Here is an 81,724-nt window from a genome sequence, read left to right on the forward strand (position 1 = left end):
GTTGGAATGGTACCAGACGTTCCACTCATCAAAGGAAATATTGAGCGTCTTAGCTGACTTTTTCGTCGCCTTTGCCGCATCGCAGAGGGCCACGACGGAATTAATAAACTGATCCATCCGCAGTGACTTGGCGACATGGTGCATCGTCCCCTGTGATGGCAGCTCGTAATACTGATGCATCGAGATGTAATCCACGTTGTCATAACACTCGTTGAGCACCGTCGACTCCCAGATGCCAAACGTCGGCGTATGCTCGTTGGAACTCCCACAGACGATGAGCTTAATATCCGGGTCGAGACTGCGCATGGCTTTGGCCGTCTCATTGACCAATTGGCCGTATTCGTGAGCGGTCTTGTGGCCGATCTGCCACGGCGCATCCATTTCGTTCCCGAGACACCAGAACTTCACGTGGTAGGGTTCTGGATGCCCGTTTTCACGGCGTTTGTTGGCCCAATATGTATCGGTATCGAGGTTACAATACTCCAGCAAGTTGCAGGCATCTTCAATTCCTCGCGTTCCCAAGTTAACGGCAATCATCGCTTCAGCATCGACCTTCGTCGTCCAGTCCATGAAATCATCGAGACCAAACTGATTGGACTCCACACTCTGCCAAGCCAAATCGACCTTTTGTTGGCGCTGGTCACGTGGCCCAATCCCATCTTCCCAGTGATAACTGGACACAAAGTTACCGCCTGGATACCGGATTAGTGGCACGTTGAGCTCCTTCACAGCCGCGATGACGTCCTTGCGCAGACCCGCGTCATCTGCCAACGGACTATCCGGATCATAGATGCCGCCATAAATGCTGCGCCCCATATGTTCTGCTAAAGATGAATTGATCCGGTGGTCAATCTGACCAATGGGAAATAAGTCCGTTGCATAAAGCTTTCCTTGCATAAATTCTACCCCTCCTTCTTTTTCCGAATTCATGGTAGCAGGCACATGTAAGCGCTGTCAATAGATGATTAGGCAAAAAGTGAACTAAATGGGTAAATTTAGGCATTACGTTCACTAGTAACGACATTTATCACCGAATTACGGGCTTTGTGCGGCCCTTATGTTAATATATATATGAACTTAATATGCAAATGAGGTGAATATTTAATGGAAATCGATCTTAATCAGGACTCAGTTGGTCTGCTCAAAGCCCTTGCCAGTCCAATTCGGCTCCGCATCATCGACCTGCTCTCTACGCGGGCAATGAATATCCAAGAACTGAGCGCGCATCTGCACCTCAGCAAGTCAATCGTCAGCACCCACGTTAATCAGTTGGAACGCGCCCAGATTATTGAGACAACCCGAAAGCCGGGTAAGAATGGTGTTCAAAAGATCTCGCAGTTACGAGTCAGCTACCTGGGAATTAATTTCCCCAACCGCAAGGAATCGGCCTATTCTCATTACGAGACCCACCTTCCCATCGGCCACTATGTCGATTACGACGTTGATCCAGTCTGTGGCTTGGCGACGACTAAGGACTACATTGGTCATTTAGATGATCCGAAATACTTCATGGACCCCAATCGTGTCAACGCTGGTATTCTCTGGTTTGCTAAGGGCTACGTTGACTACAAGGTCCCTAATCTATTGGACCGGTCGCAAACGATTCAACAAGTCGAAATCAGCTTTGAGTTGGCGTCAGAGTTCCCCTTTACGAACGACAACTGGCCGTCAGATATCAGTTTTGAGCTCAACGGTATCGACCTGGGGTTCTGGGAAAGTCCCGGTGATTACGCGGATGTCCGCGGTGAATTGAACCCGGAATGGTGGCCGAACAACATGAACCAATACGGATTGTTGAAGACGTTGCAGGTCACTCATGAAGGGACCTTTGTCAGCGGCGAGAAGATTTCCGACGTGACCATCGACCACTTCTCCCGTCAAACACAGTACTGGAGTCTCCGACTGGCGGTGAAGAATACAGCAAAACACGTTGGCGGCCTAACCCTGTATGGCAAGGGTTTTGGCAACCACGACCAAGATATTGATTTTCGCTTCTATTATCTCTAAAAAACAAAAAGTGATGTGCTGCCTTGGGCGTGCACATTTTACGCCCGTTCATTCAGTGTGCAAGAAGCGGCTGAGACAAGACTGTCTCAGCCGCTTCGACTCTGCCAATTCCAGGTTCAAAGCCAAATTTTCGGATTCTCGGCTCGCTGTTACCTGATGACCCGAAATCATCGCAATGCTGCGTTTAGAGAAACGCCCCCCGATGGTCACCACTATGACGAGATGACTATCAAGTAGCCCGCCACTACTAGTTAGCGGCGGTTAATTACGACTCAAGCTTTTGGGAAATTTATAACCCGGGTTAAGTGCTGAAAAATTTCGTTAACTTTCTCAGCTTGACGTAGATGAAGACAACTAATGTCTGCTTATGTTGATTTGTTGATCAAAGGCCCATTTATTCCCCGGGAAATATTTTGCGCTATTTTTAAAATTTTCCGGACTAAACGTCTTAAAAATAGCACGCGACTGCCAGTTAAATCGCCTTTCAGATCGTACATTTGCTGTCAACGATTCCCAAATCAGGTATAATTGACAGTATCATTAAATTTTAGGAGGCTGGAAAAACGTGAGCAGACTTGGCAAATGGGCCCTTGGTTTGGCCACATTAAGTGCCACATTGCTAATTGGTAACGTCATCGGCAATGCGCAAACTGAAAAGCCTAGTGCCATCGTGAAGGTCGGTGATTTTGCCGCCAGTACGGACTTTTTAAACCTGAGTCAATACTTTCAGACCACCCGCGACGTTAACATCAAGGTTGCCTATCTCCCCATGAAGAAGATGGGCGCTCCCGTTAAGCGGACATTAACTCTGCCTGCTGGTACGGTGGTTGCCGGCTCACTGACCACGACTAAACGACATGGCTACTTAATTCCCAGCCTTCAACTCTATTTAGCCCGGCTCAGTTATCCCTTATTACAACGAAGTGCCCCCAAAGGCTACACCATTGACCCTGGTGCTGGTGCCTACGATCCACAGGCAACTTTAAAGGCCACCGCTGAGCTCACCGCCTTCAAGCGTGTTAAGGTGCCGGACTTCATGCCCGGTTACAGCCATGGTGACCTCTACATTGGCGGTGCCAAGGCGGCACTGAGCCCCGTGGAACCTTCTAGCAAAAGTCTTCGGATCACACCGGATGGCTATGCGGAGGTCCTGACTTATGATCCCACAGCGAGTGTTGGCCTCGGCTTCTACCAAAAGCCGACCGGGCTAGCAAAAATTATGAAGACTGATTACCACGATCCTTACCGGCGACTCTACTTTAGTCACAAACTTAAGGGGGTCAAAACCAAGCGCGTTAATCATACCGGTGCTTACCAATACCGGTTGACCTTGAAGAACTTGCATGATCCGCAACACACATCAGGCGACGAGGACAACGGCATCGCCGGAACCTTCAACAGCCTCTATTCGGTTGGCGGAACCCCCTACTTTACATTTATTGGCTACGACGGCATTAGCGGTTAACGGCCTGTGACGAGCAAATCATGGCTCGTCTTTTTTGTTACAAGCGTTTCACTAAATAATCCGTTATTACTCCCCGCGCTTTATTAGACTCAGTGGACGTGCTCATTCCGGCAGCACCTATACATTGCCCACTGATTAGTTGGCCAAGGACCTGAATTGCCGGGTAAAACGACTTTTTCCCGCTACCTTGCTTTCCGTGATACACTTCCGGTAAGTCCTAAATCTAGTCAGGAGGAAAGGCCCATGTTGATTAAGCTAATTGCATCCTTTGCCGCTTTGTTTATCACCGTGACCCTAGTCACTTTGGGAACGAGTCAGATTCCCGGCGATTTGACCACTCATGACAAACCCCTTTAACGTTAACTAAAATGGCGGCGAGAAACTTGTTTTCTGAAGTTTCTCGCCGCCATTGCTATCTCTTATTCCATTTTTAACCAGGGGGTAATCAGTGCCTCATACTCCGCAATCAACTGTTCTTGTTCAACGAACTTTTTAACTAAGGTCAGTGAACTTAATTCCTGCTGAAACACTGGGGCAGTCACCGTTACCGGCCGCGTACGTTGTGGATCAGCTTTACCTTTTAAGGTCACCCATTTTAGAACATTCGCTGGGCTCTGCAGGGCCGTAAATTCTGCCGGATCAACTGCTAGTTCCCCTAATAGGTGATCCGCTATCTGGATGCCGCGACTATCGAGATCGCCTAGATACGTAAACCGCACGCCGCGTTTCACCAAGGTGCGCATCAAGGTCACATAGGCCGCATTAAAGTCATTACCCGACTGATCAATTAATGGCCACTCGGGATGAAGTCGAAGCAACCAGGCAAAGACCCCATTGTTTTCAACAATGACGACCCGGTGATGGCGCAAAGGAAACTCCGCCATGGCCGCAATCTGCCACGGATTTAATGTTAACGGTTGGGGCAGGTCCGTCTCAAAAACATTCGCACAGATGAAGGCCATCCCAATCAGTTTCGCCGTCACCTCGTGGACCTGACCCGTAAAGCAATTGGCTAGCACCCACTGATAATAGTCGTAAACTGCGGGATTTTCCTGAGCATCATTCAAGCTATGAGCCGTCAATCCCGCTTCAACTGCCTGTTGACCACGAGGCGGTAACGTTTCGCCAGCAGCAATTCGGTCAAATAGGCCATCTAGTTGTGCTGCCTCCTTGGGCGCCGCCTTGCCAGTCCCCGTCACGTAACGCTTAAGATACTGACTTGGCATGTGCATCCCCCCAACGCAACGCTTCTCGGATAATATTACGGTGGAACCGACCGTCATTTTGATTCTGCGGGGCAATCACATCGTAAGCAATATTATCCACCCGGTCAGCCAGAATTTTATTCTGCGCACCACTCGGCATCGTCGCAATGAAATTAAACCCAAACCGGGCAATGGTTTTCGCGAAGGATTTCGCGGTCTCCGGGTCCAACTTGTCGGCAAATTCATCGAACATGACGAGATAAGGCGCATCTTCCTTTTGTGCGCGTTGCAAGACCATCTTGGGCACCAGCAATAACGGCAAAACCATCGCTTGGGCCTTCTCAGCCCCCGACCCGCCGGACTGAACGAACTTGTCATCGACTTCTTCGTAGTTATCCTCTGCGCTTTGTCGCCGCTTGATCAGTACCTTAAAGGCTGACCACTGGCGCGTATCGAGTAAGCGTTGGGCGGCAGCCATAAATAAGTCATCATCGTCAGCGACCGTTAAGTCATTGGCTAATTTTTCCAAACGATTACGAATTTCCGCAACCAGTGCTGGGCGCTTGTCGGCTAATGGATCACAAGCCTCTTTGATGACCTGGTCACTGACCTCGGTCGGCGTCAATTCCACCTTCAACTTGATGCTTTGCTCGCGGCTAACCCCTTCCGTTAACATCCGGTTATAGTCCGCAATCAGCTGATATTGTGCCGTAATGCGTTGAATTGCGGCCGTTAAATACGTGTCCTGGGCCACGTCATTTCCCGTCGTCAGTTCTTTCAAGGATTTTGTCACGTGATTTTGGTCCGTGGTCATTAGTAACAAAGCCCGGTTGATATCAAAGGCAACCACCGTCAACCCATTCTGATTCACGGAACGTTGTTGGCGCATGGCACTGGCAAAATCGGTATAACCCCGTTCCTCAAATAGGGTATCTAGCGCGTTACGGTCGATTCCATTGCTATCATTATGATGAATCAAGCGCCCAATCCAATCACTGATATCACCATAGCTGCTGTTACGAACCTCACTTCGATTCTCCTGCACAAATGCAATGGCACTGGTAATTGTGGTCAGTTGTTCACCCTGTGGCTGATAGGGCGCCAACGTTGCCAGTGCCGTTCGGCCTTGTTCTGCCAATTGGTCTAACCGCGTCGTCAATTGTGTCATGTCTTCTTTAGCCGTTGCAATTTTGCCCTCAGCCACAGCTCGTTGATTGTTTAGTCGCTGTTGCTCCCCATTCAGCTGGGTTTGTTCCGTTTCGGCCTGTTTGATTTTCGTATCGATTTCGGTATCGACGATCAACGCATCACGACGTTGTTGAATCGCCGTGATTGCTGCGGTCACCCGTTGGACATCAAAATCAGGTTCGACCGCAGCCAAGACATCCGTAATCTGTTGATCAAAGAATTGTTGTTGCTGCGTCAACTGGTCAAGCCGCTGCTGAACCGTGGCTATCTTCTGTAATAGATCCGCCAACAAGCGTCGTTGCTGGTTTAAATCCGTCAAAAAATTTGGTGTCTTGAGAATTCGTTTCAAGTCAGGATGATTCTGTAACAACTGCTGTTGCTTGGCGAGTAACCGCTGAAATTCTCCATTCATCTGCGTTGCCCCAGCATCATGGACTTCCTGGTTATCTTGATGAATGTCCTTTCTTACCCGACCGTATAGTGGCCCCTGTGCATGTTCATCGATTCGACCCCTCAGTTCATCGCGCATCTCCACAACAATTTGAACATCCTTACTGACGCGTTCTTTGGCTCGCTCACAGTCGTTGTACTGATTGCGAAGATCCTTAAAGTGCTGGAGGTACTCGCTTAGACGTTGGGCTAACTTGGCCGCGTCGACCTCCGTCACCACATCCATCAACTCTGGGAGTTCAGTTGCTTGCGTTGCCAACTTAGTCAACAATGGTCGCAACTGCTGGTCGTTTAGGACCCGTTGCTGGGTCGTCATCTCGTCTTGCTGGGTCGTGACCGCCGCCAACTTTTTCCGCAGCTCCGTCAGTTGTTCCTGTTGCTTGCGATACGTCAGCAACCGTTGCTGGAGACTGGTCATCTGTTGGTCGTACTCTTTTCGACGTTGCACAATGCCATTCTGGTTGGCCTTTTCCTGCCGCAATCCTTTCAAGCTATTTTCAACCTGGGTAATATTGGTTGCCATTAGCGCTACCTGTTGGGTCACTTGGCTAATGATCTGTTGATTCTGACTCACGGTCTCTTGCTTACTCTCAACATCCTGATGAACCTGACTATAGGGATCCAAGGTCGCCTCACGCAGATGGTTTAGATTACGCCAGAAAATTTCTTTTTTCATCCGTTGAAGACGATCTTCGGCCTTCTTCAGGCGTTGGAGCACACCTTTGGTCCGATTGACCTCTCGCTGACTATCCGCAACCTGACTGATCACCTGGGCATCAATACCTTCTTGTGCATTCTTCAAGGCTTCCCGAATCGGTGTAAACCGTGCATTCCCACCAGTCCAGATAGGCGATGCCAACAACCGATAGACCGCGGCCAATTTTCCCAGTGCTTCGCCATTCGAAAAGCCGTAAACCTGAGTGGCCACGTATTCCCGATAGGCCGGTGCCTGGTTAAACAGGTGTAATTGTTTCCCCAATCCTGCATTAGCCGACCGAAAAGCCTCTTCATCTAAGCTATTGCCATCAGCATCCGTTGTCACAATGTTTAACTCGGCGGTGACCTCGTCACTAATGACGACAAACCACCAGGTCGGCTTACGCTGCTCACCCACAGCCCGATGCGCTCCCAGGCCCAAGATAACTTGCCGCGTCGTTGATCGCAGCAACAGATAACTATAGCCGGTGCGGACCTTCATCGCACCCGGCCCCCAGCCCAGTAACATACTCTCAAAATTCCGCGTATCACGTTGACTATTCCGGGGTGCTCCCGTGCTCTCCAAACGGTCTGTCCCTTTGGCCGAATTAAATGACGGCGTGGCAATTGACCCGTCAATCAACATGGGGAAGAAACAGTTAGCCAATGTGGTCTTGCCGGCCGCATTTTCTCCAATCAGCGTGAGGTTCCCATTTTCTGCTGCGGTTAAGTCTAAACTCGAATACTTATTAAAGTTTCGCAAGTGAAAGCTCACCGGCGTTAACTGCGTTCTTAATTTCATTTACTTCTCCTCCGCTATGGGCCGCTGTGTTCGCATAGAAAACCGGTGCGCAATGGGCGTTGGGCTTACATAACCATCGCGTTCCCGTACCAATGCCATGTCTGCTAGCGCCTGCTTCACCATCGTGACGTTGATGGTACTCTCCGGAAATAACTGATGACTGATCTGATGAATCCGTGTCGTCACCATATCCGTCGGCAACCCGACGCCCAATGACCGCGCCACCGCAACGGCAACGACTGCTGGCTTGGCTTCACTCTTCTTTCGTGACTTATCCAACAACAGCGCGTAGTCATCCCCACATTCCAAATCAAATCGGTCTAATTGGGCCCACTGTTCAGCAATCTCCGTTTTATGCGTGACCAAATCTAGCCAAACTCGTGATGAACGGTCCACGTACCGCTGTGTCAGTAACGTCCGGTTCACCCGTTGCAAGGGGGTGGGTTCCGGATCAACCGTCGCAGCTTGTAAGTGTTCCACCAGGCAGGCCGCCACGTAATTAAAGTCTGGGCTAACGTCCCAATAATCATCGATCTCTTCCGTCCGTTCAACGGCACTGACTTCTGGCATGTCTGGCGTAAACAGACCGAACCGGTCGACAAATAACGCCGTGATTCGGCGCCGAATTTCCTTTTCGTCGAGGTTCACCACCTCACTGTGGACCTGACGAACGATTGTCTGCGTTAAAACGACCCGGTCGCTCTGCTGATTCTGCAACTCTGGTAAATTAATAACGGCCTTGAGGGTCGCCAGCAAGACATGGACCGAATCGGCAGCCAGTCGCTGGTCTCCCAGTAAAAATAAGAGATTTTCCTGATAGTTATCCGGAACAACTCCCAATAAGCCTTTGAAGAAACTGTTTAATCGTTGTTGGGTCAAGGGACGTTTCAACGCATTAATGGCGTCTGCCGTTTGCTTGCTAGTCTGCGGTGTGATGGTGCTGGTGAAGATGCCGTGATCTAGTAATTCATTGACGATTAATTGTTCTGGTCCGTGTAAGTCGCTCATAAGCACCACCTTGTAAATGAGGAACGCTTGCCACCATTCGAAATAAGGTAGCGCTCCTTTCAAATCTACATATTTCCTTTCCCTGTTGTGTCAGTATAGCATGTTAAAACGAACAGATGTTCTAATTTACAGAAACAATATATCCTTTACCAACTCGGTACAGGCCGTTCGCCTGTCACACCTCATGGCTACCCGGTCGCTCTCGCTTCGTCTGTCGTTGGGGCAAACCAAACTTCAAAACCACTCGGCAAAGTTACCGCGTAAGCTTCATCGCCACAATGAACCCGGAGCGGCTGACTGTCAGGCAAGGCTTCGACTTTTATGATTGGCCGGCCAAACGGCGCAAAACTATCGTAATGGTCAACACCAGTCGCGCTATACAACCGAATCACCTCATCGCGCGCATGAATCGACGTCATTTCCAGGTCATGGTCCACCACGCCATGGTCGGCACTTCGCATCACGATTCGCTGGAATTCCGCCAGGCCCGACCGATCGTCGACCACGTCCGAATCATCATCCGCCAGTTGCGGATTATCCGCTTCGGTAACCGCCACGCTGTGCTGAGGCACCGCCTCGTAAACGACCGCCCCCATCGTGGTGGCATCCAGCAGGTCAGCGGCATCATCCACTTCCCGATCCTGGGGTAAGTGCCGGGGTAATGGCTGTCGAATCACGACCGATTGATAGTGGGTTAGCAACGCATCGATTTTTCCCGTCAGTGCTTGGATATCGACCGTTTGTCCCTGAATGTGGTCGTACTCTTGACTGAGCAAGCGAATCGCATCCAGAATCGTTTGAAATAGCAGATAGACCGTGTCCATGCTACTATCAATTGCCGTTGGGCTGGGGTCAAAGCTAGCGGCTAACCGATCCAGTTGCCGTTGCGTGTAATCCCGTGCCTTCTGAAAGCGCAGTAACATTTTTCCTTGATCGCCCACGGCATGCGCAGCGTCCAAATCATCGTTTCCCTGTTGACTTCGAGCAACCCGCTGGCTAAAATCTGCGGCATTGGCCAATGCCTGTAGCCGCGGCCCCTGTGCCAGTAACTTTCGGAACGCTGGAATCGCACGATCACGCAGCATTTCTTGTAAGTGATTCGCCGCCTCGCCACCGTGATTAAAAGCCAAGTCGTTCGCCAGCTCGCTAAGGTCCTCATCCAACTTATGCATCCCCTTCATCACATCCGCATAAGCTGCCAGCATGTTTTGAAAGTCGTTGTACAACTGCGTGCTGTCCGCTGCCAGACTCGGATCTGTTAATTTGACGACCAGATCACAATATTCCTGAATTCGGGTAATGTTAGCCGTCACCGTATTATCCGCATCAATGACCCGTTGCATCATGGTCAGATACTCAATGCCACTGCTGGTAATTTTATACACGAAAGACTGCTGGATGTGATAGGCCCCATTTTTCATGGGCACTCGAACTTTTCGGGGTGCCACCTCAACCAGTTTTGCCTGATCACTTAGGACATCCAAAATACGTTTTAAGACGACATCGGTCAGCGGTCGCTCGTCCAGCTCAAGGTAATTGGCATTGTATGTTTGGAGCAACGTTCCTAGCGTGGTGACCACGCCGCTGGTGGCCCCATCATGGTACAAAATCGTCAGCACGTTCCACCCCGCTAGTCGATGATCGCGACTCAATCCCAAGTTGCTGGCTAAAAGCAGATCTCTTAATTTGTTGGACAACGTAACGGCGATGATGATGGCCCCCTCTTGTTTTTTCTTTTAGTATACGTAAAGCGCCCCGTTCAGTCTAGGCTGTCCTTGCCCTCAACCTAGCAGTTCCGCCGTGACTGGTCAATCAAACTGCGGTGCGAGGAACGGTGACTGGTCGCAACGACTTTCCCCCACTTCTGACGATTCATGGTACACTACCTGTGAGGAGGTCATCTCATGAGTAAAACGTTGAAAATGATTCTCGCCATTATTATTTTAGGCGCCACTGCCAGTATCGTGTTGGGCCACCGCGTCGTCCGGAGTCAGGCGGTCGCCACCCCTACAGTGCTGGTGACGCGGACAAGTTAAAAGGAGCTATGATCATCGTCATAGCTCCTTTCGTATCTCCAAACCTTATCTGGAATGTCCTGTTTCACATGAAACAATTTAGTTCAGTTGACTGCGCCGCTGAATTCCCCAAACGTTAGGCAAGACGACCGCTGAAATAATGATCACCACACCCAGCATTTGTAACCAACTCACGGTTTCACCCAATAAGATAAAGGCCACCGTGATGGATGATGGCAATTCTAGCGAGGACAAGATTGGTCCAATCCCCAAGTCCAAATACTGCATGAAGATCGAATAGGCCACCAGTGGAAAAACCATCGAAAACAGGGCAATCAGCATTCCCCAGCCAATCGTTGGGGCGGTGATGTGTGCCGTGACAATCTGTGGCCCCCAAACGATGGAAATCAGGAGAAAGGCCCCGACACACAACAACCAGGTTTTACTCAATGGATCCAAGTTATTCCCTAAGCTAGCCGTAAACTGCATGGTGCAGGCGTAGGCACAGGCCGCCAGAAAGCTCAGGAATAACCCCCACGGCGAGAGCGCCTCTTCAATAGGAAAGAGTCCTGCCGCCAACACCGTTCCAATCAGGACCAAAATGATGCTCAGCACCTGTAGACGAGTTGGCCATTGTCGATGGATCACAGCCCCCAAGAGGACTGATAGCCAAACGGCCTGCATCAACATCACCGCGGCCGCGGCAACCGGAATCAATTTTAACGACTGAATGTAAAACGTGTTAGTAAACCCAGAAGCCGTCCCCGCAGCAATCACCAGCAGGATCTGCTTCCAGTTAGTATGCTGATAGCGCAGCCACCGCCGCCGCGCAATGTGAATCACGCCAAGAATAATCACGGCACTTAAAAACGACCAGAACAGGAGTGGCCCATTGACCACCCCTTCGCGGGCAGCAATTTTAAATAACGACGCCGGCACACCAAAACTGAGCGCACCTAACCCCACAAACAGGGGTGCTAACTTCTTCAAAAACTCACCTCATCTAAATTAAGACTCCGAGGTCTATTATACACGTCTAAATTGGAAGATAGCGGGTCGAATCTAGCGAAAGTGGCCTTAGCGTTAGGCACCAAAAATTGATTGTTTCACGTGAAACAAAAAAATGCGGTCACCCGTGACTGCTGGCGCCGCATCTTAACCTATTCTGCTGTTAACTCTTCTCGTACGCCTTCAATGGCATCCTTAACTTCGCCCCGACCCTCGTGAAATTTGCCTTTGAGTTGGTCGACCGGATCATCGGTGACGGCTCCCTTCCACTGCTCTGCCTTACCGACTACCTTATCGGCAACACTGTCGGCATGGGCTCGGAGCGCGCGCAATTGTTCTTTATCCTGTAGCAACAAGTACCCCAATGCCACATTGGCGGCTAAACTAACCCCTAACACTAAATTTTTCATGTGGTTCGCCTCCTAGAACTAGTTATGTTGTCTAACCATTATTGTAACAATTAGTATATCGGCGTATGTATCCTCAACGCAACCAATCTGCTCACAGTTCCAATGGATTCAGTGCCGCCAACGCTAAAATATAGACGAGCAACGTTGTCATGATGCCGACCCAATTTTGCTGCCAACTGGTTAAGAAGGACCGCGCCCAGCGAACACTGTATCGCGCACTAGCCACGACCTGTGTGTCCAATTGTGTTCGCCGTGTTAACCGTGCAACAAAGTACAACAGGCCCCACTGCCCACTGACCAGAAGCGTGCGCATCAAGAAGATCCCTAGGCCATCATTAAATGACATGCCTAATTGTGCCAAGCTGCTTACGCTGATACTGATGCCCCACATTAAGGGCAAGGCCAATGGCCACTTCACCGGCAACCAGGACACCGCGACTAAAATCCCCACGAACCGCAGACCAACCCAACTCGCATTCAGCAGGGCGCCCCCGGTAAAATGAATCGGTGCTGGAATCGCTGGCGAATAGCCCGGTTGTGTAAATAAGCTCAAATTCAATAATAAGATCACAATACCCCAACAGATATAAAATGTAATCACGTTTGGTGACGTTTGAAACGTTTCACTAGGCCGAAAAGGCGCGACCCACCACCGTTTTCGCTCCACTTTCACGCGCAAGGCCCCTTTCCTTCATTTTTAAAATGAGAGTTCTAATCGTTTTATCATTTAATAGTTAGATTACACGTCCGTTGGTTAACCGTCAAGGGAATTTTTAGTCAACTAACCAGCTTATTTTGCGGGTGAAAAAAAGCCGGCAGCATTCCCGCGCCGGTTCCCATTTTACTATGTGCTTTGTCCGTCATAGCTGTGATCAGCCAGCAACAAACATTTCCTAAGCACAACGTATTTTAATAACATACTTTTGTTATTAATAACTATCTATTATTAATAATTCCGGATATAGTTTGCGTAATTTTGCGGCCAACTTCTGTCCTGCCAATCGTGACCCGGCCGCATCCACGTGAACACCATCAGTCGTGGTCGGTTGCCAATCAGCCGTGTTAATGAGTGTGGCGCCTACCTGTTGCGTGACCGCGGAGATGACCGCCGCGAACCGCTGATTGAACGGAATCATCACTGCCACAGCACTCACCGGATATAGGCGCTGAATCTGACGCAGAAATTTTGCAAATTGTGGGGCGAATTCCGCCGCTGTGCTTCGCCGGTCATTTGTCCCCACATTGACCACGACCAAATCCGTGGGTTCTGGTTGCCAAGGCGTCCGGTCATCGATGGCCGTCAACACTTGGGGTAACGGTGGCACGCCACCCGTTCCCGGCCAGGTCACACCGGCTGCACTGTAGGCCACCCGCACATCCCGTAACCCTAACAGGTCACTGGCGATGGCGGCGTAATTGCCTTCCGCACGATAGTCGACGGCGGCGTGGCGGCCGGGAATCACCCAGCAACCAGCTGTAATTGAATCCCCAATGAACGTCACGCTGTGGTGGCCCGGTCGCACCGCCTGTAACTCGCCGTCGCTAGTTACTGTTTGGACGGCAAACCCCGCATCAGTCGCCCACAGTTGATCCGCATCCGTATTGCCACTCATGACCACCCGAATCACATGCCGGTGGCCGTCGAGCGTCAGGCGCCATGGCAATGTTTCGACCGCTAGCCGCTGATAGGGCAGTCCATCAATTTGGACCGCTATCCAAGCACTCACATCGTTGGCCAAGTTTAGCAGCCGCAACGTGACAAAACTAGCGTGATCGACGCGAAACCAAAACTCTGCCCCTAAGTTCGTACTGTACATCACGCGTTGACCACGGATCGTCTTTTCGACCCAACGACCTTGAAAATACACTGGCATCAGGGAATTATTTGCCGGGACTGCCGTTACTTTCATTCTCATCTCACCGCCCTTATCGACTCATGTTGCTCCAATTATTCCACAACCAGCCCCACAGTACCAGCAATCCCACAGTAAATGTTCCACGTGAAACAACCAATTTTGCTTGACTTGCCCTAGTCTATCGTGCGATACTACTCGTGGTGCCAAACCAAGGTGGGGGTACGCGATCGGTGCGCAAGCATTCCGAAGGTCGCCGCACCTCACCACTTCAGTCTCGCGTTCCGCGCGGGGCTGTTTTTTTATGGGTTAACCTGCTATTCTAATTGCAACAATGAACAATTTGTCGTTTGGAAAAATATCTCCAAGTTTAACGCTGGTTCACGTGAAACAGCGTTTTCTCTGAAAGGAGGCCCACGTTTGAAAATCATCATCGCCCCAGCCAAAAAGATGGTCGTCGACACCGATACCTTCGGCTACGACGCCACCCCACAGTACTTACCCCAGACTCAGCAGATTCTGGCTGAACTTCGACGACTCACCTACCCCCAGGCCAAGGCGCTTTGGCATTGCAGCGACAAGCTTGCCCAGCCCAACTATGACTGGCTCCAGCAACTCGACCTCACTCGTCAGTTGACCCCCGCTTTGTTGGCCTTCTCGGGCATTCAGTATCAGTACATGGCGCCAGACCTGTTCACCGCACCGGCCTTAGACTACGTGCGGGCCAACCTACGGATTCTCTCCGGCTTCTATGGCATTTTACGCCCATTTGACGGCATCGTTCCCTACCGCTTAGAAATGCAGGCCAAGCTGCAGGTTGCCGGTGCTCCCAATCTGTACGCCTTCTGGCAAGATCGCTTGTACCAGGCACTCACGCCAGACGCCGAGCCCATCGTTAATCTGGCTTCGCAGGAATATACCAAAACGATTCAACCGTACCTGCGGCCACAGCAGCCCTTCGTCACGGTCGTTTTTGCCAGTCTGGTAGCGGGCAAACTCAAGGTTAAAGCCACGCTAGCCAAAATGGCACGCGGCGAAATGGTCCGCTTCTTAGCCGAACATCAAGCCACCACGATTGCCGCCATCAAAAATTTCGACCACCCAGACTGGGCATTTTCGCCGGAACAGTCGACAACGAATGAGCTGGTCTTTATTTACCAAAAATAAGATCGCCGACAACCCTGTCAGCGGTCTTTTTTAACGCCTAGCTCACATCTACTATCTTCAAAAATTCCTGTCACCCATTCAAGCTCCGGTGACGAAACGCCAATTTCGACGTCGATTTCACTGAACCGGGAGTCCATTTGGAAGCTGGCCGTTAATGCCGTAGCGATTCGTGATTCGTCAGTTTCCCCTGACTAACGGCTTCCTTCAAGCGGTTCACCGGCAGTATGACCGCGTTACGGACGTCAACCGGCAACCACTATGGCAGGAATCGCTCACAGCGACCATCAATTGACCACTAGCAAGTGACTCCCTTTGCCCGCGCTAGCCAATCAGCGCCACCCCGGTTCGCTTAACCGGCACGGTATTGGTCAAATTATCCATCACGGGGCAGGTATTCTCCGCAAATGCCATGAACGCCTCACATTTCTGTTTGCTTTCGTCCGTGTTGAAATGGACGGCAACGCCAATTCTATCTAGCCCTAGTCGCTGCGAATTGTCGTCTTTTCTGCCTTCTAAGGTGTAGTAAAAGTCACGATAAGTAAAGTTTTGCTGCTTGTTAAATGAGGCCATCACGATGGCTTCACACGCGCCCAATGCCGCCAAAATCGCTTCGTGGGAACCAACCGTTGTGGCCGAATCCGTGGCGAAGTTGACCTTGAAATCCCGGACCGCTGCCTGGTATTCGTTTGGCCGTGCCGTACCCGTTACCTTAACTTTAAACGTTTCCATTGCCATGTTTGGTTCCTCCTTTACACGATTTCAACTTGGTCGAGCGCGATGGTCACCCCGTTACTCAGCATGTCCTTCACCGGACAGTTGGCTTCAACCCGGTCGGCAAAATAGTCGCAAGCCGTCTGGGTTTCGTTGGTTTTGAACGCTAACTTGTAGCGAATCTCTTGAAAGCCATTACGAATATCTGGATCGCCCATAAATCCTGCAGCGTCCAAATCGCCCTCAAGGTTGACCATCATTTGTTCATAGGTGAACTTACCATCAGTTGCTAAATCCGCTGCTGTTTCCTGTAGCGAGGTCCCTAACGCGGAGAGGACCAGTTCGACTGGATTCATCCCCGTATTGCCACCGCCCAGATTGGCTGGCTCATCAATCATCGTATGGATACCTCTGGAATGAACATCGACCTGAAGACCAGAATCAGTTTTCCGTGCTGAAGCATGATAACGTTCCATTAGTGTTGCCCCCTATTTCGAAATTTGATAAGCGCTTATATCCCCAGTATAATGAAATACTGAGCAAAGTCAATAGTTAGCTAACTATCTATTTTTGCCAATAAAATGGTATAATGTAAAAAAAGTTATGAGGTAGGTGCACGGTCATGGCCACGTCCCAGTTTGATTTAGATAGTTGTATTATGTGCATTACGTCCCGCAGTAGTAAGCTCTTTTCCAATAAATTTAACGATGTCATGTCACCCATGGGCTTAAATCGTAGCGCTTGGATGGCCCTCTACTACATTGACCAACAGGGGCAGCTCAACCAACGAGACCTCGCCAACCTGATTGGTATCACTGGCCCCAGCATGGTTAAAATCGTTAATCAGTTGCATTTAGCTAAGCTCATCACGATTGCGGTCAGCGCGCATGACCGCCGCGAACGCCTCCTGACGCTGACAGCGGCCGGAAGCGACCTGCTGGCTCAGACCATTCCGCTCGCCGAATCTTTTCGTGAACAGGTCACTGCGGGGATTCCGCAAGCCGACCTCAACACGTTGGCACAAGTCATGGAACACATGATGCAAAATGCGAGTGACCTTTAAAGCAACGTTTTCGTCCAGTGGCTGCCGGCTACCGGGCATTTTTAATTTCAATTTTTTACTGCCGCCTACCTTGTCATTTCCCCTAAGCAAAGCCGCGTGATTTACCAGTCGACACAGCACTCTACGCATTATTGCCATTTTCGATAACAACTAGCGAAAATGTTCCACATGAAACAGCACCCACACCCCCAAATAGCCGCGACAGGTCATCCCCGTCGCGGCTATTTTTTCTTTACTCATTTTCCTGCAGCCACCGGGTCAACCGCGCGCGATAGGCCGATGCCTCATCAATAAACGCCATATGGCGGCTGTGGGCAAACAGTGTCCACTCGGCGTTAGGGAGCTGGTCGACCATCGTCTTTGCCACCAATGGCGTGCAGAGATCGTTGGTCCCACTCGTCACCAGCGTCGGCACGGTCACCCGTGCTAACTTCGCCGTATAATCGTAGTCCCGTAACGTCCCAGTCGGACAATATTCGTTAGGCCCCCAAGCCGTGTTATAAGCAACTGTACCGGCTCGTTTAGGGCGCCGCAAGAATTCCGGTGACGCCGCTGTAAGTGGGCCAGCAGCGTGCGCCGCCATAAATCGCTGATTGGCCGCGAGATAGGCCGGCGTGGTAAAGTCACCCATCGCCTCCGCAACCGCGATTGCCTGTTGGTCTGCCGGCGCCATGAATCGAATCATGCGGTGCTGTTCTTGCGCCCACAGCTTAGCCGACGATAACGTGCTCGCTAGAATCAAGCTTTGAATCCCGGCCGGCTGGTAATCACACAGATAGATGATGGCTAACATGCCCCCCCAGGATTGGCCGAGCAAGTGGACCCGGTCCAGTCCCAGGTAGGCTCGCAGCGCCTTTAACTCCGCTACCCAAGTCGGCGCCTGCCACAAACTGGGATCAGCCGGCTGTGACGATCGCCCACACCCCAACTGATCGTACATCACCACAGGGCGACCAGTCTGTTCTGCGAGTTGGTCGAACGCTTCAAAGTAGTTGTGCGTGGATCCCGGACCGCCGTGTAGCAGAAGTAAGGGCACCTTTCCCGCCGTTAAATCGCCCACCACCCGGTAATACGTTTGGTATTGGCCAAATGGCATGAATCCTTCTTGAATTTTCATCGCTGTTCCTCCATCTTTGTTTAATCGACCCCACCCCAGCTGGCCAGCTACCCGGAATTCTGCAAGGTAACCCGCATTATACCGGGATAAAAATGTTTTGTACCATAACCATATAGTTATTGACTAATTATTAGTCAGAAATTATTTGGGAGGGGTCACCATGCTACCTGCAAAACAGCTTATCACCAGTGTTATCGTCTGCGGACTGGCTTTAGTTGGTATCACCGCACAACCAGTTACCGCACATGCAAAATCAGCGGCAGATACGACCGTGTACAACCGTGCCTATCACGCCACCAAGACGCTCTATCACCCCAAGTACGGCTTCTATCGCCACCTGTATACGTCCGGGATGAAACGGACCAGCAGTGCGCGGCACGACTACGAGCAGAAATTTGCCATCACGCGCATCGCCAAGAATGGTCACGGCGTCTTTTACCAGACGAACCGCGGCTGGATTCGTCAGGACGCGTTTTATAAATGGATTCGCTACCAAGATAATCTAAATTATGACATGCAGGTCAACCATACCCATATTTTACTCTACAATAAGCCGGCTGGCCTCAAGGGATCCAAGGTGACTGGCAGCACCAGCACGAAAAAGCTGGCCAATCACTGGTACCACGTCGATAAGCACATGGAGCTCAATACGGCCAACTCCGGCTATTACCGATTGACTGCGGGCGACCACCACTACTGGATTCGCGGCAAATACATGAGCTTCAACACCAAGAAGCTGAAGGGAAACATTAAAACGGTCGAAAAGGCCATCAAGACCGGTTCTGCACTAGTCGGCAAGTCGAAATACGACTGGGGTGGCGGCCGAACCAGCGCTAGCATTGCGGCCCGGCGCTTCGACTGTTCTTCCTTTATTCATTGGATCTACGCCCGGTCCGGCGTGCGTTTAGGCGCAACTGGCACCTGCACCACCCAATCCCTGATTCACATGGGCCGGCGAGTCTCTGCGAAAAACATGAAACGCGGCGACATTTTCTTCTTCAATGACAAGGATGAGGGCGTCAACTGCCACGTGGCCATTTACTTAGGCAACCGGCTGTTTCTGCACGACTCCCCCAGCGCTGACACCGGTGGCGTGGGTATCTCCAGTCTGAATGACTCCCACTGGAAGACGCGCTTCAACGGAAGTGTTCGCCGAATCGTTGGCTAAATAACGTTAAAAGTAAGGGATCATGGCAGCTGTCGTTGTCACGGTCCCTTTTGCGTCCCGTCTTATTCCTTTTAGCTTATGCATTTTATTAGCTTAATCATTCAGTCATCTGGTATAATCCCCCTTTAAAAGTTAAAGGGGATGATTGAAATGTTCACCGCACTGACTACCGACATGCGTTTAAACCGCTGGGGCCTTGCAGCAACGCCCATTTTACTTAGTTTAGGGGTCTACGGCCGTATCCATGGCTGGCCCATCAACTGGTTGTGGATGGCCGTTACCGGTGCTATCGCCTTACTCTGGCAATTTGGCCGTCCTGCCTTTCGTCAATTCTTTGGCAAACTCGCACGTCGCAGTTGGCTAACGATTCCTGGCGTGATGGTCATGAGTTTAGTGCTGACCTTCAGTGCCGCGGCCATTGGGAAAGTTTTCCATCTGCTCCGCCTCAACGCCAATCCAACTGGCGCCGTTCTGCAGAGCCACGGCTTGTGGCAAAACAGCCTCTACCTCCTCCAATCAGCGGGTCAGATTGCCGGTGAGGAGCTTTTCACCGCGGCCATTGCCTTGCCTATCTTTTACCTCGTCGCCCGGCGGTTCTCCCCGCGTGTGGGCTGGTGGCTCAGTTGCCTAGTCAGTGCGCTCATCTTCGGCGGCATTCATTTGACGACGTACAACTGGGACCTCTACCAATGTTTCATCGTCATTGGTCTGACCCGGTTTCCCTTCAATTACGCCTGGCGCAAGACCAATAGCCTGTGGGGTGGGATAATCGCCCACGTTTTATACGATTTCCTCTTATTGGCCAAGAATTTGTTTTGACGATTCAAGTCGTGTTCGTACCAATCCAACCCCTATCTGCCGACCGGTAAGGCGGCCCAACCGGTGTTTGGGAATTTTCAATTTTTTGTTCATTCAAAGCGTCTGGGCCAAACTCCCAGACGCTTTTTTGCGCGCCGAACGTCTATGGCTGAAACATGGAACTAACTCAATGGTGGGGCACCGACGTCAAGAACCCGTGCAACCCTTCCAAGTTCAGCGTGACCAGCCGCTCGCGAAAGTCCGCCATGGGCAGATCAATCTGCTTGGTGATGTACAACCGGAACAACGTCAGCGTACTGTCGATCAGAAAGTTCACACCGATCATGGCGTCCGTGGCATTCAATTGATAGTCTTTCTGAAAATCAACTGCCAAGCCCGCCGCAACCCGATGCTTCACGCGTCGCGACAAAAAGCTATAGTCATCCGACGTCAAGATAAAGGTATAAAACGTTGGCGCCTCGGCGAAAAAGGCAGTCAACCGGTCAAACCAGACGCCTGAATTGTTCAGTGGATCGTGGTCAGCCGGCTCGCGTAACAAAAGTGCCAACAGCTGATCCGCAATTTCTGCCGTAAAGCTATCGGCCAAGTCATTAATCGAATCAAAGTGTAAATAGAAGGTCTTGCGGTTAATGTTGGCTTCATCGGTCAACTGCTGCACCGTAATTTCGTGAAACCGGTACTGTTGCGCCAACTTACGGAAGGCCGCCCGTAGTGCTTGGTTCGTTCGCAGAACCCGTCGATCTGTCATCAAATCACTCCCGTTAAACCCCAGATGTGGTAAAACTGCGGCTTAATCCACAGGTTGCCCTTATCTGTTGTGGACGTGCAGGACTAAACCCGTTATTCTTTGGCCACATGTGAGGTCTATCTTTACTCACAGAATACCACAGAACAGGGGGGCGTCGCCGATGATTCGCGCAGAATGGCGATATTTAATCAAACATAAATTACTTTTAATTGTCCTGGTGGTGATCATGTTGATCCCATCTATTTATGCCGTAACGTTTCTAAAATCTATGTGGGACCCTTACGGTAAGTTAGCTGACCTGCCCGTCGCCGTGGTTGATCAAGACCACCCCGTCACCTATCAGGGACAACGATTGGCTGCCGGCAAAAATTTAACGCAGAATTTAAAGGCCTCATCGGCTATGAAATTTCAGCCAGTCACCAGCAAAGCACAAGCCGACCGGGGGCTCACCAATGGCAAGTATTACATGGTGATCACGATTCCCAAAGACTTTTCCCACAATGCCACCACGTTGCTGGCTAAGACGCCCCAAAAGATGGTCTTGCACTACCAAACCAGTGCCGGTCATAACTTTACGGCGTCCAAGCTGACGGCCACGGCCGCTAAGTCCGCCGCCCAATCCGTCGGCGAACAGGTCACCAAGAGTTACGCCCACACGATGTTTACCAGCATTAAAAAGTTGGGGGCTGGGTTGACTTCCGCCGGTAACGGCAATAAAAAGCTCGCTACTGGTAGTCAGCAGCTGACCCGTGCCGACCAGCAGATTGCTCAGGGGCTGACCACGCTGACCGCCAGCACCGTGAAATTAACTAACGGGGAACGCACCATTACCAGTAAACTCAATCAATACGTTGGCGGCGTTCAACAAGCACAGACCGGCAGTCAACAGCTCAGCACGGGCCTTGATCGCCTCCTTAGCCAATCCAACCAGTTGATCAGTGGCATTCAGCAACTTACTACGGGAAGCCGTCAGTTGGCCAGTGGCGTTAGCGCCTACACGCAAGGTACCACCCAACTCAGTACGGCAGCTGGTCAGCTGGCGACTGGTAGCCAACACGTTAACACTGGGACTCAGCAATACGTCAGTGGTGTAACGGCAACCAACACGGGGGCCCAGCAACTCAGCACCAAGTTAGCCACCCTCAACGCCAACACCGGTCAGCTCAGCGGGAGTATCACTACCCTGGCCAACGGTGGCACTGCGCTCACCAGCAAATTTGATCAGCTCGCCACGGGCAGCGCCGCGCTGACTAGTGGTTTGCAACAGGTTCAAGCCGGACTCAAGGCCTCACAAGGTCAGCAGGCCGCCCTCAAATCCGCCGTTGCAGACCTTGCCAGCAGCGATCAAAGTACCACGAGCATTAAGCATGACGCCGACCAGCTACAGACCGCTCTCACCGCCCTGACCAGCAACGCCAGCAACAGTGACCTACAAAGTAAGGTTGCCGCTGCGGCCGATGCCCAGAATCTGACCGCGACTCAGAAGGCCGCCATGCTGAAAGCCGTTAGTGGCAGTTCCACTAACGACGACGCGGCTTTGCGTACCGCCCAGACCGCGGCTCAGCAGCTCAGTAGTGATCTCAACGGCGTCAGCCCATCCGCAACCGCCCTCACAACGCTTAAAGATAGTCTGAACAGCGCCGCCAGTTCACAAGACCAACTCGCCAGCGGTTTAGCCACCCTCACGACCAACGCCCAAGCTCTGACTAGCGGGTTACAACAGGCCAATCAAGCCCTGAGCAATCTGAGTAGTGGCCTCACGACCCTGCAAGGCCAAACGCCAACATTGACCGGTGGTATTGCGCAACTCGCAACCGGGGCAACACAACTGGCCAGCGGCACGCAACAACTTACGAATAAGAGTGGCGCCCTTACTCAGGGAACTGCTCAACTCGCCACTGGCAGCCAGCAACTGGCCAATGGTACCCAACAACTAACCGCAAAGAACGGGACGTTGACTAGCGGTGCGGCCGCTTTAGCTACTGGTCTCGGCACACTGAACGGCAAGACGCCGCAACTCAAACAGGGCATCGGTCAGCTTGCGACCGGGGCCACCGCGCTGACGACGGGACTGACTACCCTTGCTACCAGTGGACCCCAACTCTCTGCCGCAATGCAGACTGCGACCAATGGTACCGCCCAAGTGACGGCGGGTTCAGCCAAACTGGCAACTGGCGCTACCCAGGCAACGACCGGAGCCACGGCAATAACGACCGGCAATACGAAACTTGCTGCTGCCCTGACCAAGGCCAGCAAGCAAGCCGCCGTTCACCCCTCACAGTTGACTTACCGGCAGTTTGCAACCCCGACGACCACGGTCCACAGCGACCACGATGATGCCCCAGATAACGGAACCGGGATGGCACCCTACATGATGTCCGTTTCCCTGTTCGTCGGCGCATTAGCTTTCAACCTGATGTTCGATATGTACACACCACGGAAATACCCGAAGACCGGCTGGGGCTGGTGGCTCGGCAAGTCTTCAATTATGAACGCCTTCGTCCTGGGTGAAGCCCTCTTCATGACGGTATTGATGGCCCTCATCACCGGGCTCTCACCCATTCATCCCTGGGCGACGTTCCTGATGCTCCTCATCACCGGCACCACCTTTATGAGTATCGTCTACTGGCTAAACCTAGTCTTTGGCAAGCCCGGCGCCTTCTTCAGCATGGTTCTGTTGGTTCTCCAACTGGGCGGTTCGGCTGGGACCTACCCGCTGCAACTCACTAATGGCTTCTTCCAGGCGCTCCATCCGTGGCTGCCGATGAGCTACGCCGTTAGTGGCTTACGTGAAACGCTGATGATTGGGAACACGGCTTTGCCAGAAATGGCGGTGCTCTTCGGAACAACCGTGATTTTCTCGTTAATGGGCGTGCTGTTCTACGCTCGCCGTCACGGCCGGATCCACGAGATGGATATTCCGGAGATTTAGACTAGTCGTTACGCCTGAATTGGCACACTTCCCAGTTTTCTTGAATACCAACCGTCACTGTTTCACATGAAACAATTAACGGCTAAAAACGCCCGATCATCATGAGATGGGGCGTTTTTAGCTGTGTTATTTTAAGCTTGTCAATACGGATCTGGTAGTCCATTCGCCACTTTCTCCGCTTTCGCGTACGCACGTTCTAACGTAATCATCTGAACCGCTTCCGGTGAACTATAAACACTTAGCTTTAAATCGATTTCCTTAAGGTTAGCTAGAACACGTTGCTGTTCGGCCAAGATAGCTTCACGGTGGGCCAATAACATTGCCTGTCGCTGGGGAACACTGCTGGGGCCCTGCATGACGTACGCAATATATCGCCGAATCTCACTAATCTTCATTCCGGTATTTTTTAAGCACGTAATCGTCTTTAAGAGCCGCAGGTCCCCGTCAGTGAACGCCCGGTAACCTGATTGGTTGCGGCTTACAAACGGTAGTAGCCCTTCCTTGTCATAGAACCGCAGCGTGTCCACGGATAGCCGTGTCTTCTCTGCCGCGGCTTTAATCATGTAAATCATAAAGGTTGCCTCCTAAGGGTTGCCCTGGAGTTAGGTCGAGGGTTTATTCTGAACCCAGCGTAACTGATTCAGCTTAACGCTGCAACTTAAATTTCACTTTCAGTACTAAGGAGACTTTAACCCATGAAGAATGTACTTGTCACTGGTGGCAATGGCTTTCTTGCCGGCTACATCATTCAAAACCTACTCACTCAAAACTATGCCGTCCGCGCTACACTCCGCTCACTAGCTAAGGCCGAAGACGTTCGGCAAACGCTTATTGCCAACCACGTTACCAACCTAGAGCATTTAACTTTTGTCCAAGCTGACCTGACCCAAGACGGTGGCTGGGTAACCGCTATGCAAGACATCGATACCGTCATGAGCGTTGCTGCTCCGGTCTTTGTCAATGGTGAAACGGCCACTGACGCTATGGTCAACACCGCAACTGCCGGAACACTACGAATACTCAAGGCTGCCGTAACCGCTGGTGTCCGTCGCATTGTCATGACTGCTAACCTAGGGGCCGTTGGCTTTAGTCGTTTAGATCGCCAAGGAACCGTCACTGAAGCTGATTGGACCACGCCAGAGCAACCTGGCCTATCCCCCTACGAAAAGTCCAAGTTAGTCGCCGAACAACAAGCCTGGAAGTTTGCTCATCAGCACCCCCAAATAGAACTCGTGACGGTCAATGCTGGTGCTATGTTGGGTCCAGCATTTGGTCAGCATATCAGCGGGAGCTTCGGTCTCGTCAAGCGATTACTTGATGGTCAGATCACTCCCAATTTAACGGTCAATGTCGTCGATGTCCGTGACGTAGCCGCCCTGCATATCGATGCCATGCGCACGCCCATCGCAGCTGACCAGCGGTTTCTAGCGGTCACCGATAGTGCCGTTACCGCTCAAGATATATTGACTCTGCTAACAACCCAACGACCAGGTCTAGCCCCGCAGCTCACACACCACCTGCTGCCCACCTGGGTAGTACGAAGCTTAGCCCCCTTTAACCAGCAAATCAGGGAAGTCAACCTCATGATGCGGATCAACCATCATGTTAGCAATCAAAAGGCTCGAACTGTCTTACACTGGCAACCCCTTTACTCTGCTACGGATGCTATTTTGGCCGCTGCTGACAGTTTGACCTCACATAACTAAATCAATTCATCCATAGTTTGCAAGTTTTAAAACACCGGTCAGACCTGTTCTAATCACAACATTGGAACTAAGACTAAGTAACGCAGTGGTTGGGTCAGGCCTGAACTTCAACTTTCAAGCTTTAGTCGATTCATCAACAAATGTGTCCTCACTGTTAATCCACTGAAGGCACATTTTTTAGTGAACCCATTTTCAGCACTAATCATCTATAGTAATCAACGATGCTATCCCGACATAGTTGACTTAGTAAGCCGCTAGTCCTCACAAAAGACAAACCGTCCTAGTTTTTTTGGCTTATCTCCTGATAATGTTGTACTATGGGGGTGAAGTAGCGCGGTGTACCAGGAAACACTAAACCGGCAAACGGTGACACATTTACCCGTACGCACAACGTTCTTGACCAAATACATCATGAGATTACCTAATTACACAGTTACTAATTAGCCCTCAACAGCCGTTGTCGCACCAGTTAAACGACTTTATTCGCTTTTAGCTTTAAATAAAGGAGACTTTACATGTCAGCAATTATTGTTTACTTTTCAACCACTGGTAATACTGAAACAGTGGCGACTCGGTTGGCCGCAACGACCAATTTCCCAATCAAGCGATTGCTACCGGCAGAACCCTATCCCACAGCATTTGACGAAAAAATGAAGCGGTGGCATCAAGAACGCGATCACGATTTACGACCAGCAATAACCACCACGGTTGACCTAAGCGCCTATGATACCATCTACCTCGGTTATCCAATTTGGAGCAACAACCTGCCAGCCATCCCTCGGACTTTTCTAGAGGCTCACGATTGGACAGGCAAAAACATTATTCCGTTTTGTACTAATGGCGGCAGTGGCTTCGGTCAAAGCCTCGACCGCATTCGTCAGCTGGCTGCCGCTGCCACGATTCTTCCCGGATTTGAAATCTACAATACACAGATCGACCACAGCGCTAGCCTTGAAACTTGGCTAGAATCACAGAAACAATCGTCTTAATTTATCGTTGCCCACACAAAATAAACCATTTCAACTGCTTAGATTTAGCAGTGAAATGGTTTATTTTTATGATTAATCAAAAGTTGGCAGATGAAATTCAGATCTCATCTCAGTATTGGCAAGCATTTTCACCATTAAATTAGTCCAAATCCGGCGCACTACGGCTGCCAGGGATTCCGCCTGCTGTGGGGACGCTTCAGACTGGAAAAACACCAGCCTTCTCGCTCGCTTTGAAGCCACGAAGAAGACCCCGTGTCTCCAAAGGCGCCCGTGGAGTAAGCTGGCTGAAAAAGCCGCCAGCCTTTAGTTATTAGTTATTACTATACTGTTATTAATAACTAATATTTGCTAACTCTTCCGGCGAATACGCGTACGCCACGTGCGCCATTTCTGGAACGTCCGTCCATTGAACCGGATAGCCCGCGCCGTGTGCACAGAAAACGGACCCCGGCGTGTTGTCCAAGTCACCGACCGGATCGTAATCAGCAGCAGCCACAACGGCTTCAGTATCGTGACAGGGCCGATAACCGTCCACTAGACACTCCAACTGGCCCTGACCATGCGTATAAGCCAAGACCGTCTGCGAATAGTCTTGCATCTCGGCGACCGGGGCCGTGCCCGTCAGCGTGGTCATCCCGGCAACAGTGGCCGGTTCCGCAGACGTGTCAAACGTCCCACTCATGCGCTGGATATCGTTCATTGCCCGGCCAACCTGATCCTGACCAACCTCTAGTCTGAAGCGATACCACGGTTCTAACAACTGGCAGTTGCCCTGACGTTGTAACATCATCAGGCCCTGACGAACCGCTCGCCAAGTGGCTTCCCGAAAGTCGCCCCCCACCGAGTGGACAATGCTAGCACGACCGGTCACCAGCGTCATTTTCACATCCGTTAAGGGCGCACCGGTTAGAACGCCTAGGTGCTCCTTGGCCCCTAAGTTGGATAGAACCTGATGCTGCCAATTCTTCCCCAAAATTTCCAAGGAACAGTCTGCCGCAAACGTTAGGCCACTGCCCCGGGGTGCCGGTTGCAGCAGCAGATGGACCTCCGCGTAATGACGTAAGGGTTCAAAGTGACCGACCCCTTCGACCGGTTGCGTAATCGTTTCCTTATACAGGATGCTCCCCTCACCGAAGCCCACCGCTAAGTCAAAACGGTCACGTAGCAGCTGCTGTAAGATCTCTAACTGAACGGCGCCCATGATTTGCACCCGAATTTCCTGCAGCTGGCTGGACCAGGCCACGTGTAATTGGGGATCTTCATCTTCGAGTTCCCGTAAGATCCGTAAACAGTCATGGATGTCATGTCCCCGCGGATCCAACGTGTACGTCAGAACCGGTTGAATTTCCGGTTGTGGCGCATCGTCAGCGGCCCCCAGTCCCTGCCCCGAATGCGTGTCGGTCAGGTTAGGAATCGCGCAAACTTCTCCCGCCGTAATTGCCGGTTTAATCGTAAACTTCGTCCCATTGTAGACGCGCAGTTGATTCACCTTCTGTTCGTCCAAGATGACCGCTTTGTTCGCCAGCTTGCCACCCGTTAACCGCAGCCAGGTCAGCCGTTCCCCCTTATCGTCATGCGAGATCTTAAAGACCTTAGCGCCAAATGTAGCCGGATACGTTGGTGCCTGCGTCCAGTGGTCCAAGCCTGTTAAGAAGTCATCGACCCCCGTCAACTTCAACGCCGCACCAAAATAACAGGGAAAGACTTCTCGCCGCTGAATCATGTGTTGAATCGTCGCGTCAGCTAACTCACCGGTGTCTAAAAATTGTTCCAGGACCGTTTCATTTTGCATCGCAATATCTTCGGTCGCACTGGCATCCCCAAAGGCAATGCACCCCTCGGAGAACACATCTTTCAGTTGGGCCAAGACCCGGTCTTTGTCAGCAGTTGGCGCATCCATCTTGTTGATGAAAATAAATGTTGGAACGTGGTAGTGGGCTAATAACCGCCAGAGGGTCCGCGTATACCCCTGCACGCCATCGGTGGCGCTGACCACCAGGATCGCATAGTCCAAGACACTGAGGACCTGCTCCGTTTGCGATGCAAAATCCACGTGCCCCGGCGTATCCAATAATGTTAGGTCCAAGTCGCCATGCTGTAAGCTTGCTTGGTGCGAGAAGATCGTAATCCCCCGTTGCTTTTCCAAATCGTCGGAGTCGAGAAAAGCGTCACCGTTATCCACCCGTCCCAGTTGTCGCAATGCGCCGGACTGGTAGAGGAGCGCTTCCGATAGCGTCGTCTTTCCCGCATCGACATGGGCCACGATGCCCGCCACGATGTGTTTCATCGTCATTAGTTCTGACTCCTTTCACCTGTCACCATTAATTTTGTTGTTTTTACCATAATACCATGGAATCGGGGACGACTCCCGCTACCAATAACGGAATCGCCATCTGACCACCGTAAACAACCGCATCATCCAGATAGTGGCTACTCACGGCCAGCTACCTGCTTTTGATCGTGTCAGGCCGTTCCCCGACCAAAAGAAGGGACTGGGAAAATCCCCAGACCCTTCTTTTGCATCTTATGTTTATCGCTAATCATTGAGGGGCTTCAGTAATCGTCCAAGCCAAAGTCGTCGTGTAATCACCGGGGGTGATGCCCGCGTTCGCTAACTTTAATGCTAATGACTGGCCGTTGCTAGATCCAATTGATTTAACCATCTCACCGGCCGCGTAACTCGCCACGGTCTGGGAGGTCGTCGATAAGGGGATCAGGTTGCCATTATCATCAAAGCTCAAGGTCGCCGCCAAGTCGTGACTGCCATTGCTAAATGGTGTTTCTTGACTCAACGTGACGGTCGTTGCCGAACGTTCACGCCGCCGATCCGTGAAACTCAGCAGGTCACCGCCATCAGTCACGTTTCCCATGACTTGGTGATTCACATCATCGTAAGTCAGCGAGCCAAAGTCGACCTGGTTCGCCGACGTCGCTTGTAATTTGCCATCAGAGAAGACCATCGTCAAGTTTCCCCCCGAGAAGGTGCCCAAGTCATTGTTGTTGCTATCATTCCCCTGAATTTCAGCCTGCGTGACAAACGTCTCGTTGGTGGTCATCAGTGAATCAAAATCGACTTCAAAGGTGTGCGTCTTGATCGTCGCAAATGACAACCCACTGATGACCATGTACACGCCATTATCCACATTTTGCGTCCCGTAGCTATGCTGAACACCGTCAATTTTAATCGTTGTATTGTGCACGTATTCTGGCATCTTAATCAAGAAGTCGGCATCCACCATGGCCGAGTGGGCGTTATTGTCCGTCACGGTTCCCGTAATTTTACTGCTGTCACCGTAGACCACATTGTTCAATGTTGTGTCTGTATTACCGGTGTTGTCCGTTAAATCCTCTATTCTAGAGGTAAACGACACGTTGGGGGTCCGATTAATGTTGACGTTTAGCGTAGCCTTATTCGTTGTCAGCGTCGTTGAGTCAATGGTCAGAATCGCGTAAAATTTCGCTTGATCATCGTCCGCAGTCGTTACTGGGGTGGTGTAACTCTTAGCCGTGCCAGTGGCAACTACCGTGTCCTTACCACTGGCAGTCACTTTATGCCAAACCACTTTACTGGGGTCGTCATCAAAGTGACCTTGAACGCTAAATGTTGCCGTCTTGCCTTCATCGATGGTTTGGTCATCCAGACCACCGCCAATTTTGATGGTGGTCGTCCCACTGCGCGTTGAGCCGTCATCATTCGTGATGGTTCCCGTGACGGTAACGGTGCCCGATTTACCCTGATTGTTCGCAGTCACAATGCCCGTGGTGCTATCGATCGTTGCCAAATCAGTATTGTCAATGCTCCAAGTCACCTTTCCCGTAGCGTTGACTGGTGTGGGGGTCGCATTAACGGTCGTTGACATCTCTGTACTTTGATTGTTATACAGATAATTGCTGTCGGCCGTCACGTCTAGTCTCGTTGCAGGAATGGGTTCAGCCACAGCATTAATTGCGGCAACGCGTGAGTAGTAAGTCTTGGCGCCGATTGAGGTTAACGCGTAGTATTGAAAACTCTGCTGATAATAGGTCGTCCCCACCTGGTTCGGGGTCACGGTCAGATTCGCGTTGTTCCCTGGATCAACTTTGGCCCAGGTCACGCCCTGATTTGTCGACTGATACCACTGAAAATGGTCATTCGCGAATAGGTTAGCGGCATCAAGTACCGAGTGTCCCGTCGCCGTCGTCAGCGTCGTTGACCTATTGATGACCACGTACTGATCTTCCGGTTGTAAGCTAAACCCCGTGTTGAGGTAAATCCCTAAAATGTTCGTCGCATTCGCACTGGGCGTTCCCTTCCCCGGAATCGTTGTTGCCGCATGGACTGGCACCATCTGCCATCCCACCGCAAGCAACGTCAGGGTTAGCACCATTATCCAGAAGTTAGACCATTTTTTAATCATCATCAAACTCCCCCTTCTCGCATGAGTCTGGGAAAACGTCTCAGCCTCTTCTTATGCTCCGCGTGTCCCTGGTCGACCTCAGGCACACTTTTTAAAAATATAATTATAATTCAAACTATAACTGGTATTGTAACTGTTCAATTTTGAACAATCTATTTTTTCTCTGGTAATTCCTGTATTGACGGTATCGGTTTTACACAATAATTGTGTCAGCCATCATTTACACGAATGTTACACTTTTCGACCTTTGTCTAGTTTTATTATACTTATATTTTTAACAAATACCATTAAAAACATAAACGATCTTGGTCCCCCATCAATTCAGGCCTCATATGATTCACTATCAATCGACCAATCTGCCCTAATCATTGGCAACAAAAAATGAGGTCGCGGACAACTGTCCTGACCTCTTTTTCTTTAAAATTGATTTGCTACGGTTGAAAAATAAAATTCAGACCCCATCAGCGAGGCATTAATATGACGGACAACTTTGGGCGTAATAAAACACCTTCAGCGGCGATGGTGCTAGTGCTGAAGGTGATATTTGCCGGCGTTTATCAGCTACCCTACTGGAATTTCTCCCGATTGGCCGCAAAGAAGTCCGCGTATACCCGTACCTCGGGGAGCTCGTTCCATTTTTTCGTGACCACCGGTTTGGTATCCAAGTCGTAAATTTTAGCGTCCGCCAGCGCCAACAAAAACGGCGAGTGCGTGGCAATGATAAATTGGCAACCAAAGAAACGGGCACTGTCTGTCAATAACCGGGCCAGCTCTTGTTGCCGCGCCGGGGAAAGTGAATTTTCCGGTTCATCCAGTAAATATAACTGGTTGTCCTGAATCCGTGTCGCAAAGAATTGCATGGCACTCTGCCCATTTGACCGCTCGACCACGTTTTTTTGCAGGTGGTCACGCGTATATTGGGATTGCGTTTTTCGGCGCGTTTCCAGCGTCTTCTTCAACTCGTCATAGTCGTTTAAATCGCGATACTGAAAGTCGCCAAACTTGTGTGCCAAATAGTCTTTAAAGATCTGTTCCCGCTGGTGATCGATTCCCTGATTCAGCGCCCGTAGATTCAGCATATGATCAAAGACCTCATCGCTGGTCATGATGGCCGACTTTTCCGGCAAAGGCACGTGCATCGTGTAGTCACACAGTGTCAGGTAGTCTTCAAAAAAAGCTGGACCGGTTATACAACGTTCCCCGCATCAGACCGAGCTTTTCAGCAATCACGTTTAGCAGACTGGACTTTCCCGATCCGTTGTCGCCGTAAATAATCGTAATCGGGGCAAACTTCAGCACGGGCACCGCCTTATCCGGAAACACCTGAAACGGATAATAGTCTGAAAATGCCCGACTCTTTTGGTGTCGAAAGAACTGCCACTCCTCATCCTCGCTGGCTAGTGTAAAGTCTTCTAGATAGCGCATCAGGCCGCCTCCAATCTCTTTCTCTTACACCTATCGTATCAGATTAACCAACCAGCTAAAAGCTGAAAGTTCAAAAACACCGCTTATGACTGTTCTAACAACAGCGTTGGACCTAAAACTAGGCAACATCGTGGTTACGTCGCCTTACCGGCCGGCTTACATTGTACTTTCGGACGACAATGAGAACACAATGTAACGGCTGTTATCAGTTAAATCAAGAAATTTCAGGTAGCAGTGGTTCTACAACTGTTGGCGTGATAAAACACAGTCAGCGCCGGAGGAGGCCAGGGATGGAACCAGCCGTGAAAGTGGTGTTAGCTGGCGTTTTTTCAGCCAGCTTACAGCACGGGCGACTTTGAAGACACGTGGTTTTCGTGGCTTCAAATCGAGCGAGAAGACTGGTGTTCTGCCAGTCTGAAGCGTCCCCACAGCAGGCGGAATCCCTGGCAGCCGGAGTGCGCCCAATTTTGCCTAATTTAATGGTGTGACTGTGGCAGACCCGACGCCAGCCAAATTTTTTCTGGGCATGATGGTTTAACCAGTCACCCGATTTTCCGGCAAACGCACCGGTAGCCACCGCACTTCTCCGGCACCATCTTAACCATTCCTAGCGTTCTGAGGAAAACTCGGTAGGCAGCGCCAGCAAAATAGGCTACCATATATAGTATTAGTTCGGAACTAGACTACCAGAAATGGTGCTAAATGTCGTTTATGCCGCTCTTTCAAGTGCTGTGTCCAGCACAACTACTCGGCATGAACGGCACATTTTACAAGTGGGGGATTGATCAAGAATGATGACAACAGAAACTTCCGGGTTCGCGGCTTTACGCACGCTGCCCGTGACCAAACGAGACGGGACCCAGACGAAATTTCATCCCTATAAGATTACTTACGTCCTCGACCAGTTGCAGCTCACGACCGAGCAACAAGCGGCCGTGATTCGCGAATTGGCCATGCACTACCAGCAGGCAACGGCTCTCACAACGACCGACCTCCGCGCCACCCTGATACAAATTTTTCAGCAACTGGCCCTCACAACTGCCAGTCAACGCTACCACGACTACTTTGTCGCTGACCAAGCCAGCTTTGCCCAAGCGACCGATGTCGAAGGTCGGATTCAACGCTTATTTGCGCAAGATGCTAACGTCATCCACGAGAACGCCAATAAGGACAGCAACGTCTTCAACACGCAACGGGACTTAGAAGCTGGGGCCGTCAACCGCGCCCTCGGCTTGAAAATGTTACCGGGGACCGTCGCCAAAGCGCACCTGCGCGGTGACATCCATTGGCACGACCTGGACTACTCCCCGGTCTCACCGGAAACCAACTGCTGTCTCATCGACTTTGATGGCCTATTTAAAAACGGCTACAAGATTGGTAACGCCGAAGTCGAATCACCGCGCTCCATCCAAACTGCAACGGCCCAAATGGCGCAAATCATTGCCAATGTGGCCTCCCTCCAGTACGGTGGCTGTTCGGCCAACCGCATCGACCAGTTGTTGGCCCCCTATGCGCAGCTGAACTACCAAAAACATCTGGCTGACGCCCAGGAATGGGTCACGCCCGCAAAACAAGATGCTTTTGCCCGGTCCAAGACCAAGAAGGACATCTATGACGCCATGCAGGCCCTGGAATACGAGATCAACACCCTCTACTCTTCGCAAGGGCAGACCCCCTTCACCACGATCAACTTCGGTTTAGGTACTAGTTGGATCGAACGGGAGATTCAAAAGGCCATTCTAGAGATTCGGATCAAAGGCTTAGGGCGCGAACACCGCACGGCAATTTTTCCGAAATTGATTTTCACTCTGAAACGGGGGTTAAACCTCGACCCCACAGATCCCAACTATGATATCAAGACTCTCGCCATTACCTGTTCGACCAAGCGCATGTACCCCGACCTGTTAATGTACGATAAGATCAAGGAACTCACGGGGAGCTTCAAGACGCCCATGGGGTGCCGCTCATTTCTACAAGGTTGGCGCGATGAAAATGGAGTTGAGGTAAACTCCGGCCGCATGAACCTCGGCGTTGTTACGGTCAACCTGCCCCGCATCGCCCTTTCGGCCCACGGTGACCAAGACCTCTTCTGGGAAATCTTCAACGAACGCATGGCCACTTGCCATCAGGCGTTGGCCTACCGTATCGCGCGGACCAAACAGGCGAAACCCGAAAACGCCCCCCTGCTCTACATGTATGGGGCCTTCGGCAAACGCCTTCAGATTGGCGACAGCGTGGACGAGCTCTTCAAGAACCAACGGGCCACGATTTCCTTGGGCTATATCGGCATCTACGAAGTCTGCACGACCTTCTACGGCCCTAATTGGGAATCCAATCCAACTGCCCGCGCGTTTGGTGAAAAAATCGTCCGTGCCATGCGGGATAAGTGTGATGCTTGGGCGCAGGCCAGCGGGTACCACTATAGTTTGTACTCGACGCCGGCCGAATCCCTGACCGACACGTTCTGTCGCGATGACATTGCCAAATTTGGCCGGATCGCCGACGTCACCGACAAGGAATACTACACCAACAGTTTCCACTACGACGTCCGGAAGCACCCGTCCCCATTTGATAAGCTCGCCTTAGAAGAGGACTATCCGCAATATGCGTCCGGTGGGTTTATTCACTACTGCGAATACCCGAATCTGCGGCAAAACCCGAAAGCCCTGGAGGCCGTCTGGGATTGGGCCTATGATCACGTGGGCTACCTGGGAACGAATACGGCCATTGACCAGTGCTTCAAGTGTGGCTTTAAGGGTGAATTTACCGCGACTGCCCGTGGCTTCGTCTGCCCGCAGTGTGGCAATCACGACCCGAAATACTGTGACGTGGTCAAGCGGACCTGCGGTTACCTAGGGAACCCGCAGCAACGCCCTATGGTTCACGGGCGCCACATCGAAATCGCGTCCCGTCAAAAAAATATGTCTCCGGAGATGATTCAACATGCCGCGAATTACGAAAGAACCAAACAATCCGATGCCCAAAGAATGGCTAGCCGCGAACTTAAGTGAGCAGTACGTCGCGGACTATAAGCCGTTTAACTTTGTCGATGGTGAGGGCGTGCGCTGTAGCCTGTACCTGAGTGGTTGTCCGTTTCACTGCCCGGGATGTTATAACGTTGCCGCCCAAAACTTCCACTACGGTCAGCCCTACTCACAGGACTTAGAAGATCAAATCATGACGGACCTCAGCCAAAGCTACGTACAGGGACTGACGCTGCTAGGTGGCGAACCCTTCTTAAACACCCAGGTGGCCCTGCGTATCTGCCGGCGCATTCGCCAGGAATTCGGCCACAGCAAGGATATCTGGTCCTGGTCGGGATACACTTGGGATGAACTTCTCCAGGACTCGGCTGACAAATTAGAGCTCCTCTCGTTGATCGACATCCTGGTTGACGGCCGCTTCTTGGAAACCGAAAAGGACCTCACCCTCCAGTTCCGTGGGAGTAGCAATCAACGAATCATTGACGTTCCCAAGTCTTTGGCCGCTGATGACGTGGTGATCTGGGACAAATTAGTTCGGTAATGGTCATTGTTTCATGTGAAACATAGTTAACGCGGATGCGCCCATCGGTCAGCCACTTAGCTCGTGAAGCTACACGCTTAGACTAACACTCAAAAAACGCCTTTTTCAGCCAGTTCTGAAAAGGGCGTTTTTATTTTTTCCATTATGCTGCCGAAACGTAAGCCGTCAGACAGGTTGCGCTTACGTTGACATGGGCAGACTAACCACCCGATGGCCCCCAAACTTATTTACGTAAAAAAAAGGAGCCAGAATCACCAGGTCCTGACCTCTCTGCATACACGCGCATCAATTTTTAATTTTCATTGGTCATGACCCGTAGAACGCCTATCCGGCAGCGCGCTGGCCAAAATAACACCCTAGGCCGAATATGTATCTGCCGGTAACCGTAACAACTGTGGGCGGCTGAAATAGTACCCCTGTTTCAACCGAATGCCAAGTCGCTTGCTCAACCGATTGTCCGCCTGATCTTCGATGCCTTCCAGCACCATCCGCAAATCATATTCTGAGCTGATGGCCCGCCAAAAACGAATCTTCTGTTGGATGTTGGGATCCTTAAACTGCTGATTAAAGTTTTGCAGGGCAAACTTGATCTCTGAGGCCAACGGTAAGAGTTCTTCGATTTCCCAGAAGTAATTATCACCAGTGCCCACGTCATCCAGTGACAATTCCATGCCCCGGTCCAAAAATGATTGTAGCTGCGGGATGAGATCGTGCGTCTGGTATTCCTTGGGGCCATCGTCTTCAGTTAATTCCACGACTAATTTTGTCGGATACAACTGCTCCTGGCTTTTAATGATGGCATTCGCAATCGAGGTCGTCATGAGCTGCTCCCGACTGACATTGACCGAACAATACCGGACCTTTAAAGAAAGAACCCGGGTCGTTTCGACCAACAGATCGGCCGTTATCTGCGGATCAATGTCAACGAATGACTTGGGCAGACGCCACCCTTCCGGCGTTAATTGCTTCATTAAAAGTTCGTAGCCGAAGACCGTCTTCGTGGCGGTATCAATCTGTGGCTGAACAAAATAACGGTAAATTGGTTCCAATAAGCGTTCCCCCTTAACTATTTAGCTTGCATCAACTTTGAGCGTAGTACACTATACTAGGTTAATTAATGACAGAAAGAAATACTCAATTTCGCGAAAGTGACCCCCTAAACAGTTTAACCCACGTTATCTTTGCAATTTATATGCTATACTAAGTTAACTAACACCAGAAAGAAATGATTAATCCTATGAAAGTCGTCGTTATCGGCTGCACCCACGCTGGCATTGCCGCTGTCAGACAAATTCTCAACTACTATCCTAATGCTGACATTACCGTGTATGAACGTCAGTCTGAAATTTCATACCTATCTTGCGCGACCTACCTGCACATCGAGGGTACTGTTCAGTCTCTCGCCGATGCGCGTTACGTGGAACCAGAAGATTTCGCCAAACAGGGCGTCCACATGCAGGTCAACCATGACGTTATCCGCGTTGACGCCAAGGCGCACTCTATTTTGGTCCAAAATTTATTGACCAAGGAACTGTCGAATACAACTTACGATAAATTAATTATGGCTACCGGGTCAATTACCGCCATCCCCGCCATTCCTGGTATTGAAAATGCCAAGGTCCAGCTGTGTAAGACCTACGACCAAGCCCACGACCTTTGTGACTACGCAACGGATTCCCACCGCATCGCCATTGTCGGTGGGGGTTACGTCGGCGTCGAACTCGCGGAGGGCTACGCCAGATCAGGCCACGATGTGCTCTTGATTCAACGACCTAGTCACCTGCTAAACGCTTACGTTGAGCCTTTGTTGGCTGATAAAATCGCCAACGTCTTAACGACCCACGGCGTCCACCTGCTCACCAACACGCAGGTGACCGCGTTTAAGGATACCGATGATGGCAAATTGCTGATCACGACCGACCATGATCAGGATCAGGACTATGTTGTCGATATGGCCGCCATTACAGCTGGTATGATTCCCCAAACGGACCTCTTGCAGGGACAGGTCAAGATGGCCAAAAATGGGGCCTTGATCACCGATGATTACATGCAGACCTCCGACCCCGATATTCTGGCCGCTGGTGATGCGGCCGTTACGCACTACAACCCAACGGGCACGAACACTTACGCACCATTGGTCTCTCACGCGATTCGTCAGGGCGCCCTCGCCGGTATCAACGTCTGCGAACGGCGCTTACGGACCATTGGGACGCAGACCACGACTGGGATGCTGATTTTTGAGCACACCGTTGCCTGCACTGGTTTAACGCTGGCCGCGGCTAAGACCGCCCGGCTCAATGCGGCCAGCGTGGTCTATCAGGGACCTTACCGACCAGACTTCATGCCTGACGCTTATCCAGTCACCATCGAACTGATTTACGATCAAAATAACCGAAAGATCTTGGGCGCGCAACTCATGTGCCAACACGATGTTTCCCAAGCGGCCAACACGGTCTCCGCGTTGATTCAAAATGGCGGTACCATCGACCAATTGGCCTTTCTGGACATGCTCTTCTCGCCTAACTTTAACGACACCTATAACTACCTGAACCTGGCTGGTCAACTCGCCGTGGAACAGGAAAAAGGGTATTTACGGACGTAACCCCTTCATTAAAGTAAGCATCAACTAAAAAATTAGGATATAACCCCAAAACGGCTCTTTCAGAAATCTCAAAAGTTTCTGAAAGAGCCGTTTTTATTTTTGCCACGATGCTGTATAAGCCGAGAGGTCGGCAGATATGAGCTCAGGCGCGTCGTTCTACTTAGTCAGTAAGTGATCTTCTTGCTGACTTAGTAGAAAACCAAGCTGGTAGACTCGTGACCTTCGAGGCTTCAAGTTGTGTTCGCACCGATCCAGCTCATATCTGCCGGCCGGTAAGGCGACCCGAACCACCATGTTGCCTAGTTTTAGTCCCGTTGTTGCTAGAACTGGCACTTTGGCACTCTCAACCTTAAGCGTGGACGATTCCCAAGTCAATCATCGACTGGGCTGTCGCGAGAATCGCCGTTTTTGCCGACCGTGGATGCCAATCCAACAGCTTAACGGCCTTGGCATTACTCGTCTCTGCGTAACCCCCGACGATCGACGCAATCATCTTCAACTCTGGCTTCACCAACGCGGCGGCCTTAACTGCAAAGTTAGGTATCGTTTTCGTCGGTAATTTGGGCGCAAACTCTGGCAGCGCCGTCCGCAAAATAGTCGCCACGTCCAACATCGACAACGTCTCACCGGTCGTCGCCAAGAACCGTTCGCCAGCAGCCTGGGGCGCTGTCATGGCTAGCAGGTGAAGACTCGCCACATCACGAACATCCACGTAGCCAGAATCAACGTTTGGCACTGCTTTCACCTGACCATCGAGTAGCTGGCGAATTTGAACGTTTGAATGAGAATAGTCGCTAGCAAGGACGGGACCCATCACGCCAACCGGATTGACCGCGGCAAGCTCCATCCCTCGACCGGCCGTCTTAATGAATTTCCACGCTGCCCGTTCCGCCAACGTCTTCGACTTCTGGTAGGGATGAATGTTCTTGGCGTTGAGGTTCGACCAGTCCCGCTCCGTGTAGGGCGTCGTCCGGTGCGGGTGCCCAGCAAAAATAGCGCCGTAAGCGGACGTTAAGACGACCCGTTTGACCCCGGCATCGCGGGCAGCGGTCAAGACTCTGACGACCCCGTCGACGGCTGGCTGAATCATTTCCATCTCATCTTTAAATACACGGTTAGGCGTTGGGGACGCCACGTGGATCGCGTAAGTCGCCCCCTGCATCACAGCCGCCCAATTGGCATCGCTGGTGAGGTCGGCTTCGGCCACAGTGAGATTGCTAAAGTCCGTTACCCCACCGTTTGTCAACATCTCATGAATCAACGCCGTTTTCCGTAATGACCGCACGGTGGTCCGCACGGCGTATCCTTGCTGCAATAATTGTAAAATAATGTGGACCGCGATAAAACCACTACCACCAGTTACCACAACTAATTGTTTTGTCATCATCTTCACGCTCACTTTCGTTTCACTTGTAACGTCTGTGAAGATAGCTTACAATGGTGATACTTTCTTTTCAAGCCGCAAACCGGCATCTCTGACAGAATGGAGCATCTGTAATGGCAGCTACAAAACACGCACAAGCAATCAAACAAGACTCGCAGGACTACCTGGCAACGGCCCTGCTTCAACTCCTAGCCACCAACGACTTGGCCGATCTCACCGTGACACAGGTGGTCAAGCGAGCGGGGGTCAGTCGGATGGCGTTTTACCGCAACTTTACCACCCTGGCGGACGTCTTAACGGCACACTTCGACCCAATTTTGACCGCCAGATTCGATGATGTCTTAGCTCACGTTCCCCAGAAGCAGAAATTAACGGCCTTAACGACCTTTTTCACCGACCTCGCGCCGACGCTAAGACTGTCGGCAGAACGGGGATTTGAACCCGTAATCCAACAAATATTCGACCACAACATGGTCCGTTTCTACACGGCCACCATGACTTGGAACGGCGCGACCGCAGCTCAACAAAAATATTGGACCCAATTTATGACCGCTGGTATCTACCGCATCTGGCGGGAGTGGTTGCTGGGCGGCCAACAGGAGTCCCTAATCACGATTCACGATTTGATTGCGACCTTCCAGACGGCAACGATGACTGCACTGCGAGACGCCGCGAGCCAATCTGACACGACTGGTCAGTAATTCCGAAATATCTCGGGCTTGGCCGCCCACCTAAGTTCAGGAACAAGCGCCAACCCACTTGAAAAAATTCATGTAAAAAACGTCGCCCCCAACTGTTCTGTAAACAGGCAGAACAGTTGGGGGCGACGTCTTTATGTTCTGCTCTCAATCGGGGAGTAAGCTAGCCAAGCAAAAATCAATCAACTCGTCGTTTCTTTGGCGGGCAGTGTCTTGCTCCCCCGCGACCAGAGCCACTAGCACGGTGTCCATCCGGTGAATCAACGCTGCTTGGTAGCCACTCTGGAGCAACCACCGGCCCAACGTCAGATAAATCGATTGAAAATGTAAAATCAGCAACGGCGTTACCGCATTGCCGGACGCGATGGCAATCTGATGGTAAAAGGAGAAGATCTCCTGTGCCTGATCGGCGGCCGTATCCGCCACCTTTACTCGGGCCAGCGCGCGTTTAACGGGTCGCAATTTCGCCACATCCGTGCAATGCATCAGCATGTCGTCTTCAAATAACCGCCGGGTCGCAAAAATCGATTGCAATAGCGATGGCCGATAAGTCCCCCCTTAAAGTTAATAATCACGTTTAACGTTTCCAGATTGCCATCCTCATGATAATTAGCGACGAAGTTTCCCTGGCGCGGCTTAACCGTGACGAAGCCTAGCCGTGCTAACTCCTGTAAGCCGCGGTTGACGCTCGCACGGCCAATCTGTAACTGTTGCGCTAACTCGCGCTCACTGGGGAGTTGTTCGCCAATCGCTAATTGGCCCGTCAGGATTGCTTGTTCGAATTGGGTGACCATCTGTGTCGTTTCATTGGTGATTTTGATTGGTTGAAATTGCATCGTATCCTCCTGGTTCTGGCTGGGCCAGAGACCACAACCACAATTATCGCTATATTCAAGTATACGCCTTGTGAAACCGTTTACAATAACGGAAATTCCCGCAATAATAGACTTGTCATTCGGTTAGGTTTCACAAAAAGGAGGTCATTCTAGTGTCAGAACAATACGATGTTATCGTCATTGGCGCGGGTAACGGTGGCTTGGTTGCAGCAGCCTCTGCGGCTAAGCTCGGTCAAAAAACGTTACTGTTGGAGCGTCACAATTTGCCCGGTGGGGCGGCAACTAGTTTCGTGCGGGGGCGCTTCGAATTTGAACCCTCCCTCCACGAATTAGCCAGCTACGGTCCCGCCGAGCATCCCGGTGGTGTGCGGGAGCTCTTCGATTGGTTAAACCTAGACGTGAAATTAGATCCCGTACCAGACGCCTATCGCATCATCAACACGGGCAAGGATGGTTTCGATGTCAGCATGCCGACCGGAATTCCGGCTTTCATTCAAAAACTGAACGCGGAAGCTCCCGGCAACCAGGATGCCATCAACCAATTCTTCGCCCTCGCTACTGAAAGCACCACCGTCTTTCAAGCCCTGTTCAGTGACCCGACCAAGTTAACGCCGGAGCTACTCGCTGAAAAGTATCCCAACTTTGTTAAATACGGTCACAAGCCTTACCAAACCGTCCTCAACGAAATTGGCTTAACGCCTAAGGCCCAAGAAATTTTGATGGCGTACTGGTGTTACATTGGTATTCCAGGTGACGAGTTTGAATTCGCCTACTTTGCTGCCATGGTCGTTTCCTACGTCGCTCTGGCAGCGTACGTGCCACAACACCGGTCCCACGAGATTTCAAGTGCCCTGGTCAAATCCCTACAGGATAATGGCGGGACTGCCTGGTTCAACACGGAGGTCACCCAATTAATCGTGCAAGATCACGCGGTGGTGGGTGTTAAGACCGCGCACCAAACGCTCTACGCCAAGCAGGTCATTGCCGACTTACACCCGAACACGGTTTACAGTCATCTCCTGCAACCCGACCAAGTCCCCCAAAGCGAACTCAAAAAGGCGAATGCCCGCAAGCTAGGCACGAGTGGCTTCTTGGTCTACTTGGGCATGAACCAATCGGCCGAACAGTTAGGCATCCATGACTACAGTACCTTTATCGCGCACACGTGGGACTCCCGGAAACAGTACCAGAACATGCAGCAACTCAACGACAACGGCTTCATGATCATGAACTGTTTAAATATCGCCGAGCCAAACTGTTCACCCAAAGGAACCAGCATTTTATATGCCACCCAACTATTTGATGATCCTAGCTGGAACCACGTCACGCCAGAAGACTATCCACGACTCAAGGACCAATTGACCGAGCACATCATTGCGACCTACGAAGCTGCGACGGGCATCAAGATTCGCCACGCCATTGAGGAGATCGAAGTGGCCACCCCAGCCACCTTTGCCCGCTACTTACGTGGTCCACAAGGCGAAATTTATGGCTACTACGGTCAGCCTTGGGACCAAATGATGGCCCGCGCTCTGAGCCTCAAGTCAGAGGACGAACCCATTCCGAACTTACATTTCTGTGGCGGTACCGGCTTCTTGATGGACGGGTATAGCTCCGCCTATCAATCCGGCTACATGGCCGCTAAATTAACTACCAGTAAACTCAACCAGGAGGCGACAGTCAAATGACAAATCCTTTAACCACATTACTTAACGAACGGCAGGCGCACTTTGAAGCCGGGGCAACAACGCCGTTACCGACGCATTATCCCGTTAATGACTTAGCAGCCCAGCTCCATCCAGAGACCCAATACTTACGCATCACCAATGTCGTTGATCATGGTGCTGATGCCAAGAGTTTCTACTTCGCGCCCGCAACGGACATGGGCACGCAACACCTGGCCTATTTCAAAGCGGGCCAGTACTTATCCGTGCGCTTCAACATTGGCCAGAGCCAGGTGACCCGAGCATACGCGCTACGCTCAACACCCAAAGATGCCCTCGACGATTGCTATATCTTAACCATTAAGTTAGTCCCAAAGGGCTTCGTGACACCGTACATCTTTGCCCATTGGCAAGTCGGCACGGTGATTGCGAGTTCCGGACCCCTGGGGCAACTCACTTACAATCAATTCCGTGATCAACCCCACGTTCTGGGTATCGCTGGTGGGAGTGGCATTACGCCATTTCTGGCCTTAGCCGGAGCCCTCGTTGATGGCACGGAGAACTTCGATTTAACGATTCTGTACGGGAGTCGCCGCCACGACAATATTTTGTTAGGAGACGAGCTGACGGCACTCGCGGATCAGAGTCCGCACATTAAAGTGGTTAACGTGTTGAGTGACGAAGACTATCCCGGGTACGAACACGGCTTTATTACGCGCGACTTAATGCAGCAATACGCCGACCTACAGCACACGTCCATCTTCGTTTGTGGCCCGAATGCCCTGAACGCTTACGTGACGGAACAAGTGGCACCCTTACACTTACCGGGTGGTCGGCTACGTGAGGAACTAAGCGGCCAAGTGCCCGTGCCGGAAACAGACGTCAAGATTCCGGCCACGGTCACCATCACCGTTCAGATTCAGGATACCCAGCAGACCGTGACGGCCAACACACGTGAACCCCTCCTCGTCGCGTTGGAACGTGCGGGGATTGTGGTACCAGCGGCCTGTCGCAGTGGTGAATGTGGCTGGTGCCGTGCCCGCGTCATTTCTGGTCAAGTGAACACGCCTCGAACCGTTGACCATCGCCGCGCCGCTGACCGTAAATTTGGTTACATCCATCTGTGTGCGGCCTTTCCAGAATCCGATATGACCATCGAAGTACCGGTTCACGACTTAGCTGACCAGTTTGGGTAGTTGCTTGGATGACAGCACTGCTTAAATTGCGATTAAAAAATGGTAGTCCCCATGACAAACTTGCGGGGACTACCATTTTTGTTCACCTTTGACGACGATCCTGTACTGCTATTTAGGCGTGAAAGGACTTATGCAAGATACGATTCAGGCGACCAAACTGGTCATTTTGCTGATCAACCAATTGATAGGCCAAGTGTTCGTACAGGCCCACGTGGCGGGTAACAATGTAAGCGCCTAAAAACCCGGCTTCACGAGCAGCATCTTCTGCCTGTGTGACCAGCTTGAGGCTGACTCCCCGTTGCCGGTAAGCTGGGGCCACGTAAACGGTGCTGATGAAGGGCGTGTCAGGTGTATTCGGGACAATGTCTGTTGCCAGTAAGGCGCAGCACCCCACCAAATCATCGCCAGTCGTCGCGTAGATCACCCGTTCCCATGACTGCCAATTCGCAGTCAGCATCAATTGTGCCAAATGGCTACCTGCCGGCCAATCGATGGCGTTGATTTTTTCGGCCGCTGTTGGCCACAGCGTGTCACCGGGTTTTAACGCGTGAAAGGTAATCATCACGAAGTCACTCCTTCTCAACAAAATTATGTCGTTAATCAATTATGTTTCATGTGAAACAAATCGTGCTTACTTTGTATCTCGGCGTTGATGCCAACCGACCAACCCGAGCAGCGTCGTTAAACCAGCTAATAGCCAGCCCCAAATGGTCGTCTGCGGCGTGGCTTCATTCGTTTGCGGCAAGGTCGTCACGGGCACTTGCTGCGTCATTACAGCTTGTGCCGACTGATCTGTCGCCGCAGCCAAGTTTTCTTGACGCTTAGCGGCTTCACGGGCGGCCGTTAGTCCATTACCCGGCTGGGTGATTGGTCGAACCCTGTCGGCAGGTTGTGCCACCTGATGTTGTGGGCGCGGCTGTTCTGGAGTTGTTGGCGCAGTCGGTTTCACGGGATTAACTGGGGTAACTGGTTGTTCTGGATTTACCGGTGTAACTGGCGGTGTGGGCACAACGGGCTGCTCTGGATCCACCGGTGTAACTGGTGGCGTTGGTACATCGGGATTTTCTGGATCAACTGGTATGACCGGTGCCGTTGTCTTTTGATAGATAAAGGTCTGTTCCGTAACGGTTCCCGTGTATGTTCCCGTGAGAGTTGCCGCGTTTTGAACCGAATATCCAGTGAGGGTTGGTGCCGTCAGTGTATACGCACTCCCCGTTGGTCCAACCTGTTTCGTATCCGGCGCAAGCGACTGACCGTTACTATCAACGTAGTGGGTAATGACGAGCCCGTGGTCTGCCGCCGTATTTTGGAGCTGATGGTAGACGACTGTCGCGTCCGTCGCCGTGTTGCTAAACGTTCCCGTTGTCGCAGCTGTATTTACGGCGAGATACCCTTTCAGTTGTGGTGTCGCTAACTGATAGGACGTTCCCGTTTGACCCACGTGAATCTGATCTGCCGCAAGTGGCCGCCCCTGTTCATCCACCAAGTGCGTGATTACCGTACCATTGCCCGCTGGGTGACTGCTCAGTTGATGATAAATCAGGGTCACGTCCACGGGTACTTCTGTATACTGCCCGGTCGCATTCGCCGCACCACCAACTAAGATATAGCCGGGGTGTTGCGTCGCCAGTTGATAGGTTGCGCCAATCGAGCCGACCACCGTCTGGTCAGCCGCGATTGATTTCCCTGTTTCATCTAAGTAGTGAGCGCTGACCCGACCTAGTTTATCGGGATTCGTTGGGCCAAATTGATGATAGACGAACGTCGCATCAACCGGCGCCAAGGCAAATTCTCCGGTGACATTGGCTGGGGTACTGATCAGAATCGCACCTGGAATTGTCGGTGCTATCAGCGTATAGGCCGTTCCCACTTCGGCTGATTGATCGTGGTCTGGAGCAATTGGTTGGCCGCTTTCATTCACGTAGTGGACGTGGACATGTCCGGTTGCCGCTTGAATCGTTAACGTCCCTGGCGTCAACGTCACATCATAATTTTGATTAACTGCCGCAGATTTTAAAACGGGCGTAACGGTGTAGGTTCCAGCGGCAGTTTGCGGCGTCGTATCCAACTCATATGCTAATTTTTCCGAGTTGACTTCTCCGGTGACCGTTGCTGTCAGCTGATGCGCCTGACCATCGTAAGTCACTTGCTGGCTATTTACCGTGATGGTCGCCGGCGCCTTTGTGATGGTGAAGGTCCCATCGACGATATTAATGTCATCCAAGCCTGGGTTGGCCGCCTTTAAACGTTCCCGTCCGGCCGCACTCAACGTCGCGGTGTAAGTCCCGACATTCTTCAAGTCTGGGGCGGCCGCACGTGTCGCGGCTGCGTCAGAAGCCCACGCCAAGTCGGTTGGCTGCCAGCCGTTTGCGGGCGCCGCAATCAGGCTACCGTAAGTCTGAATACGAAATTGATTCAGCGATAAGGCACGGCCATCGTACACTTTAGTTCCCGTCCCCGTGATTTGGACGGTATTGGTTTGCCAGACGTAGGTTTCAGCGGGACCGACGACAGAACCATCGGCATCATTCGATTTGCAATACAAATACTCTAATTGTACCGACGTATAAGATTTACCGTTAGGATTTTCGAGGGTTCCCGTGCCCACGGCCTGCCATCTGCCGGAATACTTCTTGGCATCAAACCCCGCCATTTTTGAAATATCTGGCAATCCAGCGTAATCATTGTAGGCAATCAAATACTTGCCAGTTAGTGCGGTCTGCTCACCCATGGTAATCACACGTAAATTGGTTCCCGCCAAAAACTGGTTAAAATACATTTGACCCGCTTCATTCATATGAAAGCCCGATAGGTTTAAGTGCGTTAGCGCCGCATCGCCCGTCAACATATTCATCATGTGGAAAAATATCTTTCCCGTCGTGTTCCACCGACTAAAGTCGAGCTGCTTAACGTTTGGCATCCCCATGAACATATAATCCATAATCAGGACCTTTGAAACGTCCCAATTGCTGATATCAAGCGTCGTCAACGCCGTATTCCCATAAAAGGTCCCCGTCATGTCGGAAACGTCACCCGTTTGCCACTTGCTGACATCCAGTGTTTCCAACGCCGAATCATTCACAAACGTATATATCAACGACCGATTATGGCTAACATCCCAGTTGCTGACGTCTAAAGTTTTTAGCTTATCCTGACCGGCAAACATAAACGCAATGTCGCCGCCACTGCCACCGTAATACCTATTGCCCGTACCAATGCTACTCATGTTCCAATGAGACACATCCAGTGCCTGCAAAGAACCCCGTTCAGTGCGGTCTTTCGCATCCTCACTCATGAACTGGCCGAACATACCATTCATATTGGTCACGTGACCGGTATCCCAATTGGCAACATCCAACGTCGTCAAAGACTGTGCAGCTTCAAACATCACCTGCATGTCACGTACCTGACTCGTATTCCAGTGAGACACATCAACTGTCACCAAGCTCTTGGCACCCTCAAACATGCCAAACATATCCGTGACCCGACTGGTATTCCAGTTGCTGGTATCAACCGTCACCAAACTACTGTCATTCTCAAATAGTCGCATGAGACTCGTGGTCTGACTGATATCAAACTGATCTGCATGGTCAACGGCCGTCAAATTTGGCAATCCGGCAAATAGATACGCCGCACTTTTTCCCGAAACTACCGGTCCATCAAACGAAATCTTCTTGATCTGATCCGCATTCGTTGCCCAAGGGCTCCGGTTGGTATTTGAATCTATTTCATCAAATTGCCCAGCGCCGAAATGTAAAACGCCAGCCGCGTCAATGTTCCATGCGCTGGTCCCAAAGGTGCCAGTCATCGCCGTAGCGGCTGCCGGTGCCGTTGGGTCTTCCGGTTGCTGTGGCGCTTCCTGACCGACGGGTGCTGTGGACGTATTGGCTTGGTTGCCGGGCTGTTCAGTTTTCTCCGGACCGTTTTGCGTTTCCGTCGTTGGTGGAAACTGTCCTTTAGCACCACCTTCTTCAGTCTGTAGTGTCCCACTTACTGCGGCTGTAGCGGATGGTGTTGCCACAGTAGCTGACGTCTTCACCGGATCCGCTCCAGCCGCCGTGTCCGCATGGGCAGTGGTCGTTAATCCCAAGCTCCCTAAGCTCAGACTGGCCAATGTGATTCCCATGTATACAAAGTGACGACTCTGCTTTGTGCTGACAAGTTGTCTCATGATTATCCTCCTCCACGGGCGTAACGATAGACAATGTAAATGTTTCCTACCTTTTAGTATACACGCCTTTTAAATTTATAGTTGCTGGCTTTAATGATTAATTCAAACAACTGGATTTTAGAATGATTATTAACCTCTCGCACGACGATTTTTACGAAAAATGGATTCTGTCTTCCCCATGAACCGATTTCAAAACAAAAAAAATAAATCATTTACACAAGTCATACCCATCAACCATCAAATCCTTACGTGCGTTCGCTATTCTTAAACCAGTCACCAAAATCGCGCACAACTTACTGGAGGGTTTCGATGAATCAGCACTTACAACGAACTTTAAGCCTTAGCATGTTAACCATGACCTTAATGGGGATGGGAACCCCCGTCGTAACCAGTCTGGCAGCAACTACACCGGCTACCCATATTACAACTGCCACAGATCCAGACCGAACGCCCCTCATGAATGGCGAGAAGATGCCGGAAACAGTGTCAACTCCAACCGTGCCAGCAGCCGGCCAACCTGGTTCACGAATCGCACTATCCATGGACAATAAAGGATTCAACGCGAATACGCGTGACTTAGGTGGGTATCTCACCAAAGACCGGGCTAAGATGATTAAACCCGGCGTGCTATTTCGTTCGGCCCAACTCACCAAACTTAACGTCGCTGATATTTCTAAACTTGAGGCTCTTAAACTAGGTCTCATCATTGATTTACGCACGCCCAAAGCTCACCTGAACAAAACAGACAAACCTATCGGCCAAGCAATCAACAAGGATGACTCGATTTACTCGCAAGCCGACGACGATGATTTATCTGGCATTGACCATTACAATCGGCAGAATGGCGGTTCAATCGCGTTTAGTGCCACCGCACTTAGCGGCTACCATGCCTTTTTAACCGACCTTCTCGCTGCTAAGGGACCCGTTTTATACCACTGCAAGCATGGTAATGACCGTACGGGAATTGCCACGGTTATTTTAATGTCCATCCTCGGAATTAGTAATCAATCAATTATTAATGATTACTTGATGTCTAATAATTACGTCAGTAAGCAAGTCGACTACGCTTGGCTTAAAACCTACTTTAGTCAGATCGACGAAAAATTTGGTGGCTTTGAAAACTACATTGCTAGCAAAGATGGGCTGAATTTTAGTTCTGCACAGCAAGCGACATTGCGGGCTAAGTACCTGGTCGCCTCTGAGGCGAGTCATCCCGGCAATGGGACGTCTGGCTCTGAAAAACCCGTGACGCCAGATACGACAAAACCAGATACCGAAAAACCTTCGACCCCAAACGTTAGCAAACCGAGCCCTGAAAAGCCGACAACCCCAGGTACTGCAAAACCGGGTACCGAAAAACCTTCGACCTCCAAACCTACAAAACCAGGAGTCGAAAAGCCGACGCAACCCAAACCGGTAGTCCCTAAGCCCCACACGCCAGCCATCGTCGTGAAACCAGAAACAACTGGCGAACCAACGGCTCACGCAACAGAAACTCTCTCAAAACCAGCTGCGACATCCACGTTGACCACACCGCAAAAGACGAAACGGGTCAAAGTAAAAGTCATTTCCGTCAAAAAGATCAAGCACGCCAAGCTGGTTCACCTAAAGGCCCACCGTGCTTACTTCTTTGACCTCCACCTAAAACACAAGGTCGGGAAATCCGGTAAGACCGGCCAGCATCCCCAGGCCACGTGGAAGATCATCAAACAGGCCAAACTCCGTGTCAATGGCAAGGCTAAGACCTACGTTGAGGTTCAAAGCCCGCATGGCAAAAAGCGTTGGCTTCAGCTTAAAGATGTTCTTTTAATCAAGCCAGTCACACATCATACCAATTAATTACAACTCTTCAAAATAGCCGTTCTAACTTGGAAAATCCAAATTAGAGCGGCTATTTACTGTCTACATTAATTTTTTATCAGGTCAATATAATTGTCCGCACACCATTCGTTGACGACTTGCTGATACGCCGTTTCTCGAAAGTCATACCATTTTGAAGTTAGACTGAACTCATCTACCAGCTCACGAAAAAACACCACGATTACTAATACCGTATTCCCCTCATTTTTCTATATTTCAGCGAACCAATCCGCAAAACTCGAAAATTTCTGGTCTAAAAACTCAGAATTTAATAGCTGATGCCACCAGTCAGGGGCCACTGGAATAGTAGACTGTCCAGCAGAAGCCAAAGAAGACGCAACGGTTGCAATTGTATCCGTATCACCACCAAAATTGACTGCATTCAAGACAACTTTCCTTGGTGATTCTTGGTTTAAAACTAACCAGACAGCTGCTAGTAAAGTATCCACAACATAACCAGATACTGGAATATCCTGAGCGGGTAACTGCCTAAAATGACTATCAAAGAGTGCTCGATAATACGACATTTCCGCAGCGTATTCTGTTCCTTTTAAAAACTCGTTCAAAATGGGCTGTATCGTTGTTATTGCCTGCAACAAATTCTGTCCATTAAGGATATGATGCAGTAGCTCAAGAAAAATAAAACTTCCTACTATGGAACGCGCGTGTCGATGCGTCAATACCGTATAGTCATGTGCCACTTCAAAGCGACGAGCCAATTCTGGTTCATGTTGTAACACAATAGCTAGGGGCGCAATGCGCATCAAAGCACCATTTCCATTGGCTTCTGGAGAGGCATCTCCACACTTTAGCGGCGTAATTTGATTGACCGCATAATTTCGAATGGCATGTGCACAGGTTCGGCCAATATCAAATATTTCTCCGCGAGGCGTATTCGTTCCATAGCGCATATAACTTTCAAAGCGCTGCATAAGATCATCATAGTCGCCATCGGCAGTCAAGTTATCCAGTAGGCAAAGCGTCATCGACGTGTCATCAGACCAACTGCCAGCTGGTTGCTGCCAAAAAGCGCTCGGTTGCATCTCCGTAATCTCTGGATATGTGCCACGTTTCCGCATTTCAGCTGGAACACCTAATGCATCGGCAACGGCTGCCCATCGTAAAATATTAATAATTGCTTGTTTTTTCAAGATTATAGCCTCTCTAATGGGCTCAAAACGTAATAACCGTGAGTCCGTAACTTATCTCTTACTGAAATTCATGAACAAACCACGCACACCAATCCATTAACGGTTCCAAGTCATCAGGCGAATCTTCTAATGCCGCCTTCATCCTTGCGTACAGTTGCGATCCATTTTCTACAGACGTATACGCCGTATGAAAAAAAGTACCATATAGGCCGCAGGTAATAGACGCCTTCTCACGATCCTCTTCTAGCGTAATTCTACCAGTATGTGGCCACTCCTCGTCTTTCAAAATAACACCATTTTCTGTTCCAAGTTGACCGATTGTTCCTCCATTTTCTGCCGGAATCCACTTTACCATTAGCTTCAGCCTTCATTCCAATTAGTCTACAGCATTTTCCCCAATACCAGTGTTTAAAAAATCATTTTTCTCTTTAAGCATACATCAGCACCCCTTCACTAACAATTGGGTATTTTCTGCATTTTTGTTACTAACTTTGGCTTAAATCAATTGCTATAATTTTTGAAAATCTACAGTCTACTATTTTAGAACTGCTATAATGAATCATAGCTTTTTCATAGGCATCTTACATGCCACTTACGCCAAAGCAATGACTGCATAAGGAGTTCCAGAATGAATAAAATCTTACAAGAACAGTTTTTCGTCGATGACTTATCTGACGATCAGAAGTCTGTTATTACTAATATCAACAGTTACATCAAGCAGGGGTTAAACGGTAATACTTCCTCCGTTGCCATCATCGAAGGAGCTGCCGGTACCGGTAAGTCCGTCGTTTTGATGGAACTGGTTCGCCAATATATGACTGACAAACACTACCGCACCTCGCTCGTCGTGAACCATCCCGAATTGTATAAAGCCTACCGTGATTTGGCCGAATCCATTCCCAACATGAAGGCCAGTGAAATTCGGCGGCCAACCTCTTTAATCAACTACGCGCAGAAGAATCACAAGCAATACGATATCATTTTCGTTGATGAGGCCCACCTACTCTATTCAAAATCCGAACCTTACGCGCACTATCGCGGCCAAAATCAACTCGCGGACTTGATGAATCTGGCCAAGGTGGTCGTTGTCGTCTATGATTTCGATCAGGTCTTCCAATCCAAAATGTACTGGGACCAAGACCTCCTCTACAAGACGATTGGCAATCATCCCCACAAGCTATTTAGCATGAATTTCCAATACCGGATGGTGGCTAGTGACGAACAGGTCGCTTGGATGGACGATTTAACCGCTGAAAAACCAATGAAGCCCTTCCCCGAAAACAGTGACTTTGAATTTAAAATGTTTGACACTGCCGGTGACCTCTTCGAAAATATCAAGAAGCGCAACAAAGAGGTCGGCATGAGTCGGGTCGTCGCCACCTCGGGCTTCCCACGAATCGACGGCCGGCACAACGTGGAAATGGATTCATTTAGCCTGCCTTGGGACGAATGGGATCCCCAACGGACGCACTGGGCCAAACGGGAAGGCTCCATCACCCAGGTCGGGACGATTTACACGCTGCAAGGCTTCGACCTCAACTATGTCGGCATGATTATCGGGCCTTCATTTGGCTACGACCCCGCGACCGACACCATGACCATCATCCCCGAGAAATACTCGCACAAGGAAATCTTCAAGAAACGTAAGGATATGCAATTCACGCGTGACGAGTACAAGGCATTCATCGCTAACGTGCTCAACGTATTAATGAAGCGTGGTAAGTATGGCTTATACCTGACCGCTTACGACGACGCGCTGCGGCAACGCCTGCTAGAACTGGCGGCTGACCACAAATAATCCGACGAATAGGGAGCACAGACATTTTAAGCCTGTGCTCCCTATCACTTTATTCTGCACAATAAACAGCAATCTTCTAATCGTCATTTGCTTATCTCCTTCTTTACACGTTGGCAATAAACTCATTATGTTCCACGTGAAACAGCATTACTTTCTTGACTGTAACGTTACGTCACAGCTTACACTAAAGTCATTACGACTTAGTAAAGGAGAAAACTGATGACTAACGAAACGACCACATTAACTGACAAGATTATCGCACTAGAGAAAGACGCTTTGGATAAATGGTTCAAAGGCGATACGTCCGGCTATTTGACGATTTGGTCTCAAAAGAGTTTTTCATACTTCGACAGTTTCAAAGCAAAACGGGTCGACTCCTATGCCGACATTAAAGATTTCGTTCTCGCCAACGTTGAGGGTAAGCTCTTCGCTGACACCTACGACTTCGTTACCCCCCGCGTACAAACTAGCAGTGACATGGCGATTCTGACTTACCAGTTATTTGCAAAAACAACGCTAAATGACATGCGCTACAACTGTATCGAAGTCTACCAGCGTGAGGGCGATAACTGGCGGGTCGTACACTCAACTTGGTCCGTCATTCAGCCGATGGATATGGCCTTTGATCGCAGCAAACCACTGGTTTAACTTAAAGTTAGATCTAAAAAGGTGCCCTGGCTACCGCTTTTTTCACAATTTTTCATTACTTACTGACTTTAGTTCTCCCCGCACCACCAACCGCTGCGATTCGCCGCGCTTCGCCGAATTACACGTGATCAGCGTCACCAGCTTCTTCCCGGGCACATCGTCGATCACATCGACTTTGTGCCGGTCAACCACCTGGATTTGCGTTACCTGGTAGCGATAGACCCGCCGCTGATCCGACAGGTAAATGCTGTCGCCCTGGCGCACCCCTTTTAGCGGGGAGAATAGGAGCCGCTTCGTGGTCATATAGTGCCCCGCCAGCGCGTAATTGCCCTGCCCCATCCGTTGGTCGGCCTTGAGCGTTCCCGCTCCCCTGACCAACACGGCATTACTCACGCCGATACCAATCGGTAAGTCCAGCCCCACCGCCGGGACTCGCAACTGGCCAACCGCACCATAGTTACTGGTTCCGGTCAGTTCCTGCAAGCTGTAGCCAGCAACCGCTAATGGGGTCAACTGGGCCGTTTTTGAAAAGTTAAACGGGTCTGTCCGTCCCTGTGCCGCTGCCGTTGCCCGTTGTACGCTCGCTGTCGTCATTTTCTCGGTCGCCGCCGTGCCCAACCGCGTCACCGAAAAATTTTGCGTCAGTCCGATTAGCACCAGTCCGCTACCGACGAGAAACATCACCACTAGCCAGAAGGACTTTAGCTTGAAATGTCGTCTTCTTGCCATCTTAATGTTCCTCCTTTCTCTGACGGTAACGGCGGTAGGTTGCCCAGCCACCACCGATAATCAGCAGAATTGCTAAACCCAACAGTCCAATTTTGTACCAGTCCCAAATAAATCGTCCCCGGGGAATCGTCTGCGTCTGATTGGGAATCCGCTGGCCAGTAACCAAGAGGCGGTGCGTGTTCACCATATACGGCGTACAGGTCATCAGTGTCACCTGATTCTGCGTGGCGCTTCGTTGTACCGGTTGTCGCGTGGCCGCCTTCACGGTCCGAATGGTCGTCACCTCGTAGGTCATCAACCCGTAAGCATTTTTTAAATAAAAGTAATCGCCTCTCTGGAGCCGCGGGAGGTCTGTGAACAATTGGGCGCCGGGCAGTCCCCGGTGGGCCGTGATCAGACTATGCTGGTCTCGTTTGTCCTGCGGAACATCCGTCCCGTTCACGAGTCCCGCATACTTTTGTAAAACCTGCTCGCTCGTGCCAGCAAACACCGGCAATTCAACGTTGAGTTTGGGAATCGCCACCAGGGCCAGTGGCGTCGTCTCAATAAACTGTTTCCCGTTTCGTTTAAACGGATCTTGAACCGTTGTCTGCTCAACCGTCGACTCCTGTTGCAAGGACCGTTGGAGTGCCTTTAACTGCTGCGTACTCGCCGTTTGTAACTGGTGCTTGTACGCAACGAGGACCCCCTGCTGCCGCCAGCGAGTCACAACGTTGCTCACTGCTGGGTAGCCAATCAGGCCCAGGCCCAAGCAGAATAGTAGAATCGCTAGCCATTTACGCATGTGGGGGTCCCCCCTTCTTTAATTATCTAGCTTGCTTTGCGTTGTCGGTAGTACAGGTAGCCCGCGCCACCCATCAACAGGGCCCCAATGAGGAGGAATAACCAGATCCCCATTCCCCCGGTGATTGGGAGGGCGTAACGCTCGTTTTCAATCTGTTGGGTTTTAATGTCCGTAATCTTGTCATCGCTGATTTCAAACTTAGTCGCTTCCTTTAGGCGCGCGTAGCCAGCGGGGGCTTGCGTTTCGACTAAGTTATAAGTGACATCGCCATTCCGGCGGTCATATTCATAAGGAACACCCGTAATACCAAAGGTTCCATCCGCTCCGGATACTAATTCCGTTCCTTCATCTTCGTTGTCCGTCCACTTCACAAACTTGTTGCCATCCAGAACTGCCCAGGACTGCCCCTTATCACTAATACTTTGAACCTTAAACTTCGCACCAGCCAAAGCTTTCTTAGAAGTCGCGTCTATCTTCTGGAATTTAGCGTCCCCTAGAAGCAGGTAATTCAGTACGTTGATCTTCGAATCTTCAATCTCGAAGTAGCCGTCACTCGGCTTCATGACTGGATCCACAATGTTGCCGTATTTATCAACCTTAAACGTCAGCGAAATTTTTTCATCTCTAACTTCCGTCTGCTGATACCAAGGATAATTCGCAATCGAGGACTCCGTCAGTACATAGCGAACACCAACCTTTAGTCCACCAAATTCGACGTTACCATCCTTACCCGTTGTCAGCGTTTGGACTTTCTCGCCGTTTGCTAATTCCTTGCCATCTGCCCGTTCCAATTTGAATTCAACGTCCTTTAATAGAACATAATCCTTACCAGTAGGATTCTCCGGATCAATTCCCACCTTGTGAATCATCGGGTCCACGTTGTCAGCAACCACGTTCTTCGGGTACAGGTGCAGCGTATCCTTATCACCAAATGGTAAGCCGATAACCATTGGCGCGGACAGCTTTGTTAAATGATGAACCGGGGCCTGCGTTTCCATGATCAGGTAGAAGCCACTATTCGATAGCTTCTCATCAAATTCAAGTTTGCCATCCTGACCCGTCAATTCTTGTGACGTGACCGGTTTCAAGCCCTCTTTCTCCACGAAAGCTTTCTGAGCTTGAAGTAGTGCTTCAGGGTCGGTCTTTCCTTGCGTAATTTCTTGAATTAAAGTATCTCGGTTAGCCTTAAACTCGTCACTGGTCATTTGACCTTTGAAGCGGTCCGTCACGTCATAGATGCTATAGGTCACATTGCCAAACTCGTCAGCGTCATAGGGAATCAAACCCTCAGCCAGATCTTTTATTTCATCCCCGGTATTTTGAATCGTGTTCCCAGATTTGTTCTCTAACTTATGCAAGACCATCGTTACTTCTTTTGGAATTGACTCACTAGCGCTGGCGTTCAGCTGACCACCGAGTGTTAGGCCACAGAAGGCGAATGTCGCCAGGGCCAGTTGCCGTAATTTTGTGAATTTCATGAGTTATCCTCCTCTAGGGTGTGTGCGCCAAATGGCGAGTGCCGATAGGGTGAGTATGAGTCCTAAGCCAATGAGCCAGAGAATACCCTGGCCCCCAGTTACGGGAAGGCTGTAGGGGTCATTTTTAATCTGAATCACTTTACTTCCCGATTCCTTTGTAACGGTAAAATCGTATGGTTGGCCAATAACATAGCCATCTGGGGCCTTGGCTTCAATCAACTGATACTTACCATACGGAAGCCCCGTGACCTTAGTCGCCTGGTTCGCGAGACTCGTCAATTTCGTGGCATTTTCAGGCGTTGCTACCGTGCCCACCATTCTGCCGTCATCATCAAATTTCAGGTACTTTCCAGTTTCACTGCGAATGATGAACTCGGCACCTGCAAGCTGCTGGTCATCAGTACCATCGACCTTTTTAAATTGGAAACCGCCCCGTTCAACCTTATTGGTCACCGTAATTACTTGCTGGTCATCACTGGAGATTGCTACCTGAGTTGAGTCGCCAGTGATTTCCCACCGCTGGTTATCTTCGTTGTAAGCTACGGTGAATTTCTGCGGTGAAACGTAACCTGCTGGTACCCGTTCAGTAAACGCGTATGTTTCCTTGGAGTCCATTTTTTCCAGAACGATTTCGCCATTTTCATCGGTTGTGACCAGTCGCTGGTCGTCCCCGCCTTTAATTTCGAAAACCACATCTTTGAGTCGTTCACTGCTTGCAGGGTCCCACTGACTGTCACCCAGCTTTCTCAAAACCAGGTTCCGAATTAGATCGGTCACCACTTCGTTCGTATCATTGTTCCAATCGTAGCCAACCCCGGAATCGAAACGGACATTGGCCTTATTCTTAAAGGTGCCAACAAAGTTTTCTTTAATGTCTATCTCGATTTGAATGGCAAAGTAGTCACCGTTAAAGTCGAGCATTTCAATTTCTTTATCGGACAACTCATAGGTTACTTTCTGACCATTAACTTCAACCTTACCGCGATCCTCGGGCTTCTCAACTTCAAGTAACTCACCATCCGTGTTATATAACACAATCTGGTCTGGTTTAGTCGACATCCCCGTAGGCAGGGTATCCGTCAGTGTAATTCGATCAGGCTTAGCAATTGATTCATCTGGAATGCTATAAGTTTTTTGATAGACCGTATAGAAAAAACTTTTAATTTTATCTTCGTCCCGGTTAATCTCCCACTCATGCAAGTCGTTGTTTTCAATGCCAAACTCTTCGGTACGATGAACCGTCTTCAGCGGCTTTTCTGGCTTTAGCGGCACAATTGACCCTGTAGAGAAGGATTGCCACGTGAAGCCGGCGTCACTTCGTAGCATGAATTCATGTTTCTCATCCACCAGTGGGAAGGAAACCGCGCCCTTTTCATAATTAGTCGAGCCCAGGAAGTCCCCCCATTGGTTAGGGCCCGTATAGGGTTTATAGTTGCCATCCTCATCTTTTTCAAAAATCCCTTCACCAGTACCTTCGTACCAGCCACCGCCACGATTTTTAACGGTGGTAGCTTCAGACAACTTCGCTGGTAGATTCAACTTCGTTCCCGCCCATTCATGACGACCATCATCATTTCCATTTAATGAGCCGAATGTGAAGTAGGATTTATAATCATCGCCCGCCGCCTTGGGAAAATTAAGTGCTCGGGTTCCCGCTTCATTCGTAAACGTAATATCCAAGTCGAAACTCTCAATCCCGTTATAGACGATGCCTGAGTAGAAATTACTGGAAAAATCAATGTAGGCTTCCTTACCCGCTCCCAACCGGGGACTGTAAACTAGATTTGAGATTTCCAGAATGGCCCCCATCTTTTCGTTCGGTTGCTCTGCGTTAGACGCAGCCGTGTAAGCTCCTACTTCTGGGTAATAAACGCTGATGGTCTTGTCACTCAGATCTATGCCATCCTTAAAGGCCAGGGCATAAGATTTCGCATCGTTTTTTTGTTGATAGGAAACGTAATAGTGGGTCTTATACTTTTCATTCGCGTAATAACCACCAACTTGCTTTCCATCGGGACCTGATGACTTTTCATGAATCGTCACTCCTGATTGGTCTTTCAGCGTGCCACCAATCTTCAACTCATCTGACCAACTGCCGATTTGAACCTGTCCTCGAGTGATATCGATTGTGGGTCCCGTCAGTTGTTTCGTCAGGTCATCTCCCTGGCTTGACCGACTAACCTTCGTCGCCGGCTCCGCGTCAGCGTCCGCATCGTCATCTGCGGCGTCTTCGCTGATTGATTTACTAGTTGTTGCCGGTGTCTTGGACTTTGTTGACCGGGACCGTTGCTTAGCAGACTGTGACTGCTGACTGACGGCTTTCTTAGTAGCGGATTGTGAACTTGAAGTCACCGCCTTGCTGCTATTGTGACTAGCGTTATCGGTGAGCTTGTCGTTAGGACGCGTGCTGTCACCCGTTGCGTCTTCCAAACCATTGTCAGCTTTAACGGAAATCGTGGTGAAATCGTACGTTTCATCCTCGTCGACAACTTGTAATTTAAGCTGTAACTCGTCTATCAATAGCGGGTCAGCTATCGTTATGGGAACGACCAGCTCGACGCTTTGGGCCTGTTCCTGTTCGTTATTGAGATGTAACCTTCCCTTCTGATCCACCTCAGCCGTCATGTCCTGGTCTGGGGTTAAGTCAGTCATCGCTTCACGAGCAAACTTGGCATACGCCTGATCCGCCAACGCAATGACCGTATCCCCGGCTGGTAGCTCAAGGGTCATCGCTGCTTGCAGGTCTGCTGGTTGATGACTCGTGATTTCTTTCACGTTACCGCCAGCTTTATCCTGGAGGACCGCCGTTTGAATAATGCCTTCGCGCTTATGGGCTTGAATGCGTAGAATCGACGTTAAGCCAATGATACAAGTTACTAGAAATAAAATTCTTAGCCATTTTTTCATGGGTCACTTCTCCATATCAAGCGGGGTGCTGCCGTCTTGTTAATCGATGAGCTAAGAATACCAACAAAATGTGAATTAATTATGAACATCATAGGCAAAATATAATACACTTAACTCGGTTGTTGTGTTACACACTGAAATATTTGTTACGATTTTTAGCTCACTTGACTTACCTGGCTAACCGTTTTCTTCTATAAAATATAGCGGTCCACCCGACGACCCATTAACTCAGCAGTTAATTACTCACGCGCAATTCGAAATTTCGTAAAAATTTTTTTCGTCGCCAGATTGCGACATTGATAAGCCAACCACGTTAGCGACCATCCCCTCCCTACTGGTTGTTGGAACCGGCAGAAACAAGTCGTCGATTTCCGCAATAAAAAAGTCGACCAGCAAGATAGCTGATCGACTAACAGAACTTATTTAGCTATCTTGACGCGTGGCGGCCAAGTCAATCTCCCGTACGTTCACTTCCTGCGGCATGTCGTAGATAAACTTGACCGTTTGCGCAACGTACTTCGGGTCTAACGTCAACCCGCCCATCGTCTGTTTCCAGGCTTCGTAGTCCTTTAAGGCCTGACCATCCGTCACGTGGGTCAACAATTCCGTTTCACCGGCCCCCGGTGCGACCAAGGAAATCCGGACGTTGTCATTCGCAACCTCCTGGCGAATCGTTTCGGACAACCCGTGAACGCCGAACTTGCTGGCAACGTAAGCCGCATGGTTCGCAAAGGCCTTGAATCCCGCGATGGATGACATGTTGATGATGGTGCCATGGTGCCGGGCAACCATGGCTGGTAAAACGATTTGAGTCCCATTCAAGACCCCCATCACGTTGGTGTCGAGCATCGTTTGCCATTCCTTAGGGTCTTGACGTTGGACGTTACCTAGCAGCATGACACCCGCGTTATTGATCAACAGGTCGGTCGCGCCGTACTTGGCTTCGGCTGCTGCAATAGCCATCTTCAAGGCCGCTTGGTCGGTCACGTCAACGGCCACAACCATCACGTTGGTAAAGTCTAAGGGGAGCGCCTTGATCTTTTCCACCCGGCGTCCCAGCAATAGCAATGGGAAGCCAGCGGCATTGAACAATTTGGCATCCTCTGCCCCGAACCCGGAACTCGCACCGGTAATGACTACTAATGGTTTACTTTCATTCATTTCTAAATCCTCCTAAATGATCGCTTCTTAATTGATTAATGGTAGTATAAAATCTAGAGTTAACTCTAAGTCAAGTCAAAAATTTTAAAGGGAGTTTTATGAATGAGCTATTCTATTGGTCAGGTCGCAGAAAAGTTAGATATCAGTCCCTACACCCTGCGGTATTACGATAAGGAAGGTCTACTGCCGTTTGTCGATCGCAACGAGGCGGGGCGGCGCCAGTTTAAAGATAATGATTTTAATTTTCTGGAAGTCATTGTCTGTCTCAAAGAAGCCGGCGTGCCGGTCAAACAGATCGGCCACTTCATCGACCTGTGCATGGCCGGTGACACTACACTGCAGACGCGCTACGATTTCTTGGCCGACCATGAGCAACAGTTGATGGCGAAAATGGCGCGGCTTCAGCATACCTTAGATTTTCTACGGTGGAAAAAGTGGTACTACAAAACGGCGTTGTTGGCTGGTACCGAGCGCATCCACTACCTGCCAGGGACCAATCACGTCAATCCGGCCGTGCGCCAAAAATTTGAACGGCTAGTCGCGGACGGTGCCAGTCCGGAAGAATTAGGCCGGCTGGTGTAAAACCTAACCGGATACCGAAATAGACAGTGCCCCGCAGATAACCTGACTGCGGAGCACTGTTTTTCAGTTTAATTCGCGATAATAATCAAGTCGCTAGTTTGATGACTTAGCCAAATTGGCAACCAATAAACGCCCCACGGCCTTAGCAGAGAACGGGTTCTGGCCCGTGATCAGTCGGTCGTCTTGCACCGCAAATTCGCGGTACGCACGCTTTTGTTGGAACTTGGCGCCGCGTTTTTCAGCCTCCACACGATTGAAGAAGGGCACCACGCCCCGTTTCCCCGCCAGAACTTCTTCGGCCTTGGTAAACCCAGTTACCCGTTGATCAGCGATCAAGTACTGGCCGTCAGCGGTTTCGATGTTCAAGAGGCCCGCGATGCCGTGACACACAGCCGTGACGTAGCCGCCCTGCGCATAGATCTGCGCCGCAATGGCCTGCAGCGGCTGGTTGTCTGGAAAGTCCCACATGACGCCGTGACCACCCGCATAGTAAATGGCTTGGTAATCAGCCGGATTCACTTCCGCTGGTGATAAGGATGCGGTGAGCGCCCGTTGTTGGAAATCTGGCGTCGCATAGGTCCGCATAATTTCGGCATCCGTATACTTCATGCTACGCGGATCAAGGGGCACAAATCCACCTTGCGGGCTAACGTAATCGACCTGATATCCGGCTTGCATAACAATGTCGGCAAGTTCGGTCGCTTCGCCCAACCATAATCCCGTGGGGTCATCCGTGGCACCATAGCGAAGGGTATTGGTGACGACAATTAAAATTTTCTTCATTTCTGCTGATTGCACGTCATAATCTCCTTTACGTGGCCTAAAAGGGTCTGTAGCTTGTCAATCTCAGTCGTTTGGTGCGTGAGGTAGTAAAAATTCTTGGTCCCTGACCGGTGGTAATCCACCAACTTCGCCTCCCGCAAGATCTTAAGGTGGTGGGAAACAGCTGGTCGCGATAACCCGGTCACCCCGATCAAATCGGTGACCTGAAGTCCCTGATGAACGACCTTATCATCTAGTAAGGCGATGATAATGGCTTGACGTTTCTGGTCTCCCAGCGCGACTAAGAAGTCGCTGGCATTCGAAAATTCATGTTTTAGTTTAGTTAGACTGGCCATTTGCTTTCGTTCTTTCGTTTATTATTTTAAACCATTAAACCATGAAAATTGGGGGTTGTCAACTCCTAGGAATCAACATTTCGGATTCGTTAATATTGGTTGACATTTTTAAACCATATCGTTATGCTAGGCTCTATTCGTTTAAAAAAATAAACCAAGAAAAGAGTCGACTCATGTCAAAAAAGATGCACGCTGCCATCATCACCCACTACCGTCAACCCCTACCCGTCATGCAACCGGTGCCCCGACCCGCGCCCCAACCGAATGATGTGCTGGTCAAAATCAACGCTGCCAGTATCAATCCCATCGACCTCAAGACCATGCATGGCGGTCTTAAGTTTCTGCTCCCCTATCAGTTTCCTTTAATCATTGGAAGCGACTTTGCGGGGACCGTTGTCGCGGTGGGGCAAAACGTCACCGCTTTTCAGATTGGCGATGCCGTCTACGGGCGTCCCCGTAAGAACCGCATCGGCACGTTTGCCGAGTACCTGGCCGTTGACCAAGCCGATATTGCGCTGAAGCCCCGCAACCTGAGCTTCGACCAAGCCGCCGCCATCCCACTAGTGGGCCTGACCAGCTATCAAGCTCTCCACGACCTGATGGCCCTCCAACCGGGACAAAAGGTCCTCATTCAAGCTGGTGCTGGCGGAATTGGCACCCTGGCGATTCAACTGGCCAAGGAGTTGGGCGCTTTCGTGGCAACCACTACGAGTCAGCGAAACTTCGCCCACGTCAAGGCACTCGGCGCAGATCGCGTGATCGACTACCACACGGAAGACTTTGCCACCGTGCTGCACGACTACGATGCCGTCTTTGACACGCTGGGTGGTCGAGCTCTGGAACAGGCATTTCAAATTGTGAAACCGGGCGGTCAGGTGGTCAGTCTCTCTGGCATCCCCGACGGTCGGTTCGCAGCGGCTTATGGTCTTCCTCGCTGGAAACAGGGACTCTTACGCCTGGCAAGCCACCGACTGACGCGTTTGGCTCACCAAGCACAGGCTGACTATCATTTTCTCTTCATGCACCCCAGCCACACGCAACTTGAAATTTTGACGCGCCTGATCGAACAGGAACGGTTGCATCCCGTAATCGACCACGTCTATCCGTTTAGTCAGCTCAACCAGGCGTTGACCTACGCTCGGGCAGGCCACGCTCATGGGAAAATTATTATCTCCTTTGACGCGTAACTGTAGGATTTCGCCATTTCGGCGCGCAAAAAAAGACCGGCAAGTTACGCGCCAGTCTCATTATTTAGGCTTATTCGTGTTGATGGCTCGGAACCACCTGATCGGCCCGCGCCTGCTCTTCGCCCCAGAGGCAGATGCTGTCCATCACGGGAATCAACGACTGCCCGCGTTTCGTCAGGCTGTACTCAACCTTCGGCGGAATCTGCGGGTACGCTTCTCGATGAATGAGGTCGTCCGCTTCTAACTCACGTAGGGTGTTGGTGAGCGTCTTAAATGCGATCGGTGCTAACACGCGTTTGAGAGCATTGTAGCGCAACGGGCCATGGTTCATGGATAGCGCGTAAAGCGTCTGCATTTTGTATTTGCCACCAATTAGATGCAGGGTATAGGCAAAACCCGTGTTCTCCAAGCGGGTCTCCTTGATATAATCAATTTCGGCCATGACACTCTCCTTTGGGTACGTACCGCACTTTAAATTGCGTACTTGTTTACCGATTGAGTATAACATAAACTTTACTCATTCAATTCAAGGAGGACCTACTTATTATGAAAACAATCGTTTACGCACACCCCTATGAAGGTAGCCTCAACCACGCGATTTTAACCCGGTTAACGGCTTACTTTGACAGCACTGACCAACCTTACCACGTTATCGATCTCTATCGGGACGGCTTCGACCCCCGTTATTCTAAAGAGGAGTTACGCCTGTTTAGCCGCGGTGAGACACCGTACCAGTTGGTCAAGGACTACCAACGGGTGATTGCCCAGTCGGATGAACTCATCTTCATTAGCCCCATCTGGTGGTACCATCTGCCCGCCGAACTTAAAGGATTCTTCGATAAGGTGATGCTCAAGGGCTTTGCCTACGCGGAGGACCCTGACCTACGGGGGCTGCTCCACAACATTCGACGCGCAACGGTCATCACGACGGCCACGATGACCAAGGCAGAATTGATCAGCGACGCCGGCGATCCAATTCAAAGCAATTTAATTGGCCAAACCTTCCCTGGAATTGGCATTGCCCCACAGACCGCTCACTGGATCCATTTAGGAGCAGCCAATACGACGACTGACGCCGTGCGAAAACAATTTTTGGCTGATTTACCGGAGTTGTATTTACACGGACAAGCTTAATTGAATGAAGCCTTGCTGGGTACTGCTGACGAAATTCGGTGGTGCCCTTTTTGGTTGTCATCGGTCGGCCGATTGATCACTTTAATGAAAACTATCTTCCGCCAACGCTAAAGCGGCTTTTCCAAAATATACTGTTCACCGTATTGGCCAAAGCGGCGGCGACCCGTATCCACAAAACCGACCTTATCGTATAGTTTTTGGGCGGGAACGTTCGCCGCTTCTACCGCTAACGTGATGGTCGTTGCGAACGGAAAATGCTCACGAACGAACGCCGGTAACTGTTCCAGCATCTGGGTGGCAATCCCTTTTCCCCGCTGTGTTTCCGCCACCGATAGTGACCGAATCAGAAGGGCAGTTGCGGGATCAGCCCCCACTTCACGCACATCGTCATGCTTAGTCAGCACAAAGAAGCCGACCATCTCAGAACCGGCCATAACCAGGACTGGCAACCGTTCTGGGTCCCCCAGGGCAATCGCTAGGGCTTGCTGTGGAGTGGCGGTAAAGGTCGGATCTTTCAGGGGATATTGCGCGATACGGTCGCGGTCTTGCGGCGTGTCTTGGTAAATTTCTAGTTTCATGGTACCTTGCCTTCTTTGCGATGGGTTTAAATGTTCCACATGAAACATTTGCTACTTCTGAGTTGATCCTAGCAGCAGGCGATGGCGAAAACTATCAGCGGTGCCGAGGACTCTCTCATTGGCAATTTAACCGCATTCTGCTAGTGTTACTCACGCTACTCTATTTAGCACGCCATAACGTCCTCCTACGATAATTTTAGCGTGTAGACGTGCTCCGTCGCGATCTTAACGACCTTGTCTAACTCGGCGATGTACTTTTTCTGACCGACATAGTACGTTTCCGAGTCGATGGCATAGTCGACAGGGTTGCCGGCAGCATCGTAAACGTCAACTTCGTGGTTAGCATTGGCCTTGAAATCCGTCCACAAGGGAACCCGGTTGTGGCGGCTGTGGGCGGTCACAATGGAGGCCCGATAGCACAGTTGCGCGCCAAGTGAGCGATAGAGACTGTTGGCGGGCACGTCATCCAACGTATAGATTAGCAGTTCCCCACCGCGTGGCTGTAGCCGGCGAAGCACTTCGTTAATCAAGTCGCGGGCGATTCCCTGGTGCTGGTAGTCGGGATGTGTCGCCACCGCGTCAAGGACGGTCAGCACGGTTCCTGCCTTAAAGCCATAGCTTGCGGGATTGACCTCAGTTGCATTCAAGTAGATGGCATCAACCAGACCAACAACTTGCTCGTCACTGATTGCGACTAAGGAAATGCCACGGCTGGCGGGAATATCCTCCCGCTGATCAGTGATTTCATCGGTAAAGGAACTGTGCATGTACGCTAATGCGCGGCAACGGAGCCAACTTTCCTTAAGGTCCGGCGTGTAGTCTTGAATGCTAGTCATTTTTTGCCCTCCTTGACATTTTCTAATCATATTTTAATATAGTCTTCAAGTAAAGTCACTAAAAATTGGTGGTCGCTTGGAGCGGTTTATTGAGACTAGCTGATTATGCGAAACAAATTGAAAGTAAAAGGCGCCTAGAACGAATCTGCCGTGGGGCTACTCCCTGTCAAGTAGACATTTAAATAACTAAAGCTCTAGGCTACTTCCTGAAAGGCATGATTCCGGTATTCTTCCGGAGTCATGTCTTTCAGTGTTTCTTGCCGTCGTTCTTGGTTATACCAACCCATAAACTTTGATACTAATGTGATTGCTTCATCACTTGATAATGGTCGATGAAAATTAAAGAAATCTGACTTCATATGACTCCACAGACTTTCCATGGGACTGTTATCACCAGGGGTTCCTGCTCTTGACATACTGTGAGTGACACCATTCTTTGCTAGAGCTAAATTATACAAACCAGATGTGTAACTTGAACCTTGGTCGCTATGCAGTATCTGTGGCTTACGTCCCTTTGTAGTGGTCAATGCTGCTTCAAAAGTTGTCGTGACCAGCTGGGCTGTCTCAGTTGATTCAACCTGCCATGCGATAACACTATGATCATAGAGGTCCTTAATGGCACTGATACGGAGGCGACCAGTTCCCTTAATTCCGTATTGAATTTCACTACAGTCAGTTACCCAGACCTCGTTAGGCCGGTCTGGATGGAATTTGTGCTTTCCCTGATTGGTTAATAACTTGTTATCAAAGATTGCCTGCTTCTGCTCGGCCTTTCGATCATGCTTAGCTGTTCGGACTGAGGCAACGATTTGATAATCATGCATAATCCGTCGCATTTTATTAAGGCTGACGTGGTGGCTTGTTTCCATATTGACGTACATTGCCAAGCGTTTAACGCCAAAGATATAATCGTTGGCGTCTTCTAAATCCTTAACGTAACTCACAATGGCCTGATCCTCTATTTCCCGCCGACTTGGCTTACGATTAAGCCATTTATAGTAGGCTGCTCGCGAAACCTTGAGGTACTGACACATCTGACTTATCGACGCTTCTTGTGCGAGTGCTTGAATGGCACGATATTTTTGGGCTTGGTCGCATCTATCCTCTCTATCTCGTCTAATTTTTTTAAGAGTTTATTCTCCATCTCTAAGCGTTTATTTCGGGCTTCTAGTTGTTTGATACGTAACTCTTGTTTCTCGGTTTCTGTTAGAGCGGGTTTGTCGAATTTTGACTTGCCACGACGGTCTTGTAAGGCTTCGACTCCTCCCGCTTGAAACTTTTTAGTCCAGGTATAAGCCTGACTATAGGATATATGGAATTTTTGACTCGCCTGACTGTAGTCTAGGTCATTTTCGACAATCCATTGAGCGATTTCGATTCTTTCAAGCATCGTTGTTTTCCGGCTACTCATGGAAATGGGCCTCCTAGTAGTTTTAGGTAATTTACCACTAGTATACAGGTTCACCCACTGATAGATAGTACTGACATTGGGAACATTGAACTGTTGGGCCAATTGAGGGTAGGAGGTGGAGCCTTCAAGATAGATTCTCACTAGTTTAAGTTTGAAGTCCCGTGTATATTTCTGTGGAGATTTTGGTTTTAAGCCGTCTATCCCATTTTCTTCATATCGGTCAACCCACTGCTTAACCTGTCCATCTTTAATGCCGTATTGGTTTTGGATAGCTGTATAAGACTTACCTTGATTGCGGACTAAGCCAATGTAGAACAGTTTCTCTTCAACCGTGTACCGAGATCCTTTTCGGCCCATACAAAAACTCCTCTCTAAGTAAACAAGCCTTTGTTATTTGCTTGTCTACTTAAAGAGGAGTATAGCCCGTTTCTAGACGCCTTTTGTAATTGGTAGCTGCTGCTACTGCATTTTATAACCGTTTCGCTGAAACCAATCAAGCTCTTCTCATATACAAGAGCGGATAGGGATTACCCTGTTCATCATGTTCTGTTCGCTTATACACTTCAAACCCCATATGCTCATAAAAGCCCTTGGCGCGCGGATTCTGCTCATTAACTGCTAAATCGGTCACCGCATATTTTTCAAGACCGTAGTTAATTAAGGCTTTCCCCAAGCCCTTGCCCTCTTCCTCACGTGCAATAAAGAGCATCTCGATATGCTGCTCGGTAATCCCCATAAATCCAACCGGTACTTGTTCATCATTTTCCACAATGATTAGATGTGGCACTTCCAGTAATGCCTGAGGAACGTACTGCTTAATGGCAGCAATTCCTTCCGCAGATAAGAAGCGATGTGTGGCCTTCACAGCACCTTCCCATACCGTTAAAAGTTGTTCAATTAGTGCTGTAGGGCGAGTTTTCACCTCAATGATTTTCATCTTGTCCTCAGTTCATTTGAAATTTCGGTGGTGTTCCCAACAAAAGAGTTTTAAAACTTACTTCTTCATCTGCCAGGGTAATCACCTTCTACGACAATTAAACTATTTTTATGCGCTGAACTCAACCACCGGAATATCAGGTAACTTAGAACCACAGCCAACTACTCAGCCAGTCCCGCCGTCCGATATTCAGTCAACGTCTGGCCCGTCCACTGTTTAAATGCGCGTGAAAATGCACTGGGTGAGTTGTACCCAACTAGATAGGCGATCTCTGTCGGCGTGACCGTCTTCAGTGCCAAATAATTAATCGCCAGCAATCGTTGTACCTTTTTCACCTGTTGCTGATAACTGGTCGTCTCTGCCTCCAGATTGCGTTGCACACTGCGCGGACTCATCCCCATTCCCTGAGCGACCTCGGCCAGCGTAAACTTACCAGCTGGAATTGCCGTGAATAGCATCTGCTGCACCGTACCCGCAAAACTTTCGGCGGTGGTAATCTCTGCTAAGCGTTGCTTGAGTTCGGGTTCCATAAATGCCCACATCACATTGTTTTCCGTAAGAAACGGACGTCGTAAGTCGGCCTTCGCAAACGTTAGCTGATTATGGCGCCGTTTTTCCTGATGACCGCCCAAAAAGTGTTCACCAGCCTGGTGATAATCAAATGGTCCCGCCGTTACTAATGGCTGAATCCGTTTGCCGGTGCCAGTTCGCAACAGGCTCACCAACATATATTGCTCTAGCAACAACGCAACACGCATTTGTGCTTGCTGTGGGTAAATAAAGTCAAAGTGAACGCTCAGCGTGCGACTGGTTTCTTCCGTGGTTGCCATAACGGGGCCAATCAGTTGTTTGAACTGGGTAAAGCGCTGAAGTGCCGTTTCCCCATCATGTGCAGATAGTGCCGCAAATATCGGTGGCATAAACAGTTGAATACGCTGAACATCACTAATGATTAGCACTTGCGCATCGGTGATACGCTCATCTAACGCCACCGTTAGTCGATAGTATTCCAGTGGTGTGACGCTAAGTGTCTCAGCTTGAAAACGGTGGGTTAAGCCCGCATCTTGTAATATCTGCGCGACATTCAAACCGATTTGCTGGATAAAATTTTGAAATTGCTTGGTAATCGTTATTTTCATAAGGGGCTCCTCGACATCATCTATATCGTATGACGCATTAATGAATCGAACCAGTGTGTCGGTAAAATAGTGTGTAAAAAGACTAGCGGTTTAGCGCCCGCGCCAATTAAGTAGCGTGCCCGGGGGTGTCGCCGATTGACCGCTTTTAGCATAGCACGAGAAATCACATCTGGTTGTGATAAGAACTTAGAACTATAGGTCTGGCGCAGGCTTTTGGCAGCAACCAGCCCCATTTCAGCATAGGCGCCTCCCTGTGAGGCTGCTGTCAAGTGATCCGCGGCAATCAGTCCCCAATTCGTCTTGATGCCACCCGGTTCAATCAGGACCACGTGAATACCAAATGACCGTGTTTCCATCCGCAGGGCATCACTAAAGGCCTCAATCGCATACTTAGTGGCGTGATACCAAGCCCCCATAAACGTTGTGAACCGCCCGCCCATCGATGAGGTATTAATGATTGTTCCAGCGTGTTGCTGTCGCATGTGGGGGGAGTACTAACTGTGTCAATCCCGCTACGCCAAACAGGTTGACTTCAAACTGACGCTTGGCTTCTTCTAAAGGCACATCTTCAATGGCGCCGTAGGACCCGTAACCTGCATTATTGATCAACACATCTAGCCGACCAGTTGCCGCCATAATGGTCTGAACCGCGGTCTTTCGGGACTCCTCATCGGTAACATCTAGCTGTAATGGTAGCACATGAAAGGCTTCCAAATCCTGCAATTTGTCCAAGCGACGTGCCGCCCCGTAAACGATATGACCTTGTTGTGCCAACGCAATCGCCGTTTGCCGGCCAATGCCGCTACTTGCACCCGTAATTAAAATAACCTTTTTCTTTTCGTTCATCCTCTCGTTTCAGTTGATAGGACTAGTTTACGAGGGACAGTGGTCAAAAAACATAGCAATTGGCGCCAAAGGATGTGCAAAAGACGCCAACTGTCTGTAAGTGGGCGACGGTTGGTCCCGTTCCTCAAATCCCCCACCCAGACATACGGTAAATGTTCCACATGAAACATGCCGTCCTGCGCAATTTTCTGACGGTCACTTCGCTTCGGACGCCGCGCAATTAGTTATCGACAAACAAAATAACAGACGCTAACTGCTCCCTAAATGTAGAGACCAAGTCAGCATCTGTTGTTTCTAAACCATCTCATTTACGTTCATCATTACTTTTAACTTGCACCCCAGCAAATCTAGAGGCAAACTGATTACAAACGACGCCATGGTGAGAGACCCTGTGCTCGCAATTCTCGGTAAATCACGCCCATATACCAGCTGTCGCAGATAAAAATCAGGCCAACAATCACGGCCATAAACCCAGTCGGATCACCAATCACGGCTAGTAAGCCCACGGTGACAGCCGTGCCCAGCCATTTACTCCAAGCAATCGTAAAGGATTGCCCCGCAATTGGATTACCCGCACGTTTTCGGCTATAGAACTGGCTCACGAAGAGTATACTCATCGCACAATTTTGTAGTAACGCGACGAACTTCGCAACCTCAAAAGAATCATGGTGGAAAGCTGGCAGACCCCCGAAGAATGTTGGGGCTAATAGCATGATACCAAATGATGCGGCTAAGCCTAATGCAAAGGTCACGTAGAAGGCCGGTCGAGGAAGTCCCGCCCGTTTTTCATAATCCGCTGGACCAAACTTAAACATCCCGATCACAATCAAAATATCCAGACACATCCAGACGATATTGATGATTGTTTCCATTAAGGACGACTGCGGTGGATAAATAAAAGCGTAGGTCGTCTCCCAAGCAAAGTTTAAACACAGGGCCGCCAATGGCATCCCTGGTGTCTTGTCGCGCCAGGTACGAGTGACGACCCCGGCGTAAGTTACTGTCCATGCAACACCACTAACTAATGGTGCAAGTGTTTCTAAAGTCATCTCATCACTTCTTTCATAATATTGGAGGGCCTCATGAATCAAGTCAAGAATGCCGCACTATTTCACAGTCTGGCAACGTTACACGCCGCTGCACCACTGAATGAAATTCCGATTGCTAAATTAACCGCAACTGCTCACGTATCCCGCATGTACTTCTATCGCAACTTCGAAACTTACGACGACATCATTGATCGGCACATCACCGATTTAGTTACCAGTTACATGCGTGCAGTACGTAAGCGTGACGACACCATCGCCAGTACAGCAACTTTGTTCTTTACAGCCTTACAGCCCGATGCCGAAGCATTTAAAATCTTCTTAGCCCATGACGAAAGCAATCATATTCAGCATAACTTCGAATTAGGCTTACAACGTCTGATCGAGCAAAACCTGATTCAGGGCAGTAACGACCCCTACTGGCGAGCCTTTACGGCTGGTGGTCTCAGTCGCGTGATTACGGTTTGGCTGAGCAGTGCTACGCCGGAATCCCCCGTACAGATGGGAACGAAAATTGCCGCTATCGTTCGGTAACGTATTGGCTGCATTGCGCTTTGGTAAGCTCATAACCTGGTCGAATAACTGTTAGGTGCTACGCATCGTGAGCCTCACCAGTCTGCTTCGAACATGTGCCCATACTAGCCACATCGAGCGCCCCACTCAATAAGTGCGTGACAGATTTGGTTTATTCTGTCACATAAACGGAAAAAATGGCCTCGGATAGGAACTGATTTTGTAAGTCTGTAAGTCGGAATGTATGTTTTAATTTATATGTGCTTAAAATTATTGCAATTTAAAGTGAACGTGCTATACTGTGCTTATGAAAGTTGCAGTTTTGCAATTAGCTATTAACTGTGCTTTAAAAAGTTGCATATAAATTGGAGGAATTATGATGATAACCCGTAAATTTACAATCACGTCCCCACACTTTAAGGCCAACATGCAGGTTGACCTGCCAATCGACGCTGATGTTAGCCCCTTCCAGGCGCTGGTCCAACTTTACCAGACCTATTTCAAATTTGCTACCCAGCAAACGCTGACGTTTTTCAAGAAACCCACTACCGTTACTAAATAACTGACTCATACAAAGGAGATTATCATTATGACAAACCATATCATTGCACAAGCTGCCGACACCATTCATGTTCCCGCTGCTACCCTCTACACCCTGCTCGCTGACCCCCAATTGCACGCCCAATTTCAGGACAAACCGTTTTATGACTTCCGGATTGAAAAAAACGTCAAGGGCGCGGACGCAATCGTCAGTTTCAAAATTGACTTTGCCAGCGGCACCATTAATTTCCGTATGGTCGTCTCAGAACCGGAACCTGGCCGCAAAATCGTCTGGACCGACACGAACGAGACGGGACTGGTGACCACGTACACGATTACGAATCAAGGCGACCAGTCGCATTTGGAAATCTCTTCCGAATGGAATGGTCAGGACGGCGTTATCGGGATGCTGGAAAAGATTATCTCCCCGGTACGTATGAAGTCCGTCTACAAAAAGGAGCTCAGCCGCATCAACGACTACGTTCAACACGCGTAATTGTGCTTAATATTATTGCATATAGTTTGAAGACCTCGTATACTACGGGTAGTACCCCAAAGGAGAGGATTCCCATCACAACTCGCAACATTCACATTGGCCCCCCCAGGCTACGAACTGCGATTCAAGCCGTGGTCTGGCTGGGGAAAAGTGGCGGTATCATTAGTAGTTCGATGATTGCCGATCGGGTCAAAACCCACGCGACTTTTGTGCGCCGCATCATGACGTCGCTGTGTAAGGCTGATATCATTGCGTCTAAGGGTGGTCGCGACGGCGGTTACTACTTGGAAAAATCACCGGCGGATATTACCCTCGCTGATATCTACTTAGCAGTGGGGCAAGACGCGACGCCAAAGAAGGAAAAAGTCGACTTCGTCTACCCTGAAGGTGAGGAGCGTTTGGACGTGGCGGGATTTCAGTCTGCCCTTGAGACACTCCTCGAAAATGCTGAGGATCAGGCCATTGCTTACCTGAAAACCATCACGGTGGCCCAATTGATGGCGATGGTTAAGATGGTTTAGCGTCATCTATACAAAATACGCCTAGCTGTATCGTTTGCTGATACAGCCAGGCGTATTTCGTTTGGGTGGGAATAATTTTAAAGATGAGTAAAATCAGGCCGGAACCTAACACCTAATGTCGAAATTTTTCCAACCGATATGGTCGTTCCTCATCGAGAACGTTTTGACCGTTTTTGAAATCGTAGCCCATATGGCGGTAAAAATTGAGCCCCGTTATCGAGGCTGGAATTTCAACGCGGTCCGCCCTCTTAAAATAGACATCTTGTTCGAGCGTCTCGATAATCAGCCGCCCGATTCCTTGTCCTTAATATTGCGGAAGTACAAAGATATCAAACAGGCTGAATTCGGTGGTACTCCCCCAATAGGAACCGATAGCTCCGGTACCAATGATTTTCTGATCGTCACAGAAAACGTAGAAATGGGTTTGTTGGGCCTTCTCAATGAAGAAATCAGCGGGCATCCGGTGAATGTCATTTTCGATCTATTCCTGCGAGTAGTCATCACTATTGGACTCGCGCAACGTTTGAGCAACAACTTTAGCGACTGTCTTTGCGTCGTTAGCTTTGAATCTTCTGATGTTGATGTTCATTGGATCATCCCTTTGATTCTAGCTCGAATGGCACAAGCCGTTGTTACTTATCTTCATTCATCCATGCCACAAAATTAGGTGACTTAGTTTCATCAACCGTCCCGTCCGCTTTGAACACGACATCCTCAACTGGACCTTCAGCTACCAAGTTAGCCCAATCTGCGGCTGTAGGTATCTTTTGGAGTACGATCTCATTGTTTTCATTTAGCGTAACTTGGAGCGTATCGCCAGTTTTTAGATCGGCTTGCTTGCGAATCTCAGCGGGAATGACCATTTGACCTTTGTTAGAGAGCTTGACTTCGTAAGTTTTGGTAGTTGGAATCTGTTCAGGCTTCTTCATGATGATAAGCTACCTCCTATTGATAACTTTAAGTGTCTCGGCAAGATTGGTTCTATAGCAACAATGTGTCTTTTCTGACCAATTATAGTACGCTTTCGAATCAATTGTATAATCAACAATGTTACCATCGGTGTCGTATCCATAGGACAAACATCTGACGTGCGACGATTTAAAGTTAGCCAAAGGAAAATTGATTTTTCAATCTGCCAGTGAAAATAGTATCAAGCACTGCGTTCTCCCAAGGAAAAGAACGTACTGTTATTCATTTGAATAGCTAACTGGGGCCTGTATACTGAAGCTATCACAAGGAGGAAATAAAATGTCGAAGAAAATTACTCACTTTACCATCCTGTTTCTGGCAACCTTATTTCTAATTGGCACAGGTACTACACCAATTAGTCAAACAACAAATCACACAGCATACGCTGCAAACAAGAAAATCAAACAGAACAAACTACATAAAAAGAAAGCTTCCAAAAAATACAAGATTGGTAAAAAATATTACACCATGAAACAACTACGAGAAAAATATAAATTATATTACTCCGACAACGTCTATAAAAAGTATTACAGGAGTGTTTACAACGCTTTTGTTGGTCGCTCACATACCGTTTTCTCTGGAACCTATGACTTTCTCGCTCAAGAAGCTCATCCAAAGCACTGGAAAGATCAATCAGAACATTGGACCTCAAAGAAAACTTCCTACTACACTTTTGAAAGTGTCTATTTGACTAGAACCAAGCATTCTGGCGTCTATTGGAACTATGAAACTCATGCAATTGATGCCAAAACCGGACATATGTACCATTATTTGCGTATCGGATCTGCCGGCGGAAAGTAATCCTTATTTTTTTAACTCGCCACAATATAAATGGGCCATCCAACTTTTGCTTGGATGGCCCATTTCCATAGTACTGATTGCTTCTTAATAGCAAATTTTATAATTAAAATACCCCTCTGTGACAGTCAGATGAATCTATCTAATGAATGCAAAGGGGCCATAACCTTTTTTCTATTTTGGTAAATTATTTACTGCATATTGCGCTTCTGTTTGCGTAAATCCTTCACCAGCAGATGAGGTTAGTTGATTAAGGATTTGTGCTGAAGACATATGTTGGTCTTCCTGATAAGACTTTGCTGCCTTTAATGCCTGTGAATTCCAATTAACTTCCACATGATCAACTGCATATTGTGCCGCACTTGCTGAAAATTTTTCACCAGCGTCAGAAGATAATTGTCTATACAGACCTTGCTTAGAGAATGAACGGAATTCCAAATATTCTTGCGCTGTGCTCAAAGCTGATATCTCCTCTCTTGAAACCTTTGTTGAATCCGATTGTGCTTTTTCAGTTTCTTTGTCAGAATCATTTGAGGCATCATCATCTTCAGAAGTTGATTCGCTAGATGACTCACTACTAGTATTACCGTCAGAATCGTCATTATCCTTAAAGTCATCTGACAATCTATTACAATATTTAACTAGCGCATCATCCAAGGTTAATTTAACCTTCTTAAAATCGAGAATAGCTGTTTTAAGCCCACTAGTAAGAGAATCGTCCTTTTCACCTGAATAACCATCAATCGCTACAATACTAGCTTGTGCCGATCGACCGTTTTTATAAGGTTTATCTATCGCATTGTAGGCACTGACAGCAGTAGTAAATTTTCCATTTTTTACTTTTGCCCAATCCAATATATTAGTCGTAGAGCTACCAATAGAATCATAGTTGTCAGCCGTTAATGCAATGATTTTTGCATCATCTGGCGCATTCGTTGTTCCCTTTACTATCCAATCACCAGACTCATTCGTTTTCGTACTAGTAACAGTAGTCTTATAAAGTTTATAACCATCTACATTCACACTAGCATTCGATTCGCTTGCCTTAAATGAAAAAGTAACCACAGCAATCAATGCGACAATAGCAGTTCCAATACTTATCAGCCATCGATGACGAGCATATATCTTTTTCGACCGTGCTTTAAATCCTATCATTTTTTTTGATTCGTTATGCATCGTATAACTCCCCTAAACAACGTTTTTAATGAACTATCCCTATTTATTCACTAGTTTTAACCATAAATTATTACATTCTTAAGTTTAGAAATTGATGCTAATTATTTATACATCAGTTAACTGCCCCCAAAAAACCTTGTGTAAATCCTTCTGCAAATCCTGTCATTCCCCAAAAAGTAAACAATATTGAAAATACAAGCAGCACAATTCCTGATACTGTATGCTTCTTTTTTATTACCAATGAACCAAATACAATAGCAATTACACCAATAATGGGTATAAACAATGACATAGTTGCTGTTACCCATCCCCAAAGAATTGTTATACCAACTTTTTCGCCAGATTGTACGTTAGATTCAACTCTATTTGACTCTTTTACTGGCTGCACTACATCCACTGCCTCCAACTGCGTTTTCATATTAGCTTGTTTGTTACCACATTTTGAACAAAACTCCGCATCCATATTGATATTTGCTCCACAATTTTCACAAAACTTGTTTTCTTTATCCATAAACCTTTCCTCCAATAAAATATATTTTCAATACAAACAGCCGTATATAATGAATATTATAATTAGTACATAAGGTAAAGTACATAATATATGCTAGCATATATTATGTCAATTTATCAAGAAAAAAATCCATTTATTTTCACAAACGTGTAGTGTCACGAAATAATTCTTCTAGTTTCCATTTGTCATATAAAAAAGCGATCTCATCGTGATTGTTTACGCGGAGATCACTTTCATTTTGGTTTGAAGTTGTTAAGATACTTGGTCTAAGATATTGATTTTCCTCTTCTAGGAATGACCTTATCTTCTTCGTCTACCGTAATCGGTTTGAGTAGATTACCAAGGTACGATCCCATCAATATCCGAAAACGTGCCAGAATCAGTTAACGCATCAGAAGTTGCCAATTCTACAGTCCGCGCCACACCCACTTGCACGGTCCGATTACCGCCACCGCCACCAAAGCTGGTGTCTACCCAACCAGGATTGACGGCGTTTACCGTGACAGACGTTCCCTCAAGTTCAGCGGCGAGTTTGATGGTGAACATATTGACCGCTGACTTAGAAGCCTGATAGCCAGATGCTTGTAGCTTGTGAATGCTGGTACTGGCATCGCTGGCCAGCGTCAAGGACCCCACTGCGCTGGAGATATTGATAATCTGGCCAGCCGGAGCTGCCTGCAAAAGTGGTAAGAAGACCTGCGTGACGTCGATCAAGCCAAAATAATTCACGTTAAAATCCTGTCGAATTGCGTCTAGTGACAGTTCTGACGGCTTAGTCTCATGATCAACGGCAATACCAGCATTATTGATTAGAATATCTAAATTAGTGGTGAGACTCTCTTTCGCGGCAACAATCGACTCATGATCGGTCACGTCTAACTGTACCGCCTGAGCTTGAACACCAGCAGCCTCGAGCTGGGCAACAGCGGCCTGTCCCCGAGCTAAATTCCGAGAACCAACGTAGATATACTGGCCTTTCAAACCAAGTTCTAGGGCTAATTCGTAACCCATCCCGCGGTCAGCACCCGTAATTAAAGTCTTGATAGTCATATCCATAGCTTCCTTTTCTGTTATGATGGATTTACTATATCAGCCTAACGTAACGGGAGGTCAAGTCAAAATGGACAAAAATCAATTGATGCGAATTGGTGAGTTTGCGAAAGCCGCTAATGTCACAATTCGAACAGTCAGGTATTATTTAGAGTGTGACTTATTGCCACCAGAAAAGCGCAATAAAAATAATCAACGGGTCTTTGATGATGAAGACCTCCACTGGATAACTAATTTGCATTATTTGCGAGAAGCTGGCATGTCGATTGTTGAATTGCAACACTACACCACCCTAGTTCGGGAAGGTGATAGCAGCTTACCGCAACGAATTGAATTAATGCGCGAACAACGTAAGCGCGTCATCGCCTCGATTGCGGATAAGCAGGAACAGCTGAAAGTGATTGACCATAAGCTTGAGCGGTATTTGGCGGGAGATAGTGCGGTGATGTGAGTAAGAAAACAGACTTCGAAACTGTCGAGACCTGGTTGTTTGTCTTATTTTATATGGTATGACCTTCCGTTCCATACTTCTATAATCTTTTTAGTCTGACTATAAACTGCTGAGACTTAGCTTCAACTGCTTAGCCTACTTCATTATCATATTTTAAGTCCTCACACCCATGAAGCTTTATAGCTTTCGTACTTTTTAAGACAGCTAAAAATCTATTACCATTTCCATAATCAATGTGTATTACCTTACGTCTCTCTCGTACATAATCATTACTTTCTGCTATTTTTTCAGACTCTAATTTATCTGAATCTATCTGAATAAATCTCATTTTCTTATCTGTATTAAAAAATACCATGTGGTACTTGTCAGTATTATCAATCGTATATTTAGATAAATCCGATATGAGCAAATTGAACGACATCACCAACTCATTGCTAATTTGTCGTAATGCAGCATAGGCCGGATTCCCAATCGTGGGTCTACCCGTTTGATCTGTCCATCCAAGTGAATTCTGATAGCCTAACGCACCATAGCTTTCTTTCAGTTCCGTATCAACATGCGCTCCACCATCTTGATTGGCTACATCCAAAATAATATTTCTCCGGGAAAGTTTAAAATTATTATCATCGAAAATAATTTGGTTCCACCAATCTTCAAATGATAATAACATTGCCTCATTCAGCAGTTTATCACCTTTAGGCACATAACTTGCTCCGTGTTCATCAAATTCTACCCCTAACAACGGAAACTGTGGGAGTAGATTTCTAACACTATACATTCCTGAAGTCGATACAAATAAGAAATTCCCTTTTAAATTTAATAATCTAAAGAGTGATTTGGATTTTTGTGTATCGTGAAGTAAGACTCTTATTGCCGTGGCAATTCTTTTACCTTCGTTCAATTTTCCACTATCATAAAGAGCATTAGAATTAGTTATAAAATCCATTTGATCAAATAATTGTGTTAACAATTGATTTCTTGAAAATACATATTTTGTCATTCCATCCTCCCGTATTCTCCATTATCTAAACCAGCAATTTCATCAGCCAAACTGAATTTTCTAGTTTCAATTTTTCTATACTTTCTAAATGTTCCTTTAACCCCTTAGTGATTGAATTGACAATAGGCTTACACCCCTCAATTTGTCTATTAAAACTCTCATATTCTTCATCCAACAAAAATGAGGCGGACTTATAGTGAACTAATTCATTTCGAACACTATTCAATTTATTTATATTTTTCGCGAGATTTACATCAAATTCTTGACCAGTAACCTTTTTAAAATATGTATATACTTTCTTTGGAATACTTTTACTATAGAGTTCCCTGCTTATTTCTTTATTCGTATACCCATTCCGCTCTAACAGCACCGCGTAAAGTCCATTCAATAAATGCTCAATATAGACCCCCTGTCAAAATAATTCTCGTCTCCAGCTGATTAGCATCCAAATCTGATTCAATTGACTGCAACAGAACGTCTTCAAATGACACCGTCATCTTGATCTTTTATGATATACTGATTCTCACAAGCAAAACGTACATACAGCCTTAGAACTCGTGGGTTCGATTCCCACTCCCGCTATCTGAAATTACCGGTTCCAAGCACCGTGCTCCCATCTCTATTCTCAAGTTGTCTCTGCGATACCTTGAAAGGGGTAATGGATATGTATATTTTACTCGCCATTTTAGCTGTGTCTCTGGTTTGCTTACCAGCGGGGTGCTTAATCCGGTGCAGGGGTAATTTGTAAACCACACACAATTAATGAATCTGGGCTAGTTTAACTGCTAGCTCATTTTTTATACAATAAACTTAATTATCAGGGTATCAGGCAGCTTGAGGCTGACCTACCTACCTGCCTCTATAGTAAATACTCAGTCTAAGCTTATACAAGAATAAGCTCAAAATACGTAAAGCTCAATTGCAACGACCTAAGAAATAAATAGGTCACGTTCATTTTTTCATAAGGAGTAGAAGCATCTGTACGCGATAGCTAAGATGGTTCTACTAACAATCTACGAAGATAATTAAGCTAGAAATTCCCGACAAATCACAAACACGAATTAGTTAATATCTCTGATATGACAGCAATTGCCCACTAGAATTTTAAAAAATACGGCGTTGCCTCCATGAGGATCCGCTGCATATCTGCCTAATTCATTGGCATACAAATATCTACCCATGCTAGCTTCTCCTTGCGATCAAAATTGATTTTCTCGATGAAGCACTGGTAGATATACTTCAATGTATTTATATCCTTAAACAACCTCAACAATCAGCTTCAGAAATTGCGTCACATTTTGATAGGATGAATCCGACCTACATCACGTTCCTGTAGCTCTCTTAACCCTGACTCAAGCCCTACTTGATCACCCAATAACTGATAAATGGTTTTAAGTCTGATTTCAACATCGGATTCTTGCCAACTGTAACCGCTGTAACTTATGGGTCAATATTTGATATCGCGCTACTTATTTGCGATTCTTTCACCTAACGTCCTTCACTGGTTAACTTCATTATCCTTCATCCATTGAATAACGGCCTGCTCAATCTCTAGATTACTCAGTACTACTATCCTTAGCTTCAGAACAGCCACTCTCTATCTCATCAACTAGAATACTATTGGTATGGTAAATAGTTGCACCCTTACTACGAAAATTAATACAACTATAGTAGCGAATACACTTTTCGGTCCATCCTTTAAAGTGTTAATTGCATTACTAGCTATCATCGCAATTACCGCTACAGATTAAGAAATCATTCAATTTTTTACATCTTATCTATTAGAACATTTAACTGAGCGTCCAAAAGTTCTTTAGTAAGAACTATCTGCTCTCTATTCGAAAGCGGTAGCGTCAAGAATCTTGTGTAAATGAAATGCCTTCGTACATATAATATGTAACTAACTCAAATAAATGATGCTTCCAAGGTGTCCTGGAGTCCTTT

Annotated in this window: 75 protein-coding genes and 2 pseudogenes (1 of these 77 cut by a window edge); 28 read left to right on the top strand and 49 right to left on the bottom strand. The window is 49.1% G+C overall.

All coding sequences use genetic code 11. From position 1 onward, the window contains the following. Nucleotides 1–897 carry the 5' portion of an arabinosylfuranosidase ArfA gene (gene arfA / locus FAY32_RS04640; protein ID WP_143462295.1) on the bottom strand. The gene continues 570 nt to the left of window position 1, outside the view, so 897 of the gene's 1,467 nt are visible here — the first part of the coding sequence; the start codon lies at nucleotides 895–897; its stop codon lies beyond the left edge, outside the window. Between the two features lie 207 nt (nucleotides 898–1,104). On the opposite strand from arfA, the gene FAY32_RS04645 reads away from it, so the two are divergent. Then, on the top strand, nucleotides 1,105–2,007 hold the full coding sequence (locus FAY32_RS04645; protein ID WP_143462296.1) for an ArsR/SmtB family transcription factor: 903 nt from the start codon (nucleotides 1,105–1,107) through the stop codon (nucleotides 2,005–2,007). A 565-nt stretch (nucleotides 2,008–2,572) separates the two neighbouring features. Further along, nucleotides 2,573–3,472, top strand: coding sequence for a hypothetical protein (locus FAY32_RS04650; protein WP_143462297.1), 900 nt, complete (start codon nucleotides 2,573–2,575; stop codon nucleotides 3,470–3,472). Between the two features lie 419 nt (nucleotides 3,473–3,891). Here the strand turns inward: FAY32_RS04650 and FAY32_RS04655 are convergent, their stop codons facing one another. The 4 genes from FAY32_RS04655 to FAY32_RS04670 all read right to left on the bottom strand — a co-directional run bounded on the left by FAY32_RS04655 (nucleotide 3,892) and on the right by FAY32_RS04670 (nucleotide 10,530). Further along, nucleotides 3,892–4,698, bottom strand: a complete 807-nt coding sequence (locus FAY32_RS04655) for a DUF2399 domain-containing protein (RefSeq protein WP_143462298.1) — start codon at nucleotides 4,696–4,698, stop codon at nucleotides 3,892–3,894. After that, on the bottom strand, nucleotides 4,679–7,813 hold the full coding sequence (locus FAY32_RS04660; RefSeq protein ID WP_143462299.1) for an SbcC/MukB-like Walker B domain-containing protein: 3,135 nt from the start codon (nucleotides 7,811–7,813) through the stop codon (nucleotides 4,679–4,681). Before FAY32_RS04660 ends, FAY32_RS04655 begins: the two co-directional genes overlap by 20 nt. Continuing rightward, a complete protein-coding gene (locus FAY32_RS04665) occupies nucleotides 7,814–8,821 on the bottom strand; it encodes a hypothetical protein (RefSeq protein WP_143462300.1) in 1,008 nt (335 codons plus the stop codon). A gap of 188 nt (nucleotides 8,822–9,009) precedes the next feature. Further along, nucleotides 9,010–10,530 (bottom strand): hypothetical protein, encoded by a 1,521-nt coding sequence (locus FAY32_RS04670; protein WP_143462301.1) that lies wholly within the window; start codon nucleotides 10,528–10,530, stop codon nucleotides 9,010–9,012. A 195-nt stretch (nucleotides 10,531–10,725) separates the two neighbouring features. Here FAY32_RS04670 and FAY32_RS14970 point away from each other — a divergent pair, with 195 nt between their 5' ends. Beyond that, nucleotides 10,726–10,857, top strand: coding sequence for a hypothetical protein (locus FAY32_RS14970; protein ID WP_263862540.1), 132 nt, complete (start codon nucleotides 10,726–10,728; stop codon nucleotides 10,855–10,857). A gap of 78 nt (nucleotides 10,858–10,935) precedes the next feature. Here the strand turns inward: FAY32_RS14970 and FAY32_RS04675 are convergent, their stop codons facing one another. The 4 genes from FAY32_RS04675 to FAY32_RS04690 all read right to left on the bottom strand — a co-directional run bounded on the left by FAY32_RS04675 (nucleotide 10,936) and on the right by FAY32_RS04690 (nucleotide 14,164). Beyond that, on the bottom strand, nucleotides 10,936–11,826 hold the full coding sequence (locus FAY32_RS04675; protein ID WP_143462302.1) for an EamA family transporter: 891 nt from the start codon (nucleotides 11,824–11,826) through the stop codon (nucleotides 10,936–10,938). 170 nt (nucleotides 11,827–11,996) lie between these two features. Next, nucleotides 11,997–12,254 (bottom strand): CsbD family protein, encoded by a 258-nt coding sequence (locus tag FAY32_RS04680; RefSeq protein WP_143462303.1) that lies wholly within the window; start codon nucleotides 12,252–12,254, stop codon nucleotides 11,997–11,999. Nucleotides 12,255–12,345: 91 nt separating this feature from the next. Continuing rightward, nucleotides 12,346–12,927 carry a hypothetical protein gene (locus tag FAY32_RS04685; protein WP_143462304.1) on the bottom strand — a complete coding sequence of 194 codons (582 nt, stop codon included), beginning with the start codon at nucleotides 12,925–12,927 and terminating at the stop codon, nucleotides 12,346–12,348. Between the two features lie 256 nt (nucleotides 12,928–13,183). Continuing rightward, nucleotides 13,184–14,164 (bottom strand): GDSL-type esterase/lipase family protein, encoded by a 981-nt coding sequence (locus FAY32_RS04690; protein ID WP_143462305.1) that lies wholly within the window; start codon nucleotides 14,162–14,164, stop codon nucleotides 13,184–13,186. A 363-nt stretch (nucleotides 14,165–14,527) separates the two neighbouring features. On the opposite strand from FAY32_RS04690, the gene yaaA reads away from it, so the two are divergent. Continuing rightward, nucleotides 14,528–15,274, top strand: coding sequence for a peroxide stress protein YaaA (yaaA, locus tag FAY32_RS04695; protein ID WP_143462306.1), 747 nt, complete (start codon nucleotides 14,528–14,530; stop codon nucleotides 15,272–15,274). 321 nt (nucleotides 15,275–15,595) lie between these two features. Here yaaA and FAY32_RS04700 read toward each other — a convergent pair whose 3' ends face one another. Both FAY32_RS04700 and FAY32_RS04705 read right to left on the bottom strand, forming a co-directional pair. After that, nucleotides 15,596–16,009 carry an OsmC family protein gene (locus tag FAY32_RS04700; protein ID WP_143462307.1) on the bottom strand — a complete coding sequence of 138 codons (414 nt, stop codon included), beginning with the start codon at nucleotides 16,007–16,009 and terminating at the stop codon, nucleotides 15,596–15,598. A 14-nt stretch (nucleotides 16,010–16,023) separates the two neighbouring features. Continuing rightward, nucleotides 16,024–16,461: an OsmC family protein gene (locus tag FAY32_RS04705; protein ID WP_143462308.1), complete on the bottom strand. Its 438-nt coding sequence runs from the start codon at nucleotides 16,459–16,461 to the stop codon at nucleotides 16,024–16,026. 245 nt (nucleotides 16,462–16,706) lie between these two features. Here FAY32_RS04705 and FAY32_RS04710 point away from each other — a divergent pair, with 245 nt between their 5' ends. Further along, the gene (locus FAY32_RS04710; RefSeq protein WP_158727539.1) at nucleotides 16,707–17,048 is read left to right on the top strand and encodes a MarR family winged helix-turn-helix transcriptional regulator; all 342 of its coding nucleotides are present in this window, start codon (nucleotides 16,707–16,709) and stop codon (nucleotides 17,046–17,048) included. A gap of 232 nt (nucleotides 17,049–17,280) precedes the next feature. Here FAY32_RS04710 and pepI read toward each other — a convergent pair whose 3' ends face one another. Continuing rightward, nucleotides 17,281–18,165: a proline iminopeptidase gene (gene pepI / locus FAY32_RS04715; protein ID WP_143462310.1), complete on the bottom strand. Its 885-nt coding sequence runs from the start codon at nucleotides 18,163–18,165 to the stop codon at nucleotides 17,281–17,283. 160 nt (nucleotides 18,166–18,325) lie between these two features. On the opposite strand from pepI, the gene FAY32_RS04720 reads away from it, so the two are divergent. After that, nucleotides 18,326–19,333 (top strand): C40 family peptidase, encoded by a 1,008-nt coding sequence (locus FAY32_RS04720; protein ID WP_143462311.1) that lies wholly within the window; start codon nucleotides 18,326–18,328, stop codon nucleotides 19,331–19,333. Nucleotides 19,334–19,483: 150 nt separating this feature from the next. Further along, the gene (locus FAY32_RS04725) at nucleotides 19,484–20,152 is read left to right on the top strand and encodes a CPBP family intramembrane glutamic endopeptidase (RefSeq protein ID WP_158727540.1); all 669 of its coding nucleotides are present in this window, start codon (nucleotides 19,484–19,486) and stop codon (nucleotides 20,150–20,152) included. Nucleotides 20,153–20,318: 166 nt separating this feature from the next. Here the strand turns inward: FAY32_RS04725 and FAY32_RS04730 are convergent, their stop codons facing one another. Further along, a complete protein-coding gene (locus FAY32_RS04730; RefSeq protein ID WP_143462313.1) occupies nucleotides 20,319–20,900 on the bottom strand; it encodes a TetR/AcrR family transcriptional regulator in 582 nt (193 codons plus the stop codon). Nucleotides 20,901–21,060: 160 nt separating this feature from the next. Between FAY32_RS04730 and FAY32_RS04735 the strand changes: the two genes are divergently transcribed. Then, nucleotides 21,061–23,832, top strand: a complete 2,772-nt coding sequence (locus FAY32_RS04735; RefSeq protein WP_143462314.1) for a YhgE/Pip domain-containing protein — start codon at nucleotides 21,061–21,063, stop codon at nucleotides 23,830–23,832. A 140-nt stretch (nucleotides 23,833–23,972) separates the two neighbouring features. Here the strand turns inward: FAY32_RS04735 and FAY32_RS04740 are convergent, their stop codons facing one another. Then, complete coding sequence (locus FAY32_RS04740; protein WP_143462315.1) at nucleotides 23,973–24,404, bottom strand: MerR family transcriptional regulator; 432 nt, start codon at nucleotides 24,402–24,404, stop codon at nucleotides 23,973–23,975. Nucleotides 24,405–24,527: 123 nt separating this feature from the next. Between FAY32_RS04740 and FAY32_RS04745 the strand changes: the two genes are divergently transcribed. Together FAY32_RS04745 and FAY32_RS04750 are read left to right on the top strand one after the other, a co-directional pair. Next, a complete protein-coding gene (locus FAY32_RS04745) occupies nucleotides 24,528–25,538 on the top strand; it encodes an NAD-dependent epimerase/dehydratase family protein (RefSeq protein ID WP_143462316.1) in 1,011 nt (336 codons plus the stop codon). Nucleotides 25,539–26,053: 515 nt separating this feature from the next. Next, nucleotides 26,054–26,527 carry a flavodoxin gene (locus tag FAY32_RS04750; RefSeq protein ID WP_143462317.1) on the top strand — a complete coding sequence of 158 codons (474 nt, stop codon included), beginning with the start codon at nucleotides 26,054–26,056 and terminating at the stop codon, nucleotides 26,525–26,527. A 331-nt stretch (nucleotides 26,528–26,858) separates the two neighbouring features. Here the strand turns inward: FAY32_RS04750 and FAY32_RS04755 are convergent, their stop codons facing one another. The 4 genes from FAY32_RS04755 to FAY32_RS14860 all read right to left on the bottom strand — a co-directional run bounded on the left by FAY32_RS04755 (nucleotide 26,859) and on the right by FAY32_RS14860 (nucleotide 32,349). Further along, a complete protein-coding gene (locus FAY32_RS04755) occupies nucleotides 26,859–28,814 on the bottom strand; it encodes an elongation factor G (RefSeq protein WP_143462366.1) in 1,956 nt (651 codons plus the stop codon). Between the two features lie 253 nt (nucleotides 28,815–29,067). Next, complete coding sequence (locus tag FAY32_RS04760) at nucleotides 29,068–30,927, bottom strand: hypothetical protein (protein WP_143462318.1); 1,860 nt, start codon at nucleotides 30,925–30,927, stop codon at nucleotides 29,068–29,070. Nucleotides 30,928–31,490: 563 nt separating this feature from the next. Then, nucleotides 31,491–32,063, bottom strand: a complete 573-nt coding sequence (locus FAY32_RS04765) for an AAA family ATPase (protein WP_225428284.1) — start codon at nucleotides 32,061–32,063, stop codon at nucleotides 31,491–31,493. Between the two features lie 28 nt (nucleotides 32,064–32,091). Then, the gene (locus FAY32_RS14860) at nucleotides 32,092–32,349 is read right to left on the bottom strand and encodes a hypothetical protein (protein ID WP_225428285.1); all 258 of its coding nucleotides are present in this window, start codon (nucleotides 32,347–32,349) and stop codon (nucleotides 32,092–32,094) included. Between the two features lie 791 nt (nucleotides 32,350–33,140). On the opposite strand from FAY32_RS14860, the gene nrdD reads away from it, so the two are divergent. After that, nucleotides 33,141–35,360 (top strand): anaerobic ribonucleoside-triphosphate reductase, encoded by a 2,220-nt coding sequence (gene nrdD / locus FAY32_RS04770; protein ID WP_143462319.1) that lies wholly within the window; start codon nucleotides 33,141–33,143, stop codon nucleotides 35,358–35,360. Next, nucleotides 35,293–35,874, top strand: a complete 582-nt coding sequence (nrdG, locus tag FAY32_RS04775) for an anaerobic ribonucleoside-triphosphate reductase activating protein (RefSeq protein ID WP_143462320.1) — start codon at nucleotides 35,293–35,295, stop codon at nucleotides 35,872–35,874. The genes nrdD and nrdG overlap by 68 nt, the downstream gene beginning before the upstream one ends. A gap of 356 nt (nucleotides 35,875–36,230) precedes the next feature. Here nrdG and FAY32_RS04780 read toward each other — a convergent pair whose 3' ends face one another. Then, entirely contained in the window at nucleotides 36,231–36,923 is a 693-nt protein-coding gene (locus FAY32_RS04780) for an EAL domain-containing protein (RefSeq protein WP_143462321.1), read from the bottom strand. A gap of 188 nt (nucleotides 36,924–37,111) precedes the next feature. Here FAY32_RS04780 and FAY32_RS04785 point away from each other — a divergent pair, with 188 nt between their 5' ends. Further along, on the top strand, nucleotides 37,112–38,476 hold the full coding sequence (locus FAY32_RS04785; RefSeq protein ID WP_143462322.1) for an FAD-dependent oxidoreductase: 1,365 nt from the start codon (nucleotides 37,112–37,114) through the stop codon (nucleotides 38,474–38,476). Nucleotides 38,477–38,825: 349 nt separating this feature from the next. Here the strand turns inward: FAY32_RS04785 and FAY32_RS04790 are convergent, their stop codons facing one another. Next, the gene (locus FAY32_RS04790) at nucleotides 38,826–39,860 is read right to left on the bottom strand and encodes an SDR family oxidoreductase (protein WP_143462367.1); all 1,035 of its coding nucleotides are present in this window, start codon (nucleotides 39,858–39,860) and stop codon (nucleotides 38,826–38,828) included. A 113-nt stretch (nucleotides 39,861–39,973) separates the two neighbouring features. On the opposite strand from FAY32_RS04790, the gene FAY32_RS04795 reads away from it, so the two are divergent. Next, nucleotides 39,974–40,561, top strand: a complete 588-nt coding sequence (locus FAY32_RS04795) for a TetR/AcrR family transcriptional regulator (protein WP_143462323.1) — start codon at nucleotides 39,974–39,976, stop codon at nucleotides 40,559–40,561. 144 nt (nucleotides 40,562–40,705) lie between these two features. Here FAY32_RS04795 and FAY32_RS04800 read toward each other — a convergent pair whose 3' ends face one another. Beyond that, a complete protein-coding gene (locus FAY32_RS04800) occupies nucleotides 40,706–41,044 on the bottom strand; it encodes a hypothetical protein (protein ID WP_143462324.1) in 339 nt (112 codons plus the stop codon). Continuing rightward, nucleotides 41,044–41,394, bottom strand: coding sequence for a FadR/GntR family transcriptional regulator (locus FAY32_RS04805; RefSeq protein ID WP_143462325.1), 351 nt, complete (start codon nucleotides 41,392–41,394; stop codon nucleotides 41,044–41,046). The genes FAY32_RS04800 and FAY32_RS04805 overlap by 1 nt, the downstream gene beginning before the upstream one ends. 152 nt (nucleotides 41,395–41,546) lie before the next feature. Here FAY32_RS04805 and FAY32_RS04810 point away from each other — a divergent pair, with 152 nt between their 5' ends. Together FAY32_RS04810 and FAY32_RS04815 are read left to right on the top strand one after the other, a co-directional pair. Further along, nucleotides 41,547–43,082 (top strand): phytoene desaturase family protein, encoded by a 1,536-nt coding sequence (locus FAY32_RS04810; RefSeq protein WP_143462326.1) that lies wholly within the window; start codon nucleotides 41,547–41,549, stop codon nucleotides 43,080–43,082. Then, a complete protein-coding gene (locus FAY32_RS04815) occupies nucleotides 43,079–44,254 on the top strand; it encodes an iron-sulfur cluster-binding domain-containing protein (RefSeq protein WP_143462327.1) in 1,176 nt (391 codons plus the stop codon). Before FAY32_RS04810 ends, FAY32_RS04815 begins: the two co-directional genes overlap by 4 nt. 112 nt (nucleotides 44,255–44,366) lie before the next feature. Here the strand turns inward: FAY32_RS04815 and FAY32_RS04820 are convergent, their stop codons facing one another. Both FAY32_RS04820 and FAY32_RS04825 read right to left on the bottom strand, forming a co-directional pair. Further along, on the bottom strand, nucleotides 44,367–44,816 hold the full coding sequence (locus FAY32_RS04820; protein ID WP_143462328.1) for a GNAT family N-acetyltransferase: 450 nt from the start codon (nucleotides 44,814–44,816) through the stop codon (nucleotides 44,367–44,369). Between the two features lie 69 nt (nucleotides 44,817–44,885). Next, entirely contained in the window at nucleotides 44,886–48,425 is a 3,540-nt protein-coding gene (locus FAY32_RS04825; RefSeq protein ID WP_143462329.1) for a BspA family leucine-rich repeat surface protein, read from the bottom strand. 309 nt (nucleotides 48,426–48,734) lie between these two features. On the opposite strand from FAY32_RS04825, the gene FAY32_RS04830 reads away from it, so the two are divergent. Beyond that, the gene (locus tag FAY32_RS04830; protein WP_143462330.1) at nucleotides 48,735–50,264 is read left to right on the top strand and encodes a tyrosine-protein phosphatase; all 1,530 of its coding nucleotides are present in this window, start codon (nucleotides 48,735–48,737) and stop codon (nucleotides 50,262–50,264) included. Nucleotides 50,265–50,494: 230 nt separating this feature from the next. Here the strand turns inward: FAY32_RS04830 and FAY32_RS04835 are convergent, their stop codons facing one another. Then, a complete protein-coding gene (locus FAY32_RS04835) occupies nucleotides 50,495–51,436 on the bottom strand; it encodes an ADP-ribosylglycohydrolase family protein (RefSeq protein WP_225428286.1) in 942 nt (313 codons plus the stop codon). A 58-nt stretch (nucleotides 51,437–51,494) separates the two neighbouring features. Next, nucleotides 51,495–51,791, bottom strand: a complete 297-nt coding sequence (locus FAY32_RS04840) for a hypothetical protein (RefSeq protein WP_143462332.1) — start codon at nucleotides 51,789–51,791, stop codon at nucleotides 51,495–51,497. A 273-nt stretch (nucleotides 51,792–52,064) separates the two neighbouring features. Between FAY32_RS04840 and FAY32_RS04845 the strand changes: the two genes are divergently transcribed. Then, nucleotides 52,065–53,234 carry a DUF2075 domain-containing protein gene (locus tag FAY32_RS04845; RefSeq protein WP_143462333.1) on the top strand — a complete coding sequence of 390 codons (1,170 nt, stop codon included), beginning with the start codon at nucleotides 52,065–52,067 and terminating at the stop codon, nucleotides 53,232–53,234. Between the two features lie 219 nt (nucleotides 53,235–53,453). Further along, nucleotides 53,454–53,882 (top strand): nuclear transport factor 2 family protein, encoded by a 429-nt coding sequence (locus FAY32_RS04850; protein WP_143462334.1) that lies wholly within the window; start codon nucleotides 53,454–53,456, stop codon nucleotides 53,880–53,882. Between the two features lie 42 nt (nucleotides 53,883–53,924). On the opposite strand, the gene FAY32_RS04855 is transcribed toward FAY32_RS04850, so the two are convergent. The 5 genes from FAY32_RS04855 to FAY32_RS04875 all read right to left on the bottom strand — a co-directional run bounded on the left by FAY32_RS04855 (nucleotide 53,925) and on the right by FAY32_RS04875 (nucleotide 60,941). Beyond that, nucleotides 53,925–54,611 carry a class A sortase gene (locus FAY32_RS04855; protein ID WP_143462335.1) on the bottom strand — a complete coding sequence of 229 codons (687 nt, stop codon included), beginning with the start codon at nucleotides 54,609–54,611 and terminating at the stop codon, nucleotides 53,925–53,927. Nucleotide 54,612: 1 nt separating this feature from the next. Then, nucleotides 54,613–55,395, bottom strand: coding sequence for a class C sortase (locus FAY32_RS04860; protein WP_143462336.1), 783 nt, complete (start codon nucleotides 55,393–55,395; stop codon nucleotides 54,613–54,615). Between the two features lie 26 nt (nucleotides 55,396–55,421). Further along, nucleotides 55,422–56,873 (bottom strand): SpaA isopeptide-forming pilin-related protein, encoded by a 1,452-nt coding sequence (locus FAY32_RS04865; RefSeq protein ID WP_143462337.1) that lies wholly within the window; start codon nucleotides 56,871–56,873, stop codon nucleotides 55,422–55,424. Nucleotides 56,874–56,876: 3 nt separating this feature from the next. Beyond that, a complete protein-coding gene (locus FAY32_RS04870) occupies nucleotides 56,877–59,780 on the bottom strand; it encodes an MSCRAMM family protein (protein ID WP_143462338.1) in 2,904 nt (967 codons plus the stop codon). A 423-nt stretch (nucleotides 59,781–60,203) separates the two neighbouring features. Beyond that, complete coding sequence (locus FAY32_RS04875) at nucleotides 60,204–60,941, bottom strand: SDR family oxidoreductase (RefSeq protein ID WP_143462339.1); 738 nt, start codon at nucleotides 60,939–60,941, stop codon at nucleotides 60,204–60,206. Between the two features lie 102 nt (nucleotides 60,942–61,043). Here FAY32_RS04875 and FAY32_RS04880 point away from each other — a divergent pair, with 102 nt between their 5' ends. Further along, a complete protein-coding gene (locus tag FAY32_RS04880; protein WP_143462340.1) occupies nucleotides 61,044–61,523 on the top strand; it encodes a MerR family transcriptional regulator in 480 nt (159 codons plus the stop codon). A gap of 93 nt (nucleotides 61,524–61,616) precedes the next feature. On the opposite strand, the gene FAY32_RS04885 is transcribed toward FAY32_RS04880, so the two are convergent. Together FAY32_RS04885 and FAY32_RS04890 are read right to left on the bottom strand one after the other, a co-directional pair. Next, the gene (locus tag FAY32_RS04885) at nucleotides 61,617–62,306 is read right to left on the bottom strand and encodes a type 1 glutamine amidotransferase domain-containing protein (protein ID WP_143462368.1); all 690 of its coding nucleotides are present in this window, start codon (nucleotides 62,304–62,306) and stop codon (nucleotides 61,617–61,619) included. Further along, nucleotides 62,303–62,641, bottom strand: coding sequence for an ArsR/SmtB family transcription factor (locus FAY32_RS04890; RefSeq protein WP_143462341.1), 339 nt, complete (start codon nucleotides 62,639–62,641; stop codon nucleotides 62,303–62,305). The genes FAY32_RS04885 and FAY32_RS04890 overlap by 4 nt, the downstream gene beginning before the upstream one ends. A 173-nt stretch (nucleotides 62,642–62,814) precedes the next feature. Between FAY32_RS04890 and FAY32_RS04895 the strand changes: the two genes are divergently transcribed. Beyond that, on the top strand, nucleotides 62,815–63,828 hold the full coding sequence (locus FAY32_RS04895; RefSeq protein WP_143462342.1) for an NADP-dependent oxidoreductase: 1,014 nt from the start codon (nucleotides 62,815–62,817) through the stop codon (nucleotides 63,826–63,828). A 70-nt stretch (nucleotides 63,829–63,898) separates the two neighbouring features. On the opposite strand, the gene FAY32_RS04900 is transcribed toward FAY32_RS04895, so the two are convergent. Then, nucleotides 63,899–64,270 (bottom strand): winged helix-turn-helix transcriptional regulator, encoded by a 372-nt coding sequence (locus FAY32_RS04900; RefSeq protein ID WP_143462343.1) that lies wholly within the window; start codon nucleotides 64,268–64,270, stop codon nucleotides 63,899–63,901. A 104-nt stretch (nucleotides 64,271–64,374) separates the two neighbouring features. Between FAY32_RS04900 and FAY32_RS04905 the strand changes: the two genes are divergently transcribed. After that, complete coding sequence (locus tag FAY32_RS04905) at nucleotides 64,375–64,962, top strand: NAD(P)H-dependent oxidoreductase (RefSeq protein WP_143462344.1); 588 nt, start codon at nucleotides 64,375–64,377, stop codon at nucleotides 64,960–64,962. Nucleotides 64,963–65,069: 107 nt separating this feature from the next. On the opposite strand, the gene FAY32_RS04910 is transcribed toward FAY32_RS04905, so the two are convergent. The 8 genes and pseudogenes from FAY32_RS04910 to FAY32_RS04945 all read right to left on the bottom strand — a co-directional run bounded on the left by FAY32_RS04910 (nucleotide 65,070) and on the right by FAY32_RS04945 (nucleotide 71,758). After that, complete coding sequence (locus FAY32_RS04910; protein ID WP_158727541.1) at nucleotides 65,070–65,540, bottom strand: GNAT family N-acetyltransferase; 471 nt, start codon at nucleotides 65,538–65,540, stop codon at nucleotides 65,070–65,072. 185 nt (nucleotides 65,541–65,725) lie between these two features. Next, nucleotides 65,726–66,376, bottom strand: coding sequence for a GNAT family N-acetyltransferase (locus FAY32_RS04915; protein ID WP_143462346.1), 651 nt, complete (start codon nucleotides 66,374–66,376; stop codon nucleotides 65,726–65,728). 194 nt (nucleotides 66,377–66,570) lie between these two features. Further along, a complete protein-coding gene (locus tag FAY32_RS04920) occupies nucleotides 66,571–67,497 on the bottom strand; it encodes an IS3 family transposase (RefSeq protein ID WP_143462347.1) in 927 nt (308 codons plus the stop codon). Beyond that, nucleotides 67,416–68,144: a helix-turn-helix domain-containing protein gene (locus tag FAY32_RS04925; protein ID WP_143462348.1), complete on the bottom strand. Its 729-nt coding sequence runs from the start codon at nucleotides 68,142–68,144 to the stop codon at nucleotides 67,416–67,418. The genes FAY32_RS04920 and FAY32_RS04925 overlap by 82 nt, the downstream gene beginning before the upstream one ends. Nucleotides 68,145–68,280: 136 nt before the next feature. Continuing rightward, entirely contained in the window at nucleotides 68,281–68,724 is a 444-nt protein-coding gene (locus FAY32_RS04930; protein WP_143462349.1) for a GNAT family N-acetyltransferase, read from the bottom strand. Between the two features lie 161 nt (nucleotides 68,725–68,885). Further along, nucleotides 68,886–69,863, bottom strand: a complete 978-nt coding sequence (locus FAY32_RS04935) for a helix-turn-helix domain-containing protein (RefSeq protein WP_143462350.1) — start codon at nucleotides 69,861–69,863, stop codon at nucleotides 68,886–68,888. A gap of 20 nt (nucleotides 69,864–69,883) precedes the next feature. Next, nucleotides 69,884–70,709, bottom strand: a pseudogene (locus FAY32_RS04940) (oxidoreductase). Between the two features lie 362 nt (nucleotides 70,710–71,071). Further along, a complete protein-coding gene (locus FAY32_RS04945; protein WP_143462351.1) occupies nucleotides 71,072–71,758 on the bottom strand; it encodes a transmembrane-type terpene cyclase in 687 nt (228 codons plus the stop codon). A 33-nt stretch (nucleotides 71,759–71,791) separates the two neighbouring features. On the opposite strand from FAY32_RS04945, the gene FAY32_RS04950 reads away from it, so the two are divergent. From FAY32_RS04950 to FAY32_RS04965, 4 genes are all read left to right on the top strand, one after another. Next, on the top strand, nucleotides 71,792–72,289 hold the full coding sequence (locus FAY32_RS04950; protein ID WP_143462352.1) for a hypothetical protein: 498 nt from the start codon (nucleotides 71,792–71,794) through the stop codon (nucleotides 72,287–72,289). Between the two features lie 358 nt (nucleotides 72,290–72,647). Beyond that, on the top strand, nucleotides 72,648–72,830 hold the full coding sequence (locus tag FAY32_RS04955; protein WP_143462353.1) for a hypothetical protein: 183 nt from the start codon (nucleotides 72,648–72,650) through the stop codon (nucleotides 72,828–72,830). Between the two features lie 27 nt (nucleotides 72,831–72,857). Next, a complete protein-coding gene (locus FAY32_RS04960) occupies nucleotides 72,858–73,304 on the top strand; it encodes an SRPBCC family protein (protein WP_143462354.1) in 447 nt (148 codons plus the stop codon). Beyond that, entirely contained in the window at nucleotides 73,187–73,825 is a 639-nt protein-coding gene (locus tag FAY32_RS04965) for an RrF2 family transcriptional regulator (RefSeq protein ID WP_225428287.1), read from the top strand. The genes FAY32_RS04960 and FAY32_RS04965 overlap by 118 nt, the downstream gene beginning before the upstream one ends. Nucleotides 73,826–73,937: 112 nt before the next feature. Here the strand turns inward: FAY32_RS04965 and FAY32_RS14865 are convergent. Beyond that, nucleotides 73,938–74,414: pseudogene (locus FAY32_RS14865) on the bottom strand (GNAT family N-acetyltransferase). 43 nt (nucleotides 74,415–74,457) lie between these two features. Then, a complete protein-coding gene (locus FAY32_RS04975) occupies nucleotides 74,458–74,754 on the bottom strand; it encodes an AbrB/MazE/SpoVT family DNA-binding domain-containing protein (RefSeq protein ID WP_143462355.1) in 297 nt (98 codons plus the stop codon). Between the two features lie 319 nt (nucleotides 74,755–75,073). Between FAY32_RS04975 and FAY32_RS04980 the strand changes: the two genes are divergently transcribed. Beyond that, a complete protein-coding gene (locus tag FAY32_RS04980; RefSeq protein ID WP_143462356.1) occupies nucleotides 75,074–75,595 on the top strand; it encodes a hypothetical protein in 522 nt (173 codons plus the stop codon). A gap of 171 nt (nucleotides 75,596–75,766) precedes the next feature. Here FAY32_RS04980 and FAY32_RS04985 read toward each other — a convergent pair whose 3' ends face one another. From FAY32_RS04985 to FAY32_RS04995, 3 genes are all read right to left on the bottom strand, one after another. Beyond that, nucleotides 75,767–76,768: an Ltp family lipoprotein gene (locus tag FAY32_RS04985; RefSeq protein WP_225428288.1), complete on the bottom strand. Its 1,002-nt coding sequence runs from the start codon at nucleotides 76,766–76,768 to the stop codon at nucleotides 75,767–75,769. Nucleotides 76,769–76,880: 112 nt separating this feature from the next. Then, a complete protein-coding gene (locus FAY32_RS14870) occupies nucleotides 76,881–77,279 on the bottom strand; it encodes a zinc-ribbon domain-containing protein (protein ID WP_225428289.1) in 399 nt (132 codons plus the stop codon). Between the two features lie 336 nt (nucleotides 77,280–77,615). Further along, the gene (locus tag FAY32_RS04995) at nucleotides 77,616–78,329 is read right to left on the bottom strand and encodes an SDR family NAD(P)-dependent oxidoreductase (protein WP_143462357.1); all 714 of its coding nucleotides are present in this window, start codon (nucleotides 78,327–78,329) and stop codon (nucleotides 77,616–77,618) included. A gap of 70 nt (nucleotides 78,330–78,399) precedes the next feature. Between FAY32_RS04995 and FAY32_RS05000 the strand changes: the two genes are divergently transcribed. Beyond that, nucleotides 78,400–78,780 carry a MerR family transcriptional regulator gene (locus FAY32_RS05000; protein ID WP_158727543.1) on the top strand — a complete coding sequence of 127 codons (381 nt, stop codon included), beginning with the start codon at nucleotides 78,400–78,402 and terminating at the stop codon, nucleotides 78,778–78,780. 130 nt (nucleotides 78,781–78,910) lie between these two features. Here the strand turns inward: FAY32_RS05000 and FAY32_RS05005 are convergent, their stop codons facing one another. Together FAY32_RS05005 and FAY32_RS05010 are read right to left on the bottom strand one after the other, a co-directional pair. Further along, nucleotides 78,911–79,780, bottom strand: a complete 870-nt coding sequence (locus tag FAY32_RS05005; protein WP_143462359.1) for a hypothetical protein — start codon at nucleotides 79,778–79,780, stop codon at nucleotides 78,911–78,913. Nucleotides 79,781–79,805: 25 nt separating this feature from the next. Then, entirely contained in the window at nucleotides 79,806–80,150 is a 345-nt protein-coding gene (locus FAY32_RS05010) for a hypothetical protein (RefSeq protein WP_143462360.1), read from the bottom strand. Between the last annotated feature and the right edge of the window lie 1,574 nt (nucleotides 80,151–81,724).

Origin of the sequence: Levilactobacillus enshiensis, assembly GCF_007115095.1 — a bacterium.
Classification (GTDB): Bacteria; Bacillota; Bacilli; order Lactobacillales; family Lactobacillaceae; genus Levilactobacillus; species Levilactobacillus enshiensis.

Excerpts from the sequence above, each read along its gene's own strand:
- FAY32_RS04865 (WP_143462337.1), bottom strand. The coding sequence starts at position 56,873 with ATGAAATTCACAAAATTACGGCAACTGGCCCTGGCGACATTCGCCTTC.
- FAY32_RS04985 (WP_225428288.1), bottom strand. The coding sequence starts at position 76,768 with ATGCATAACGAATCAAAAAAAATGATAGGATTTAAAGCACGGTCGAAA.
- FAY32_RS04870 (WP_143462338.1), bottom strand. The coding sequence starts at position 59,780 with ATGAAAAAATGGCTAAGAATTTTATTTCTAGTAACTTGTATCATTGGC.
- FAY32_RS04745 (WP_143462316.1), top strand. The coding sequence starts at position 24,528 with ATGAAGAATGTACTTGTCACTGGTGGCAATGGCTTTCTTGCCGGCTAC.
- FAY32_RS04925 (WP_143462348.1), bottom strand. The coding sequence starts at position 68,144 with ATGGGCCGAAAAGGATCTCGGTACACGGTTGAAGAGAAACTGTTCTAC.
- FAY32_RS04895 (WP_143462342.1), top strand. The coding sequence starts at position 62,815 with ATGTCAAAAAAGATGCACGCTGCCATCATCACCCACTACCGTCAACCC.
- FAY32_RS04875 (WP_143462339.1), bottom strand. The coding sequence starts at position 60,941 with ATGAATGAAAGTAAACCATTAGTAGTCATTACCGGTGCGAGTTCCGGG.
- pepI (WP_143462310.1), bottom strand. The coding sequence starts at position 18,165 with ATGAAAATTCAAGAAGGATTCATGCCATTTGGCCAATACCAAACGTAT.
- FAY32_RS14870 (WP_225428289.1), bottom strand. The coding sequence starts at position 77,279 with ATGGATAAAGAAAACAAGTTTTGTGAAAATTGTGGAGCAAATATCAAT.
- FAY32_RS04730 (WP_143462313.1), bottom strand. The coding sequence starts at position 20,900 with ATGACAGATCGACGGGTTCTGCGAACGAACCAAGCACTACGGGCGGCC.
- FAY32_RS04750 (WP_143462317.1), top strand. The coding sequence starts at position 26,054 with ATGTCAGCAATTATTGTTTACTTTTCAACCACTGGTAATACTGAAACA.
- FAY32_RS04725 (WP_158727540.1), top strand. The coding sequence starts at position 19,484 with ATGTTCACCGCACTGACTACCGACATGCGTTTAAACCGCTGGGGCCTT.
- FAY32_RS04890 (WP_143462341.1), bottom strand. The coding sequence starts at position 62,641 with ATGGCCAGTCTAACTAAACTAAAACATGAATTTTCGAATGCCAGCGAC.
- FAY32_RS04905 (WP_143462344.1), top strand. The coding sequence starts at position 64,375 with ATGAAAACAATCGTTTACGCACACCCCTATGAAGGTAGCCTCAACCAC.
- FAY32_RS04910 (WP_158727541.1), bottom strand. The coding sequence starts at position 65,540 with ATGAAACTAGAAATTTACCAAGACACGCCGCAAGACCGCGACCGTATC.
- FAY32_RS04735 (WP_143462314.1), top strand. The coding sequence starts at position 21,061 with ATGATTCGCGCAGAATGGCGATATTTAATCAAACATAAATTACTTTTA.
- FAY32_RS04965 (WP_225428287.1), top strand. The coding sequence starts at position 73,187 with ATGGAATGGTCAGGACGGCGTTATCGGGATGCTGGAAAAGATTATCTC.
- FAY32_RS04740 (WP_143462315.1), bottom strand. The coding sequence starts at position 24,404 with ATGATTTACATGATTAAAGCCGCGGCAGAGAAGACACGGCTATCCGTG.
- FAY32_RS04815 (WP_143462327.1), top strand. The coding sequence starts at position 43,079 with ATGACAAATCCTTTAACCACATTACTTAACGAACGGCAGGCGCACTTT.
- nrdG (WP_143462320.1), top strand. The coding sequence starts at position 35,293 with ATGCCGCGAATTACGAAAGAACCAAACAATCCGATGCCCAAAGAATGG.
- FAY32_RS04950 (WP_143462352.1), top strand. The coding sequence starts at position 71,792 with ATGAATCAAGTCAAGAATGCCGCACTATTTCACAGTCTGGCAACGTTA.
- FAY32_RS04705 (WP_143462308.1), bottom strand. The coding sequence starts at position 16,461 with ATGGAACGTTATCATGCTTCAGCACGGAAAACTGATTCTGGTCTTCAG.
- FAY32_RS04655 (WP_143462298.1), bottom strand. The coding sequence starts at position 4,698 with ATGCCAAGTCAGTATCTTAAGCGTTACGTGACGGGGACTGGCAAGGCG.
- FAY32_RS04700 (WP_143462307.1), bottom strand. The coding sequence starts at position 16,009 with ATGGCAATGGAAACGTTTAAAGTTAAGGTAACGGGTACGGCACGGCCA.
- FAY32_RS04945 (WP_143462351.1), bottom strand. The coding sequence starts at position 71,758 with ATGACTTTAGAAACACTTGCACCATTAGTTAGTGGTGTTGCATGGACA.
- FAY32_RS04825 (WP_143462329.1), bottom strand. The coding sequence starts at position 48,425 with ATGAGACAACTTGTCAGCACAAAGCAGAGTCGTCACTTTGTATACATG.
- FAY32_RS04975 (WP_143462355.1), bottom strand. The coding sequence starts at position 74,754 with ATGAAGAAGCCTGAACAGATTCCAACTACCAAAACTTACGAAGTCAAG.
- FAY32_RS04665 (WP_143462300.1), bottom strand. The coding sequence starts at position 8,821 with ATGAGCGACTTACACGGACCAGAACAATTAATCGTCAATGAATTACTA.
- FAY32_RS04760 (WP_143462318.1), bottom strand. The coding sequence starts at position 30,927 with ATGATGATTAAAAAATGGTCTAACTTCTGGATAATGGTGCTAACCCTG.
- FAY32_RS04845 (WP_143462333.1), top strand. The coding sequence starts at position 52,065 with ATGAATAAAATCTTACAAGAACAGTTTTTCGTCGATGACTTATCTGAC.
- FAY32_RS04850 (WP_143462334.1), top strand. The coding sequence starts at position 53,454 with ATGACTAACGAAACGACCACATTAACTGACAAGATTATCGCACTAGAG.
- FAY32_RS05005 (WP_143462359.1), bottom strand. The coding sequence starts at position 79,780 with ATGACAAAATATGTATTTTCAAGAAATCAATTGTTAACACAATTATTT.
- FAY32_RS04830 (WP_143462330.1), top strand. The coding sequence starts at position 48,735 with ATGAATCAGCACTTACAACGAACTTTAAGCCTTAGCATGTTAACCATG.
- FAY32_RS05000 (WP_158727543.1), top strand. The coding sequence starts at position 78,400 with ATGGACAAAAATCAATTGATGCGAATTGGTGAGTTTGCGAAAGCCGCT.
- FAY32_RS04820 (WP_143462328.1), bottom strand. The coding sequence starts at position 44,816 with ATGATTACCTTTCACGCGTTAAAACCCGGTGACACGCTGTGGCCAACA.
- FAY32_RS04900 (WP_143462343.1), bottom strand. The coding sequence starts at position 64,270 with ATGGCCGAAATTGATTATATCAAGGAGACCCGCTTGGAGAACACGGGT.
- FAY32_RS04805 (WP_143462325.1), bottom strand. The coding sequence starts at position 41,394 with ATGCAATTTCAACCAATCAAAATCACCAATGAAACGACACAGATGGTC.
- FAY32_RS04645 (WP_143462296.1), top strand. The coding sequence starts at position 1,105 with ATGGAAATCGATCTTAATCAGGACTCAGTTGGTCTGCTCAAAGCCCTT.
- FAY32_RS14970 (WP_263862540.1), top strand. The coding sequence starts at position 10,726 with ATGAGTAAAACGTTGAAAATGATTCTCGCCATTATTATTTTAGGCGCC.
- FAY32_RS04980 (WP_143462356.1), top strand. The coding sequence starts at position 75,074 with ATGTCGAAGAAAATTACTCACTTTACCATCCTGTTTCTGGCAACCTTA.
- FAY32_RS04885 (WP_143462368.1), bottom strand. The coding sequence starts at position 62,306 with ATGAAGAAAATTTTAATTGTCGTCACCAATACCCTTCGCTATGGTGCC.
- FAY32_RS04785 (WP_143462322.1), top strand. The coding sequence starts at position 37,112 with ATGAAAGTCGTCGTTATCGGCTGCACCCACGCTGGCATTGCCGCTGTC.
- FAY32_RS04690 (WP_143462305.1), bottom strand. The coding sequence starts at position 14,164 with ATGAAAGTAACGGCAGTCCCGGCAAATAATTCCCTGATGCCAGTGTAT.
- FAY32_RS04680 (WP_143462303.1), bottom strand. The coding sequence starts at position 12,254 with ATGAAAAATTTAGTGTTAGGGGTTAGTTTAGCCGCCAATGTGGCATTG.
- nrdD (WP_143462319.1), top strand. The coding sequence starts at position 33,141 with ATGATGACAACAGAAACTTCCGGGTTCGCGGCTTTACGCACGCTGCCC.
- FAY32_RS04765 (WP_225428284.1), bottom strand. The coding sequence starts at position 32,063 with ATGCACGTGCCTTTGCCGGAAAAGTCGGCCATCATGACCAGCGATGAG.
- FAY32_RS04755 (WP_143462366.1), bottom strand. The coding sequence starts at position 28,814 with ATGAAACACATCGTGGCGGGCATCGTGGCCCATGTCGATGCGGGAAAG.
- FAY32_RS04860 (WP_143462336.1), bottom strand. The coding sequence starts at position 55,395 with ATGCGTAAATGGCTAGCGATTCTACTATTCTGCTTGGGCCTGGGCCTG.
- FAY32_RS04840 (WP_143462332.1), bottom strand. The coding sequence starts at position 51,791 with ATGGTAAAGTGGATTCCGGCAGAAAATGGAGGAACAATCGGTCAACTT.
- FAY32_RS04855 (WP_143462335.1), bottom strand. The coding sequence starts at position 54,611 with ATGGCAAGAAGACGACATTTCAAGCTAAAGTCCTTCTGGCTAGTGGTG.
- FAY32_RS04915 (WP_143462346.1), bottom strand. The coding sequence starts at position 66,376 with ATGACTAGCATTCAAGACTACACGCCGGACCTTAAGGAAAGTTGGCTC.
- FAY32_RS04720 (WP_143462311.1), top strand. The coding sequence starts at position 18,326 with ATGCTACCTGCAAAACAGCTTATCACCAGTGTTATCGTCTGCGGACTG.
- FAY32_RS04710 (WP_158727539.1), top strand. The coding sequence starts at position 16,707 with ATGGGCTTAAATCGTAGCGCTTGGATGGCCCTCTACTACATTGACCAA.
- FAY32_RS04930 (WP_143462349.1), bottom strand. The coding sequence starts at position 68,724 with ATGAAAATCATTGAGGTGAAAACTCGCCCTACAGCACTAATTGAACAA.
- FAY32_RS04660 (WP_143462299.1), bottom strand. The coding sequence starts at position 7,813 with ATGAAATTAAGAACGCAGTTAACGCCGGTGAGCTTTCACTTGCGAAAC.
- FAY32_RS04790 (WP_143462367.1), bottom strand. The coding sequence starts at position 39,860 with ATGACAAAACAATTAGTTGTGGTAACTGGTGGTAGTGGTTTTATCGCG.
- FAY32_RS04955 (WP_143462353.1), top strand. The coding sequence starts at position 72,648 with ATGATAACCCGTAAATTTACAATCACGTCCCCACACTTTAAGGCCAAC.
- FAY32_RS14860 (WP_225428285.1), bottom strand. The coding sequence starts at position 32,349 with ATGCGCTATCTAGAAGACTTTACACTAGCCAGCGAGGATGAGGAGTGG.
- FAY32_RS04880 (WP_143462340.1), top strand. The coding sequence starts at position 61,044 with ATGAGCTATTCTATTGGTCAGGTCGCAGAAAAGTTAGATATCAGTCCC.
- FAY32_RS04800 (WP_143462324.1), bottom strand. The coding sequence starts at position 41,044 with ATGCATTGCACGGATGTGGCGAAATTGCGACCCGTTAAACGCGCGCTG.
- FAY32_RS04795 (WP_143462323.1), top strand. The coding sequence starts at position 39,974 with ATGGCAGCTACAAAACACGCACAAGCAATCAAACAAGACTCGCAGGAC.
- FAY32_RS04995 (WP_143462357.1), bottom strand. The coding sequence starts at position 78,329 with ATGACTATCAAGACTTTAATTACGGGTGCTGACCGCGGGATGGGTTAC.
- FAY32_RS04960 (WP_143462354.1), top strand. The coding sequence starts at position 72,858 with ATGACAAACCATATCATTGCACAAGCTGCCGACACCATTCATGTTCCC.
- FAY32_RS04935 (WP_143462350.1), bottom strand. The coding sequence starts at position 69,863 with ATGAAAATAACGATTACCAAGCAATTTCAAAATTTTATCCAGCAAATC.